General features: G+C 65.2%; 106 protein-coding genes and 2 tRNA genes (2 of these 108 cut by a window edge). 46 read left to right on the top strand and 62 right to left on the bottom strand.

What is annotated here, in order from left to right:
- Window positions 1–13, top strand: the 3' portion of a protein-coding gene (locus ACVILL_RS31790) for an OpgC domain-containing protein (RefSeq protein WP_456732672.1). It extends 1,151 nt beyond the left edge of the window; 13 of the gene's 1,164 nt are visible here — the last part of the coding sequence; the start codon falls outside the window, past its left edge; it ends in the stop codon at window positions 11–13.
- A 6-nt stretch (window positions 14–19) separates the two neighbouring features.
- On the opposite strand, the gene ACVILL_RS31785 is transcribed toward ACVILL_RS31790, so the two are convergent.
- From ACVILL_RS31785 to ACVILL_RS31760, 6 genes are all read right to left on the bottom strand, one after another.
- Entirely contained in the window at window positions 20–1,840 is a 1,821-nt protein-coding gene (locus tag ACVILL_RS31785; protein WP_456732671.1) for a carbamoyltransferase family protein, read from the bottom strand.
- A 1,071-nt stretch (window positions 1,841–2,911) separates the two neighbouring features.
- Complete coding sequence (locus ACVILL_RS31780) at window positions 2,912–3,688, bottom strand: cyclase family protein (RefSeq protein ID WP_456732670.1); 777 nt, start codon at window positions 3,686–3,688, stop codon at window positions 2,912–2,914.
- A gap of 586 nt (window positions 3,689–4,274) precedes the next feature.
- A tRNA-Pro gene (locus tag ACVILL_RS31775) sits at window positions 4,275–4,351 on the bottom strand.
- A 120-nt stretch (window positions 4,352–4,471) separates the two neighbouring features.
- Window positions 4,472–4,951, bottom strand: coding sequence for a DUF192 domain-containing protein (locus tag ACVILL_RS31770; RefSeq protein ID WP_456732669.1), 480 nt, complete (start codon window positions 4,949–4,951; stop codon window positions 4,472–4,474).
- Window positions 4,952–5,072: 121 nt separating this feature from the next.
- Window positions 5,073–5,735, bottom strand: a complete 663-nt coding sequence (locus ACVILL_RS31765; protein ID WP_456732668.1) for a cold-shock protein — start codon at window positions 5,733–5,735, stop codon at window positions 5,073–5,075.
- Window positions 5,736–5,944: 209 nt separating this feature from the next.
- The gene (locus ACVILL_RS31760) at window positions 5,945–6,721 is read right to left on the bottom strand and encodes an SIR2 family NAD-dependent protein deacylase (protein ID WP_456732667.1); all 777 of its coding nucleotides are present in this window, start codon (window positions 6,719–6,721) and stop codon (window positions 5,945–5,947) included.
- Between the two features lie 242 nt (window positions 6,722–6,963).
- Here ACVILL_RS31760 and ACVILL_RS31755 point away from each other — a divergent pair, with 242 nt between their 5' ends.
- Window positions 6,964–7,125, top strand: a complete 162-nt coding sequence (locus ACVILL_RS31755) for a hypothetical protein (RefSeq protein ID WP_456732666.1) — start codon at window positions 6,964–6,966, stop codon at window positions 7,123–7,125.
- 101 nt (window positions 7,126–7,226) lie between these two features.
- Here ACVILL_RS31755 and ACVILL_RS31750 read toward each other — a convergent pair whose 3' ends face one another.
- From ACVILL_RS31750 to ACVILL_RS31735, 4 genes are all read right to left on the bottom strand, one after another.
- A complete protein-coding gene (locus tag ACVILL_RS31750) occupies window positions 7,227–7,514 on the bottom strand; it encodes a hypothetical protein (protein ID WP_456732665.1) in 288 nt (95 codons plus the stop codon).
- A gap of 349 nt (window positions 7,515–7,863) precedes the next feature.
- Window positions 7,864–8,049 carry a hypothetical protein gene (locus ACVILL_RS31745; RefSeq protein WP_456734410.1) on the bottom strand — a complete coding sequence of 62 codons (186 nt, stop codon included), beginning with the start codon at window positions 8,047–8,049 and terminating at the stop codon, window positions 7,864–7,866.
- Between the two features lie 244 nt (window positions 8,050–8,293).
- Entirely contained in the window at window positions 8,294–8,641 is a 348-nt protein-coding gene (locus tag ACVILL_RS31740; RefSeq protein WP_456732664.1) for a GrlR family regulatory protein, read from the bottom strand.
- Window positions 8,642–8,724: 83 nt separating this feature from the next.
- Window positions 8,725–8,967 (bottom strand): hypothetical protein, encoded by a 243-nt coding sequence (locus ACVILL_RS31735; RefSeq protein WP_456732663.1) that lies wholly within the window; start codon window positions 8,965–8,967, stop codon window positions 8,725–8,727.
- Between the two features lie 155 nt (window positions 8,968–9,122).
- Here ACVILL_RS31735 and ACVILL_RS31730 point away from each other — a divergent pair, with 155 nt between their 5' ends.
- The 3 genes from ACVILL_RS31730 to ACVILL_RS31720 all read left to right on the top strand — a co-directional run bounded on the left by ACVILL_RS31730 (window position 9,123) and on the right by ACVILL_RS31720 (window position 11,433).
- Window positions 9,123–9,296: a hypothetical protein gene (locus tag ACVILL_RS31730; RefSeq protein ID WP_456732662.1), complete on the top strand. Its 174-nt coding sequence runs from the start codon at window positions 9,123–9,125 to the stop codon at window positions 9,294–9,296.
- A gap of 695 nt (window positions 9,297–9,991) precedes the next feature.
- Window positions 9,992–10,444 (top strand): VOC family protein, encoded by a 453-nt coding sequence (locus tag ACVILL_RS31725; protein WP_050420326.1) that lies wholly within the window; start codon window positions 9,992–9,994, stop codon window positions 10,442–10,444.
- A 347-nt stretch (window positions 10,445–10,791) separates the two neighbouring features.
- Window positions 10,792–11,433, top strand: a complete 642-nt coding sequence (locus ACVILL_RS31720) for a glutathione S-transferase family protein (RefSeq protein WP_456732661.1) — start codon at window positions 10,792–10,794, stop codon at window positions 11,431–11,433.
- A gap of 63 nt (window positions 11,434–11,496) precedes the next feature.
- Here ACVILL_RS31720 and ACVILL_RS31715 read toward each other — a convergent pair whose 3' ends face one another.
- The 5 genes from ACVILL_RS31715 to ACVILL_RS31695 form a co-directional block, all read right to left on the bottom strand.
- Window positions 11,497–11,742: a hypothetical protein gene (locus ACVILL_RS31715; RefSeq protein WP_456732660.1), complete on the bottom strand. Its 246-nt coding sequence runs from the start codon at window positions 11,740–11,742 to the stop codon at window positions 11,497–11,499.
- A 31-nt stretch (window positions 11,743–11,773) separates the two neighbouring features.
- Window positions 11,774–12,031, bottom strand: coding sequence for a PilZ domain-containing protein (locus ACVILL_RS31710; protein ID WP_456732659.1), 258 nt, complete (start codon window positions 12,029–12,031; stop codon window positions 11,774–11,776).
- Between the two features lie 167 nt (window positions 12,032–12,198).
- Window positions 12,199–12,273: transfer RNA gene (locus ACVILL_RS31705), tRNA-Glu, on the bottom strand.
- A 157-nt stretch (window positions 12,274–12,430) separates the two neighbouring features.
- The gene (locus ACVILL_RS31700; protein ID WP_456732658.1) at window positions 12,431–12,580 is read right to left on the bottom strand and encodes a hypothetical protein; all 150 of its coding nucleotides are present in this window, start codon (window positions 12,578–12,580) and stop codon (window positions 12,431–12,433) included.
- A gap of 68 nt (window positions 12,581–12,648) precedes the next feature.
- Window positions 12,649–12,990 carry a hypothetical protein gene (locus ACVILL_RS31695; protein ID WP_456732657.1) on the bottom strand — a complete coding sequence of 114 codons (342 nt, stop codon included), beginning with the start codon at window positions 12,988–12,990 and terminating at the stop codon, window positions 12,649–12,651.
- Window positions 12,991–13,131: 141 nt separating this feature from the next.
- Here ACVILL_RS31695 and ACVILL_RS31690 point away from each other — a divergent pair, with 141 nt between their 5' ends.
- Entirely contained in the window at window positions 13,132–14,364 is a 1,233-nt protein-coding gene (locus ACVILL_RS31690; protein WP_456732656.1) for a hydantoinase/carbamoylase family amidase, read from the top strand.
- A 35-nt stretch (window positions 14,365–14,399) separates the two neighbouring features.
- Here the strand turns inward: ACVILL_RS31690 and ACVILL_RS31685 are convergent, their stop codons facing one another.
- Complete coding sequence (locus ACVILL_RS31685) at window positions 14,400–15,305, bottom strand: sulfite exporter TauE/SafE family protein (protein ID WP_456732655.1); 906 nt, start codon at window positions 15,303–15,305, stop codon at window positions 14,400–14,402.
- A gap of 456 nt (window positions 15,306–15,761) precedes the next feature.
- Here ACVILL_RS31685 and ACVILL_RS31680 point away from each other — a divergent pair, with 456 nt between their 5' ends.
- The 3 genes from ACVILL_RS31680 (at window position 15,762) to ACVILL_RS31670 (ending at window position 18,733) form a co-directional block, all read left to right on the top strand.
- Entirely contained in the window at window positions 15,762–16,799 is a 1,038-nt protein-coding gene (locus ACVILL_RS31680) for a PrsW family glutamic-type intramembrane protease (RefSeq protein ID WP_456732654.1), read from the top strand.
- 35 nt (window positions 16,800–16,834) lie between these two features.
- Window positions 16,835–17,407 (top strand): HdeD family acid-resistance protein, encoded by a 573-nt coding sequence (locus ACVILL_RS31675; RefSeq protein WP_456732653.1) that lies wholly within the window; start codon window positions 16,835–16,837, stop codon window positions 17,405–17,407.
- A 240-nt stretch (window positions 17,408–17,647) separates the two neighbouring features.
- Complete coding sequence (locus tag ACVILL_RS31670) at window positions 17,648–18,733, top strand: 3-deoxy-7-phosphoheptulonate synthase (protein ID WP_456732652.1); 1,086 nt, start codon at window positions 17,648–17,650, stop codon at window positions 18,731–18,733.
- A gap of 65 nt (window positions 18,734–18,798) precedes the next feature.
- Here the strand turns inward: ACVILL_RS31670 and ACVILL_RS31665 are convergent, their stop codons facing one another.
- Genes ACVILL_RS31665 through epmA form a run of 4 tightly spaced genes read right to left on the bottom strand, consistent with a single transcriptional unit; the run spans window position 18,799 to window position 21,448 of the window.
- A complete protein-coding gene (locus tag ACVILL_RS31665) occupies window positions 18,799–19,065 on the bottom strand; it encodes a hypothetical protein (RefSeq protein WP_456732651.1) in 267 nt (88 codons plus the stop codon).
- A 22-nt stretch (window positions 19,066–19,087) separates the two neighbouring features.
- Window positions 19,088–19,357: a hypothetical protein gene (locus ACVILL_RS31660; protein WP_456732650.1), complete on the bottom strand. Its 270-nt coding sequence runs from the start codon at window positions 19,355–19,357 to the stop codon at window positions 19,088–19,090.
- Window positions 19,308–20,399 carry a lysine-2,3-aminomutase-like protein gene (locus ACVILL_RS31655; protein WP_456732649.1) on the bottom strand — a complete coding sequence of 364 codons (1,092 nt, stop codon included), beginning with the start codon at window positions 20,397–20,399 and terminating at the stop codon, window positions 19,308–19,310. The genes ACVILL_RS31660 and ACVILL_RS31655 overlap by 50 nt, the downstream gene beginning before the upstream one ends.
- On the bottom strand, window positions 20,396–21,448 hold the full coding sequence (epmA, locus tag ACVILL_RS31650; RefSeq protein WP_456732648.1) for an EF-P lysine aminoacylase EpmA: 1,053 nt from the start codon (window positions 21,446–21,448) through the stop codon (window positions 20,396–20,398). The genes ACVILL_RS31655 and epmA overlap by 4 nt, the downstream gene beginning before the upstream one ends.
- 242 nt (window positions 21,449–21,690) lie before the next feature.
- Between epmA and ACVILL_RS31645 the strand changes: the two genes are divergently transcribed.
- The 3 genes from ACVILL_RS31645 to ACVILL_RS31635 all read left to right on the top strand — a co-directional run bounded on the left by ACVILL_RS31645 (window position 21,691) and on the right by ACVILL_RS31635 (window position 24,764).
- A complete protein-coding gene (locus ACVILL_RS31645) occupies window positions 21,691–22,419 on the top strand; it encodes a hypothetical protein (protein WP_456732647.1) in 729 nt (242 codons plus the stop codon).
- Between the two features lie 163 nt (window positions 22,420–22,582).
- Window positions 22,583–23,149, top strand: coding sequence for an elongation factor P (efp, locus tag ACVILL_RS31640; RefSeq protein ID WP_106326324.1), 567 nt, complete (start codon window positions 22,583–22,585; stop codon window positions 23,147–23,149).
- Between the two features lie 37 nt (window positions 23,150–23,186).
- Window positions 23,187–24,764, top strand: a complete 1,578-nt coding sequence (locus tag ACVILL_RS31635) for a M23 family peptidase (protein ID WP_456732646.1) — start codon at window positions 23,187–23,189, stop codon at window positions 24,762–24,764.
- A gap of 48 nt (window positions 24,765–24,812) precedes the next feature.
- On the opposite strand, the gene ACVILL_RS31630 is transcribed toward ACVILL_RS31635, so the two are convergent.
- Entirely contained in the window at window positions 24,813–25,205 is a 393-nt protein-coding gene (locus ACVILL_RS31630) for a tautomerase family protein (RefSeq protein WP_456732645.1), read from the bottom strand.
- 12 nt (window positions 25,206–25,217) lie between these two features.
- Here ACVILL_RS31630 and ACVILL_RS31625 point away from each other — a divergent pair, with 12 nt between their 5' ends.
- Window positions 25,218–25,445 (top strand): hypothetical protein, encoded by a 228-nt coding sequence (locus ACVILL_RS31625; RefSeq protein ID WP_456732644.1) that lies wholly within the window; start codon window positions 25,218–25,220, stop codon window positions 25,443–25,445.
- Window positions 25,446–25,477: 32 nt separating this feature from the next.
- On the opposite strand, the gene ACVILL_RS31620 is transcribed toward ACVILL_RS31625, so the two are convergent.
- From ACVILL_RS31620 to ACVILL_RS31610, 3 genes are all read right to left on the bottom strand, one after another.
- Window positions 25,478–26,371: a dihydrodipicolinate synthase family protein gene (locus tag ACVILL_RS31620; RefSeq protein WP_456732643.1), complete on the bottom strand. Its 894-nt coding sequence runs from the start codon at window positions 26,369–26,371 to the stop codon at window positions 25,478–25,480.
- Window positions 26,372–26,531: 160 nt separating this feature from the next.
- Window positions 26,532–27,038 (bottom strand): cupin domain-containing protein, encoded by a 507-nt coding sequence (locus tag ACVILL_RS31615; RefSeq protein ID WP_456732642.1) that lies wholly within the window; start codon window positions 27,036–27,038, stop codon window positions 26,532–26,534.
- A gap of 43 nt (window positions 27,039–27,081) precedes the next feature.
- Entirely contained in the window at window positions 27,082–27,561 is a 480-nt protein-coding gene (locus ACVILL_RS31610) for a carboxymuconolactone decarboxylase family protein (RefSeq protein WP_456732641.1), read from the bottom strand.
- A 155-nt stretch (window positions 27,562–27,716) separates the two neighbouring features.
- Between ACVILL_RS31610 and ACVILL_RS31605 the strand changes: the two genes are divergently transcribed.
- Both ACVILL_RS31605 and ACVILL_RS31600 read left to right on the top strand, forming a co-directional pair.
- Complete coding sequence (locus ACVILL_RS31605; protein ID WP_456732640.1) at window positions 27,717–28,208, top strand: MarR family winged helix-turn-helix transcriptional regulator; 492 nt, start codon at window positions 27,717–27,719, stop codon at window positions 28,206–28,208.
- A 55-nt stretch (window positions 28,209–28,263) separates the two neighbouring features.
- On the top strand, window positions 28,264–29,493 hold the full coding sequence (locus ACVILL_RS31600; protein WP_456732639.1) for a lytic murein transglycosylase: 1,230 nt from the start codon (window positions 28,264–28,266) through the stop codon (window positions 29,491–29,493).
- A 205-nt stretch (window positions 29,494–29,698) separates the two neighbouring features.
- Here the strand turns inward: ACVILL_RS31600 and ACVILL_RS31595 are convergent, their stop codons facing one another.
- The 7 genes from ACVILL_RS31595 to ACVILL_RS31565 all read right to left on the bottom strand — a co-directional run bounded on the left by ACVILL_RS31595 (window position 29,699) and on the right by ACVILL_RS31565 (window position 37,480).
- Window positions 29,699–30,511 (bottom strand): SDR family NAD(P)-dependent oxidoreductase, encoded by an 813-nt coding sequence (locus ACVILL_RS31595; protein WP_456732638.1) that lies wholly within the window; start codon window positions 30,509–30,511, stop codon window positions 29,699–29,701.
- 17 nt (window positions 30,512–30,528) lie between these two features.
- Entirely contained in the window at window positions 30,529–32,370 is a 1,842-nt protein-coding gene (recJ, locus tag ACVILL_RS31590) for a single-stranded-DNA-specific exonuclease RecJ (RefSeq protein ID WP_456732637.1), read from the bottom strand.
- 153 nt (window positions 32,371–32,523) lie between these two features.
- Window positions 32,524–33,243, bottom strand: coding sequence for a haloacid dehalogenase type II (locus ACVILL_RS31585; protein ID WP_456732636.1), 720 nt, complete (start codon window positions 33,241–33,243; stop codon window positions 32,524–32,526).
- A 93-nt stretch (window positions 33,244–33,336) separates the two neighbouring features.
- Entirely contained in the window at window positions 33,337–34,335 is a 999-nt protein-coding gene (glpX, locus tag ACVILL_RS31580) for a class II fructose-bisphosphatase (protein WP_076860011.1), read from the bottom strand.
- An 80-nt stretch (window positions 34,336–34,415) separates the two neighbouring features.
- The gene (locus tag ACVILL_RS31575; protein ID WP_456732635.1) at window positions 34,416–35,735 is read right to left on the bottom strand and encodes a homoserine dehydrogenase; all 1,320 of its coding nucleotides are present in this window, start codon (window positions 35,733–35,735) and stop codon (window positions 34,416–34,418) included.
- Between the two features lie 22 nt (window positions 35,736–35,757).
- Window positions 35,758–36,978 (bottom strand): LL-diaminopimelate aminotransferase, encoded by a 1,221-nt coding sequence (locus tag ACVILL_RS31570; protein ID WP_456732634.1) that lies wholly within the window; start codon window positions 36,976–36,978, stop codon window positions 35,758–35,760.
- Between the two features lie 214 nt (window positions 36,979–37,192).
- Window positions 37,193–37,480 (bottom strand): hypothetical protein, encoded by a 288-nt coding sequence (locus tag ACVILL_RS31565; protein ID WP_456732633.1) that lies wholly within the window; start codon window positions 37,478–37,480, stop codon window positions 37,193–37,195.
- A 292-nt stretch (window positions 37,481–37,772) separates the two neighbouring features.
- On the opposite strand from ACVILL_RS31565, the gene ACVILL_RS31560 reads away from it, so the two are divergent.
- Both ACVILL_RS31560 and ACVILL_RS31555 read left to right on the top strand, forming a co-directional pair.
- Window positions 37,773–39,581, top strand: a complete 1,809-nt coding sequence (locus ACVILL_RS31560) for a PHA/PHB synthase family protein (RefSeq protein ID WP_456732632.1) — start codon at window positions 37,773–37,775, stop codon at window positions 39,579–39,581.
- A 108-nt stretch (window positions 39,582–39,689) separates the two neighbouring features.
- Window positions 39,690–40,088 carry an MAPEG family protein gene (locus ACVILL_RS31555; RefSeq protein WP_456732631.1) on the top strand — a complete coding sequence of 133 codons (399 nt, stop codon included), beginning with the start codon at window positions 39,690–39,692 and terminating at the stop codon, window positions 40,086–40,088.
- A 32-nt stretch (window positions 40,089–40,120) separates the two neighbouring features.
- On the opposite strand, the gene ACVILL_RS31550 is transcribed toward ACVILL_RS31555, so the two are convergent.
- The 5 genes from ACVILL_RS31550 to ACVILL_RS31530 all read right to left on the bottom strand — a co-directional run bounded on the left by ACVILL_RS31550 (window position 40,121) and on the right by ACVILL_RS31530 (window position 44,256).
- Window positions 40,121–40,714, bottom strand: coding sequence for a class I SAM-dependent methyltransferase (locus ACVILL_RS31550; protein ID WP_456732630.1), 594 nt, complete (start codon window positions 40,712–40,714; stop codon window positions 40,121–40,123).
- Between the two features lie 14 nt (window positions 40,715–40,728).
- Complete coding sequence (gene argC, locus ACVILL_RS31545; RefSeq protein WP_456732629.1) at window positions 40,729–41,706, bottom strand: N-acetyl-gamma-glutamyl-phosphate reductase; 978 nt, start codon at window positions 41,704–41,706, stop codon at window positions 40,729–40,731.
- Complete coding sequence (locus ACVILL_RS31540; protein WP_456732628.1) at window positions 41,703–42,371, bottom strand: FMN-binding negative transcriptional regulator; 669 nt, start codon at window positions 42,369–42,371, stop codon at window positions 41,703–41,705. The genes argC and ACVILL_RS31540 overlap by 4 nt, the downstream gene beginning before the upstream one ends.
- 217 nt (window positions 42,372–42,588) lie before the next feature.
- A complete protein-coding gene (locus ACVILL_RS31535) occupies window positions 42,589–43,578 on the bottom strand; it encodes an MBL fold metallo-hydrolase (RefSeq protein WP_456732627.1) in 990 nt (329 codons plus the stop codon).
- Window positions 43,579–43,725: 147 nt separating this feature from the next.
- Window positions 43,726–44,256, bottom strand: coding sequence for a DedA family protein (locus ACVILL_RS31530; protein ID WP_456732626.1), 531 nt, complete (start codon window positions 44,254–44,256; stop codon window positions 43,726–43,728).
- 187 nt (window positions 44,257–44,443) lie between these two features.
- Here ACVILL_RS31530 and ACVILL_RS31525 point away from each other — a divergent pair, with 187 nt between their 5' ends.
- The 4 genes from ACVILL_RS31525 to ACVILL_RS31510 all read left to right on the top strand — a co-directional run bounded on the left by ACVILL_RS31525 (window position 44,444) and on the right by ACVILL_RS31510 (window position 48,988).
- A complete protein-coding gene (locus ACVILL_RS31525; RefSeq protein WP_456732625.1) occupies window positions 44,444–44,812 on the top strand; it encodes a hypothetical protein in 369 nt (122 codons plus the stop codon).
- A 127-nt stretch (window positions 44,813–44,939) separates the two neighbouring features.
- On the top strand, window positions 44,940–47,000 hold the full coding sequence (parE, locus tag ACVILL_RS31520) for a DNA topoisomerase IV subunit B (protein WP_456732624.1): 2,061 nt from the start codon (window positions 44,940–44,942) through the stop codon (window positions 46,998–47,000).
- Between the two features lie 215 nt (window positions 47,001–47,215).
- A complete protein-coding gene (locus tag ACVILL_RS31515; protein WP_456732623.1) occupies window positions 47,216–48,007 on the top strand; it encodes an outer membrane protein in 792 nt (263 codons plus the stop codon).
- 210 nt (window positions 48,008–48,217) lie between these two features.
- Window positions 48,218–48,988, top strand: coding sequence for a glucose 1-dehydrogenase (locus ACVILL_RS31510; protein WP_456732622.1), 771 nt, complete (start codon window positions 48,218–48,220; stop codon window positions 48,986–48,988).
- Between the two features lie 58 nt (window positions 48,989–49,046).
- Here the strand turns inward: ACVILL_RS31510 and ACVILL_RS31505 are convergent, their stop codons facing one another.
- The 3 genes from ACVILL_RS31505 to ACVILL_RS31495 form a co-directional block, all read right to left on the bottom strand.
- Window positions 49,047–49,796 carry an outer membrane protein gene (locus ACVILL_RS31505; protein ID WP_456732621.1) on the bottom strand — a complete coding sequence of 250 codons (750 nt, stop codon included), beginning with the start codon at window positions 49,794–49,796 and terminating at the stop codon, window positions 49,047–49,049.
- A 225-nt stretch (window positions 49,797–50,021) separates the two neighbouring features.
- The gene (locus tag ACVILL_RS31500; RefSeq protein ID WP_456732620.1) at window positions 50,022–51,266 is read right to left on the bottom strand and encodes an FAD-dependent oxidoreductase; all 1,245 of its coding nucleotides are present in this window, start codon (window positions 51,264–51,266) and stop codon (window positions 50,022–50,024) included.
- A gap of 71 nt (window positions 51,267–51,337) precedes the next feature.
- Complete coding sequence (locus tag ACVILL_RS31495; protein WP_456732619.1) at window positions 51,338–52,834, bottom strand: caspase family protein; 1,497 nt, start codon at window positions 52,832–52,834, stop codon at window positions 51,338–51,340.
- A gap of 226 nt (window positions 52,835–53,060) precedes the next feature.
- Between ACVILL_RS31495 and ACVILL_RS31490 the strand changes: the two genes are divergently transcribed.
- From ACVILL_RS31490 to ACVILL_RS31475, 4 genes are all read left to right on the top strand, one after another.
- Window positions 53,061–54,014: a helix-turn-helix transcriptional regulator gene (locus tag ACVILL_RS31490; protein WP_456732618.1), complete on the top strand. Its 954-nt coding sequence runs from the start codon at window positions 53,061–53,063 to the stop codon at window positions 54,012–54,014.
- A 254-nt stretch (window positions 54,015–54,268) separates the two neighbouring features.
- The gene (locus ACVILL_RS31485; protein ID WP_456732617.1) at window positions 54,269–54,919 is read left to right on the top strand and encodes a helix-turn-helix transcriptional regulator; all 651 of its coding nucleotides are present in this window, start codon (window positions 54,269–54,271) and stop codon (window positions 54,917–54,919) included.
- Window positions 54,920–55,600: 681 nt separating this feature from the next.
- The gene (locus ACVILL_RS31480; RefSeq protein ID WP_456732616.1) at window positions 55,601–57,091 is read left to right on the top strand and encodes a DEAD/DEAH box helicase; all 1,491 of its coding nucleotides are present in this window, start codon (window positions 55,601–55,603) and stop codon (window positions 57,089–57,091) included.
- Window positions 57,092–57,395: 304 nt separating this feature from the next.
- Window positions 57,396–58,463 (top strand): GGDEF domain-containing protein, encoded by a 1,068-nt coding sequence (locus ACVILL_RS31475; RefSeq protein WP_456732615.1) that lies wholly within the window; start codon window positions 57,396–57,398, stop codon window positions 58,461–58,463.
- Window positions 58,464–58,617: 154 nt separating this feature from the next.
- On the opposite strand, the gene ACVILL_RS31470 is transcribed toward ACVILL_RS31475, so the two are convergent.
- The 8 genes from ACVILL_RS31470 to ACVILL_RS31435 all read right to left on the bottom strand — a co-directional run bounded on the left by ACVILL_RS31470 (window position 58,618) and on the right by ACVILL_RS31435 (window position 66,267).
- On the bottom strand, window positions 58,618–59,100 hold the full coding sequence (locus tag ACVILL_RS31470) for a TfoX/Sxy family protein (RefSeq protein ID WP_456732614.1): 483 nt from the start codon (window positions 59,098–59,100) through the stop codon (window positions 58,618–58,620).
- Between the two features lie 189 nt (window positions 59,101–59,289).
- Entirely contained in the window at window positions 59,290–59,679 is a 390-nt protein-coding gene (locus tag ACVILL_RS31465; protein ID WP_456734409.1) for a HesB/IscA family protein, read from the bottom strand.
- 74 nt (window positions 59,680–59,753) lie between these two features.
- Entirely contained in the window at window positions 59,754–60,125 is a 372-nt protein-coding gene (locus ACVILL_RS31460; RefSeq protein ID WP_021081118.1) for an SUF system Fe-S cluster assembly protein, read from the bottom strand.
- Window positions 60,122–61,369, bottom strand: coding sequence for a cysteine desulfurase (locus ACVILL_RS31455; protein WP_456732613.1), 1,248 nt, complete (start codon window positions 61,367–61,369; stop codon window positions 60,122–60,124). Before ACVILL_RS31455 ends, ACVILL_RS31460 begins: the two co-directional genes overlap by 4 nt.
- On the bottom strand, window positions 61,366–62,688 hold the full coding sequence (sufD, locus tag ACVILL_RS31450; RefSeq protein ID WP_456732612.1) for a Fe-S cluster assembly protein SufD: 1,323 nt from the start codon (window positions 62,686–62,688) through the stop codon (window positions 61,366–61,368). The genes ACVILL_RS31455 and sufD overlap by 4 nt, the downstream gene beginning before the upstream one ends.
- Window positions 62,689–62,704: 16 nt before the next feature.
- Window positions 62,705–63,457: a Fe-S cluster assembly ATPase SufC gene (gene sufC / locus ACVILL_RS31445; protein ID WP_028332213.1), complete on the bottom strand. Its 753-nt coding sequence runs from the start codon at window positions 63,455–63,457 to the stop codon at window positions 62,705–62,707.
- 58 nt (window positions 63,458–63,515) lie between these two features.
- Window positions 63,516–65,012, bottom strand: coding sequence for a Fe-S cluster assembly protein SufB (gene sufB, locus ACVILL_RS31440; protein WP_076860064.1), 1,497 nt, complete (start codon window positions 65,010–65,012; stop codon window positions 63,516–63,518).
- A 97-nt stretch (window positions 65,013–65,109) separates the two neighbouring features.
- On the bottom strand, window positions 65,110–66,267 hold the full coding sequence (locus ACVILL_RS31435) for a cysteine desulfurase family protein (protein ID WP_456732611.1): 1,158 nt from the start codon (window positions 66,265–66,267) through the stop codon (window positions 65,110–65,112).
- 435 nt (window positions 66,268–66,702) lie between these two features.
- Here ACVILL_RS31435 and ACVILL_RS31430 point away from each other — a divergent pair, with 435 nt between their 5' ends.
- Window positions 66,703–67,350 (top strand): alpha/beta hydrolase, encoded by a 648-nt coding sequence (locus ACVILL_RS31430; RefSeq protein ID WP_016843213.1) that lies wholly within the window; start codon window positions 66,703–66,705, stop codon window positions 67,348–67,350.
- A 115-nt stretch (window positions 67,351–67,465) separates the two neighbouring features.
- Here ACVILL_RS31430 and ACVILL_RS31425 read toward each other — a convergent pair whose 3' ends face one another.
- From ACVILL_RS31425 to ACVILL_RS31415, 3 genes are all read right to left on the bottom strand, one after another.
- Complete coding sequence (locus ACVILL_RS31425; RefSeq protein WP_456732610.1) at window positions 67,466–67,795, bottom strand: DMT family transporter; 330 nt, start codon at window positions 67,793–67,795, stop codon at window positions 67,466–67,468.
- 3 nt (window positions 67,796–67,798) lie between these two features.
- Window positions 67,799–68,476: a glutathione S-transferase family protein gene (locus ACVILL_RS31420; RefSeq protein ID WP_456732609.1), complete on the bottom strand. Its 678-nt coding sequence runs from the start codon at window positions 68,474–68,476 to the stop codon at window positions 67,799–67,801.
- An 82-nt stretch (window positions 68,477–68,558) separates the two neighbouring features.
- A complete protein-coding gene (locus ACVILL_RS31415; protein ID WP_456732608.1) occupies window positions 68,559–69,662 on the bottom strand; it encodes an anhydro-N-acetylmuramic acid kinase in 1,104 nt (367 codons plus the stop codon).
- A 151-nt stretch (window positions 69,663–69,813) separates the two neighbouring features.
- Here ACVILL_RS31415 and tyrS point away from each other — a divergent pair, with 151 nt between their 5' ends.
- Window positions 69,814–71,067, top strand: coding sequence for a tyrosine--tRNA ligase (gene tyrS, locus ACVILL_RS31410; RefSeq protein WP_456732607.1), 1,254 nt, complete (start codon window positions 69,814–69,816; stop codon window positions 71,065–71,067).
- A 56-nt stretch (window positions 71,068–71,123) separates the two neighbouring features.
- Entirely contained in the window at window positions 71,124–72,371 is a 1,248-nt protein-coding gene (locus tag ACVILL_RS31405) for an MFS transporter (RefSeq protein WP_456732606.1), read from the top strand.
- A 645-nt stretch (window positions 72,372–73,016) separates the two neighbouring features.
- Here the strand turns inward: ACVILL_RS31405 and ACVILL_RS31400 are convergent.
- Complete coding sequence (locus ACVILL_RS31400; RefSeq protein WP_456732605.1) at window positions 73,017–76,715, bottom strand: hypothetical protein; 3,699 nt, start codon at window positions 76,713–76,715, stop codon at window positions 73,017–73,019.
- Between the two features lie 228 nt (window positions 76,716–76,943).
- On the opposite strand from ACVILL_RS31400, the gene ACVILL_RS31395 reads away from it, so the two are divergent.
- Together ACVILL_RS31395 and ACVILL_RS31390 are read left to right on the top strand one after the other, a co-directional pair.
- Window positions 76,944–77,672 (top strand): peroxiredoxin, encoded by a 729-nt coding sequence (locus ACVILL_RS31395; protein ID WP_456732604.1) that lies wholly within the window; start codon window positions 76,944–76,946, stop codon window positions 77,670–77,672.
- A 100-nt stretch (window positions 77,673–77,772) separates the two neighbouring features.
- Window positions 77,773–79,134, top strand: coding sequence for a peptidoglycan DD-metalloendopeptidase family protein (locus tag ACVILL_RS31390; protein WP_456732603.1), 1,362 nt, complete (start codon window positions 77,773–77,775; stop codon window positions 79,132–79,134).
- Between the two features lie 69 nt (window positions 79,135–79,203).
- On the opposite strand, the gene ACVILL_RS31385 is transcribed toward ACVILL_RS31390, so the two are convergent.
- Together ACVILL_RS31385 and ACVILL_RS31380 are read right to left on the bottom strand one after the other, a co-directional pair.
- The gene (locus ACVILL_RS31385) at window positions 79,204–80,475 is read right to left on the bottom strand and encodes a DUF5666 domain-containing protein (RefSeq protein ID WP_456732602.1); all 1,272 of its coding nucleotides are present in this window, start codon (window positions 80,473–80,475) and stop codon (window positions 79,204–79,206) included.
- Window positions 80,472–81,347, bottom strand: coding sequence for a DUF6502 family protein (locus tag ACVILL_RS31380; RefSeq protein WP_456732601.1), 876 nt, complete (start codon window positions 81,345–81,347; stop codon window positions 80,472–80,474). Before ACVILL_RS31380 ends, ACVILL_RS31385 begins: the two co-directional genes overlap by 4 nt.
- Before the next feature lie 162 nt (window positions 81,348–81,509).
- On the opposite strand from ACVILL_RS31380, the gene ACVILL_RS31375 reads away from it, so the two are divergent.
- The 6 genes from ACVILL_RS31375 (at window position 81,510) to ACVILL_RS31350 (ending at window position 87,769) form a co-directional block, all read left to right on the top strand.
- Window positions 81,510–81,944: a hypothetical protein gene (locus tag ACVILL_RS31375; protein WP_456732600.1), complete on the top strand. Its 435-nt coding sequence runs from the start codon at window positions 81,510–81,512 to the stop codon at window positions 81,942–81,944.
- A 202-nt stretch (window positions 81,945–82,146) separates the two neighbouring features.
- Window positions 82,147–82,329 carry a hypothetical protein gene (locus ACVILL_RS31370; protein ID WP_456732599.1) on the top strand — a complete coding sequence of 61 codons (183 nt, stop codon included), beginning with the start codon at window positions 82,147–82,149 and terminating at the stop codon, window positions 82,327–82,329.
- A gap of 17 nt (window positions 82,330–82,346) precedes the next feature.
- Window positions 82,347–84,287 (top strand): glycosyltransferase, encoded by a 1,941-nt coding sequence (locus ACVILL_RS31365; protein ID WP_456732598.1) that lies wholly within the window; start codon window positions 82,347–82,349, stop codon window positions 84,285–84,287.
- Between the two features lie 3 nt (window positions 84,288–84,290).
- A complete protein-coding gene (locus tag ACVILL_RS31360) occupies window positions 84,291–85,031 on the top strand; it encodes an ABC transporter ATP-binding protein (protein ID WP_456732597.1) in 741 nt (246 codons plus the stop codon).
- Entirely contained in the window at window positions 85,028–86,455 is a 1,428-nt protein-coding gene (locus ACVILL_RS31355; RefSeq protein ID WP_456732596.1) for a glycosyltransferase family 4 protein, read from the top strand. Before ACVILL_RS31360 ends, ACVILL_RS31355 begins: the two co-directional genes overlap by 4 nt.
- A 6-nt stretch (window positions 86,456–86,461) precedes the next feature.
- On the top strand, window positions 86,462–87,769 hold the full coding sequence (locus ACVILL_RS31350) for an O-antigen ligase family protein (RefSeq protein WP_456732595.1): 1,308 nt from the start codon (window positions 86,462–86,464) through the stop codon (window positions 87,767–87,769).
- 222 nt (window positions 87,770–87,991) lie between these two features.
- On the opposite strand, the gene ACVILL_RS31345 is transcribed toward ACVILL_RS31350, so the two are convergent.
- A complete protein-coding gene (locus ACVILL_RS31345; protein WP_456732594.1) occupies window positions 87,992–89,248 on the bottom strand; it encodes an ABC transporter substrate-binding protein in 1,257 nt (418 codons plus the stop codon).
- 160 nt (window positions 89,249–89,408) lie between these two features.
- On the opposite strand from ACVILL_RS31345, the gene ACVILL_RS31340 reads away from it, so the two are divergent.
- Window positions 89,409–91,562 carry a carbamoyltransferase C-terminal domain-containing protein gene (locus tag ACVILL_RS31340; RefSeq protein ID WP_456732593.1) on the top strand — a complete coding sequence of 718 codons (2,154 nt, stop codon included), beginning with the start codon at window positions 89,409–89,411 and terminating at the stop codon, window positions 91,560–91,562.
- Here the strand turns inward: ACVILL_RS31340 and ACVILL_RS31335 are convergent.
- From ACVILL_RS31335 to ACVILL_RS31310, 6 genes are all read right to left on the bottom strand, one after another.
- Window positions 91,522–92,457 carry a DMT family transporter gene (locus tag ACVILL_RS31335; protein ID WP_456732592.1) on the bottom strand — a complete coding sequence of 312 codons (936 nt, stop codon included), beginning with the start codon at window positions 92,455–92,457 and terminating at the stop codon, window positions 91,522–91,524. The genes ACVILL_RS31340 and ACVILL_RS31335 overlap by 41 nt on opposite strands.
- A gap of 84 nt (window positions 92,458–92,541) precedes the next feature.
- Window positions 92,542–93,411: an NAD(P)-dependent oxidoreductase gene (locus tag ACVILL_RS31330; protein ID WP_456732591.1), complete on the bottom strand. Its 870-nt coding sequence runs from the start codon at window positions 93,409–93,411 to the stop codon at window positions 92,542–92,544.
- Window positions 93,412–93,414: 3 nt separating this feature from the next.
- Window positions 93,415–94,546 (bottom strand): peptide chain release factor 2 gene (gene prfB / locus ACVILL_RS31325; RefSeq protein WP_456732590.1). Its coding sequence is split into 2 segments (ribosomal slippage): window positions 93,415–94,476 and window positions 94,478–94,546, totalling 1,131 coding nucleotides; the frame shifts between segments, so codons are not numbered across the junction.
- A gap of 204 nt (window positions 94,547–94,750) precedes the next feature.
- Window positions 94,751–97,255 carry a penicillin-binding protein 1A gene (locus ACVILL_RS31320; RefSeq protein ID WP_456732589.1) on the bottom strand — a complete coding sequence of 835 codons (2,505 nt, stop codon included), beginning with the start codon at window positions 97,253–97,255 and terminating at the stop codon, window positions 94,751–94,753.
- A 281-nt stretch (window positions 97,256–97,536) separates the two neighbouring features.
- Window positions 97,537–98,862 carry an N-acetylmuramoyl-L-alanine amidase gene (locus tag ACVILL_RS31315; protein WP_456732588.1) on the bottom strand — a complete coding sequence of 442 codons (1,326 nt, stop codon included), beginning with the start codon at window positions 98,860–98,862 and terminating at the stop codon, window positions 97,537–97,539.
- A 629-nt stretch (window positions 98,863–99,491) separates the two neighbouring features.
- On the bottom strand, window positions 99,492–100,238 hold the full coding sequence (locus ACVILL_RS31310) for a hypothetical protein (protein WP_456732587.1): 747 nt from the start codon (window positions 100,236–100,238) through the stop codon (window positions 99,492–99,494).
- A gap of 3 nt (window positions 100,239–100,241) precedes the next feature.
- Between ACVILL_RS31310 and ACVILL_RS31305 the strand changes: the two genes are divergently transcribed.
- Together ACVILL_RS31305 and ACVILL_RS31300 are read left to right on the top strand one after the other, a co-directional pair.
- Entirely contained in the window at window positions 100,242–102,782 is a 2,541-nt protein-coding gene (locus ACVILL_RS31305; protein WP_456732586.1) for an Rne/Rng family ribonuclease, read from the top strand.
- Between the two features lie 105 nt (window positions 102,783–102,887).
- A complete protein-coding gene (locus tag ACVILL_RS31300; RefSeq protein WP_456732585.1) occupies window positions 102,888–104,120 on the top strand; it encodes an NAD(P)/FAD-dependent oxidoreductase in 1,233 nt (410 codons plus the stop codon).
- Window positions 104,121–104,190: 70 nt separating this feature from the next.
- Here the strand turns inward: ACVILL_RS31300 and ACVILL_RS31295 are convergent, their stop codons facing one another.
- A complete protein-coding gene (locus ACVILL_RS31295; RefSeq protein ID WP_456732584.1) occupies window positions 104,191–105,525 on the bottom strand; it encodes a dicarboxylate/amino acid:cation symporter in 1,335 nt (444 codons plus the stop codon).
- 184 nt (window positions 105,526–105,709) lie between these two features.
- Complete coding sequence (locus ACVILL_RS31290) at window positions 105,710–106,897, bottom strand: pyridoxal phosphate-dependent aminotransferase (protein ID WP_456732583.1); 1,188 nt, start codon at window positions 106,895–106,897, stop codon at window positions 105,710–105,712.
- A 240-nt stretch (window positions 106,898–107,137) separates the two neighbouring features.
- Between ACVILL_RS31290 and ACVILL_RS31285 the strand changes: the two genes are divergently transcribed.
- From ACVILL_RS31285 to accC, 7 genes are all read left to right on the top strand, one after another.
- A complete protein-coding gene (locus ACVILL_RS31285) occupies window positions 107,138–108,544 on the top strand; it encodes a M48 family metalloprotease (protein ID WP_456732582.1) in 1,407 nt (468 codons plus the stop codon).
- A gap of 86 nt (window positions 108,545–108,630) precedes the next feature.
- Window positions 108,631–109,398, top strand: coding sequence for a DsbA family protein (locus ACVILL_RS31280; protein ID WP_456732581.1), 768 nt, complete (start codon window positions 108,631–108,633; stop codon window positions 109,396–109,398).
- A 227-nt stretch (window positions 109,399–109,625) separates the two neighbouring features.
- On the top strand, window positions 109,626–109,793 hold the full coding sequence (locus ACVILL_RS31275) for a hypothetical protein (protein ID WP_456732580.1): 168 nt from the start codon (window positions 109,626–109,628) through the stop codon (window positions 109,791–109,793).
- A 127-nt stretch (window positions 109,794–109,920) separates the two neighbouring features.
- A complete protein-coding gene (locus ACVILL_RS31270; RefSeq protein WP_456732579.1) occupies window positions 109,921–110,715 on the top strand; it encodes a DUF1236 domain-containing protein in 795 nt (264 codons plus the stop codon).
- 334 nt (window positions 110,716–111,049) lie between these two features.
- A complete protein-coding gene (gene aroQ / locus ACVILL_RS31265) occupies window positions 111,050–111,535 on the top strand; it encodes a type II 3-dehydroquinate dehydratase (protein ID WP_456732578.1) in 486 nt (161 codons plus the stop codon).
- A 52-nt stretch (window positions 111,536–111,587) separates the two neighbouring features.
- Entirely contained in the window at window positions 111,588–112,091 is a 504-nt protein-coding gene (gene accB / locus ACVILL_RS31260) for an acetyl-CoA carboxylase biotin carboxyl carrier protein (protein WP_456732577.1), read from the top strand.
- Between the two features lie 24 nt (window positions 112,092–112,115).
- On the top strand, window positions 112,116–112,243 hold the beginning of the coding sequence (gene accC / locus ACVILL_RS31255; RefSeq protein ID WP_456732576.1) for an acetyl-CoA carboxylase biotin carboxylase subunit. 1,231 nt of this gene lie beyond the right edge of the window; only the first 128 of its 1,359 coding nucleotides appear in the window; the start codon lies at window positions 112,116–112,118; the stop codon falls past the right edge of the window.

The raw sequence follows: 112,243 nt of genomic DNA, 5'->3' as shown, positions 1-112,243 counted from the left end.
GAAGGCGGCGTAACAGGTTTCAACTTCCGCCGCGGCCGGGATCCTGCGTCGTCGAGGAGACGATGGTGGCGACGTCGCCGAATGTCGTCATCACCGGCGTCACGACCTTGTGCATGGCGGTCTTCGACACCAGCGTGTCGTGCATCACGAGGTGGTCGATCCCGGTGGTGAGGAAGCAGCTCACCGCGTCCTGCGGCGTCTCGATGATCGGCTCGCCCTTGACGTTGAACGAGGTGTTGATCAGCACCGGCACGCCGGTCAGCGCCTCGAACTCCTTCAGCAGGCGATAGAGCATCGGGTTGGTATCCTCCCGCACGCTCTGCACCCGCGCCGAGCCGTCGACATGCACTATCGCCGGGATCCTGTCGCGCCATTCCGGCCGCACCGGCTTTGCGATCAGCATGTAGGGCGAGTCCTCCTCGCCCTCGAAGATCTCCTTCATGCGCTCGGCCAGCACGATCGGCGCGAACGGCCGGAATGCCTGGCGGTGCTTCACGCGGCTGTTGAGGATGTCCTTCATCTCGGCCTTGCGCGGATCGGCGATCAGGCTGCGATTGCCGAGCGCGCGCGGACCGAACTCGGAAGGGCCCTGAAACCAGCCGATCACGCGCTGGTCGGCGAGCAGCCTTGCGGTGTCGCGGCAGATGTTGTCGCTGCGCTTGGCATCGACCTGAATCCGCACCAGGAAGCTTTGCAGCGCGGCCGCGACCTCGGCGTCGCTGTAGCGCCGGCCGACATAGGCGTGGTCCATCACGAAGGAGCGGCGCTGCTTCAGCACTTCGAGCCAGCCGTAATAGGCGCAGCCGATCGCGATGCCATCGTCGCCCGCGGCAGGCTGGATCCAGATGTTCTCGAAACCGGCCTCGCGCGCGATGCGCCCGTTGGCCACGCAGTTCAGCGCGACGCCGCCGGCGATGCAGAGATTCGTCGCGCCGGTGCTCTCGCGCAGCCAGCGCGCGCGCTCAAGCAGCACGTTCTCGGTGTCGTCCTGCACCCGCCAGGCGATATCCTCCCAGTGTCGCATCGTCGGGCTCTTGTCCCAGCTGCCGCTGTCGAGCACGAAAGGCTGCTGGTTCTCGGCGCCCCAGAACGGCACGTGCAGCCTGCCGTCCTTCATCTCGAGCAGATGGCCGACCTGCTCGGGGCGGCCATAGGGCGCAAGCCCCATCAGCTCGCCGCATTTATTCCAGTCGCCGAACACATAGGTCGAGACCCGGCTGTACAGTGCACCCAGTCCCGGCATGTTGTAGAACTCGTCCGACAAGAGTCCGCGTGCCGGCTCCATCCAGACCTTCTTCAGGCATTGCAGCTTCGTATCGTCGAACTTGTAGTAGCTCTCGGACTCGCGGGCGAGCGGCGACGCCGCGTCCTGCGGACAGGCCTCCATCGCATCGGCCTGATAGTTGCCGACGCCGTCGACGATCATCACGACGCCGTCCTTGAACGGCGACACCGCGAAGGCGCTGTAGGCATGCGCGAGGTGATGCGAGATCGACACCACCTTGTCGGACTTGGAGCGAAACAGCGGATGCTTGATCGCCTCGTTGCGCTCGGCAATCGGCAGGAAGCCCGGCATGTCCTGGTGGAGCATCCGCTCCTCCATCTCGGGCACCGGCAGGATGTAGCTGTTGCGCACCACGAGATCGACGTCGTCGAGCGTGATGCCCTCGGCCGACAGGCAGTAGTCGATGACTTCCTTGTAGAAGCCGGAGGCGTGCTTCTCGCGCGTGATGCGCTCCTTGGAGATCGCGTAGGCGATCGCGCCGTCACGCAGCAGGCAGGCGCTCACGTCATGGTCGTAGACGTTGAGACCAAGGACGTAGGTGTGTTGTTTCGGCATGGGCACTCTTCAGGGAGGACTCTCAAACGCTCAGAGTACATGATCGTGTCGACTTCAAGTTCTCGAGCACATTTTCCGCGGCTCGCGCATCTCAGCTTCCGCGACGCACAAATCAAATCGGCGCAATGCAAGATGAACAGAATGAACGGCGGATGAACGACAAGAAAAGCGCAGCAACCACATCATCCTTTGCAGGTAGGAACGTAACTTGACCTTACCTGTTGGCCTCAATAGAGTCGTTAAAGCTCGCAAGAACCTTAGTGAAAATATCGTCTTAGCATGCTCGAACCGACTGCCGGTCTCGCGCGTCTAAGCGAGACAGCCAGCATCGGTTCAGATGTTTGGAAGTGACTGGAGATCTTCAGAATGACTAAACGCTACAATATCCTGACTCGTTGCCTTGCAGCAGTCGCTTTGTTGTTCGTCTATGTCGCAAGCACCTCTGCCATCCTGGTCGGCGCCACCACGTCGTCTGCGCAAGCGCAATGGCGCGGACGCGGACGCGGTTATGGCTACGGCTATCGCGGCGGCTGGGGTCGCGGCCGCGGATGGGGTTATGGCCGTGGCTATGGTTACTACGGCGGCGGTCCCCGTTGCTGGTGGACTCCGCGTGGTGTTCGCGTTTGCCGGTGGTAACAACCGACCGGCCACACAAGCAATATTGAAGACCCAAATCAGGTGCGTCGGATCCGGCGCACCTGATTTTCTTTTGGGGCATTGCTTTTGCGGCACTTCCTTTGCGGCCCGGCTCAGCTGCGGCACGCAAGAAAGAGCCCCGGGAGACGCCGGGGCTCTAGTCACGGGAGAGAACGCTTCGGAAATCGGGACGCGAGGCCGAGCCGCAAGCCCGGTCACCCAATGCATCTACTACGTGCATTAGAGCAGATTCGCCTGCCTCAGGCTGTAACCGTATCGCAACAACCAGCCGGAATGATCAGCCTGTCCACCGGTTCCCAAATTGGCTGAATCCGCGACAGGCCTCGCGCGCACTAAACCATCGTCGCGCTCCAGCGTCATGTTTGAGCGTGATCTCTTCGGAAGACCGCTTCGCACTTTTCCGGGATCACGCTGCTAATCGTCGAGAATGGCAACCGCCCTCGTCCATCCCGCCGACGCGCGCTCGATCTTCACCGGGAAGCACGACACCATGAACCCGGTCGACGGCAAAAGCTCCAGATTGTGCAACTTCTCGATGTGGCAGTAGCCGATGTGCCTTCCGGCCTTGTGGCCTTCCCAGATCAGGCTGGCGTCCCTGGTCTCGGCATATCTCTTCGCGGTGAAAACGAACGGTGCGTCCCAGCTCCAGCCGTCGATGCCGGTCAGCCGCACGCCGCGCTCGAGCAGATACATGGTCGCCTCGTAACCCATGCCGCAGCCCGAATTGACGTAATCGGGCCGACCATATTTCGCGCCGGCGCTGGTGTTGACGACGACGATCTCGAGCGGCGACAGCGTATGCCCGATGCGCTTCAACTCGGCCTCGACATCGCCCGCGGTCGCGACGTAGCCGTCAGGCAGATGCCGGAAGTCGAGCTTGACGCCCGGCTGAAAGCACCATTCCAGCGGCACCTCGTCGATCGTCCAGGACCGTTCGCCGCGGTTCATGGTCGGATGAAAATGCCAGGGCGCGTCGAGATGCGTGCCGTTATGCGTGGAAAGCGAGACCTGCTCGACGGCCCAGCCCTTCCCATCCGGCAGATCCTCGGCCTTCAGTCCGTCGAAGAACTGCAGCATGCGCGGCAACCCCTGCTGATGGTCGATATACTGAATGGTCGGATGATTGCCGGGCGGATCGGCCGGCACGTCGTTCTGCAGGGGAACGGAGATATCGATCAGTCTGCGCGCCATGGTTCTTCCTCGCGGATTGTTCTTGCCGGCCGAGCCGACAATGCCGAACGCCCAACGCTCAGCAGGCTTCCGGATTGCGCTCGCGCCTTGCACCGTAGCAAACTTCAATCGGGAACGACGATCGTCTCCGGCGCCAGGCCCGTCTGGCTGTGTTGGTACATTGCGATGTAAGCCGCCTCGATTTGCCTGGCAAAACACGTTGTGTCGAACAACGGCTTGCTCAGACGACTCGGCATCGCTGAGCGGCCCGGCATCGAGGAATGCGCCGAAAGCGCCCTGCAGGCGCCGGCGCATCGCAGACGAGCAGAATGGGACGGGGTTCCCGCATCAGCCCGCGGCAGCAGCCCGACCTGCGACATTACAACTGCGACCAAGGCCGTCGCGGTGTTGAACCTATTCGCCGCGCGGGCGACCCATGGGCACTGGGGATTTCAGGGCCCAGTATTCGACGGCGCCGTCTGGACGAACATATTCCGTCCAGGCGGCGTTGTTGCGTCAGGCAAGACAATCGCGATCGACGCCGGTGCAGACGCAGCCGCGCGCGCGACCCGGCCACGACCTGCTGGGATAAAGCTTCGAGATGGGATGGTCGGGGCAGCTGGATTCGAACCAACGACCTGCAGTACCCAAAACTGCCGCGCTACCAGGCTGCGCTATACCCCGACATTTCCGAGAAGCCCCGTGGATACACGCTTCAGCCAGCGCCAGCAAGGCACCGGTGGAGGGCTTCCTGCGGCGAAATCGGCACCGGTTTCGATCCAGATACCGTGCCGAAACGGAGGGCTAGTGGCTGCCGAACAGCGGATGGGCGACCCGGTCACCGGGTTGGATGCCGTATTTCTGCGCGGTCCCGGCAATCACCTCGAGGACGCCCTTGGCGAGCCCTCGCGACGCGATGATCTTGGTCGACAGCGGCTCGGTGTTTTCGGCGATCCGCAGGATGCGCCCGTTGGCGCCGATGAAGATCATGTCGAGCGAGATGTAGGTGTCCTTCATCCACATCGACACCTCCTGCTCCGGCGAGAAGTCGAACAGCATGCCTTTGCCGTCCGCCAGCTCCTTGCGGTACATCAGGCCGGTCTCCTTCTCCTGCTCGGTGGTCGCCATTTCGACCGAGAAGACGTGCACGCCTGACTTGGTGACGATCTCGAGCGGCTGGACGCTGGCGGCCTGCGCAGCCGGGACCAGCAACACACCGAACATCACGACAAGGCAGGCCACCAGCCACGGACGAAGCCGCCCGGCAACACCAACGAAATTCATCGACAAATACTCACACCGGAGAAGATTTCCGGCGGGACCCTAACCCGATGATGGCGGCAAATGCCAGAGCCCAACAGGCTCGCCGACGGCTCACGTTTACGTCAAAGAGAGCCGCTGGGATCTAGTGCGACGACAGCGCCGACGGGCCGGTCTCCGGGTGGATCTCGGCGGCCATCATGCCCTTGGAGCCGGGCCCGAACCGCACCAGCACATACTGGCCGGGGCGCAGCTCGGTCATGCCGAAGCGGCGCAGCGTCTCCATGTGCACGAAGATGTCGGGCGTACCCTCCCCGCAAGTCACGAAGCCGAAACCGCGCAGCCGGTTGAACCACTTGACCTGCGCGCGCTCGAGCCCGCTGGTCGCGGTGACAGTGACATGGGTTCGCGGCGGCAGCATCTGCGCCGGATGGATCGCGGTCGACTCGTCCATCGAGACGATGCGGAAGGCCTGGTAGCCCTTCACACGCTGCACGCATTCGACGACGAGCCGCGCACCTTCGTAGGCGGTCTGATAGCCGTCGCGCCGCAGCACCGTCACGTGCAGCAGGATGTCGGGCCAACCATTGTCGGGAACGATGAAGCCGTATCCCTTCGAGGCGTCGAACCATTTGATGACGCCGGAGACTTCCACGAGGTTCGCCGCGGCGTCACCGAGACCGGAGAAGGCATCCATCGCCGGATCGCGCGGCGCGTTGCCATACTCGCCCTGTCCAATCCTGCTTTGCCCAACTCCGCCCATCGGCGGTCCGCCGAGCTTCTTGGACTCAAATCCGTCCGACCCCATGACCCCGGACCCCACACATCAAATGCAGATCGCCGACGTTGCGGCGCACCCTGTACACGCTGCTCTCCATGACCAACTCACTCGGACTGATTTGGACGCTGCGCGAATCTCTCAACCAAAAGATAACACTCCGGCTTGCCGGGCATAGCTAAAAAACGATTCTTGCGGGAACTATGAACAGGCTTGCACAGCCGCGAATCAATCGGGCATCAATTGCCTACGAAAGGACCAAGCGTGTCGCCGATGTCGTGGCGGATCACCAGATCGGCGAGGTCGTCCTGATCGGTCGGCTCGTTGTTGATGATCACGAGCCGCGCGCCGCTCTCCTTCGCCATCATCGGAAAGCCTGCGGCGGGCCATACCACCAGCGATGATCCGATCGCCAGAAACAGGTCGCACTGCCTGGAAAGTTCCGCCGCGCGGCGCATCGCATCCTCGGGCATCGATTGTCCGAACGAGATCGTCGCGGTCTTCACCGGGTCGCCGCAGTCCGCGCAGTCGGGCGCGCTTCCCGTCTTGTCGAAATGCTGCTTCACCCACGAGAGGTCGTAGTCCTTGCTGCAACCGATGCAGCGGGCGTAGGTCGTGTTGCCGTGCAGCTCGACCACGTCACCAGCCTTGAAGCCCGACGTCTGATGCAGATTGTCGATGTTCTGCGTGATGATGCCAGGAACCTTGCCTGCCTGGTAGAGCGACGCAAGCGCGCGATGCCCGCGACCGGGCCTGGCTGCCGCAAACGTCGGTTCCATCGCGAAGCGGCGACGCCACGACTCGTCGCGCGCCTCCTGGCTGGCGACGAACTCGTCGAACGGGATCGGCCGGTTGCGGGTCCACAGCCCGCCGGGCGAGCGGAAGTCGGGAATGCCGCACTCGGTCGAGATCCCTGCCCCGGTGAACGGCACGATCGATGAGGCCTCGGCAATCATGTTGCCGAGCTGCTCGACGCCGCTGCGCAGGTCCTTTGCTATCGAGTCTTTTGCGGTCATTGGAAACGATCCGGTTGGCCGTCGCGACTATAGCACGACCGGACCGATTGCGATCTCAACCTTGACGAGAACTATCATGACGCCTCAATCAAGCGCATTGGTGACCTGCTTCCTGATGCAGCCGCAGCGTCGCTTTCACCGCCCCAGCATCATCACAATCCTGCACTGCCCATTCCGCATTGACGCCCAATTCGCCGATGCCAATGCCCGCGGGGATAGGATCACGATCAACAGGATGGGCAATGACCGATCTGGAAGACCGCATCGCGCGCGAGCGCGAGGAGATCGTCGCACGCGTTGCCAGCTTCAGGGCGACGCAGCGAAAGTTCGAGCGCGATCGCCAAGAATATTACGACAACACGCTCGGCAACGTCTGGAGTGGATTTCAGCGCAAGAGCGCTTGATGGTGCGCCGGCCATGCGCGGCGATACGAACGCTCTCGCGCGATCAGATCATGGTGCGCAATTGAGAAAGCCCGGAGCGGTTTGCTCCGGGCCCCTCGCCGTTACCAATAATGGCGATAGTAGTGGTGCCGATAGTACGGACCGCGATAGTAGGCGTAACCGGGGCCGCCGTAGTAGCCGTAGCGCGGACCATAGTAACCCGGATAGTAGCCGGGCCCGTAGTATGGGCCATAGGCGCCATATGCCGCGCCGGCGGCGCCCGCAGCAAGTGCGCCGGCCGCCAGACCGAAAGCGAGGCCAGGACCGATACCGCGCGCCTGCGCCGGTGCAGTGACCATCGTCGCACCGACCGTCGCAACTGCCGCCAAAACTGCCAGCGTCTTTTTCATGGCAACCTCCTCACGTGGTTATCCGCACCAACGCGGGCACAGTGGGGATGGTTGCAGCAGAAGACCGTTCCGGTTCCGCAGCCATGCGATTGCGCAAAGCTACCATCGGTTAGCGTGGGAACAAATACACAACCTCCGAGATTAGATCAGCGATCAACGAGGTTGGCACTGATGCCGGCATGGATGGAACTGCTGCTTAACGTGATGGCCTTTGCCGGCTTCATCGGCATTGCGACGTATCACAAGCACCCGAACGGGAATCTGCCGGACTGAGCGCCGGCGGCGCGTCTCGGTTCGCGTTGCTTCAGTTTGCCGCGTCTCAATTTACCTCGTCTCCATTCGCCCCGTCTCAATTTGCCTTGCGCGCCTCTCCCGCCGTGCGGACCAGCCGGTCGGCCTTCACGAGCACCTTGCCGTCCTCGGGCTGCGGCCGAAGCCAGAAGCTGATCACGACAAAAGCCGAACAGAACAGCAGGCCCACCACCATCACACGCCGGTGGGTCGGTCTGTCTGCGCTGTGGAACGATGGCATCATGGCGATCACCCTGAGCCATCCGTAGCGCAATCTCAAGTAGTGACAACGTGATGCTGCCCTTAACCTAACCGGGTAGGGTTAGTGGTGGCTGGGTGATGCCCTGTTCGGGGCGCGCCGATCGGCCACGAGCGGGCGATCCACAGCGATATCCCCAGATTGTCCGCAGCAAACTCACAGCGTTGGCAGGTCCATTTATTCAACAAGCTTTGGAGCTTGCTGCGCACTCGTCCACAGCCCTGCGATGTCAGGCATCCGCCAGCCATTTCAGGGTCGCATGGAAGCTCAGGCTGCGGGTTCCAACCAGCACGGTTCCGAACACCTCAGCCTCGTCGTCGTGGAAGGTACCGGAGAACCCGCTCGTCACCTCCTGCCCGGCGAACAGCGGGCGGACGAACGGGTCGGAAAACGGCGAATGCTGGTTGGTGCTGAGGTGCCCCTTCCAGGTCGCCTCGCCGACCGTGTAGGCGCCGATCGACCAGAAATGCGGTCCGCCACCGATCAACAGACCATCGCGCAGGATCAGGACGCCGCTGTCGCGGCCCTGCACGCCGTCAGTCATGTGGATATGAATCGAATAGAGCCCGTTCTTCATCGATCGCCAGCCCGGTCCCGAAGGCCCGCAGTATGGCCCCAACCCGGGCGGCAGGCGAGCGGGCCGATACCGCCGGTCCGCGGCTAGCGCTGCTGGGCTCGCAGCCGGCGTTTGATCTCCAGCAAACGCTCGAGTTCACGGTTCAGCCGGTCGATCTGGGCCATCGCCGGTCGCTCAACCTGCGCGTCGATCGGGCCCGGCGTCTGCTTCGGCTTCCGGTCCAGCTCACTCGCAATTGCCCTGATCGCTTTTGCGATGAGAGCGCCACGCAAATGGACGCCATCATGATTGCTGTCCTCGAGCTGCAAGTGCGTCGGCGCGGCCAAAGCTACGATTGCTGGGGCTAACGCCGCGTCAAATTGGCAGCCAAATCCGCACCGAAGCGGTGCGCGTGCAGCCGATTCGAGGCGAAGGCGCTGATCTGGGCTTAGAAATCGTTAAGAAAACCCTGACAAGGTCCAATGGCCGGAGGGAGCGAGGCATGCTCATTTACCCCGTACCTGTCGAAGTCACCCAGGCCAGAGTGCAGCTCGTCGTCGACCAGACCGCGAAGGAACAGCCGCGCATCATTAATGAGGATGTGCTGGATGTATTCGCCGCCAAGAACCAGGCCGACCGCGACGCCGTCGAGACCATCCTCGACATCAAGGTGTGAGATCGCCCGCGGGTTCCTTTGAACCATTTGCGCGCCGCGAAGACATAAGGGCGCTGGGGATTTCAGGGCCCAGTATCCGGTACAGCGCTGTGGGACGACCATATTCCGTCTACGCGGCGCTGTTGCATTTTACAAATTCAACCTTAAGTTTGTCCTCCAACAGTTGACGGCTCACGCCCTGAGAGATCCCCAGTCCGTCAACTGGGAAAGCCCCGCATCCAGCCTGCGGGGCTTTCTATTTTCCGGACCCGGGAACATTGCGCGCGCAGCGGCTTTATGTTCCCGGTTGCCGGCACGTTCCCCCCAAGGCCGGTCGGCATCAGACCTCGCGATCCCACTCGCGAGGTCTCGCGTTTTGGAGAATGTCCAACCTCGCGCGTCCTTGATTGGCCGTGAAGGGCAATCGGTGATTTAGAGCTGGTGCCTCCAAGGCTCGACGACGAAAGCCCTGTTCCAGATATTTCCTGGGCGGGGCTTTCTCGCGTCTGGGCCAATGCGGCGCCTGCGCAATAGCGTTGTCGGCCAATGCGAGCGCACGTTCGCGAAAGCTTGAGAGTGTGAAGACGACGTACAGCCACAAACGTCGCGCACCCCCTGCCCCGCATCGCATTTTGCTGCTAATTCTTGTTCCGTCTCGCCCAAGCCCAAACAAAATCGCCTAAACAAAATCTCTGCATTCCGAGGAGGATAAGAAAATGCGCTATCTGCACACCATGCTGCGCGTCCGCAATCTCGACGTCGCCATGAAGTTCTATCAGGACGCGCTGGGCCTGAAGGAAGTCCGCCGCATCGACAATGACAAGGGTCGCTTCACGCTGGTGTTTCTCTGCGCGGAGGAAGACCTCCATCTGCTCAAGTCGCTGCCGCAAACCCGCGGCGCGCCGCTGGTCGAGCTGACCTACAACTGGGATGAGGAGAAATACGGCGAGGACCGCCATTTCGGCCATCTCGCCTACGAGGTCGACGACATCTACGCGACCTGCGAGAAGCTCATGAAGATGGGCGTCACCATCAATCGTCCGCCGCGCGACGGCAACATGGCGTTCGTGCGCTCACCCGACCTGCACTCGATCGAGATCCTGCAGAAGGGCGATCCGAAGGCGCCGGCCGAGCCGTGGGCGTCGATGCCGAATACCGGGCACTGGTAACAACCGCGCCAGCACGCGCGTTCCTGTCCGCGTTTGTCCATCGATGATGGGCGGGGCCGATAGGAACACCGCGCAATCGTCGACGTTGCCTCCTCATTCAGTGAATGCGAGGAGGCAACGAGATGGGAAAGGGAATTTTGCTTTGGCTGTTGGGCGTGCCGATCCCGGTAATCATCGTGTTGTGGTTGTTGTTCGGTCACTGACTGCGATCTAGCGCCTGCGTATGTGCGAGGCTCCGCCGCGATGCGGCGGGGCCTCTTTTTTGCTCTCGATACAATTCAGGCCGCGCTTTTCCGCGGCGCTTCAGCTAAGAACGCGCGCAAAGCAAACAGCGGAAGAAACGCGAAATGGACAGCAAGCCGCAACTGACGATCTGGGGCCGGGCCAACTCGGTCAACGTGCAGAAGGTGCTCTGGTGTCTCGCCGAGCTCGACCTGCCCTATCATCGCATCGATGCCGGCATGCAGTTCGGCAAGAACGATCAGCCCGACTATCTCGCGATGAATCCGAATGGCCGCGTCCCGACGCTGGTCGACGGCGACTACGTGCTGTGGGAATCCAATTCGGTGATGCGCTATCTCTGCATGGCGTACGGACAGGGCTCCTCGATCTATCCGCAATCGCCGCAGGCGCGCGCCGGTGTCGATCGCTGGCTCGACTGGACGCTGTCGACGCTGCAGCCGGTCGACCGCCCGGTGTTCTGGGCGATGGTGCGCACGCCGCCGGAGCAGCGCGACATGGTCAAGATCCAGAAGGACGCCGATGCCGAGGCGGTGGTGTGGCGCGTCGCCGAAACGCTGCTTGCAACGCGCCGCTTCATCGAGGGCGATCAGTTCACGATCGCCGATATTGCGATCGGCGCCTTTGCGCGGCGCTGGTTCGGGGTCGAGGGCGTCACCAAGCCGAAGCTGCCCAATCTCGAACGCTGGTTCGGCGAGATCGCCGGGCGGCCCGGCTTCGTGCGCTTCATCGCGCCGCCGATGTCGTGAGCGGCAGGGCAGTTAGAGCATAATCTCTTCGGAGAACCGCTTCGCACTTTTGCGGATCATGCTTCAACGTCCGCTGGACATCCCCGCACCGACACTGATGCCGCCACCGAGCTTCACGCAGGTGTCGGAGCCCTCGACCTTGACGAAGCCCGGTCCGTACGAGGCGCAAGGATTGCTCCGCGTCGCGGATTTCGACGGCAAGGTCTTGCCGGCATCAGGCGGCGGCGTCCGGAAATTGCGGCGGTCGCCCTGCTGCGCGAGCGCCGCGGCGGGAAGCAGGATGGCGATGGCGATGCAGATTTTGCGCATCCAGCCTTTTATCGCGCGCGCCCGAACGAGGCTAGCGCACGAATTTGACGCCGAATGTCCTGCCTTCGCGCCAGACCACTTCGCAGGCACGCCCGGTGCGGGCGTCGCGCGAAAACGCCAGCCGCAGCTTGGCCGGCAGCGTATTGTTGTCCTGGACGGTGATCTTTGCGCCCGACGCGGAGATGTCCTCGACCACGCAGGGCCGCGCGGCGAATCCGCCGTCGAGCGTGATCCAGCCGGATTGACGCAACGATTTGCGCGTTTCGCGCTTCTTGGATCCTAGAGCCATCACATCATCCCCGGGGCTCACGCCTATCGCCGCTGGCTTTACAAAGGGTTGCGAAATCTCGGCGGATTGCAGCCATTGAGGGATTGTACACAGCGGCCTGGACCGTGCGGCAAAGCCGTCGCCCGGCACAATCCGTTGAATTGGCTGGAATTCCGGTTTGGCCGTAATGGCGCTCCCTAGCGGAATCGAACCGCTCTCTCCACCGTGAAAGGGTGGCGTCCTAACCGATAGACGAAGGGAGCAAAACTCCCGGCATATCAATACGTTAGACGTGAGATGCGCCGGACTGGCCACGGCCGTCAACGGCCGCGACGGGCGAACGTATAGTGGCGATTGGCCGGGTGGGCAAGCGTCGAGACGCGCTTTTCCCGGGTTGCCGCCGGGATCACCTACCTAACATCACCTGCAGGACAGTCCGGCCTCGATCGAGGTCCAGAAGCCGCAATGCGGCGGCACATGGGCGTGCGCCCGCGAACCACCGACATGAATCAGGATGGCGGCAGCAAGCGCGACGACGATGGCGGGAACGATGAGTCTTCGGAACGACATGGGCCCGCGCATCGAACGACAATTTGGCCTAACTAAGGCCCGCAGGCCGGACGGCTCCGCGCCGACCGCTAGTGATTGCTCGCGACGTCCTGGCGGTTGGTCGACTGCGCCGCCGCCACGGCCGGCGTGTGCTTGATGCAGGTGCTGCAGATCACGAGCTTGCGCGCGAGCCGATCGTCCCGATCCGCTTCCGACAGTTGCGTCTCCGGCACCATCGGCGACGCATTCCGCGCGTGGCGTCGCGGCTGCGGCATATTGGGGTCTTGTCCAGCACCGTCCCAAGCCAGCGGCCCGGTTCCGGGCGGCGGCGCACTCATGTTGTATTGTTGCGAATATTGCGCGCAGGCGCCGAGCGCGATCGGAAGAAACAGCACAGTGGCCTTGCGAGCCCAGTTCCGGAATGCAGACATGATCACACTCACACGCTATTCGTACTGCGACCTAAGAGCAGAACCGCTAAGAAATCGTTTGCCCTGATTGTTCCGTCGCATCCAACCGCGACGGCATCAAGACGGGATTGCGGCGCCAACACGCTAATCCGGAGTCCTACCATGCCAGGCATCAACGATCGCTTCGACGGCAAGCGCGTGCTCGCCGATCTCAACGCGCTGCGTGCGATCGGCGCCTACAAGACCGGCGTGCACAAGCCGACATTCTCGGAACCGCATCTGCGCTCGCTCGACTGGTTCGCCGAGCGGCTGCCCGACGCTGATCTTGTTGCAACGATCGACGGCATCGGCAACGTGTTCGGCACCAGTGCGAAGGCTGGACCAAAGCTGCTCGCCGGCTCACATCTGGAGAGCCAGAATCATGCGGGCTGGCTCGATGGACCGCTCGGCGTGATCTATGCGCTGGAAGCCGCGCGCGTCATCAATCCCGATCCGAACGTTCATGGCGCAGTCGAGGTCGCGGCGTGGTGCGATGAAGAAGGACATTTCGGCAGCTTCCTCGGCAGCCGCTCGTTCGCCGGCGCCGTGACCGAGGCCGATATCGACGCGGCGCGCGACCGCTCCAGCGATCGCAGCATGCGACAGGCATTGCGCGATGCAGGCTTCGCCGGCCGGCCGCGCCTCAACGCCGAACCTCGACGCCATATCGGCTATCTCGAAGCCCATATCGAGCAAGGCGACACGCTGGAAGCTAGCCGGCTCAAGATCGGCATCGTCACCTCGATCGTGGGCATCTGGCAGTATCGCATCAGCTTCACCGGCCAGCAGAACCACGCCGGCACGACGCGGATGGCGGTGCGCAAGGATGCGGGCCTGGCGCTGGCGCGATTCTGCGTCGCGATCGACGAGAGCTTCCCTGCCCTGTGCGGACCGCGCACGGTCTGGACCACCGGCCGCATCACGCTGGATCCGGGCGCGCCGAGCGTCATCCCCGGCGGAGCCGAGATGCTGTTCCAGATTCGCGACGACAACCCCGAGGTGATCGCGCGTCTCGAGCAACATTTGCATCGCATGGCGGCCGAGGTCACGGCGCAAGGCCGCTGCGGCGTGACAGTCGAGCGCATCCGCACCGGCGTGCCCGCGATGATGACGCCCGCGTTCCAGGATGCGATCGAGGCCGCGAGCGCGGCCTGCGCCGGCGGCCAATCGATCCGCATGCCGAGCGGCGCCGGCCATGACGCCCAGGTCCTCGCCACCATCATGCCGGCCGCGATGCTGTTCGTACCGTCGATCGGCGGCATCAGCCATCACTGGAGCGAGAACACCGCCGACGCCGACATCGTCACGGGAGCCGAGGTGTTCGTCGAAACCTGCCGCCGTCTGCTGGCAGGTTAGCAGCCTCGCGGACGTCCCTCACGGCGTTGTCGCCGTCAGGTCGGACCGCCCCGCTCGCCCGATCTCAACGAAGCGAGCGCATGCGAACTCTGTACCGTCGCTCTGCGCGCGGTGAAGAACACGTACAGCAGGCAGACGTCGATCAGGATCGTGACGGCCATCACGCTGTAGGCCCACGGGCTTTCCATCAGCTTCACTTCGATCAGCACGCGCGACAGGCCGAAACCCACGACCCACGCATCAAAGCTCATGCAGATCCGGCGAAACGTCTCTGCGTCCAGCCGCCGGATGAGCCAGGCACCGAGCGGTATGCCGACGACAACGCAGGGAACGAGCACGAACAGGATGCTCCGGCTCTCCTCGATGAACAGGCCGAGCTTGTAGTATGCGATCGCAGTCAGACTGGACTCCGTCACACGGACCAATGCGAGGCCGGCCCGAAACTCGTCTTTGACGAGGCCCTGATTGTTGAACAGGATCGCCAGCGGCGGTCCCGAAATGGTTGTGACCGAGTACAGGATCCCAAGCGTCGTCCCAAACGGCAAACCGATCAGCCATTTCGACTGGATCGGCCTCCGCCAACCGGCCGCCTGCAGCAGGATCAGCGGCAGAATGATCGAGTAGGTCGCGAACTTGGTCCAGCCGGGCTGCAGCGACGTCAGCGTGAAGGCGCCGACTGCAATTCCGGGCACGAGGCCGATCAGGATCGGCAACACGCGCCGCCATACGGCCGGAACGCCGCTCAGGTTGATGCAGAGAACATACAGGTTGACGAAGACTTCGACGATCACGACCGCGGGATTGAGGACGCGGTTGGTGTAGAAGACAAGGGCGACCGGCACGGTGAGCGAGGAGAATCCGTAACCCAGCGCACCGTTTACAAAGGCCGCAAACAACGCGATCACGGCAAGAACGATCACAGCAGAATCAATCGAAAGCATCTTTGGCTTTTACCGGATCCGTCCCTTGCCCGCTGCATTATAGCCCAACGCGTGGGACACGGTGCCGAAACTTGCGACTGTTGAGCGTTGCGAATGTCATAGCGTCGGCGCGCCTCCCTCGCCCTCACCGCAACGCCGTCGTTGCTGTGCGGCTCGGCAACGTCACGGCAAACTGACCGGCCCCGCAGGTCCCATCCATGGTCCGAGGCACCGTCCCGCTCCGCCAGGAGCGGCGCATGGGGGCTGCCCCGTCAGGAACCAGACCCGATAGCCGCTCTGCCTTGATCTGCAGCGGCACGCTTCCGCGGCGCTTTCGCAGGCACCGTGGCATATTGGACACGAGAACGTTGCCAGTCGAACCGATTCTGCCGATCGCCCGATTTGCAATCCGCTGAACTTGCTGCCATTTCTTCGTCACGCATCGCTTTGGTGCCATCAAAGGGGCCCGTCCGGCTCATGTTGTTGCTCGAGTCGCTTCCGACTGTGATAGGCGCCGCCGCCATTGCCCCCGCGCTGCTCGTGCTGTGGCTGGTGATTGCCGCCGACGAACGCCCCGGGCCGCCGGTGCAGGTGTGGCTCGCTTTCGTGCTCGGTGCGGCCAGCATCTCGCTGCTGGGCCTGGCGCGAATTCCCTTCAATGCGCTGCTCGCCATTCCCGACAATCCCTGGGCGACGCAGGCGGTGCGGGCGTTGTTCGGCGTCGCCGCGCCGGAGGAGATCGTCAAGGTCCTCGTCATCGTCGCCATCTCGACGCGGCGCCGCGCCTTCGCCGATCCGATGGATACCGTGGTCTACGGCGCGGCTGCCGGACTGGGGTTTGCCGCCTACGAGAACCTTGCCTATCTCGTCCAGCACAAGGACATGTGGCGCGCGCTCGCGGCGTTGCGCAGCGTGCTCACCGTGCCGTTCCATGGCGCGCTCGGCATCATCGCCGGCGCCTATCTTGCGATCGCGCGCTCGGGCGGCGCGCTCGGCGCCTACCGGGGCCACCGTGACTGGGCGCGGATCACGAACTGGGCGCTGGTGCTGGTCGCGCCGGTCCTGCTGCATGCGGCGTTCGATTTTCCGCTGCTCGCGCTCCAGCGCATCCCCGATCTCAGTTCGACCGCGCGGCTGCTGCTCGGGTCGGCGAGCGTGCTGATCGGCTTTTCCTCGATCGGTTTTGCAGTCCGCCTGGTGCGCCGCATCGGCAAGCATCATGCGCCACGCACTGACGTCGCACGCGAGCGGCTCAGCCAGTTGCGGCGGATGTGGGCGCTGCTGTTGATCGGCGGCGGCGCCGGCTTTGCCGGTGTCGCCTTCCTGCTCACCTCGCTGCATCATTGGTACGTCAATCCGGAGCGCAATGCGTCGTTCATCCTGGTGCCGATCGGCTTCACCTCGATCCTGATCGGGCTGGCGCTGCTGGTCGCGACCACCGCCGTCTACTTCCTCGGCCGCAACCGGATGCGGACTGCTTCGGAGGGCTTTCCGTCCGCGCCGGGCCAGAGCTAGGATAGGCCGCACGCTCGGAGATCGGGAGAGCCGCGATGACCCTGCCCCACGACCTCGACAAGCTGCGATCGGAGATGCAGGCCGCCGTCAAGGCGCACTGGAAGGCGTTCCTGTTCGAAGGCATCCTGCTCGTGGTCATCGGCATTGCCGCGATGATCGTGCCGGCATTCGCGAGCCTCGCCGTCACCATCTTGCTTGGCTGGATGTTCCTGATCTCGGGCATCGGCGGCTTGATCGTGACGTACTGGGCGCGGACCATGCCGGGCTTCTGGTGGTCGCTGATTTCGGCCGCGCTCGCCGTGCTGGCCGGCATGTTGCTGCTCGCCCGTCCGATGCAGGGCGTGCTGACGCTGACCATCGTTGTCGGCGCCTATTTCCTCGCCGAGGGCGTCGCCACCATCATGTACGCGCTGGAACACCGCCGCGAATTGTCGGGCCGCTGGTCCTGGCTGCTGATCGCCGGCCTGATGGACATCGTCGTCGCCTTCTTCATCATCGCCGGCCTGCCGGAATCCGCAGGATGGGCGATCGGCCTCCTCGTCGGCCTCAACCTGATGTTCGGTGGCGCGACCATGATCGGCATGGCGTTGGCGGCCCGCAACACCTGACGGCGAACCGCAAAGGGGGCTTGATTTGGGGCGTGACAGCCCCAAATCCATCCGCTATAGAGCCGTCCCATGATCACATCCGCCGCCACCAGCTATTTTTGGTACTTTAGCTACGACAGCTCGCTGGCGGCAGGAGGATCGCGCTCAATCTGAAGATTTGCAGCAAACGTCCAAAACAAGCCGCCGGACCTGGCGGCTTTTTTGTGTGCCGGCAGGTCCCAAAATCCAAAGGAGCCAGCCGTGTTGAGTACGACAGACGATCTTCGCATCAAGGAATTGAAAGAGCTCAGTACGCCCGAAGAGGTGATGCGGGAGGTCCCGCGCACCCTGACGGCGACCCGCGTCGTGATGGGCGCCCGCAACGCCGTCCACGCGATCCTCAACGGCACCGATGACCGCCTGCTGGTCGTCGTCGGCCCCTGCTCCATCCACGATCCCGCGGCGGCCGTCGATTATGCCGAGCGCCTCGTCAGCCTGCGCGAACAGCTCGCCGACCGCCTCGAGATCGTGATGCGGGTCTATTTCGAGAAGCCGCGCACCACCGTCGGCTGGAAGGGGCTGATCAATGATCCCGATCTCGACGGCAGCTTCGACATCAACAAGGGCCTGCGGCTTGCCCGCAACGTGCTTTCGGCCGTCAACAATCTCGGCCTGCCGGCCGGCACCGAATTCCTCGATATGACGACGCCGCAATACATCGCCGATCTGGTCTCCTGGGCCGCGATCGGCGCGCGCACCACCGAGAGCCAGATCCATCGCGAGCTGGCTTCCGGCCTGTCCTGCCCGGTCGGCTTCAAGAATGGCACCGACGGCGACGTGCGGATCGCGGCGGACGCTGTGCAATCGGCCTCGCACCCGCATCATTTCATGGCGGTCACCAAGGGCGGCCGTTCAGCGATCGCCGCCACCAGCGGCAATGAGGACTGCCACGTCATCCTGCGTGGCGGCCGGGCGCCGAACTACGATGCCGCAAGCGTCGATGCTACCGCCACGGAGCTTGGTCGCGCCGGCGTCGCCGCCCGGCTGATGATCGACACCAGCCATGCCAACAGCAGCAAGAAGCCGGAGAAGCAGCCGGCAGTTGCCGCCGACATCGCACGCCAGGTCGCAGGCGGCGAGCAGCGCATCATCGGCGTGATGATCGAGAGCAACCTTGTCGCGGGACGTCAGGACGTCGTGCCGGGCAAGCCATTGACCTACGGCCAGAGCATCACGGACGGCTGCATCGACCTCGCGACGACGGCTGACGTGTTGGAGCAGCTGGCCGATGCCGTCGACGCAAGGCGCAGCGTGCGGCGTGACGGCTTGCAGGAGCGTTCGGCCTGACGTGACGAACGGATTGAGCGTTGCCGGCGGGGCGGATATCGCGCTCCGCCGGTCAGCTCCGTGGCTTAGCAGCCGCGGCAGATGCTCTTGATCTTCTTGTCGAGCGCAGCGTCTTCCTTGTTCGCCTGGCTGTTCGGGTCGCTGATATTCTTCTCGTTGCCAACGTCGCCGCGGCGCGGCTGACGATGTCCGACCGGCGCCTCCGGGACCGTGCCGCCGCTCTTCTGCATGGAGGACGATCCGCCCTGTTGCTGCGCCCAGGCTTGGGAGATTCCAAGCTGGGGCGATCCAACCGCAACGATCATCGCCATCAACAAAACTGTCTTCCGCATCTCGCGTCTCCGCTTCTCAACCCTATCGCGCCCGTTCCGGCACCTCGACGGTAGCACAGTTGCGTCGTCCTTGCGCTGCGCAATCCTGTACCTTCCGTATATCGGCCATCGTGCCAAGGAGCCAGATTGCCGCGGCGGCCAGCACCACAAAGAAGCCGAACATCACAGCATTTTCCATACTGCGGTTGCCCTCGTCCTTGGGCGGCTCCTGCCGTCCGTCCCCGGCCTCGCCCACCACCGCCTCAGGATTGGGGCGGATACAGATGAACGTCACCGCAATAATCGACGACACGGTACCGCCGTTCCGCGGGATCTTCACATTCGCGGGAAGCTGGCTGCGACAAATAGGTCGGGCCGATCGGCGCCTTGCCGTGGCCACCGGGGATGTCGAGTACATAATCCGGCTGGCAGAGTCCGGAGACCCGCCCGCGCAACGCCCGCATCAGTTCTTGCCCGGCTTCGATCGTGGTGCGCAAATGCGCGGTGCCGGGTGCCAGGTCACCATGATGCAGGTAATAGGGCTTGATCCGGCATTCGACGAAGGCACGCATCAGCGCCGTGAGCGTCGCAGCATCGTCATTGATGCCGCGCAGCAAGACCGACTGGCTGACCAACGGAATGCCGGCATCACTGAGGCGTGCACATGCCGCGCGGGCATTGGCGCCCAGTTCACGCGGATGGTTGGCGTGGATCGCAATCCAGGTTGCAGCCCCTTCGACGCGCAGCGCCGCGATCATCTCTGGACTGATGCGTTCGGGATCGGCGATCGGGACACGGGTGTGAAGGCGGATGATCTTCACGTGATCGGTCGCGGCGAGATCGGCCATGATCTCGGTCAGCCTGCGCGGCGACAGCATCAAGGGATCGCCGCCGGTAAGGATGACCTCCCAGATCTCGGGATGACTACCGATGTAATCGAGCCCCGCACGGTAGGCGTCCTCAGACAACGCCGAGGCCTTGCCCGGCCCGACCATTTCGCGCCGGAAACAGAACCGGCAGTAGACCGCGCAGACATGGACGAGCTTGAACAACACCCGGTCCGGATAGCGATGCACGATGCCTGAGACCGGCGAATGGGCATCGTCGCCGATCGGATCGGCGTTCTCGCCCGGCTGCTCCACCAGTTCGTCGGCGCTCGGGATGAACTGCCGAGCGATCGGGTCGGCGGGATCTGCCGGATCGATCAGCGCGACGAGCTCCGGCGTCACCGCGACCGCGTAGCGCGCAGCCACCTGTTCGAGCTCGGCAAGGGCGGCGACCGGCGCGAGGCCGGCATCGACCAGCTCGCGCGGCTGTCGCAGCGTTGCCGCCAGTTTGGGATCGATCCTGTTCATGGCTCTCCTGCAGGCGGCGTCCAGACCACCTGATCAATTCGCGGCGCGCCGCTCGCCAGCATCACCAGCCGGTCGAAGCCGAGCGCCACGCCGCTGGCTTCCGGCATCTCGGCAACCGCGGCAAGGAAATCGTCGTCGAGCGGATAGCGCTCGCCGTAACGGCGCTCCTTCTCGTCCATATCGGCGGTAAAACGATGGCGCTGCTCGGCCGCATCGGTCAACTCGCCAAAGCCGTTGGCAAGCTCGACGCCGCAGGCATAGACCTCGAAGCGTTCGGCGACGCGGGGCTCACCCGCCTTGGTGCGCGCCAGGGCAGCCTCCGGCGACGGATATTCGAACAGCACCGTCAGGCGGCCCTGTCCGAGATTGGGCTCGACATGCTCGACCAGCACCTTGCTGAAGATGTCCGACCAGGTATCGTCGTCCGCGATTCGCACCCGCCCGCGCGCTGCCGAGGCCAGCGCCGCGCGATCGCCCTCGCCGCCCGAGATCGTCGCCAGCAGATCGATGCCGGCGAAGCGCTCGAAGCCAGCGGCGACGGTCAACAGCTCCGGCTCGGCAAACGGATCGGCCAGCTTGCCGCGAAAGGAAAACCGACCGATCCCGGTCGCCTGCGCCGCATGGGCGATCACGACGATCGTATCGGCCATGATGGCGTCATAGCCGGCATTGGCGCGGTACCATTCCAGCATGGTAAATTCGGGCAGATGCAGGTCGCCCCGCTCGCGATCGCGGAACACCCGCGCGAACTCGTAGATCTTCGGCTCGCCGGCCGCGAGCAGCTTCTTGCAGGCGAACTCCGGCGAGGTGCGCAGATAGCGCGTCGTGCGTGAGCCATCGGCCTGCCTGAGCTCGGTCCGGGGGGCGTGCAGATGCGTCTCGTTACCCGGTGATATCTGCAGGATGGCGGTCTCGATCTCGGCAAATCCCTGCTCCTCGAACCAGGCCCGGAGCGCCCGCGTGATCGCGGTCCGCGCCTGCAGGAACGGCCTGCGGTCAGCGTAGCGGGACGGCGTCCACCACGGCGAAGGCTTGCGATGAGCCGTCATCGCCCGGCCGCCCCGGCGGCCGCGGATTCCACATCAACAAGCCATCGCCCCCACTTAAGAGTTGGGCACAAATGCTTGATTCCACACAAATACATGGTCCACACGACCTTGATCTCCGCGCCCCGCGGCGAAGCTGATCCCTTCTTGTCGAAAGATGCTGGCGTTGTCCATGCGCAGCCTCGGCTGAACCTGAGCGGGTGGCCCAACGTCCCACACCCAGTTCAACTGGAACGGATCAAGCCATGTTCCGCCGATTGCGAACCGCTGGATGCACATTGCTGCTTGGATTGACGTTGCTGACGCCGGCCAGTGCCGACGGCCCTGGAAAGCCGTTCAAGCGCGTCACCGATGCGCCCACGTTCATCTCTCCGGATGGCAAGTTTCGGCTTGAGCAGTATGCGCGCGACATGGGCGATGATGGCCTGCTGTTTCAGTTCTGGACCTTCGACCGAAACCATAAGCACGCCTCGCTCCTCAATGAGGGCGAAACCACCGATCAGGCCGGATACCAGGCCGGCTTCCTCTTCAGCCCTGACAGCCAGTGGCTGGTGCGGATGCAGAAGCTTGGCGCGGGGGTTCAGACGCTCTTCCTCTACAAGCGCAACGGCGACCGGTTCGCGCCGGCAACCGCAAAGCCGCTCGGCGATGCCGCCTGGGACTATTTCTTCACCCAGCCTGCCGCCACGGGCGTTCGGCACGACCCCCAAGACCCCTACTCGCTCGACCATATGCAGGTCGGCCTGATCAAGGGGCTCGAGGACAACTACGCCTGGCTCGGCCAGCATTGGCCCGATAGCCGTTACCTCGTGATCGGCCTGTCGTTCGACATCCAGGGCGAGGACACGCCGTTTCCCTGGGTCGAGGATTGGCGCTGCCTCTACGACCTGAAAGCGGGAACATTCTCGGTTCCCGAGAGCTTCGCAGGGCACAACCAGGCGGCACTGAAAATGCCCGATCCGGCCCGAAAATAGCACCCGTTGGCACTGCCAGAACGGTTGGCAACCCGCCGAAATTGGCCGCAAAAGACTGGCATTTCAGGGACAAATCAGTATGTTGCAGCCCGAAATCGCCGCCATGGCCGAGGGGCTGCCGAACCGGTTTGCGCCCCCGGCTCTCAAATTCAGGAAAACACCTTTGAAAGTCATCGCCAGTTCCATCCGCAAGGGCAACGTCATCGAGCAGGACGGCAAGCTCTATGTGGTCCTTTCAGCCGAAAACATTCATCCCGGCAAGGGCACCCCGGTCAGCCAGATCGAAATGCGCCGCATCGGCGACGGCGTGAAGGTCTCGGAGCGCTACAAGACCACCGACCAGGTCGAGAAGGCCACCGTCGAGGACCACAACTACAACTACCTCTACGAAGACGGCGACGGCTTCCACTTCATGAACAACGACAACTACGACCAGGTCCAGGTCTCCAAGGAGATCGTGGGTTCGTCTGCGCCGTATTTGCAGGAGAACATGACCGTGAAGCTGTCGATGCACGACGGCAATCCGGTCGCGATCCAGCTGCCGCAGCGCGTGACGCTCGAAGTGGTCGAGACCGAGCCCGTGACCAAGGGGCAGACCGCCTCGTCGTCGTACAAGCCCGCGGTGCTGTCCAACGGCATCCGCACTGGCGTGCCGCCGCACGTTTCGACCGGGACGCGCATCGTCGTCATGACCGAGGACGGTTCGTACGTCGAACGCGCCAAGGATTGAGCGCTAGTCTCGCTGGAGACATCAGCCGGGGGGTGCAGTGAACAGGAAGGTGGTCAGCTTCATCAGTTGCTGGCTGGCAGCCCTGCTCTCGCCTCCTCCCGGCGCTCTTGCCGACGAATTCCAAACGCCGTCGATCACCGCCATGCGGGTCGAGTGGCGTGCCGTGGTCGACCAGCTGCGGCAGGAGATCGCGACCCGCCCGGCGATCGCCGCCAACTTCACCTTCGCCGGCCGACGCAGCGTCCCCGCCACCGATCCGCGCGCGATGCCGGCGCTGGTGCAGCTGAACGCGGTGACAGCGCCGCTGTTTCCCGGCATTGCGCGCAGCCCGATCCCTGTGCTGCTGCCTTTCGACCCCGCCAGCTATCTCGACGCGCGGCAAAGCGGTGCATCGATCAACTTGCCGGTCGCGCGCTATCAGGCCGACTTCAACGCGGCCGATGTGTTCCATGCCGGCGCGTCCGGCTATGACGCGGTGTTTTCGCTCGACCCCGGCGCCGGCGACGGCATGCCGCCGCGGACCTTTGCAAAACCGGTCGAGGTGCAGATCTCGGGCTCGATCCTGGTCTACGATCTCGCCGACCGGCTCGCCGGCAGAGGCGAATCGGTCAAGGCGCTGGCCGCGCAGTTTCCGGACATCCGCCGCTTCATCCGCGAGGGCTATGTCCGTTACGCCTTCACCCGCTTCGGGATTCCCTATGTCGTCTCGATCCAATGCCTCGACAGCGCGCCGCGGCCGAAGCGGCTGGCCTGCCGCGAGGCCACTCTCGTTGCCGAACGCTTCCTGAAGGCGCTGCGCATTGCGGGCGGCCAGCCGTCGCGGCCGCGCAGCGACATCACCGCCACCATCGCGGAGCGGCCGGTCATGCGGTCGGCCGACTTCACCTATCATCCCAGCGGCGACATCGTCGCAGGCAGCGGCGGCCGCAGGCAGCCGGGCGGCCGCGCCGACTTCACGGTCTATTCGCAGATCCGCTTTCCGCTGGCGAAGGCGCCGGCCTTCGCGCATTCGCAATCCTTTCCGAAGCGGGGGCGGCTCGACGAGTATCCCTGGCAGGACAATTTCTGCGAGGCGCGCAGCTTCGAGGTCGGCCAATGCGCGAGCGGCTACGGCCATCAGGGCCAGGATATCAGGCCCGGCGCGTGTCCGGCTGACGGCGGGACCAGTTGCGATCCAAGGCGGCAGGCGGTCGTCGCGGTGCGTGACAGCATCGTGATCCGCTCGGCGCAGCAGCAGGCCGCGACACTGCAGGTCAACACCCGCACAGAGCACGTTCGCTTCCGCTACATGCACATGAACCCGTCCGTGATGGACGCCGACGGCCTGCTCAACGGCCGCGTTGTCAGCGAGGGCGAGAAGATCGGCGTGGTCTCGAACTATCTCGACCATCCCAACGGCACGTCACGCCATCTGCATTTCGACGTGCAGGTGTTCACGCGCGACGGCTGGCTGTGGGTCAATCCCTACACTACGCTGGTGTCGTCCTATGAGCGGCTGATCCGCGGCCACGGCCGCGAGATCGGACCGGAGCCCCGAACCGCGGCCTCGGTGGCGCACGCCCTGTCCGACGATGTCGTGCACCGCATCGACACCCAGGAAGGCGGCGGCAATTAGCCAAGCCGTGCCTGCGATCGTGTCCGGCACGTATGCTTGATGCGCGGCTTACGTCAGTTCGCCGGTGATGAACTGCGCCCGCCCCATCCCGAACGACCAATCCTCGTCGCCGTTGATCACGAAATTGATGACGAGGTCGCTCGGCGCAATCCCGCAGGCCGGCGATAGCCGCTCGGCGAGGACGCGATAGAAATCCAGCTTCAACGCCTTGTCGCGCGGGCGGCTGGTCAGTTGCAGCATCACAAGCTTGTCGGTCCGGCCGATACCGAGCCCGGTATCGAGCGCGATGACGCGCGATCGCGGATGAACGTGGACGACCTGGTAGCGGTCACGCGGCGGCACGTGGAGCGTTTCGACCAGCACCTCATGCGTGACGTCGAGCAGCCGCTGGATCTCGGCATCGCTTCGTCCCTCGATCAAATCAAAACGCAGAAACGGCATGTTGGAGGCTCCTTGCTCGACCTGCCGAGAATATTGGCTTCGGTGCAACTGCCGGCGATCAGTTGCCCCACGCACGGCGAGCCGACTGGAGCGGAGGTGATCCGTTCTCCATCACGTTCGATGTCCTGGATATTGCTGCGCCCGCTCGCCGATCTCTGTGCCGGCCTTCAACGCGAATTGAATCGCGCTCTCTCAGGTTGTTTGAGCACGCCGCACGGCAAAAGGATAATTGTTATCTGAGATCGCAGCGATCTGAATTCCAGATCACGCGATCAAGCGAGCTCCATGCCGGCCAACACGTCACCGACCTTCTTCTGCACGTCCGCGGGCAACGGCAGGATCGGACGCGGCGGCTCGGCCGCGCAGATGCCTTTGAGGTTGGCGATCGCGTAAGCGACCCGCAGGCTCGAGAATGTCTTGAACAGCTGCCAGACCGGCTGCAGCCGCGCGTCGAGCTGCCGCGCCTTGCCGGCATCACCACCTGCCACGGCACGGACGATCTCGAGGCAGACCTTCGGGAACACCCCTGCGAGGACGCTGTACCAGGTCTCGCCGCCCGCCAGCAGCGCCTCCGTGCAATTCCAGTCGGCACTGTAACCCAGAGAGAAGTCGCTCGGGGTAACCGCGCGCAATTCTGCGATGTGCCCCGCCAGGGCGGAAGCATCCAGTGCGGGGCTCTTCACCGCGACGATTCCCTCCACACGGCTCAAACGTCCGACCAGCGCCGGCGTGAATCGAAAGTGCGTCGTGCCCGGATTGTCATAGATGCAGATCGGCAACCGGCTTTCGCGCGCCACGGTTTGAAAATGCTCGAAGACCTCATCATCCGTGAGAGGCGTATAGGAAACCGGCGCCAGCAGGCCGGCCGCCGCGCCGGCATCACGGGCATCTTGCGCCAGCCTTACCGCATCGTCGGTGCGTAGCGCGCCGACACCAACCAGTAGCGGTGTCCTGCCGTCCGTCAGCGCGGCGGCCGCCTGCACGGCGCGCCGCCGCTCCTCGCCGCTGAAATACGGATATGAAGCGGTGCTGCCGAGCAGCCCGATCGAATCCACCTTCGCCGCAACCAGCGGCTCCAGCAATGCGCGAAGAGCTCCCGCATCGACCTGCCCGTCCCGGTTCGAGGGCGTGATCGGGAAGGCAGAAAGCCCCTTGAGATCGACCATCGGTTGCTCCTCTTCAATGACCGTCGCGCGATTGGGAACAAATCGCGCTCCTGTCGTCATCGCCGCGCGCTGTCCCGGTTGCAAGGGCCAGTTTGCTGCAGACTTCACAGCAAACTGGTCCAGTGACCGGCGGTTCGCGGGACTCGACCGTTGCCGGCGGCTATTCGAGCATCGTCGTCAGCTGCGCGCCTTCGTCCGCCACAAACACCGCGATCAGTTCCGCCGGCTCCGTGGTGCTGGCATTGGCCGAGACCATATGGGTCGAGCCCGGCGGCTCAAAAAAGGACTGGCCGACATGGAAGGTCTCCACCGGCCCGCCGCCGAGCTGGGAGCGGATCTCGCCCTTGGTGATATAGGCCGTCACCGAGCCGGAATGGCGGTGCGGCGGCGTGAAGCCGCCCGGACCGTAGAACACGCGCACCACCGTGACGCGCTTGCCCGGCACGTTGGGCAGCGCATGCGAGGTGATGACCTCGACCTTGTCGAGCGGCGACGCGGCGTTGGCGCTCGCGCACAGCGGCGCGATCACCGAGGAGATCGCATCCATCGGGATCGGCAATGCCTTGCCGATCACGAAGGCCGAGGCCAGCCCTGCGACCACGGCCAGCGCAACCGGCCGCGGCGGCCGCGCGAATGGAAAGGATGGTGTCATCGTCATCGAGGTCATCGATCGTCTCCCCTGTCATTTGCCGTTTGATCGGTCTTTACTCCTACGAAGCAACCGCGTCCGCGCGCTGCCGGCGCGGCGGCGGCGTCCAGCGATAGGCCGCGCCGAACCGGTTCCAGACGTTGATCGATGCGACCGCCGAGGTCAGATAGGTCAGCTGCTGCTCGGAGAATTCGGCGGCGACTTCGGCATAGACCTCGTCGCTGACGCCGCTCGGCAAGGTGGTCAGCGCCTCGGTCCAGGCCAGCGCCGCGCGCTCGCGGGCCGAGAACTGCGGCGCGTCGCGCCACACCACGACGAGGTTCAGCTTGTCGACAGGCACGCCGAGGCTCTCGCCTTGCAGGATGTGATACTGCACACAGAAGGCGCAGCCGTTGATCTGCGAGGCGCGGAGCTTGACCAGCTCGAGCAGCTGCTTGTCGAGGCCGGCTTTCGCGGCGAACTGGCCCAGTGCCCGCACGGCCGCGAACACGTCGGGGGCGAGCTTCTCGAAATCGGCATATTCCTTGCGGGCATGTGACATCGGCCTGGCCTCATGTTATCAGTGTACTGATACATTATCAGAGCTCTGATATTGAGCAAGACGCGGACATTGGCGAAGGCAACATGGCGGGAATGCAGAAACCAGGGAAATCTGGCGCCGGTCGCCGGCCCGCGGGGAAAACGGCAGCAGGCAAGATGGGGACAGGATCGGCCGCCGACGCCCTGCTCGGCTCACCGGTCCCGCCGCCCGGCGAAGGCAAACGCGGCGAACAGGGCTACCTCGCCTATCTGCTGCGCCAGGCGCACGGCGCCTCGCGGCTGTCGATGGAGCGCGAGCTGGGGAGCCTCGGCGTCACATCGCCGCAATTCGTGGTGCTCACCATGCTGAAGGCCTATCCGGGCCTGTCAGGCGCCGAGCTGGCCCGGGTCGCGATCCTGACGCCGCAAACCGTCAGCGTGATCATCCGCAACCTCGAGCGCGACGGCGCGATCCACAAGACGCCGCACCCCGTCCATGGCAGGGTGCTGCAATGGACCCTGACCAGCCATGGAACCAGGCTGCTGGAGAAGTGCCGCCACATCGCCCAGGCCCAGGAGCGCCGGCTCGCCGCCGGTCTCGACGCAAGGTCAGAGGAGGTGGTGCGGCAATGGCTGTCAAAAATCGCCATAGATTTGCAGGATACATAGCCCCTGCGGCGGCGTGACTTTTGGCTCACCCGATCGGCGCCGCTAGACTAGCCCGATGAAACAGCTTGATTCTCCAAAGTCCCGCCGCACCGTCCTGAAGACCGGCCTCACCGCGGGCCTGCTGCTCACCAATCCGCTCAGCGCCCTTGCCGCAGCCCCTCCCGGCTTCGACCAGTGGCGCGACAATTTCCACGCTCGCGCATTGGCAAAGGGCATTTCGGAGGCGACGTGGAATCGCTGCATGGGGCGGGTCGAGCCCGACATGAGCGTCTTCAGGCAGATGCGCAACCAGCCGGAATTCCACGAGCAGATCTGGCAGTACATCAACCGCCGCGTCTCCGACTGGCGCATCATCCACGGCAAGGAAGCGCTGAAGAACAATCGGGCGCTGTTCGGCCGGATCGAACGTGACTTCGGCGTCGAGCGCGGCACACTGCTCGCGCTGTGGGGCGTCGAATCCGCCTATGGCGATCCGCTGGTGCAGCAGAACCACATGACGCCGGTGTTTCCTTCGCTCGCGGCGCTCGCCTGGAACGAGCCGCGCCGCAAGGCCTATTGGGAGACCGAGCTGATCAACGCGATGAAGATCGTGCAGCGCGGCTGGAGCACGCCTGAGGAGATGAACGGCTCCTGGGCCGGCGCGATGGGCCATTCGCAGTGGATGCCGGAGGTTTGGCTCAATGTCGGTTTCGACTATGACGGCGACGGCAAGGTCTCGCCGTTCGGCCGGCCCGACGACGCGCTGGGCTCGACCGCAAAATATCTCGTCAATCGCGGCAAGTGGCACCGCGGCGAACACTGGGGCTACGAGGTCCGCGCACCTGGTGGCGGCGCCGGCGGCAGCCGCACCTATGCCGCCTGGGCCAGCGCCGGCGTCGTCAGAGCCGACGGCCAGCCGTTTCCGCTGCCGAACGCATCGGCACAACTCTGGATTCCCGTCGCCGGCGGCCCGGCCTTCCTGCTTGGCCCGAACTTCAATTCGGTGAAGAGCTACAATCCCTCGATGAACTATGCGCTCGCGATCTGCCATCTCGGCGATCGCTGCCTCGGCGGGCCGCCCTTCATCCAGCCCTTCCCCGGCTCGGAGCGCGCGCTGACGCTCGCCGAGGTGCAGGAGATGCAGACGCGGCTGACCAAGGCCGGCTTCGACACCGGCGGCACCGACGGCCGCGTCGGCAACGACACCATGAAGGCGATCAAGGATTTTCAGAACAAGGCGGGCCTCTTGCCCGCCGATGGCTACGGCGGGCTCAAGGTGCTGGCGCGGTTACGGCAAGGCGGCTAGCCATCCTTGCGATCCGCGTAGCCCGGGTGAGCGAAAGCGACACCCGGGAAGGTGTTTCCCGCATATCGCGACGCTCATGCGGTCTACAAACGCGGGCTACAAACTGACCACTCACCGTCATTGCGAGGAGCGACAGCGACGAAGCAATCCATCTCTCCGCTTGCGGCACCATGGATTGCTTCGCTTTGCTCGCAATGACGGAAATCTATGTTGGCTGCCGCACCACGCCGCCGGCATTCATGCCGCCGTCGATCACGAGCTCGCTGCCCGTGACATAGCGCGACGCATCCGAGGCGAGATAGAGCACGCCCTGCGCGATCTCGATCGCATGACCGGCGCGGCCGAGCGGCGTGGCGAACCTCGCACGCTCCTCCGGATCGATCGGCGCGTTCTGGCCGGCGCCCGACGCTCCGGTCGGGATCTTGCCCCAGATCGGCGTATCAATGATGCCGGGATGCACCGAGTTGACGCGGATGCCGTCGTTGACCTGCGCACATTCCATCGCGATCGACTTCGCGAACAGCCGCACCGCGCCCTTGGTCGCGCTGTAGCCCGACAGGTTCGCCGCGCCGCGCAGGCCGGCCAGCGACGACATCATCACGATGGAGCCGCCGCCACGCTTGCGCATCAGCGGCAGCGAGTGCTTCACCGACAGGAACACGCCGTCGATGTTGATCGCGGTCTGCTTGCGCCAATCCGCAAGCGTCATGTCGACGATCGAGGGCACCGCGATGCCGATGCCGGCGTTCGAGACCATGATGTCGAGGCGGCCGTGGCGCTTGCCGATCTCGCCGATGATTTCGCTCCAGCGCTCCTCGCTGGTGACGTCCTGCTGCAGGAAGCTCACCTTGCGGCCGGCCTTGGTCAGGCGTGCAGCGAGCTCGGGCCCGTTCAGCTCGTCGATATCGGTCGCAATGACCGTCGCGCCCTCCTGCGCCAGCAACTCCACGATCGCGGCACCAATACCCGATGCGCCGCCGGTCACCAGCGCGACCTTGCCTTCCACCCGTCCTGACATGTCCTCTCCAACGTTTCTTATCGGATCACCGTCGGGCCCTGATCGGGGACCGCGACGTCGAGGACACGGAATTGCACACGTTCGGTGCCTTGCCAACGGTCCACCGCAAGAGAGCCCGCTACGTGCAATTGCTGGCCGCGATTTTGCGTCAAGGCGCTGCCGAGCTTCTGTCCAACCGAGCGGAATGCAATACCGTTGACGATGGAACCGTCGCCGGACTTGAAGCGCAGCCTTAAGTGCGCCTGCCCGACCTCGTCGGCATAGACCAGTTGATGCGATGGCAGCGCGATCACCGGCTCCGGATTGGCGCTGCCGAACGGACCGGCGCGATTGAGCGTGGCGGCGAATTCCGGCGTCACCGCACGCGCGGTCACCGCGCCATCGATGAACAGCTCGTTCTCGTGACGCGAGCTGGCGACGTCGGCGGCCAGCGCGCTCTCCATGTAGGCGCGGAATTCGGCGAGCTTCTCCTTGCGCAGCGTGACGCCCGCCGCCATCGCGTGCCCGCCGCCCTTCATCAGCAGGCCGTCATGCACCGCCTGCCGCACCGCCTTGCCAAGATCGACACCGCCGATCGAGCGGCCCGATCCGGTGCCGATGCCGCCCGGCTCGAGCGCGATCGCAAATGCGGGACGCGCGAACTTCTCCTTCAGCCGCGCCGCGACCAGCCCGACCACGCCGGGGTGCCAGCCCTCCGCCGCGGTGACGATGACAGCGCCCTTGTCCTCGAGCCCGAGCGAGGCCAGCGCCTCGGCTTCGGCCTGCGCCTCGGCCGCCTGCTCGATCACGCGCCGCTCGTTGTTGAGGCGGTCGAGCTCGGCCGCGATCCGCGCGGCCTCGGAGACATCGCCTTCGAGCAGCAGCCGGACGCCGAGATCGGCGCGCCCGATGCGGCCGCCGGCATTGATGCGCGGCCCCAGCATGAAGCCGAGATGCCAGGCCTCCGGCGGCCCGTTGAGCCGCGCCACATCCATCAGTGCGGTATGGCCGACATGGTCGCGACGGCGCATCGCGATCAGGCCCTTGGCGACGAACGCCCGGTTGAGCCCGATCAGCGGCGCGACGTCGGCGACCGTGCCGAGCGCGACGTGATGCAGCACGCTGAGCAGGTCCGGCTCCGGCATCTCGCCGGTCCAGAAGCCGCGCTGGCGCAGTTCGCGATTCACCGCGACCAACGTCACCATCACGAGGCCGACGGCCGCGAGATGACCGAGCCCGGAGAGATCGTCGGGCCGGTTCGGATTCACCAGCGCGTCGACCTCGGGCAACTCATCGCCGGTCTGGTGATGATCGATCACGACGACCGACATCCCGAGCTTCTTCGCTTCCGCCAGCGGCTCGATGCTGGTGGTGCCGCAATCGACCGTGACCAGCAGCGTCGCGCCCTTGGCCGCCAGCGCGCGGACGGCGTCGACATTCGGCCCGTAGCCCTCGAAGATGCGGTCGGGAATGTGGATCAGCGGATCGAGGCCGCAATGGCGCAGATGCCAGGTCAGCAGCGCCGCCGAGGTCGCGCCGTCGACGTCATAGTCGCCGAAGATCGCAACCTTCTCGCCGCGCATCGCGGCATCCGCGATGCGCCTGGCCGCAGTCTCCATCTCGGTGACCGTGTGAGGATCCGGCATCAGCTTGCGGATGGTCGGGTCGAGAAAGTCGGGAACCTCGTCGATCCCAACATCGCGCCCCGCCAGCACGCGCGCCAGCATCTCCGGCAATTGATAGCGCTGCACGATCGCGAGCGCCCGCGCCGCCCCGCGGGCATCCAGCCGGTCGCGCCAGAGCTTTCCGGTCAGCGACCGCGTCACACCGAGGAACGCCGGCGGCGCCTCGACGGGCAATGCGGATGCGTGGAGCGTCATGATTCCTTCCGAACAGGGCGTTTTCAAGCGAAGTGGACACCGGTTCGCGTGAAGAAAACGCGTCAAACAAAAATCCGGAACATCGGTCCCGATCCAATCAGGGCCGATGCGTCCGGAAGGAATCGTAGCGGTTCAATGAATCGCAGGCCAGTTCTAGCAGCCCATCCGGCTGGCGATTTCCCCGAAATCCTTGGCCACGATGTCCCACTCGCCCGTGGCCTCGAAATCGTATTTCTGCAGTGGGCCATACTCGGCCGGGCGCGCCACGAAGGCGGTCTTCAGGCCGAGCTTCTGGGCGTGCTTCAGGTCGTAATTATGCGCGGCGACCATCATCACCTGCTCCGGCGGCAGGCAGAGCAGCTTTGCGGCGCCGAGATAGGTTTCCGGGTCGGGCTTGTAGTGCTCGAACAGTTCGGCCGACATCACGAGGTCCCACGGCAGGCCCGCGAACTTCGCCATGTTGGTGAGCAGCGCGACGTTGCCGTTGGAGAGCGGCGAGATGATGTATTTCGTCTTCAGCCGGGTCAGGCCGGCGACGCTGTCGGGCCACGCGTGCAGGCGATGCCAGCCCAGCGTCAGATGCTGCAGATCGGCCTCGCTCAGCCCCTTGATGTCGAACTGCGCGACGAGTTTTTCCAGCGAGCGGCGGTGCAATACGTCCAGGATGACGTAGCCGTTCTGCGGGTTCTTGCGCACCTCGTCCATCGAGGCCGCATAGACCGCGCGCCAGCCGTCGACCAGCGCGGTCCAGTCAGCCTCGATGCCGCGCGTTTCGCCCCATTTAGTGAAGTCGTTGATCAGGCTGGTGCGCCAATCGACCACCGTGCCGAACACGTCGAACACCAGTGCCTTGACCCCGGAAAGATCTGACATGCGCGTCTCCCTTTGTTGTTCTTGTTGGTTCGTCATTCCGGGACGATGCGAGGCATCGAACCCGGAATGACGGAGATCGTATCTTCGCCCGGCTTAGTCGAGGTGGAATTTCTCGAGCTGGCGGTGCTCGGCCTTGATGTAGCGCACGGTGCCAGTGACCGAGCGCATCACGACCGTCTCGGTCTCGATCACGTCCTTCTTGAACTTCACGCCGGTCAGCAGCGAGCCTGTCGTGACGCCGGTGGCGGCGAACAGGCAGTCACCCCGTGCCATGTCCTCGATGCCGTAGATCATCTTCGGATCGGTGACGCCCATCTTGTGCGCGCGCTCGCGCTTCTCCTCGGTGTCGAGGATCAGGCGGCACTGCATCTGGCCGCCGATGCAGCGCAGCGCGACCGCCGCCAGCACGCCCTCGGGCGCGCCGCCGGTGCCGATATACATGTCGACGCCGGTCTCATCGGGCTTGGCGCAGTGGATAACGCCGGCGACGTCGCCGTCGGTGATCAGTTGCACGGCCGCGCCGGTCGAGCGCACGCTGTTGATGATGTCGGCATGGCGGGGACGGTCGAGCACCAGCACGTTGATGGCGGTGGGGTCGACGCCCTTGGCCTTGGCGAGGCGGCGGACGTTGTCGGCCGGCGGCGCGTCGAGCTCGATCACGTTCTTGGCGAAGCCCGGGCCGATCGCGATCTTCTGCATGTAGACGTCGGGCGCGTGCAGCAGCGTGCCGCCATCGGCCATCGCCATGGTGGCGATCGAGCCCGGCATGTTCTTGGCGCACAGCGTGGTGCCTTCAAGCGGGTCGACCGCGATGTCGACCTTCGGGCCGGCATTGAGGCCGACCTTCTCGCCGATGAACAGCATCGGCGCCTCGTCGCGCTCGCCCTCGCCGATCACGATGGTGCCTTCGATCGGCAGCTTGTTGAGCTCGCGCCGCATCGCGTCGACCGCGGCCTTGTCGGCGGCCTTCTCCTGGCCGTGGCCGCGCAGCCGCGCGGCCGACACTGCCGCGCGCTCCGTCACGCGCACGATTTCGAGCGTCAGGATGCGCTCGAGCAGCATCTGCGGCGGAACGGAAATATGGGTCGACATCAGCGTACTCCTTAAGCCTCTGGGACAGGCCAAGCCTGCCCGCATCAATCGTCTCACGCCCGACCCGTTCAGGCCATGCGCTAATTTTTCTCGATCCGAATCACCTGCGGCCGGCCGCTGATGACCTTATCGCGCTGCACTGCGGCCAGCGCGCGATGCACGGCATCCTCGCTGGTCGCATAGGTAATCAGAATGACCGGAACCGGTGAAGGTTTTTTGGCCGCGCCATTCACATCGACGCCATCCGGGTGCCGTTGCACGATGGATTCCAGAGATATCTTCTGTTCCGCGAGCCGGGTGGCGATTGTTGCGGCAGTGCCTGCAAGATCGCGCGCCATCAGGCGAATATAATAGCCACCTTCATGGCGTTCCATCGGCGCCTTGGTGGTGTCGCGCAACCGCTCCACCGGACGCCCGAACGGCTTGGCGCGGATGCCGCGGGCCACGTCGGCGATGTCGGCGACCACGGCCGAGGCCGTCGCGCCGCCGCCGGCGCCCGGGCCCACCAGCGTGATCGGCGGAATCCCCTCGCCGTCGATTGCGACGGCATTGGTGACGCCCATCACCTGCGCGATCGAGGATGATTTCGGCACCATGGTCGGGTGCACGCGCTGCTCAATGCCCTTTGCCGTGCGCACCGCGACGCCGAGCAGCTTGACGCGGTAGCCGAGTTCCGACGCGGCCTTGAGATCTTCCGGCGTGATCGAGGAGATGCCTTCGACGTAGACCGCGCTTTCGGCAACCTTGGTTCCGAAGGCGAGGCTCGCCAGGATCGCGAGCTTCTGCGCGGTGTCGTGCCCATCGACGTCGAACGACGGATTGGCTTCGGCATAGCCGAGACGCTGGGCGTCCTTCAGGCATTCCTCGAACGACAGGCCCTCCTGCTCCATCCGCGTCAGGATGTAGTTGCAGGTGCCGTTGAGGATGCCATAGACGCGGTTGACGCTGGTGCCGGCGAGGCCCTCGCGCAACGTCTTGATGACCGGGATCGCCGCGCCGACCGCCGCCTCGAAATTCAGCGCGCCGCCGTGCTTCTCGGCGGCTGCGGCCAGACGCAGGCCGTGCTTGGCAATCAAGGCCTTGTTGGCGGTCACGACCGACTTGCCGGCCTTCAGCGCGGTCTCGATCGCTGACAGCGCGGGATCGCCGGCGCCGCCCATCAGTTCGACGAAGCAGTCGACGTTGGGATCCTCGGCGAGCGCCTCGGGGCTCTTCGCCCAGGCGATGCCGTCGAGATCGAGGCCACGCTTCTTGGCTTTCGAGCGCGCCGTGACGGCGACGACGCGAACGGGTCGGCCGCTGCGTTCGGCCAGCGCGCGTCCTTGCGATTCGATGAGGCGGACGACATCGGCACCGACGGTGCCGAGCCCCGCTATGCCCACGTTCAGGGGTGCAACCATGAGATTTAGCAACCTGGAAGGATTAGCGCCGGTTGGCGAGAGGAACGACGTTGTGCAACGTTTCGATGCCGCTTTCAAGGAAGCGGCGCACGCCGCGCGCGGCCTGCCGGATGCGCTGCTCGTTCTCCACCATCGCGATGCGGACAAAGCCTTCGCCATGCTCTCCGAACGCAACGCCGGGCGACACCACGACGCCGGATTTCTCCACCATCAGGGTCGCGAACTGCATGCTGCCGACCGCCTCGAATGCCTTGGGCAGCGGCGCCCAGGCGAACATCGAGGCCTGCGGCGGCGGAATGTCCCAGCCGGCGCGGCCAAATGACTCGACCAGCGCATCGCGGCGCTTGCGGTAGGTGTCGCGCATCTCGCGGATGCAGTCGTCGGGGCCGTTCAGCGCCGCTGTCGCCGCCACCTGCACCGGCGTGAAGGCGCCGTAATCGAGATAGGATTTGACCCGCGCCAGCGCTGCGATGATCCGCTCATTGCCGACCGCAAAGCCCATGCGCCAGCCGGCCATCGAGAACGTCTTCGACATCGAGGTGAATTCGACGGTGACGTCGATCGCGCCGGGCACCTGCAGCACCGACGGCGGCGGCTTGTCCTCGTCGAAATAAACTTCCGCGTAGGCAAGGTCGGACAGGATGAAGATGTCGTGCTTCTTCGCGAACGCGACGAGATCCTTGTAGAAGTCGAGGTCTGCGACATAGGCGGTCGGGTTCGACGGGTAGCAGACGATCAGCGCGATCGGCTTCGGGATCGAATGGATGATCGCCCGCTCGACCGCCTCGAAGAATTGCGGGGTCGGCTCCGACGGCACCGAGCGGATCACGCCGCCCGCCATCAGGAAGCCGAAGGCGTGGATCGGGTAGCTCGGATTCGGGCACAGCACGACGTCGCCGGGCGCGGTGATCGCCTGCGCGACGTTGGCAAACCCCTCCTTCGAGCCGAGGGTGGCCACCACCTGGGTATCGGGGTTGAGCTTGACGCCGAAGCGGCGCGCATAATAGGCGGCCTGGGCCTTGCGCAGGCCGTTGATGCCGCGCGAAGCCGAGTAGCGGTCGGTCCGCGGCTTGCCCAGCGTTTCCTTGAGCTTTTCGATCACATGCGGCGGGGTCGGCAGGTCCGGGTTGCCCATGCCCATGTCGATGATGTCGGCCCCGGCATTGCGCGCGGCCGCCTTGGCCTGGTTGACCTTTTCAAAGACGTAAGGCGGCAGGCGGCGAATGCGGTAAAAATCTTCCATGGGACCCTTGCTCCGACAACCGCGACGCCAGAATCGCCCCCTTGGTTGCTAGCGGAAGCCGGCACGGCCTCTTGCAGAAATCGCGCTGAATCAATGATTTAGAGCGAATTCAGGCGCACGATCTGGGGGCTGCGGCCGGATCTGCGGTTGAACCGGGTTTCTTTTAGCACGGACACCGGGCGGCGCCAGCGCTGATCGGTCCGATCCCGTGCGCTCACTTCCCGCTCTGGGCGGCCGTCGAGGCCCCCGTTGATGCCTGGCGATCGCGTGCGGCAATCAGCTCCTGCTCGATCTTGGCCTGATCCGCCGGCTTGATGGTCGGATCGGCGCGGTCGGGCGGCAGATCATGGACCGGCAGATAGCCGCCGGCATCCTTCGACCGCGCGGGTGCGTCGGCCGGCATCGTCATATCGGCAATCGTGCTCGAGCACCCGCTCAGCGCCACCAATGACGCGAGCAGCATTGCGGCCGCGAGCCCCCTGTTCATCTTATCGATCGGCATGCGCCGAATTGTCCCCAACAAGCTAGCGCGCACGTCGCACGTTGCCGACACGGGTCGCACTGGTACGAGCCTTGCAGCGTCCCCGCTGCGTTAATCCTGGCTTCAGCCGTTTCAAACCATTGTCGCTCGAAACGCTTAAAGCGGGAACACCAAAAGCGACCCCTGAGGCTTCAATATGACAGAAGAAAGATTTTTTCTCGCACTGCAACAGAATGAAACGCCGCATTTTGACTGATTTTCGTTGCCGCACCGCGCGATGACGCCCTCCAAACGACGCGATATTGTCCCCGAAATGAGCAACGTCACTACCGATACCCAAGCCGCCCCGAAATTCAACGCCGAAGCCTTCGCCATGAACATCGCGCGGGCGATGGAGAGCAGCGGCCAGGCGCTGGCAGCCTATCTCAAGCCGCGCCAGACCGGGGAAGTCCGCGACAAACCGCCGAACGAGCTCGGCGAGGTCATCAAGACCTTCAGCGTGATCGCCGAGTACTGGCTGTCCGACAAGGAGCGCGCCTCCTCGCTGCAGATGCAGCTCGGCAAGGATTACCTCGATCTCTGGGGCTCGGCGGTGCGCCGCATGGCCGGCGAAGCCGATGCCAAGCCCGCGATCGCGCCGGCGCCGCGCGACAAGCGCTTCCAGGATCCGGAGTGGAAGTCGAATCAGTTCTTCGACTTCATCCTCCAGCTCTACCTCTTGACCGCGAAATGGGCGCAGCAGCTGGTCCACGACGCCGACGGGATCGATCCGCACACCCGCAAGAAGGCCGAGTTCTACGTCCAGCAGATCACCAACGCGCTGGCGCCGTCGAACTTCGTGCTGACCAATCCGGAAGTGCTGCGCGCCACCGTCGAGACCAACGGCGACAATCTGGTGCGCGGCATGAAGATGCTCGCCGAGGACATCGAGGCCGGCCACGGCACGCTGCGGATTCGCCAGTCCGATTCGAGCAATCTCGAGGTCGGCGTCAACATGGCGACGACGCCGGGCAAGGTGATCTACCAGAACGAGCTGATGCAGCTGATCCAGTATTCGCCGGCGACGGAGAACGTGCTGCGCACGCCGCTGCTGATCGTGCCGCCGTGGATCAACAAATTCTACATCCTCGATCTGCGCCCCGAGAAATCCTACGTCAAATGGTGCGTCGACCAGGGCATCACGGTTTTCGTGATCTCCTGGGTCAATCCCGACAAGGAGCTCGGCAAGAAGACCTGGGCCGACTACATGACCGAAGGCCCGCTCACGGCGATGGACGTGATCGAGAAGGTCACCGGCGAGTTGAAGGTGCACACCGCCGGCTATTGCGTCGGCGGCACCCTGCTCGCCTCGACGCTCGCCTATCTCGCCGAGAAGCGCCGCCAGCGCGTGACGTCGGCGACGTTCTTCGCCGCGCAGGTCGACTTCACCCATGCCGGCGACCTGCTGGTGTTCGTCGACGAGGACCAGATCTCGGCGCTGGAACGCGACATGCAGGAATCCGGCGTGCTCGAAGGCAGCAAGATGGCGATGGCCTTCAACATGCTGCGCTCGAACGACCTGATCTGGTCGTATGTCGTGAACAATTATCTGAAGGGCCAGGCGCCCTCCTCGTTCGACCTGCTGCACTGGAATTCGGATGCGACGCGGATGCCGTCGTCGAACCACTCCTACTATCTGCGCAACTGCTATCTGGAGAACCGGCTGTCGACCGGCACCATGGTGCTCGACAACACGCTGCTCGATCTGTCGAAGGTGAAGGTGCCGGTCTACAACCTCGCCGCACGCGAGGATCACATCGCACCGGCGGAATCGGTGCTGTACGGCTCGCAGTTCTTCGGCGGTCCGGTGAAATATGTGCTGTCCGGCTCCGGCCATATCGCCGGCGTGGTCAATCCGCCCGCGTCGAAGAAGTACCAGTACTGGACCAACGACAACATCAAGGACATGAAGCTCGCCGATTGGCTGAAGGGCGCCGAGGAACACAAGGGCTCGTGGTGGCCCGACTGGCGCGGCTGGCTGGAAAGCCATGATCCGGAGACAGTCCCGGCGCGCACGGTCGGCGCAAACGGGACACAGGCGCTCGAGGACGCCCCCGGCAGCTACGTCCGCGTCCGCGCGTAGCGCCAGGTCTCCGCCTAGCGTCAAGTGTTCGCGTAGCGTCAGGTCTTCCGCTCAGCTATAAACAAGCGGTCCCGGCGGTCGGGAATCGAAATACGTGAGGGGGAGACGATGACGCGCGAACTGTTCTGGCTGTCGCTGACGGTGATCCTGACCGGGCTGTTGTGGATCCCCTACATCATCAACCGCTGCCAGGTGCGCGGCCTCTCCGGCGCCATGGACAACCCCTCGCGCACCGACAAGCCGCATGCCGAATGGGCCAACCGGCTGATGTTCGCTCACGACAACGCGGTCGAAAACCTCGTGATCTTCGCGCCGCTGGTGCTGATCCTCAACGCCGCCGACTACTCCACCAAATGGACGGTGCTCGCCTGCGCCGTCTATTTCTGGGCCCGCGTCGCGCATCTGATCGTCTACACGCTCGGCCTGCCGGTGTTCCGCACCCTGGCCTTCACGGTCGGCTTCCTCGCCCAGGCCGTGCTGGCGCTCGCGATCTTCAAGATCGTCTGAGTACAAATCAGCGCCGGCCGACACCGCCGGCGCTATTCTCCGCTCTTGCGCACGACGATGTGCAGCATTGTCGCGGGTGCCTCGTCAAAGCTCTTGATCTCACTGGTGTCGGACGTGACTTGCGTCCATGCCCCTGACGCGGCGTAGGTCGCCGCCAGCCAGCCGGCCTCGGGATAATTGTAGTAGCGGCCGATACTGTCGCGGCCATCGCCATGGCCGATCTTGTAGCTCGCGTAGAAGGCGCCGCCGGGCTTCAGCGCGCGATGGATGCGGCCGAGGATGCCAGCCAGTTCGTCGCGCGGCACGTGCAGCAGGCACGCGCTGGCCCAGACGCCGTCATAGGCCTCGCGATCCTCGAGCTCGTCGAACAGCATCGCCTCGACGGGATGATTGATGCGGCGCGCGGCGACGTCAGCCATTTCAGGCGAACCGTCGGTCGCACGCAGCACAAAGCCTTCGGCGAGCATGACGGCCGCATGATTGCCGGCGCCGCAGCCGAGTTCGAGGATCGCGCCGCCCGGCGGCAGCAGCTCGAGAAAGGCAATGAGCCGGGTGGACGGTGCTTTCGCCCACCCGGCATAGGCCTCGGCATTGCGCCGGTAGAATTGCAGCGTGGCGTCGTCCACGATGTGCTTCGCCGTCAGCTGTCGGAGAGCCCGAGCATCAGCCGCATGTTCTGGACCGCGGCACCCGAGGCCCCCTTGCCCAGATTGTCGAGGCGGGCGACCAGCACCGCCTGGCGATGCTTGTCGCTGGCGAAGACATAGAGCTCGAGCTGGTTGGTCTCGTTGAGCGCTTCCGGCTCGATCTTCCCGCCTTGGCTGGCTTCGTTCTGCAGCGGCATCGCGGAGACGTATTTGCTGCCGGCGTACCACTTCGCCAGCACGGCCTGCAGGTCGGCGCCGGTCGGCTTGCCCGGCAGCGCGTCGAGCTGCAGCGGCACCGACACCAGCATGCCCTGCCGGTAGTTGCCGACAGACGGGATGAACAGCGGCCGCCGCGTCAGATGCGAATAGAGCTGCATCTCCGGCACGTGCTTGTGCTCGAAGCCGAGGCCGTAGAGGTGGAAGGCCGGCGCCGAGCCGTCCTCGAAGCTCGCGATCATCGACTTGCCGCCGCCCGAATAGCCGCTCACCGCGTTGATGGTGACGGGATAGTCGGCCGGCAGCAGGCCGCCGTCGACGAGCGGCCGCAGCAGCGCGATCGCGCCGGTCGGATAGCAGCCGGGATTGGAGACCTTTTTCGCGTTGCGGATCTTGTCGGCCTGATCGGGTGCGAGTTCGGCAAAGCCATAGGCCCAGTCGGGCGCGACCCGATACGCGGTCGAGGCATCAAGCACCTTCGGCGCGGCATTGCCCATGGTATCGATCAGCGCGACGGTCTCCTTGGCGGCCTCGTCAGGCAGGCAGAGGATCACCAGCTCCACCTCCTCCATCAGCGCGCGCTTGGCGCCGGCGTCCTTCCGCTTGTCCTCGGCGATGTGCTTCACCGCGACGTCGCCGATCGAATTGAGCCGCTCCTGGATGCCGAGACCGGTGGTGCCGGAGCCGCCATCGACGAACACGGTAGCCTTGGTCGCACCGCTCTTGGTGTTTGGATTGGTGTCGGTGAGGGTCATGGCACACTCCTTTCGAGCTCGTTCGTTTTGATAGCAAAGACTTCCGGCCGCGCCTGCCGCATCAGATGCGCGATCTGTTGCGCGCCGGCATCCGCTTGCGCGCCCAGGTGACCCGCGACCGCCGCATAGTCGGTCTCGGATTTGTGCTGGTTCAGCTTGAAGCTGCCCTCCACCTCTTCCACCGTCATCTCGAAGCCCACGATCGCCTTCTTCATGGCATCGAGCCGCGCCGCTGTCATCTTGCCCGAAACCCACGGCTTCTTCGGCACCAGCCGGTCCTCGAACTTGGCGGTCAGCGCGTCGATCTGAACCGCGAGTTCCGCGCCCGACAGGGTCCGCACCGGCCCGGTCAGATGCACGGCCTGATAGAGCCAGGTCGGTACCTGGTCGGGCGACACGTACCAGTCCGCCGACACATAGGCATCCGCGCCGTTCACGGCCAGCAGCCAGGGAACGCCGCCATCCGCCAGCTTTACCAGCGGATTGTGACGGGCAACATGAAACAGCGCCCGCGGCGTGCCGTCGGCGGCGTAGCTCAGATAGAACGGCAGCGCGGAGGCGATCGGCTTGCCGCCGTGCCACGCGCAGGCGATACCGAAACCGCGCGCTTCCGCGAAGCCGAGGCTCGCGGCGCGGTCAGGCTTGAAAGGCGGTGGCGTATACATGGTCGTAGCTCCTGCATGACGAAGGAGCCGCCAGATCGAACCGCGTGTCTTTTTTTAGGAGAGCGCCGCGGGATCAGGTCCGGCGGCAGAGGCGATGGTCTAAACGCGAGCGACCGCCCATACCGCGAGAATGCGGCGGCGGGCGATGATGATGGTCGCGGCGTTGATCATGGGCGCGGCTATAAGGCCGCGCCCCGTTGACGTCAAGAAAAACCGTTCAGATCACCGGATTCCACGGCGCCGGCACGACGCGATAACCGCTGCCGTCCTTCACTACATTGCCGAGACCCGGGAACGGATAGTGGAAGCCCTGCACTTGGAGCCGCTCGGCAACCACCATGTCGTAGATCCGCCGGCGGGTCTTCTCGGCGACGTCGCCGTCCTGGTCGAAGAACGCGTGCCAGCCGGGGTTGGTCGCGAAGAGGTTCGGATTGTTGGTGACGTCGGACTGGATGAAGACCTTTTCCGAGCCCGAGGCCAGCACGTAGGAGGTGTGGCCCGGCGTATGGCCGACAGTTTCGACCGAGGTCAGGCCCGGCGCGATCTCCTTGCCCCATTCGTAGGGCGTGACCTTCTTCTTAAGGCCGGCCTCGAAGATGTTGCGGTTGTTCTTGAACAGGCCCTGCATGCGGCCGGCCGGCGCCCGGCTCATCTCGCCGTCGTCCATCCAGAACTTCCATTCGGTCGCCGGCACCAGGATCTCGGCGTTCGGGAATGCCGGGGTGCCTTCGGCGGTCAAGAGGCCGTTCACGTGGTCGCCGTGGAAGTGCGAGATCACGACCATGTCGACATTCTTGGGATCGAATCCGGCGGCGATGAAATTATCGGCGAACAGGCCGTTGGCCCCCTTCGTGCTGGCCTTCGCCAGCGCGCCATTGCCGGTGTCGATCACGACGAGCTTGCCGCCGGTGTTGAGCACGAGCGGCGCGAACCAGATCGTCACCATGTCGCGCGGCATGAATGCCTTCTCCAGCGCCGCGTTGACATCCTCCCGCTTCGCATTCGGGATGAAGGCGTCTTCCAGCTTGAACACGTTCTTGCCGTCGGACACCACGCTGACCGTGATATCGCCGACCTTGTAGCGATAGAAGCTCGGCGCCTGCTTGTCGGCCGCGGGCGAAGCTGCCTTGGCCGGGATTGCCGGCAACAATGGTGCGGCAGCGATGCCGGCAGCGCCGGCGAGAGCGTGACGTCTGGTCAATTCCATCTGATGTCCCTCCAGTGACACGGCGCCCGATGAATTCGCGCTTGGCGGGCGAGGTTGTAGCAACGTTTCGATGCTCGCGCGATGACGGCAGGTCGAGCAATTGTTCTTCCGCCTAACCCCCGCGCGCTGGCGTTATTCCGGAACGCGCTACACCACCCGCCAAATCCACTCGACGGCCTGGGCGATGACGTCGCCGAACAACAGCAGTGCCGCCGACCAGACCAGCGCGGAGACGAAATTCGCGATCTGGAACTGCCAGTACGACATCTCGAAAATGCCGGCCGCGAGCGGCACGGAGGCGCGCAGCGGACCGAAGAAGCGGCCGATGAAGATGCTGGGCACGCCCCAGCTCTTCACGAAGGCCTCGCCGCGCGGCAGGATTTCCGGATAGCGCGACAGCGGCCACATCTGCGCGACCTGCTCCTTGTAGCGATAGCCGAACCAGTAGGAGACCCAGTCGCCGAGCGCAGCCCCGATGCCGCCGGCCATCCAGATCGGCCAGAAGCTGATCCCGCTGACGCCGATCAGCGCGCCGATCGCAACCAGTGCGCCCCAGGCGGGCACCAGCAGCGAGATGAAAGCGAGCGATTCAGCGAACGCCAGCAACATGACGATCGGAGCGGCCCAGGCCTGGTGATGGCGCACGAATTCGGCCAGGGCCCGCGCAAGGTCTTCCATCTCGTCGTGTGCCTTCCGCTCCGTTGAACCTCGAATGAACCTTTCTAGCCGCTCGCAGCCTAAGAACAGGTAAGCCAGCCCATTGCGTGACATCAAGTCACAAAGGCGGGGATCGAACGTGATTTCCCGTAGGCCCCTGCGGTCCAGGCTGGCTGGCATCTCCCTCACAAGAAAAAGGAATTACTGGATGATCGGGTCACTGATGATGTGCGTGAGCGTGCTCGTCCTGCTGTTCGGAATGCTCGCGGGCATCGCCATGGGTATCCAGCACGATTTCACGTTGGGGCCGGCGCATGCGCATCTCAATCTCGTCGGCGGCGTGATGCTGTTCCTGTTCGGGCTGTACTACCGGCTGGTCCCGGCCGCGGGAACCATGCTGCTGGCGAAAATCCAAGGCTGGCTGCATATCATCGGCGGCATCCTGTTTCCGGCCGGCGTGGCCGCCGTGCTGCTGAAGGGCCCCACGCTCGAGGCAGCGCCGATCGTCGGGTCCCTGATGGTGATGCTCGCCATGGCCCTGTTCGCGGTCATTGTATTCCGCACCTCGCGGGCGTAATCGCGGAATCCTATCTACACAGGCGGCCGGGCCGAAGGCGCGGCCGCCCCCTTTTGGCAGCCCATCCGTGGCATAGTCAGAAACAACCGATTCGCCGCGCCGTGACCGGCGCGTTACTTGAAGAAACATGGCCAAATCATTGAAGTCAAACGCTAAAAGCAAATCTTCTGACGATCTGTTCGGAGCGCCGGAAGCGAAGGGCCGCGCATCGGCGAAGGCTGCTTCGCGGCCTGGAGGCGGCGCTGAGGCCGGCTATACCGCGGCCGATATCGAGGTTCTGGAGGGGCTGGAACCGGTTCGCCGGCGCCCCGGCATGTATATCGGCGGCACCGACGAGAAGGCGCTACACCACCTGTTCGCCGAAGTGATCGACAACTGCATGGATGAGGCGCTGGCGGGCCACGCCACCTTCATCGACGTGGAGCTGACCGCCGACGGTTTCCTGACCGTGACCGACAACGGCCGCGGCATTCCGGTCGACCCGCATCCGAAATTCCCGAAGAAGTCGGCGCTCGAAGTCATCATGTGCACGCTGCACTCGGGCGGCAAGTTCGACTCCAAGGTCTATGAGACCTCGGGCGGTCTGCACGGTGTCGGCGTCTCCGTGGTCAACGCCCTCTCCTCCCGGCTCGAGGTCGAGGTTGCACGCAGCGGACAGTTGCATCGCATGACCTTCGAGCGCGGCCATCCCAAGGGCAAGCTGGAAGATCTCGGCAAGGTCAGCAACCGCCGCGGCACGCGCATCCGCTTCAAGCCGGACACCGACATCTTCGGCGCCAAGGCCGCCTTCAAGCCGCAACGCCTGTTCAAGATGACGCGCTCGAAGGCGTATCTGTTCGGCGGCGTCGAGATTCGCTGGCACTGCGATCAGGAATTGCTGAAGGGCGTCGAGGACGTCCCGGCAGAAGCCAAGTTTCACTTCCCCGGCGGCTTGAAGGATTACCTGGCTGCGGCGATCCACGCCGACACGCTGGTGCATCAGGATATCTTCTCCGGCAAGTCAGGCCGCAGCGGCGCGCATGGCGCCTGCGAATGGGCGGTGGCCTGGACTGCCGACGCCGACGGATTCCTGTCGTCCTACACCAACACGGTGCCGACGCCCGACGGCGGCACGCATGAATCCGGCCTGCGCAGCGCGCTGCTGCGCGGCCTGAAGGACCACGCCGAACGCGCGGGCCAGGGCAAGCGCGCAGCCTCCATCACCTCGGAAGACGTTATGGTGGGCGCGGCGGTCATGCTCTCGGTGTTCGTGCGCGAGCCTGAATTCCAGGGCCAAACGAAAGACCGCCTCGCCACCGCCGAAGCGCAGCGCATCGTCGAACAGGCGATGAAGGACCCGTTCGACCACTGGCTGTCGGGCAATCCGAACCAGGCCAACCGGCTGCTCGATTTCGTGATCGATCGCGCCGAGGAACGGCTGCGCCGCCGCCAGGAAAAGGAAACCGCGCGCAAGACCGCCGGCAAGAAGCTGCGCCTGCCCGGCAAGCTCGCCGATTGCACAGACGCCGGCACCGAAGGCTCCGAACTGTTCATCGTCGAGGGCGACTCGGCCGGCGGCAGCGCCAAGCAGGCGCGCGATCGCAAGACGCAGGCCGTGCTGCCATTGCGCGGCAAGATTCTCAACGTTGCGTCAGCCGGCAAGGACAAGCTGACCGCCAACGCGCAGCTCTCCGATCTGGTGCAGGCGATCGGCTGCGGCACGCTCGCGCATTACCGCGAAGAGGATCTGCGCTATCAGCGCATCATCATCATGACCGACGCCGACGTCGACGGCGCGCATATCGCTTCGCTCCTGATCACCTTCTTCTACCGGCAGATACCGCGGCTGATCGACGAAGGACATCTGTATCTCGCCGTACCGCCGCTCTACAAACTGACCCACGGCACCAAGTCGGTTTACGCGCGCGACGACGCCGACAAGGATCAGCTCATGAAGAGCGAGTTCAACGCCAACGCCAAGGTCGAGGTGAACCGCTTCAAAGGCCTCGGTGAGATGAACCCGACCCAGCTCAAGGAAACCACGATGGATCCGGCCAAGCGCACCCTGCTGCGCGTGGTGCTGCTGGCCGACGACCGCGAGGGCACCGCCGACTCGGTCGAGCGGCTGATGGGAACCAAGGCGGAAGCCCGCTTCGCCTTCATCTCCGACAAGGCCGAATTCGCCAGCGACGACCTGCTCGACGTTTAGGGTCAACCGGCTGATTTGACGTGATTTTCCGGCCGCCCCCTGATCGGGGCGGCCGTTTGCATGCGCCCCTCCAGAGCGCCACGGCGGCTTCGTTTTCGGCCCGATGTGTCTCACCCGCAACAGCATTTCCGGCGGAACCACGTATAGTCCTGACATGAGTTTCGGGAATCGGCGCCAACGCGCTCCCGGTCGAACGCCAAGTCGAGGATTTGAATATGAAGAAGATTTTGCTCGCTCTGACCGCGGTTGCTGCGATGACGGCATCGGCGTCGGCTGCCGACCTGGCTGCCCGCCCCTACGCCAAGGCTCCTGCCCCGCTCCCGGTAGTGCCGAGCTGGACCGGCTTCTACATCTTCGGTGGTGGCGGCGGCGGCATCTGGGATGCTGACACCGGCGTTCAGTCGACCGCCACGGGTGCCCCGATCCTCGGCTTCAACCAGCGCCAGGGCGGCGATGGCTGGTACGGCACCGTTGGTGCCGGTTATGACTGGCAGACCGCCAACAGCTGGGTCCTCGGCGTGTTCGCCGACGGTCAGTTCGGCAGCCTGAAGGGCACCATCCAGGATCAGGGTCCGTTCCTCGCCGGCAACATCAAGAACGACTACAGCTGGGCCGTCGGTGCGCGGCTGGGCTACCTGATTGCTCCGAACGTTCTGTCCTACGTCAACGCCGGTTATTCCAGCTCGCACTGGAAGGGCACCACCCTGTTCAACACCGCGAGCGCTCTCCCGTCCGGCCTGCACACCAACGACTTCGATCGCAGCGGCTGGTTCGTCGGCGGCGGCGTCGAGAACAACCTGAACATCTTCGGCATCACCGCGCCGGGCTGGTTCATGAAGACCGAATACCGCGCGGCCTACTACGACACCAAGAACATCTCGGAGCTGGCCGACGTCACCAATATCTCGAACGGCCGCGACATCACCTTCAAGCCGTTCGTTCAGACCATCAGCACCTCGCTGGTCTATCGCTTCAACTGGACCGGTCCGGTTGTTGCGAAGTACTGAGCTGAATACCGATCTCTGCTGACAGAGCAGACCAAAAGCCCCGGCATCGTCCGGGGCTTTTTTGTTGCCCTGATGTTGTTACCTTGATGTCTTCGGGAACCGTGCCGCGCACGCCGACTGGCGCAGGGCCGACCGGCCGCGGCCGATCTGGTCAGCGCGGTGACGATCAGGCACTCTCGCGCCGGATTCAAACCACAGCGGACAACAACAATGAAAAACGGACAGTTTGATCTCTCGGGCAGGGTTGCGATCGTCACCGGCGGCAATGGCGGCATCGGGCTCGGCATGGCGCGCGGCCTGGCAGATGCAGGTGCTGCGGTCGCCGTGGTCGGCCGCAACGAGGCGAAGTCGAAGGCCGCCGTCGAGGATCTCGGCAAGCGCGGCGCCAAGGCGATCGCGGTGGCAACCGACGTGACCGACAAGGCCGCGATCGCGGCCATGGTCGAGCGCGTCGGCGGCGAGCTCGGCCGGATCGACATCCTCGTCAACAATGCCGGCATGAGCATCCGCAAGCCGCCGCACGAGCTCGAGCTCGACGAGTGGAGCAAGGTGATCGACACCAACCTCACCAGCGCCTTCCTGTGCTCGAAGGCGGCCTACCCGGCGCTCAAGGCGTCGGGCCACGGCAAGATCATCAATATCGGATCGATGATGTCGATCTTCGGCGCGAGCTTCGCTGCGGCCTATGCCGCCAGCAAGGGCGGCATCGTGCAGTACACCCGCGCCTGCGCCAACGCCTGGGCTCCCGACAACATCCAGGTCAACGCCATCCTGCCGGGCTGGATCGACACCGATCTGACCAAGGGCGCGCGCCAGCAGGTTGCCGGCCTGCACGAGCGCGTGCTCGCGCGCACGCCGGCGGCACGCTGGGGCGTCATCGACGACTTCGCGGGCATTGCCGTGTTCCTGGCATCACCGGCGTCGGACTTCGTCACCGGTACCGCGATCCCCGTCGACGGCGGCTATTCGGTGATGGTCTGAAAACACGAGAGCCCCGGCGTTCGCCGGGGCCCTCGCATCCTGCTCGCCTCTGTCTAGCTCAGTAGCGCGCGATGGTCGGCGCATCGAACTTGTAGTTCACGCGTACCACCGCCCACTGAATGTCGCGCGGCTTGGCGTCGAACGTATAGGTCCCCGCCGCGGTGCCGGCGAGCTGATAGGTCTGGCGCTCGAACGCTGCGTAATTGTACTCGACGCCGATGGTCCAGTTGCGGGTGATGCCGTACTCCCAGCCGGCGCCGACGGTCCAGCCGCTGGCCCAGTGGGTCTGGCTGCCCGCCCCCGTCGACGGCGGAAGGTTGTCGGCCACCGACAGGCGGTTGTTCACGCCGGCGTAGCCGCCCTTGAAATAGAGCAGATTGTTCTGGATCGCGTAGCCGGCGCGGCCGACGATCGTCGCCATCACGTTCGAGCGCCAGCTGAACTCATCATCGCGGCCGCGCCCGAACACCGTGTTGGTGACGTTGCCGGAACTGTCGAGCCCGGAGACCGTGCCCTCGATGCCGAACACGAAATTATTGGCCTGCCAATTGTAACCGATCTGGCCGCCGCCCATGAAGCCTGAGCTACGTTGACGGAAGCCCTGCCCCGGCGCGAGATCACCGAACGACGTCGTGTTCGCGCTGTTGACCCACTGCTCGTTGGTCCAGGCGCCACCGAGATGGCCGCCGAGATAGAAGCCGGACCAGTTGTAGATCGCCTCCACGTAGACCGGCGCCGTGCTGTAGGGACGCGCACCGAGATCGGCGGCCGAAGCGGCGCTGAGGCCAAGCGCAGTGGTTACAGTCAAAGCGGCAATGAATTTGGCAGGAAACACAGCAGCACCCCCAGGTTGTCTGATGGGCACAGCATTCCCCGAGAGACCCTTACCAAAAGAAAACCGCTGAAGCCGCTGATGCAGAATCCACACACAGGCATTTCGAATCCTGTCGGGCTGTTGCTACAGCGCAACTTTTATCGTTCGATTTAAACGGCTGTTATCCTTGATGGATTCTTAGCAGCCACCGATGCGGCGTCAGCCTTGTGCCGGCGAATGCACATGCTCGGGGCGCACTCCGACGGCGACAAAACGGGCTGTGAGCCCCTGCAACCAGGGCATTGCCGTGATCAACCGCAGCGCGAACGGCACCTTCTGATCGCCTGCCTTCAACGCGACGCTGATCAGGTTGTTCTGCGCGATCACCTGCATGCGCTGCGTGACCCGGACCGGAAATTCACGGCGACGCCGCACCGCATCGAGTTCGTCTTCCGACGGCACGCCCTGTGCGAGCTTGGCCGCCAGGATGTTGGCGGTCGCGACGGCGTCCTGCGCCGCGAGGTTGACGCCGACGCCGCCGATCGGCGACATCGCATGCGCCGCATCGCCGATGCAGAGCAGACCGGGACGGGTCCAGCGCGTCAGGCGATTGATCGCAACCGTCAGCAGCTTGACGTCGTCGAAGCTCTTCACGTCGGCAATGCCGCTCTTGAGGATCGGTGCGAGGTGCAGCACGTCGTCGAGCAGCGCCGGCAATCCCCGCGCCTTCACGGCCTCGTATTGTCCCTTGGCGATCACATAGGCGCATTGCCAATAGTCGCCGCGGTCGAACGTCACCATCATCTTGCCGTGGTCGATGCGGGCGAACAGATTCTCGGTCTCGTCCGGGCGCCGCCCGACGCGAAACCACAGCACGTCCATCGGCGCGCCGATCTCCTCGACGTCGAGGCCGGCGCGCTCGCGCACGATGGAATGGCGGCCGTCGCAGCCGATCGTGAGGTCCGCCTCGATCTCGATCGGGCCGTCAGGCGTTGTCGCGCGGACGCCGGCGACAGCATCGCCGCGCCGGATCAGGTCGGTCGCCTCCGCGCTCATCAGCACCTTCAGCGAGGGAAAGCGCCTGCCGCTGTCGCGAAGGAAATTCAGGAAGTCCCACTGCGGCATCATCGCGATGAAGGGATATTTGACGCTGAGGCGGCTGAGGTCGGCGATCCGCACTGAGGTGCCGCCGAACATGCCGTCGAGCCTCTGGATGTCCTGGTGCGGCAGCTTCAGGAAGCCGTCGATCAGGCCGAGCTCGTCCATCACCTCCAGGGTCGAGGGATGCACGGTGTCGCCGCGGAAGTCGCGGAAGAAGTCGGCGTGCTTCTCCAGCACCACGACATCGACCCCGGCGCGTCCCAGCAGATAACCCAGCATCATGCCGGCCGGCCCGCCGCCGACCACACAGCAACGCACCTTCATCTGACGCGTCGTCGGCCCCGCCGGATTGCCTGCATCCATGACGCCATCCTCACCGCTGCTTGGCCCCTCAGGCTCCGACTGTAACGCGGATCGGACGACAAGGATGCAAACTATCGCCGGAAGGTCTTGATTTCCGACACGCTGCCGTCGCGGTAGGTCAGCTCCACCGAGACCGCCTTGGTCTGCGGCGCAAGCTTCAGATAGGGCTGCGCGTCGGACGGGATGGCGCTCGGATCGCGCTGATTGCAGGGCGGCATCTTCAGGAGCTTGTCCGGCACCGCGCTGTCGATGCCGATCCGCACCTCACGGATCGCGCAGCGATACGACATCAGGTGGGTGTAGTAGACCAGCAGCCCGTTGAACTCGCGGAACGACAGCCAGCTCGTCGCGGTCATGTCGAGGATCTTGCGCTGGTCGCGGATCAACGCTGCGTCGGGATCAAACCTGATCGGGAACGGTCCCTGCATCTCGCCCTGGGCATCGACATAGCGCAGCTCGATCGTCGCAGCCGGCGCGTCGGCCGGCAGCTCGATCGACGGATTGGGCATCCGCTTGCGCGTGCGCGGATCGAGCGTGTCGATGAAGCCGGTTTCGCGGAAGTCGCCGCTGTCGCCGATCCGCCAGGAGATCCCGAGCGTCGGATCGGCGATCGAGAACACGACGCTCCAGCCGCCATTGTGCCGCGAGAAGCTCGCGATCGGGGCGTTGACCGAGTCTTCCTTCGGCAGCTTCGGCACCGCGACCGGCGGCAGCGCGGCCACCTGCTGCGGCGGCGCGGACGGCTTGGCCGCCTCCGCCTGCGCCTTCGCGATCCCGTTGAGGAAGACGTCGTCGACCATCTGGTCGAAATAGACCGGGATCTGCTTGTGCTTCACGGTTTCGGCCATCTCGCTGACCAGCCGCCGCGTGCGCTGGGCGACCTGCACGAGGTTTTCACCGGGCTGCAACAGCTCCTTGGCGAAGGTCCGCGTGAACACCGAATTGGGATTGGCATCGTCGTTCGACAGCCGGTCGAGCGCGGTCTGGCGCGGGCCTGCCGAAAACACCGAGAACACGCCTTCCGGCAGCTGCGTCATCGGCGCGAGGCCCCCGCCGCCGGCAACGGCACGCGTGCCGGCCCGTTCGAACGGATTGTTGCGGCAGGCGTCGAATACCAGGATCGAGGTGCGCGCCTTCTTGTTCTGCAGCCGCTCGATGATGCGGTCGGCGAGAACCGAGGCGTCGCGCACCAGCTCCTCCTGGCCTTCGGTGGCCGCCGGCACGTCGGTCGGCAGCAGGAAATTCTGGCCGGCGATCTCGAAGCCGTGACCGGCATAGAAGAAGAACGCGGTGTCGCCGGGTTCCACGGCGCGGTCGAACGCGAGCAGCGCCTCGGAGAACGCCTGCCGGTTCAAGTTCTCCGCCACCATGACGCTGAAGCCGAGCTGCTTCAGCGTGTCGCCCATAGTGCGGGCGTCGTTGACCGCCTTCTGCAGCTTCGGCACGTTCCTGTAGTCGTTGTTGCCGATTACCAGCGCGACGCGCTTTTCGGCCTGGGCGGGCGCCGCCGAGGCGACAAGAGCGACCGCCAAAAGGATCGCCGAAAGTACCGAAAGCCAGCTCTTCATTCCGTTTCCCGCCTGCACGACATGTGCCGCCCGTGCGGCCGCCGCCTAATAGTCGGACCAGCCGTTTGCCCGGTTCAAGGCCACTCCGGACGCCGTCCTGACCGGCCACGCCAGCCCGGAATGAGGCGTCCGGTCCGTCTTTGGTCAAGTTTCTTTTTACGGCCCGCATGATAGATTCGAAACTTCCATCCGGCTTGAGTTCTCCGCGCGTTCCAACGGCTCTTCCGTGCACACATGGTCTACTGATCAAGTCGATCCCCGGGATCGCTTCGACTATTGGCGCGAGGTCCGCGCCAAGGGGCTGTTCGGCGTCACTGCCGAGCTCGAGCCCGAGCGGCGCCTCGACTTCTTCGGCGAGTTTTCGCTGCGCAAGCTCGGCGATGCCGGGCTGGTCGAGTTGCGCGCCTCGCCCTACCGCGTCGAGCGGCGCGCGGGCGACATCGCCGACGCGGCCAGCGACAGCCTGTGCATCTACCAGCAGCTCGGCGGCGGCGGCTGGTTCGGCGGCGCGCGGCTCGATGAATTCGCGGTGCGCGACGGCATGTTCGCGACCAGCTATTCGGACCTGCCCTATCGTACCGTCCCGCTGCACGACGACGGCTTCCACCTGCGCATCATTAAGATCCCGGTGGCGAACCTGATCCCGCCGGGCGCCGAGCTCGGCGAGCTCGTCCCCAGGCCCATGCTGGATGAGACCGCGCTGCGGCCGCTGCTGGAATCATGCTTCCGCGACCTCATCGAAGGCAACGACGCCCCAGCGGCGGACCCGGCGCCGATGGTGCAGGCGCTCGCCCATATCGCGCTGATCGAGCGCGGTCTCATGCGGCCGAAGAGCCGGCTCGCGCAGCAGGCGTTGCGAAGCGCCCATCTGTCGCTGGCTCGCCGCCTGATCCGGCGACATCTCGCGAGCCCGGCGCTGACGCCAACCCTGATCGCCGGCCTGCTCGGCATCTCGGTCCGTCACCTCCACATCCTGTTCGAGGCAACGGAGAACAGCTTCTCGGAGACCGTCACCGCGCTCCGGCTCGCGCAGAGCCGCCGCCTGCTCCGTGAGCGGTCCGGGCAGACCATTGCCGAGGTCGCCTTTGCCTGCGGCTTCGAGAGCCTCGCGACGTTCTACCGTCTGTTCAATGCGTCCGAATCGATGACGCCGGGCGATTACCGCGCGCGACTGGCCTAAAGCCCGCGGCCAGCCCTGACGGGCGGAGGCACGGCCCCAGCGTCTTGCCAAGCCGCGGGCATACCGGCAGGCGGGTCATCTCGCACTGGCCCATTATCTGACGCTCTCAGAACCGAAGTGATCAGCCTGCGCGCATTGAGAAGATAATTTCCGGCGATTTCGCCAGAACCGCGCTGGCGCTTCGCCTGGGCTCGGCACAGCCAATTTCCTTACCGGCGACGCGCGCTCTGTTGCAGAGCGAGGGGTCAGGCAAGATGCGCATCAAGCTTGGGAATCACAGCCCGAAAACGCTGGCCACAGGCTCGGACCGCGTCCCTGTCCCCGATGCCGTGGAGTTGCACGCGGATCAGCCTCCAGCGCGCGATCTTGCTCTTCGGAACTCTCCGGCGACAGGCAACCGCGGCTGGGCACCGTTGCTAGAAGCCTGCCTTGCCGACTTCAAGGAAGCGACGGAGGCCGGTGATACCGCGAGCATTCCTGCGCTGGTCAAGATCGTGGCGGACCTTGCGCTGATCGAACGCGGTGCGATCAGGCCGGGCAGCCGCCGCGCCCAGCAGGCGTTGCGCGTCGGCCGGCTCAGCCTCGCGCGCCGGCTGATCACGCGCCACCTCGCCAAGCCGGCGCTGTCGCCGGGCATGATCGCCGACATGCTCGGCGTCTCGGTCCGCTACCTGCACGTCCTGTTCGAAGCGACGGGGGCGAGCTTCTCGCAGACCGTCACCGCCCAGCGCCTTAGCGAGAGCCGCAGGCTGCTTTGCGAAAAGCCGCCGCGGCCGATCGTCGATGTCGCCCTCTCCTGCGGCTTCGGCAGCCTCGCCACCTTCTACCGGATCTTCAGCGCATCCGAAGGCCTGACGCCCGGCGAGTACCGGCTGCGGGACGCTAGCACGACAGCGATCCAATGAGGCTCTGCGGCCACACTCGCCCTCATTTTCGCGGCTGATGCCCGCCCGATCGACGGCATGCTCGCTCTGAGAAGACACCGCAGAACCGTTACGCCAGAAACAACCAGTTGCAATGGCATGTCCCGTGGCGGGGCTATCGCATATGGCTATCGGCCATGACGACGTGGAAACGTCGGTTACAGAAGCATGCGAATGCCAAATGCACCCTGTGGCGAGCGTGCGTCTGCGTGATTTCGGAATATTAGAAAAGTATCCGTGAGTTGCCCGACGTGTCAACTGGTCTGGTCGAACGCCGGCCACCGCCGGCTGCTTTGCATGGGGTTGTTTTCGATATTTGGCAACGCGCCTCGCCCAAAGGCGGCGCGGGTCCCCGCCGAGGGCCTCGTCATCGGATTCCGGGACCGGCGATTCATTTGACCACCAAATGACGGAAATGACGGTTATTCTGGCCAAAACGTTAAGCTTTTTCGGCTATCCGGCTGGTTCCAAGATTGACTTTACCGGTTTCGCCCCTATGTTGCGGGGCAACGCGGCCCTCGGATCGAAACGCGATTCGTCAGGTTTGCCGTCCGTCAGCGTTAGCCAGAGCCCCCGAGCTTTATAGAAAAGCGAGCCGTTTCGGGGCCGAACGCGACAGCCTTTTACCTTCGATTCCGAACGGCGGTTTCGACCAGAGGCTCAATGTCTTTTTCCAATCTAGGCCTGTCCGATAAGGTCCAAGCCGCAGTAGCGGCCACCGGTTACACCAACCCCACTCCCATCCAGGAACAGGCAATCCCGCACGTTCTCGCCCGGCGCGACGTCCTCGGCATTGCCCAGACCGGCACCGGCAAGACCGCTGCCTTCGTTCTCCCGATGCTCACCATCCTCGAGAAGGGCCGCGCCCGGGCACGGATGCCGCGCACCCTGATCCTCGAGCCGACCCGCGAGCTTGCCGCGCAGGTGAAGGAGAATTTCGACAAATACGGCGCCGGGCAGAAGCTCAACGTGGCCCTCCTGATCGGCGGCGTCTCGTTCGGCGACCAGGACTCCAAGCTGATGCGCGGTGTCGACGTCCTGATCGCAACGCCCGGCCGCCTGCTCGACCACACCGAACGCGGCGGGCTGCTGCTCACCGGCGTCGAGCTGCTGGTGATCGACGAAGCCGACCGCATGCTCGACATGGGCTTCATCCCCGACATCGAGCGCATCTGCAAGCTCGTCCCATTCACGCGGCAGACCCTGTTCTTCACCGCGACGATGCCGCCGGAAATCAGCCGCATCACCGAGACCTTCCTGCACAATCCGGCCCGGATCGAAGTCTCCAAGCCCGCAACGACCGCGGTGACCGTGACCCAGTCCCAGGTGCCCGCCGGCCGCGAGCCGCACGAGAAGCGCGAGATCCTCCGCCGCCTGCTGCGCGACGCCAAGGACCTCAACAACGCGATTATCTTCTGCAATCGCAAGCGCGAAGTCGCCGTCCTTCACAAATCACTGCAGAAGCACGGCTTCAGCGTCGGCGCCCTGCACGGCGACATGGACCAGAGCGCGCGCATGGCCGCGCTTGATCAATTCCGCAAGGGCGAGCTGCCCCTGCTCGTCGCCTCCGACGTCGCCGCCCGCGGCCTCGATATTCCGGCCGTCAGCCACGTCTTCAATTTCGATGTGCCGCATCACCCCGATGACTACGTCCATCGCATCGGCCGCACCGGCCGCGCCGGACGCACCGGCACCGCGATCTCCATCGTCACCTCGCTCGACAGCAAGTCGATGGCCGCGATCGAGAAGCTGATCGGCCAGCAGATCCCGCGCACCGAAGGCGACTACAGCGTCCACAGCGAAGCCACCGACGAAGATGCCGCGCCGCGCCGCTCGCGTGGCCGCGAAGGCTCGCGCGATGGTGCCCGCGGCGGTCGCAAGCCGCGGCGTGAGCGCGAGCCGCGCCACGGTGAACGCGAGGCGCGTCATGGCGACCGCGAGGCGCGTCACGAGCGGGAGCCCCGCCAGGAGCGCGAAGCCAAGCCGGAGCGCGAGCCGCGCCATGGCCGCGACGCGCCGCAGGCCACCCCGTCGCACGTACCGTCGATCGGGCGTGCCGAGCCTCGGCGGCCGCAGCGCGAGGTGGACCATGAGCCCGCCGATCACTCGCACCTGCCCGCCTTCCTGCTGCGACCTGTGCGCGCACGCGCTTGAGGCCATGCTCCGATGCCGCCGCGCCAGCGGCGGTATGCCGGTCAGTTGATGCTGCCGGCGTACGCGCTGATCCCTTGCGTTTGAAGCAAATGCACGCAGTTTGCGCATCGCATTGGCGCGCAAGCGAAAAGCTTCCGCAAGCCGCGCGCGAATCCAACGGCATCGCAGCTATCAGCGATAGTCGCGGCGGCTTCCCGTAGTTCTACTGTTTACTTCGCCTTCACTCTCGTCCCGTACCCTCGCGCCAATAGTTTAGTCATTGCTGCCGGATATGATCGGCATTGCGTGCATTGAGGACGTAACAGTGGTCAAGCTGCTGGACGAATACGAACGTACGTTGGCCTTTGCCGAAGTCGCGCTTGGTCAGATCCGCTCGCTTCGCCAGACCGCCGTCCCCCGCAATTATGAGATCTGGTACGTCTACGCGACCGGATACAACGCACCGCTCAACAAGGTCATCAACGAGACGCTGGCGCGCTGCGGCAAGCTCACTGAATCCGATCTCGAGCAGATCTACGAAACCTACCTCTCGCACATCAAGACCTCGGACCGCATCGACAAGGTCGGCGCGCGCGTCATCGGCGAGATCGATGCCGTCTTGCAGCTGATCACCGACGCGCTCGGCGTGTCCGCGACCTACGACGCGAGCCTCGTCGGCGCCAGCGACCGCCTCACGACCGCGACGACCCGCGACCAGATCAAGACCATCGTCGAGGGACTCGCCAAATCGACGCGCGAAATGCGCGAGACCAACCAGGCGCTGGAGAGCCGGCTCGCGCTGTCGAAGTCGGAGATCAACGACCTGCAGCACAGCCTCGAGGCGATCCGCGCCGAGAGCCTGACCGATCCGCTGACCGGCCTCGGCAACCGGAAATATTTCGACCGCTCGATCGACACGGCGGTGCAGACTGCGCTCGCCAGCGGCGAGCCGCTGTCGCTCCTGATGTTCGATATCGATCACTTCAAGTCGTTCAACGACTCCTACGGCCATCTGACCGGCGACCAGGTGCTGCGGCTGGTGGCGCAATCGTTGCGACAGAACATCAAGGGCCAGGACATCACCGCCCGCTATGGCGGCGAGGAATTCGCGGTCGTGCTGCCCAACACCGCGCTGCGCCAGGCACTGACGGTCGCCGACCACATCCGCCGCGCCGTGATGGCCAAGGAATTGAAGAAGAAGTCGACCGGCGAGATCCTCGGCCGTGTCACGATCTCGGTCGGCGTCTCCATGCTGAAGCCGGCCGACGACACCGACTCGCTGATCGAGCGCGCCGACGCCTGCCTCTACGCCGCCAAGCGCGCCGGCCGCAACCGCGTGATCTGCGAGGCCGATCCGGAATACAGCGCCGAGAGCCAGACCCGCGTGGCGTGATCTGCTTGCCTCACCATGAGGCCTTGGATCACACGCCCGGCTCTACCCACGTCATTGCGAGCGAAGCGAAGCAATCCATGCAACCGCATCCGCGGCTCTGTGGATTGCTTCGTCGCCAGCGCTCCTCGCAATGACGCGGACAGATTCGGTATCCTCAGGAAGAGGATCGCTTCTTTCCCGTGCGCTTCTTCTGAGCGGGAGATCGCTTCGCAGTCGCCTTTCGCACCGCCGACTTCTTGCCTGTGGTCGTCGTGTTCGCGACCTTCCTGACCGACGCCTTCGTCTTCGATGCAGCCGCTCGCTTCCTCGGCCGCTTGCGCAGCGCGGCGCGCTGGGCGGCGCCGAGCGCCAGGCGCGCCCAGACCGCGAGCTCCTCGGAATCGTCAAACAGCCGCGCCGGCAGTTGCCAGTACGAATTCACCGTCACCGTCTTGGAGCGCGTCTGATACTGGAACGGCCCGCAGCCTTCCGCCTCGAATTGCGGGATGGTCTGTTCGTCGGCGCGGAAGTAGAGCCCGGCGCGCAGCGCTAGCGCGAAATTGGTGCCGTCGGCCGAGATGCCGTAGCCGGAGAACATCCGGCGCAGGGTGACCGGGCCGAAATCGGCAAACAGGTCTGTCAGGAATTCCCGGTCCATGTGCCCATCGCCCCGCTTTGCGCGCTCAGGGGGAAGAGCGCGTCTCCATCCGCGTCATTGCGAGCGAAGCGAAGCAATCCATCCAACCGGGTATGCGGACCCATGGATTGCTTCGTCGCTATCGCTCCTCGCAATGACGCCGGATGGAATTGGTGGTTACGCCGCAGAGACCGGCGCTCCCTTGATGTTCTAGACCGCGGCCGGCTTGAGCTGCACCGATTCGCCGCAACCGCAGGCGGAGACCTGGTTCGGGTTGTTGAACACGAACTGGGCCTGCATCTTGTCGGCCACGTAGTCCATCTCGGTGCCGAGCAGAAACAGCACGGCCTTCGGATCGACCAGGATCTTCACACCCTTGTCCTCGACCACTTCGTCGGTCGGTCGGATCTCGTGGGCGTATTCGACGGTGTAGGATTGTCCGGCGCAGCCGCCGTTCTTGATGCCGACGCGCAGGCCGACGATCTCGGAATCGGCGCGCTTGGTCAGCTCGGTGATCCGCTCGGCCGCGGCATCGGTCAGTTTCATGACCTGCGGACGCGGCCGCTTCGGCTTGGCTGGGGTTGGTGAAACTTGCGTCATGTCACTCATGTGGTCAGTCCCAGCGGCAAATCAATTGCCGATCTTCTCGAGCCTAAGTCCAATCCCCTAACGCATCACCACATATTGAGGACGAGGCGGGCCTCGTCCGACATCCGGTCTGGCGTCCAGGCCGGATCCCACACCAGGTTGACGTTGACGACGCCGACGCCGGGAACGCTGGCGACCGCGTTCTCCACCATGGTCGGCAGTTCGCCCGCGGCCGGGCAGTTCGGCGTGGTCAGCGTCATCAGGATGTCGACGGAGCGATCATCCTTGAGGTCGACCTTGTAGATCAGGCCGAGCTCGTAGATGTCGGCCGGGATTTCCGGGTCGAACACCGTCTTCAGCGCCGCGACGATCTCGCCGCTCATGCGCTCGGTCTCCTCCGCCGGCAGTGCCGAGGTGGTTTCCATGGTGGCCGTCTTGACTTCGGCTGTATCGGTCATGCGAACAATTCCCGCGCCTTGATCAGCGCCTGCGCCAGGTGGTCGACTTCATCCCTTGTATTATACATCCCGAAGGATGCGCGGCAGGTGGCTGTGACGTTGAACCGCTCTAAAAGCGGCATCACGCAATGGGTGCCGGCGCGCACCGCAATGCCCTGCCGATCGATCACGGTCGCGACATCGTGGGGATGCGCGCCCTTCATCTCGAACGAGATCACCGGGCCCTTGTTGCGGGCGGTTCCGATCACACGCAGCGAGTTGATCTCGCGCAGGCGCTCCTGCGCGTAGGTCAGCAGCTCATTCTCGTGCGCGGCGATGCGCTCCTTGCCGATCGAATTGACGTAGTCGATCGCAGCACCCAGCCCGATCGCCTCGACGATCGGCGGGGTCCCGGCCTCGAACTTGTGCGGCGGATCGCCATAGGTGACCCAGTCCTTTGCCACTTCACGGATCATCTCGCCGCCGCCGTTGAACGGCCGCATCGCCACCAGGTGCTCGTGCTTGGCATAGAGCGCGCCGATGCCGGTCGGCCCGTACACCTTGTGGCCGGTGAAGGCGTAAAAATCGCAATCGAGGTCCTGGACGTCGATCGGCAGATGCACCGCGCCCTGCGCGCCGTCGACCAGCACCGGAATGCCGCGGGCATGCGCGAGCCGGACCACGTCCTTGACCGGAACCAGCGTGCCGAGCGCGTTCGACATCTGGGTGATGGCGACGATCTTGGTGCGCGGGGTCAGGAGCTTCTCGAACTCCTCGATCAGGAAGTTGCCCTCGTCATCGACCGGCGCCCACTTGATCACGGCACCCTGGCGCTCCCTGAGAAAGTGCCACGGCACGATGTTGGAGTGGTGCTCCATGATCGAGAGGACGATCTCGTCGCCCTCCTTGATATTCTCACCGCCCCACGACGCCGCCACCAGATTGATCGCCTCTGTGACGTTGCGGGTGAAGACGATCTCTTCATTGCGGCGCGCGTTGATGAACTGCGCGACCTTGCCGCGAGCGCCCTCATAGGCCTCGGTCGCGGCATTGGCGAGGTAATGCAGGCCGCGATGCACGTTGGCGTATTCGGTCTTGTAAGCCTCGGTCATGCGGTCGAGCACCGCATTCGGCTTCTGCGCCGAGGCGGCGTTGTCGAGGTAGACCAGCGGCTTGCCGTAGATCTGCATGGCGAGCGCCGGGAAATCCTGCCGCACCAAAGCGACGTCGTAAGAGCCGTTGGCGACCGCCTTGTGCATGCTCACGCCCTCGCTTCCAGCCAGCGCCGCGCGGCGGCAATTGCGACCTCGCGCAAGGCGTCGCTGGCAATGGTCTCGATCGCCTCGCCGACGAAGGCCTGGATCAGAAGCGCCTGCGCTTCCTTCTCCGGCAGTCCGCGGGCGCGCATGTAGAACAGCAGGCTCTCGTCGAGCGCGCCGGTGGTCGCACCGTGACCGCAGGTGACGTCGTCGGCGAAGATCTCGAGCTCCGGCTTGTTGTCGGCTTCCGCATCGTCGGACAGCAGCAGCGCCCGTGTCATCATCTTGGCGTCGGTCTTCTGCGCGTCGGGGCGGACGATGATGCGGCCCTGGAACACGGAATGGGCGCGGTCGTCGACGACGGCACGGAAGATCTCGCGGCTCGCGCAGTTCGGCACCGCGTGATCCATGAACAGTGTGGTGTCGGCGTGCTGCTTGCCGTTGATCAGGTTGACGCCGTTGGTCTCGACCTTGGAGCCTTCGCCGGCGCAAGTCACGGTCAGCTGGTAACGGCTGACATGACCGCCCGAGGTCAGGCCGAACGTGTTGAGATGGGCGTGCGCGCCGAGCGAAATCGTCGCCGACGAAATGTTGAAGGCATCCACGGCGTCTTCGACCAGGCGCACGTGATCGAGCCGCGCATTGTCGCCGATCGCGACAACCAGACCGTCATGGGTCTGGTAGGCCTTGGCGCCCTCGGCGGCGAGATAGCTCTCCACCAGCGTGACATTGGCACCGCGGCCGAGCCGGAGCAGCGAACGCGTGAACATCGAGGCCGGCGCAGTGCCAGATGCGACGTGGACGATGTGCAGCGGCTGGGCCAGCACCGTGCCGTTGGCGATGTCGATAACAACGCCATCGGTCGCCATCGCACCGTTCAGCGCGATCATCGGATTGGAGATGTCCGACGCAAAGGCCTGCGCCGAGAGCGCGCCGTCGCCGCCATCGAGCACCTCGCGCAGCGCGCGGATGCTGAGGCCCTTGTCGAGTTTGCCGAGATCGGAGAGTTCAGCTGCGAACGCGCCGTCGACCAGCACCAGGCGGCGCGCGCCGTCGATCGCCCGCAGCTTCACGGCCGCGTCGGCGCGGCTCAGCGCCGACGCATCGGGGGCCGGCGCGAGCGGCAGCACCTCGCGCATCAGCGCGCGCAGGTCGGTGTATTTCCAATCCTCGATCCTGCGATGCGGCAGGCCCGAGCGCTCGTAGGCCTCGAACGCCTCCCGGCGCTGATCGGCGATCTTGCCCTTGCCCGGGAGACGGTCGCGGACCACGGCGAATACGTCGCCCAGCGCACGCCCGGTCTCGGTCTTTGCAACAACGTTCATCACAAACCCGTTTGTATCAGGCAGCGTCTTCGAACTGCGCGTAACCGGACTCTTCCAGCTCCAGCGCCAGTTCCTTGCCGCCGCTCTTCACCACGCGGCCCTTCGACATCACGTGCACGAAATCAGGCACGATGTAGTTGAGCAGCCGCTGATAGTGGGTGATCACGACCATCGCGCGCTCCGGCGAGCGCAGCGCGTTGACGCCGTCGGCTGCGATCCGCAGCGCGTCGATGTCGAGGCCGGAATCCATTTCGTCGAGGATGCAGACGGCCGGCTCGAACAGCGCCATCTGCAGGATCTCGTTGCGCTTCTTCTCACCGCCGGAGAAGCCGACATTGACGCCGCGCTTCAGCATGTCCTGCGGAATGTTGAGCGACTTGGCGACCTCGCGGACCTTCTTCAGGAAGGCCGGCGACGAGATCTCGTCCTCGCCGCGCGCCTTGCGCTGGGCGTTGAGCGCCGCGTGCAGGAAATTCCAGGTGGTCACGCCGGGGATCTCGACCGGATACTGGAACGCCAGGAACACGCCCTTGGCGGCGCGCTCGTTGGGCTCCATCTCCAGAAGGTCCTCGCCCCGGAACAGGATCTGGCCGCCGGTGACTTCATAGCCCGGCTTGCCGGCGATGACGTGGGACAGCGTCGACTTGCCGGAGCCGTTCGGCCCCATGATGGCGTGCACCTCGCCCGGGTTCACCGTGAGCGACAGCCCGTGGAGGATCTCACGCTCCTCGACACGAACCTGCAGATCTTTCACTTCAAGCAAAGACATCTGATTTTTCCTGAGCATCATCCCGAGGCGCGTCGGCCGCGCCCGCAGGCGGGATGGATTAGCCAACCGAACCTTCAAGGCTGATCGAGATCAGCTTCTGCGCTTCCACCGCGAACTCCATCGGCAGTTGCTGCAGCACGTCCTTCACGAAACCGTTGACGACGAGGCCGACGGCTTCTTCCTGCGAGAGCCCGCGCTGGATGCAGTAGAACAGCACATCCTCGGAAATCTTCGACGTCGTCGCTTCATGCTCGAACGTCGCCGAGGAATTCTTGGCCTCGACATAGGGCACGGTGTGCGCGCCGCATTTGTCGCCGATCAAGAGTGAGTCGCAGGCGGTGTAGTTGCGCGCGCCGGTCGCCTTGCGATGGGCGCTGACGAGGCCGCGATAGGTGTTCTGCGACTTGCCGGCGGCGATGCCCTTGGAGATGATCCGGCTCGACGTGTTCTTGCCGAGGTGGATCATCTTGGTGCCGCTATCGACCTGCTGGAAGCCGTTCGAGATCGCGATCGAGTAGAACTCGCCGCTCGAATTGTCGCCGCGCAGGATGCAGCTCGGATATTTCCAGGTGATCGCCGAACCGGTCTCGACCTGGGTCCAGGAGATCTTGGAATTCCGGCCGCGGCAGTCGCCACGCTTGGTGACGAAATTGTAGATGCCGCCCTTGCCTTCCGAATTGCCCGGGTACCAGTTCTGCACCGTCGAATACTTGATCTCGGCGTCGTCGAGCGTGACGAGCTCGACCACCGCGGCGTGCAGCTGGTTCTCGTCGCGCTGCGGCGCGGTGCAGCCTTCGAGATAGGAGACGTAGGAGCCCTTGTCGGCGATGATCAGCGTGCGCTCGAACTGGCCGGTGTTGCGCTCGTTGATGCGGAAATAGGTCGACAGCTCCATCGGGCAGCGCACGCCCGGCGGCACGTAGACGAACGAGCCGTCGGAGAACACCGCCGAATTCAGCGTCGCGAAATAGTTGTCCGAAGTCGGCACCACAGTGCCGAGATACTTCTGCACCAGATCGGGATGCTCGCGGATCGCTTCCGAGATCGGCATGAAGATCACGCCGGCCGCCTTCAGCTCCTTCTGGAAGGTGGTCGCAACCGACACCGAATCGAACACGGCATCGACCGCGATCTTGCGGTTCGGCGTCTGCTCGCCGCCGGGCGGCGGCTCGACGCCTTCCAGGATCGCGACCTCGCGCAGCGGAATGCCGAGCTTCTCGTAGGTCTTGAGGATTTCCGGATCGATCTCGTCGATCGAGGACAGCGTCTTCTTCGGCTTCGGCGCCGCGTAGTAATAGATGTCCTGATAGTCGATCTTCGGATAGTCGACGCGCGCCCAGGTCGGCTCGGTCATGGTCAGCCAGCGGCGATATGCCTCAAGGCGCCACTCCAGCATCCAGGCCGGTTCATTCTTCTTTGCGGAGATGAAGCGGACGGTGTCTTCCGACAGCCCCTTCGGGGCCTTGTCGGACTCGATCAGCGTCTCAAACCCATATCGATACTGGTCGACGTCGATGCGCCGGACGCGCTCGACCGTCTCTTGTACAGCAGGCATTCATATCCTCCGCTCGCGGTTTCAAGGACCGCGGTGGATCTCAGTTCCGAAAGTCTCTTACGATGCTTTGAACACGAAATCACTCGCTTAGAACAGTTCAAGCTGTGTTTCGTCGTCCCCCCTTAACTAGGGTATCGGCGAGCTTTCGCCAAGCCTTGAGGGTCAAATCCACGTCTGTCTCCGTGGTAGACCAGCCAAGACTGAGCCGCACCGCTCCCTGGGACACCTCGGAGAGGTATCCCATTGCCTCCAGCACGTGCGACGGCTGGACCTTACCCGATGAACAGGCGGAACCGGAGGAGACCGCTACCCCCCCGAGGTCGAACCCGATCACCGCCGTTTCGGCCTTCATGCCTGGCGCCGTGAACAGGACGGTATTTGGCAACCGCTTGACGCCATCGGAGAAGACCACGAGGTCCGGCGTCTGCCGCAGCCCGTGCTCGAGTCGGTCACGCAGCCCACGGACACGGGCAGCGTCCGCCTTCAGCGCCACCATCGCCGCCTTCGCGGCCGCACCAAAGCCTGCGATTCCCGCGACGTTCTCGGTCCCTGCCCGCCGCCCGTGCTCCTGCCCGCCGCCGCGCAAAGACGCCTCCAGCCCCTCGACGCCCTCGGCGAGCACCAGCGCGCCTGTGCCCTTCGGTCCGCCGATCTTGTGCGCGGAGAGTGTCACGAGGTCGGCCTGGGTCGAGGCGAGATCGAACGGGATCTTCCCGAACGCCTGGATCGCATCGACATGCAGCAGCCCACCGGCCGCGTGGACGATCGCAGCGACGTCGGCCACCGGCTGGATGGCACCGGTCTCGTTGTTCGCGAGCATCACCGAGACCAGAGCAGGCGGAGCATCCGCCAGCAGCGCGCGCAGATGATCGAGATCGATCACGCCGGCGCGCGTGACATTGATGGCGCCGATCGCATCGCGCGAAAACCGCCCGCCCGCAAGGACCGACGCGTGCTCGATCGCCGACACCAACAGCCGCCGCACCGGCGCGCCCGCGCCACGATGCAGGCCCGGCGTCAATGCGAGCGCGTTGGCTTCGGTCCCGCCGGAGAGAAACACGACGTCCTGCGGCCGGCCGCCGACCGCCTTCGCCACCACGTTGCGGGCATCCTCGACCAGCCGTCGCGCGCGGCGACCTTCGCTGTGCACCGAGGACGGGTTGCCGCTCAGTTCCCACGCAACGGCCATTGCCGACTTCGCCTCCTGGCGAAGCGGCGTGGTGGCATTCCAGTCGAGATAGACGCGATCGGCCATCGAGCTTGTCCGCCGCACCACCGTGGTTGCGGCCTTCCCTCTGCGACATAGCGACAGTCGGGCAGCGAGACCAGATCGGAGTCACCCGCACGAGAGGTTTTTCACGCGCACTTGGAGTCTCGTCCCGTCGCGGGGCAAGACGTTTAGGGCGCCGTGCGCGCGATAGCATTGTGACAAATCAAAACTTCAGGTAGCCGGGCGAACAATTCGGCGTGTTGATCCGAGTAACCGCCTGCGCGCGCGTCACAGAGCGCATTCGCCTCAGCCAAGCGGCACAATTTCCTTGATTTTTGCCCCTTGCGTCATGCTAGAAGGCCCTCCAGCGTGCCGCCCGGCGGCGCCTGTGCCGATTTCATCATGAGCCGCTCTGTTCGCGCCCCGTCGCTGAAGATCGCTCCAACCGATTGATTGATCGACATCAATCGAGGGAACGCAATGCCTGAAGTCATTTTCACCGGCCCTGCTGGCCGTCTCGAGGGTCGCTACCATCCGGCCAAGCAGAAAAACGCGCCGATTGCGATGATCCTGCATCCGCATCCGCAGTTCCACGGCACGATGAATCACCAGATCGTCTACCAGTGCTACTACGCGTTCGCACATCGCGGCTTCTCGGTGCTGCGCTTCAACTTCCGTGGCGTCGGCCGCAGCCAGGGCTCGTTCGATCACGGCACCGGCGAATTGTCGGACGCGGCGAGCGCACTCGACTGGGCGCAGGCGATCAATCCGGAGGCGCGTGCCTGCTGGGTCGCTGGCTTCTCGTTCGGCGCATGGATCGGCATGCAGCTCTTGATGCGCCGGCCCGAGGTAGAGGGCTTCATCTCCATCGCGCCGCCCGCCAATCTCTACGACTTCTCGTTCCTCGCGCCCTGCCCGTCGTCCGGCCTGATCGTGCACGGCGACAAGGATGCCGTGGTTCCGCCCAAGGACGTCAACACGCTGGTCGAGAAGCTGAAGACGCAGAAGGGCATCGTGATCGACCAGCAGGTCATCCCCGGCGCCAACCACTTCTTCGACGGCAAGCTCGAGCCGTTGATGGAGACGGTGACCGGCTATCTCGACATGCGTCTCGCCAACGTGCGGTGAGCATCTTCGAAAAGCTTGTAGCCCGGATGCAGCGAAGCGAAATCCGGGACCGCTCTCACCGCTGATAGCAAGAGCCCCGGATTGCGCTTCGCTGCATCCGGGCTACGGATTCGGCTTATTCCGGCGCCATCTTCAGCGCAGCGATCCCGATCAGCACAAGCGCGATCCCCGCGACCTTCATCGGGTTCAGCGCCTCGCTGAACAACAACACGCCCATGGTCAGCGTGCCGACCGCGCCGATGCCGGTCCACACCGTGTAGGCAACGCCGACGCCGAGCACCTGCAATGCGCGGCCGAGCAGGAACACGAAGGCGGCGAGCAGCACCAGCGAGACCAGCGTCCAGCCGAGCCGCGTATAGCCTTCGGCATATTTCATCGAGATCGCCCAGGCGACGTCCAACAGGCCGGCGACGACCAGCGCGATCCAGGCGACAGAGTGCGACATGGCTTACGCCGCGAGCTTCAGCATGTGCGCGCGGTGGCCGACCAGGAATGCGTGCAGCAGCGCGGGATAATCCGGTGATACCGCGCCGTGCACGCTCGGCCGCTGGGCCAGCGCGCTGCGCCAGGCGCGCAGCTTGGGTGTATGCGTGAACACCGCGAGATCGGTCAGCTGGTCGAACAGATCGAAATAGCGGAAGATCGGCGCGAACACCGCATCGACCAGGCTGAAGCGCGGGCCTGCGAAGCACGGACCTGCGCCGAGCGCCGCCTCGACGCGGGCGAATTTTGCGGCGACCGCCTGCCGCTTGCTGTCGAAGGTCGCGGCATCGGTCGCGGTCTCGAGCCCCCAGAGATCGCCGAGAATGGCCGAGCCGAACTCCATCCAGGCGCGATGCTCGGCCCGCGTCAGCGCGTCCTCGGGATGCAGCCTGGCGCCGCCTTGCGTTTCCTCGATGTACTCGCAGATCACGTTGCTCTCGAACAGCGCGACCTCCTTGCCGTCGTCGCGGGTCACGACGAGCACCGGCACCTTGCCGAGCGGCGAGATCCTCAGGAACCAGTCCGGCTTGTTGGCGAGATCGATGTCGATCCGCTCGAACGGCACGCCCTTCTCGCGCAGCGCGATCACCGCCCGCTGCACATAGGGACAGAGCTTGTGGCTGATCAGTTTCAGGGCGGCCATGGCAAACCTCGCGTTCAATGCAACTGCATCGAATTAAATGCAGCCGCATGGAACTGTCAAGGTAGATGCATTTGCATCTAAATCACGGTCGCGCGATGATGCCCCCGGTCATCGGGATCGGCACCCCCGTGGTGGCGGGATAGCTCAGCGGCAGGCCCTTCATGCCGCGCGCGGCGAGGAAGCCGAACGCCTGCGCCTCGATCGCGTCCGCGGCCCAGCCGAGCGCCTCGGCCGGCTCGACGGTCGCCGGCGTCAGCCGCTCGCGCAGCATCCGCATCATCGTGAGGTTGGAGGCGCCGCCGCCGCAGATGATCCAGCTCTTCGGCCGTTTCGGCAGCAGGGGCACGACCCGGGCGATTGCTGCCGCGGTGAAGGCGGTCAGGGTCGCGGCGCCATCCGCCGGCGCCACGGCGCCGAGCTTGAGGCTCGCGAAATCGTTGCGGTCGAGCGATTTCGGCGGCGGGGCCGAGAAGAACGGCAGCTTGAGCGCCTGCGCGATCCAGACGTCATCCGGTTTGCCGAGCGCCGCGAATTTGCCGGCAGTATCGAACGGCTGATGCATCTGGCGGTACATGAAGTCGTCGAGCAGCGCGTTGCCCGGCCCGGTGTCGCAGGCGATCAGCGTGTCCGTCCCGTCGATATAGGTGATGTTGGAGACGCCCCCGATATTGACCACGACGATCGGCCCCTCGCGGTTCAGCGATTGCGCCAGCGCGCGGTGGTAGACCGGCACGAAAGGCGCGCCCTGCCCGCCGGCTTCGACGTCGGCGGCCCGGAAATCGTGCATCACCGGAATGTGGATCACCTTGGCAAGCGCCAGGGCATCGCCGATCTGCACCGTCAGCCTCCGCTCGGGGCGATGCAGCACGGTCTGGCCATGGAACCCGACGATGTCGATATCCTGGGCGGAGATCCGGTTCTGCGCCGTGAAGTTGGCGACCGCCTCGGCATGGGCTGTCGTGACCGCCTGCTCGGCCTGCCGCAGGATCCCCGGCCGGGCGTTGCGCTGCGACAGGTGAACGGCCTCGGTCAGCGCCTGGCGCAGCAGGCTGCGCTCGGCGTCGGTATAGGGCCGATAGCCCGACGGTCCGAAGGCCTTGATCTGGCGGCCGTCGGTCTCGATCAATGCCACGTCGACCCCATCGAGCGAGGTACCGCTCATCAGACCGAGTGCCGTTAACATCATGTTGGAAGCGCCCCAGCCGGGAACCCCCGGCTTGTCTCAAACAAGTACATCCTATAATGCCACTGCGCGTCCGCCTGCGAGAGCCTCGACGTCAGAGTTCCGCAAATAGATGCAAAAACCGTAAAACAAGAATGATCTGGCTCGCCGACAAATGACTGCATTTAAATCGGATTTCCTGAACACTCTACAGGAACGCGGCTTCGTCCACCAGTGCTCCGATTTCCAGGGCCTCGACGCGCTTGCTGCGAAGGGCGAGGCTACCGCCTATGTCGGCTACGACTGCACCGCGCCGTCGCTGCACATCGGCAACTTCCTCACCATGATGATGCTGTACTGGCTGCAGCAGAGCGGCAACAAGCCGATCACGCTGATGGGCGGCGGCACCACGATGGTCGGCGACCCCTCCGGCAAGGACGAGACGCGCGCGATGCGCACGGTCGCCGAGATCGAGGCCAACAAGGCTTCGATCCGCGGCGTGTTCGCCAAGGTGCTGCGCTATGGTGACGGACATTCGGACGCCATCATGCTCGACAACGCCGAGTGGCTGACGAAATTGAACTGGATCGAGATGCTGCGCGACATCGGCCGGCACTTCTCGGTCAACCGCATGCTGACGATGGACTCGGTGCGGCTCCGGCTCGAGCGCGAGCAGGAGATGAGCTTCATCGAGTTCAACTATATGGTCTGCCAGGCCTACGACTTCGTCGAGCTGTCGCGCCGCACCGGCTGCCGGTTGCAGATGGGCGGCTCCGACCAGTGGGGCAACATCGTCAACGGCGTCGATCTCGGCCGCCGCATGGGCACGCCGCAACTGTTCGCGCTGACCACGCCGCTGCTCACCACCGCCTCCGGCGACAAGATGGGCAAGACCGCCAAGGGCGCGGTGTGGCTCAATGCCGACCAGTTCTCGCCGTACGATTTCTGGCAGTACTGGCGCAACGTCGAGGACGCCGACGTCGTCAAGTTCCTCAAGCTGTTCACGATCCTGCCGATGAGCGAGATCAGCAAGCTTGCGGCGCTGGCGGGCGGCGAGATCAACGAAGCCAAGAAGGTGCTGGCGACAGAGGCGACCGCCCTGCTCCACGGCCGCGATGCGGCCAATGAGGCCGCCGAGACCGCGCGCCGCACCTTCGAGGAAGGTGCGCTGGCCGAAACCTTGCCGACGGTGGAAATTCCGCGCGGCGAATTTGAAGCCGGCGTCGGCGTGCTGGCCGCCTTCGTCAAGGCCGAGCTCGTCGCCTCCAACGGCGAAGCGCGCCGGCAGATCAAGGGCGGCGGCCTGCGCGTCAACGATGCTGCCGTCACCGACGAGAAGATGCTGCTGACATCGGTCAATCTCACGCCGGAAGGCGTGGTGAAACTGTCGCTCGGCAAGAAGCGCCACGTCCTGCTGAGGCCTGCATAGGCGCATTCGCATTTGTCGGTTGCAGGGAGTGCCGAAAGCGCGCTCCCGTCTTTCCGATGGACCAGACCACGCCTCCGAACGACACGCTGGCAACGCCGGCGAAACAGTCGCGCACCGCGCTGAACGTGCTTGCGCTCTGCTTCGTGCTGTCGGTGCTCGGGCGCGGCCTCAGCGACAGCTTCACGGTGTTCCTGAAGCCGATCTCGGAAAATTTCGGCTGGGACCGCGCCTCTGTCGTGTCGGTCTATTCGCTGACCTGGCTTGCCAGTGGCCTCACCGCGCCGCTGGTCGGACGCCTGTTCGACCGCTCGGGTCCGCGCGTGGTCTATTCACTCGGTCTGTTGCTGCTCGGCTGCGCATTCCTGATCGCCTCGCGCGCGCAACAGCTCTCGCAATTCCAGCTCAGCGTCGGGCTTTGCGTCGGCTTCGGCACCGCGCTGATCGGCAACGTCTCGAACTCGATCCTGCTCGGCCGCTGGTTCGGGCCGCGGCTGCCGACCGCGATGGCCGTGATGTATTCGGCGACCGGCGCCGGCCTGCTGATCCTGCTGCCGCTGTCGCAGGTCTTGATCGACTGGATCGGCTGGCGCGCGGCCTATCAGGTGTTCGGCATCGGCGCGCTGTGTCTGCTTGTTCCGCTCGTCTTTCTGCCGTGGCGGCTGTTCGCCGGCGGCTCGCCGCATATCGTGAAGAAGGCGCAAGCGGGCCTCGCCGAGGAAGGCTGGACGTTGCTTGGCGCGATGCGCCACCACGCCTTCTGGGCGTTGTTCTCGACCTTCTTCTTCACGGCGGTTGCGATGTATGCGCTGACGGCGCAGATCGTCGCCTACCTGATCGATGTCGGCTTTCCGCCGTTGCAGGCGGCCACCGCCTGGGGCTTCTCCGGCGTCGCGCTGTTCGTCGGCATGCTCGGCGTGTCCACCCTCGACGGCATCATCGGCCGCCGGCCCTCGGTACTGTTCAGCTACGGCGTCTCGATAGCAGGCATCATCCTGCTCTGGCTGTTGCAGTGGTATCCGAACTACTGGCTCTTGACCGGCTTCATCGTCTGCTTCGGCAGCATGATCGGCTCGCGCGGGCCGCTGATCACCGCGACGGCGCTGAAGATCTTCCGCGGCGAGCGCGTCGGCACGATCTACGGCACCATCATGATCGGCAGCGGCCTCGGCTCCGGGCTCGGCTCATGGGGCGGCGGCCTGATCCACGACTGGGCCCACAGCTACAATCCGCTGATCGCGTTCGCGCTGGTCAATGTGGTGCTCGGCCTGATCCCGTTCCTGGTGGTGCCGGCGCTGCGGCGGTGAACCAGACGTGCGTCCGCTTCCCTCGGAAGGCGACGTAGCGGCCGATGTGAATGCATGTCGGCCGCAGGCCAACAGGCGACATTCGCGAAATGAAAGAGGCCGCCAACTCGAGCGGCCCTAGTGGATCGCTCCCAATTTCTTGGTTGCGAGAGCCGTTTGTGCGCGCTCCGGGGTCGATCTTCTAGTCCGATGCTAGTCGCAGCGACGGACCCTGCGGACCGAACCGTCGTCACGCTCGATCGTGACGGTGCGGCATCCGCGATATCCGCGATCATATCCGTAGGCGCGGTAAGCGGGCCGATCATAGTCTCGATCGTAACGGGGCTGCGGGCCCACTCTTACGCCGCCGAGCGGAGTATCAACGGCAACCTGAGCTGACGCGGGTGCAATGGAAATCGGCGTGGCCATGGCGAAACCGGCAACCGCCAGTGCGCCGGCCAATAACAGCGTCCTCATGAGAGCTCCTCCTGAGTTGTTGAATTGCTCTCCAACATCCCAGGTCGGGCAAGGTTCCTGCGGGCTCGCACTCGGGGCGCCCGCCTCGGATGGTTGCGGACGGAAACCCGCCGTACATGTTCCTGAATCGAATTGGTATGGCCGGGATGTCTGTTGAGGGCCAAAAGCGGACGGTGATGCGCGCTTTTCTCAGTTGTTCGTCGGCGGCAGATCGTTCGGGCCGTACTGCTTGAACTCGAAGATCTTGCGCGTCAGGCCGGGCGCAAGCGCCGAGATCGGGTTGACACGCAGCACCGGCTGGTTTGGCGTTCCCACCACCTCATAGGTCACGCCGATCAGGCCTTCATTGCTGCCGGCGCCGAGGAATATCCCGAAGAACGGGATCTGGCCGAACATGTTGTTCAACCCGTACATCGGAATGAAGGTGCCGTTCATGCGCACCTGATTGCCGATATAGTCGATGCTGCCCTCGATGGTCGCGCCGATGCTCGGTCCCTTGACCACGCCGTTGCGGATCGAGAGCTGGCCGCTCTGGCGTGTGAACTCGGCGCGCAGCGCATCGAACCCGATGCCGTTCTGGGTGCTGACCGGCCCGCCGGCGACGGCGCGATCGAGCTGCGTTTCGCCCTTCACCGAGAAGCCGGTGATATTGAGGAGCCCCTCCCTGGGTCCCGGCTCGGGAATCGGCGGCTCCATCGCAAGCATGAGCTGGCCACCGACCACCTTCGAATAGGTGTCGATGAAGCGCAGGAACGAGCCGGCGTCGGCGGTTTGCAGGAGGATCACTTCCCGCGCCTGTTGACGCCGCAGGTCGGCGTTGACGGGGGTATCGCGGCCGACCTTGCCGCTCAGCGAAAACGCCTTGAAGTACCCGTTGCGGCGCGAGACCTTCGCGTCGACGCCGCGCAGCGCCTCGCCGTTGAAGCCTGCCACCGCGCCGAGTTTCAGGTCGATATCGAAATCGGTGGTCCTGGTCTTGCTCTTGGGATCGCTGTCGCGGCCGGAGATCGCCGATTTCAGGAAGCCGCGGCCATCGAACACGTCGCCGCGCATCGTCACCTTGATCACACCGTCGGGACCGCGATCGGCGCGCAGCGACGTCTTGTCGCCTTCCGACGGCGCATAGGTCGGGAAGTTCGCATTCATGAGGTCGCCGTTCTGGTCGACCTCGATCGCGCCCTTGATCGACACGCCGGCGCCGTCGATCGAGATGTCCTCGAACCGCGTCGATTGCCCCTTCGGCACCACGTTGAAGGTCGCCTTGCCGGCCCTGCCCGACGCCTTGACCCAGCCGGGCAGGATGTTGTCGAGCTTGAGCTGGGTCAGGTCGGCCTCGACGCCCATCTTGGTGGTGGGGTTGTCGCCGCTGCCGATCTTGCCGTTCAGCTTGATCGGGATCGCGCCGGAGACCGCGGGACCGAGATCGAGCCCGAGGCGCGCGCGGCCCGCATCGTCGAGCGTCGCCTGCAGCTTGACGTCGGCGTCGCCTTCGGCCGGCTTGCGGTAGTCGAGCGAGGCCGCCTGCCCGTTGATCTTGACGTCGCCCTTGACCTGGAAGCCGGCGTTGCTGGCAACCAGCTTCAGCGCGTTGGCCTCGAGCTTCTGGTTCATCACCAGCTTGTCGACCGCGACGCCGGAGATATCCGCAGTGACGGAGTAAAGCGTATCGGCCTTGGTCAGCTCGCCCTTCACCGGCATACCGAGATTGATCGTGGCGGTGACGTTGCCCTTGCTGGCGTTGGGATCGATCGGAGGACCGGAGAGATCGCTGAGCCGGTCGGAGGCGAGAATTTCGGCGGCGGCCGGCACCGGGCAATCGACCCGGAACTTGACCTTCGACGGCGACGGCTTCGGCGCCATGTCCGGCACCTCGAAGGTGAAATCCGAGATCGTGATCTTGCGGCCCGCCGGCGTGTCGGCGATGCCCTGGTTGATGGTCACGGTCGCGGTGCGGCCGGTCACCCTGGCCTTCAGATCCGCGTCATGCACCGCCGGCATCTGATCGACCGGGCGGACCGTGACTCCAGAGGCGACGATGTTGACCGAGAGACCGTCATCCGGGATCGGCGGTCCCTTGCGCGACAGATTATGCACCGGCGAATTGACGCCGACGTCGATGCGCTGGAGCGTGCCGCGGTCGATCCGCTCGAGCACCCATTCGCGCACCTCGGGCACGATGATGACCGGCCACATCCGCTTCAGGGCGGAGGCCGACATCGGCGTGCCGGCGAAACCGAGTTGCAACCGCGGCTCGCCGGAATAGTCGATGCTGCCGGTGCCGGCGACGCCGATCTCGCCATTGGAGATGTCGGCCTGGGTCAGCAGCACCCGCTTCCTCTCGGTGTCGAACCGGAAGCCGATGTTGATGCGGTTGAAGATCAGCGGCGGCTCGTTCTTGTCGGCGTCGGCCAGCACGATGGTGCCGCCCGACAGGCCCGCCTGCCAGTCGGTGACGTTGTCGTTCGGCGGCTCCAGATGCCCGAGCAGCGTGATGCGGTTGGCGCCCGAGATGACCTTGATCGGCGCCAGCAGCACGCGCCGCCCCGAATCCCATTCGACGCTCATCTCGGCCGAATCGACCGGCATCGGGTAGTCGGGCGTGTCGGTGTCGATGATGTTGCCGGCGCCGACATTGATCTTGCCGCGGAAATAGGTCGGCAGGCCGTCGCGGCCGAGTTCGCCCTTCAGCTCGCCCGACAGCGGCAGGTCGGCGGTGTAGGTCAGATCCTTGGTCCTGAGCGCGAGCAGGATGTTCCGGGTCGACACCTTGTCGGCCTTGATGTCGACCGAGCGCACACCGTTCTGCTGCGGTCCGACCAGGACGCGGACCGACCAGGGATTGGCGCCCTCCTCGCCGAAGCTGAGCGCAACGCCACCGCCGCTCGGGCGCCGCAGGCTCAGGCTGATATTCTCAAAGCTCCATTTGTTGCCGCGCTGCTGGTCGTCGACGACGAGATTGCCGTTCTTCAGGCCGATCTCGTTGAGGTTCTGACCATCGAGGCCGGTCAGGCTGAGGCTGTCGAGCCAGTCGAGACCGGCGAGCAATCCGCTCTGGGCCGAATCGGGCAAGGCCGCAGAGGGCTCGGAGGCTGCCGGCGGCGCAGCAACCGGCGGCGGTGCTGCGGGCGCCGGGCGCGGGAATGTCGGCGGCATGCCCGCCTCCCGCTTGGAGGCAACGCCGGTGGCCAGCGGCTTTGCGGTGTCTCCGGCGGACACCGTCACATTGCCGTCGGGCGTAATGCGCACCGACAGTTCCGCATCGACCAGATTGAGACTCTCGGCCCGCAACTGGCCCATCAGCAGCGCCGTGCCCGACAGGCGCACTTCGGCTTTCGGCGCGCTGGCAACGACTGCATGGTCGCGATCGCGGACGATGATGTCGCGGATGCGCACCGCGATCCGCACGCGGCCGGCACGCTCGATCTGCGTTCCGCCGACCTCGACCGTGTTGCCGTGGCCGATGTTTTCCTCGATCGCCGCGGCAAGCCACGGCGTCGCCAGATCGAGATTGATCGGACCGGCGCCAAGTCGCCACCACAGTGCGCCGAAGCAGGTCGCGAACATCAAGACCAGCACCACGAGCACCAGTCCGATGCGACGGATCCAGCGCTCGCCATGCAGCCAGCGCTGCATGCCGGAGCAGAAATCGGTGAAGCGGTGCAGGTTGGTATTGGAACGCGCCAGCAATTGCCGCGCACGGTTGCCCGCCGCCTCATCCTGCTCGTCCCACGCGGCGTCGTCTTCCCATTGCGAGAAGTCAGCTCCGGCGCGCGGATTTGGACCCTGCGGCGACGTGTTCCTTGCCATTGCCTCTCGGTGCTGACGGCGAAGCTGATCGCCGCCATCGGGGCGCCCCTCGATTCGTATCGAGCGCTCCTGTGCCGGCATCGCCGCCTATCCTCGCCTAATCATGTTACTCGCCGATGGCCCCCGGAACGGACCAAACCAACCAATCAAACGACAATTCAGCAAGCGGACGGGTAACGCGTCGAATTCCTTGTCACCATACTCCGTGGCCATCAAACTTGCCCAGCGGCCGCTGCGAATCCGGCCGCCGCGAATAAGACCCGCAATACCCCAATGGTTGAGCTTCGGAAAGCGACGAAAGGAAGGCGTATGTCCAAGAAAACGCGCATGAAATCCTCCAACACAACCGGAAAGCGGGTCGCAACAAAGGCTGCGCGCGCCGCAAGCGCAAGCACTGGGAAGTCCGCGACGAAAACCCGCACAGCGGTTGCGAAGAAGGCAGCGGCCAAGAAGACGACCAAGAAAACGTCGAAGGCAAAGACCGCCGCGGGTGTTCAAGCCAAAGCCTCGCACAAGGCCGCATCGAAACCGTTAAAGCTAGAGCCGGCCGCGACCGTGACCAAACCGTCCGCCGTCACACTGGCCGAAGGCGCCGCGGCACCGGCGTTCGACCTGCCGCGCGACGGTGGAGGCAGCGTTTCGCTTGCGGATTTCGCCGGCAAGAAACTGGTGCTGTTCTTCTATCCGCGCGCCGACACCCCGGGCTGCACGAGGGAGGCAATCGATTTCACCCGGCTCAAAAGCGAGTTCATCGCCAACGGCACCGAAGTGGTCGGCATTTCCGCCGATACGGTTAAGGCGCAGGAGTCATTTCGAAACAAACACCAGCTTGCGGTGCCGCTGGTCTCGGACGGCGCGCATCAGATGCTGGAGGCGTATGGCGCCTGGGGCGAAAAATCTATGTATGGCAGGACCTTCATGGGAATTATTCGCACCACGGTTCTGGTCGATTCCAGTGGAAAAGTCGCCCGCATCTGGCGCCATGTGAAGGTCGACGGCCATGCCGAAGCGGTACTGGAGGCCGCCCGATCGCTCTGACGGGAGCGGTTCCGTTTCCTGAAAATTAACCATACAGGGCTCAAATCGGCCCCGCAAATTAGCCGTACGGAGCTTGGTCCGACCGGCCGCGGGAGTACCGATGTCGAGCCGGTCCGGTCACCACGAATACCAGAAACACCATCATCCCCAGGACCATGGCCGGACGCCGTCGCGCCGTCCGGCCGCCCATCATGCCGCACCGGCTGCTGCCGCGGCGGCCTCCGGCGAGGGCTACACGCTGGTCCACGCCGGCAAGCAGGTCCGGTTCGGACCGGTCGTCTTCTGGATCGCGGTCGGCACCGTGGTCCTGCTCGGCATGTGGTCGGCGGCGACCGCGACCTACTTCGCGTTCCGCGACGACGTGCTGACCCGGCTGATCGCGCGCCAGGCCGAGATGCAATATGCCTACGAGGACCGCATCTCCGAGCTGCGCGCCAAGGTGGACCGCACCACCAGCCGCCAGCTGCTCGACCAGGAACAGTTCGACCAGAAGCTCGACCAGATCATGAAACGGCAGTCGACGCTGGAATCGCGCGCCACCGCGCTCGGCGCGATGCCTGACGCTGCGACCACCGGATCGATCAAGCCGCAGGGCCGCGCCGAGGCGGCGCCCTCCTCCGGCACGCCGAAGCCGTCCCCGATCAGCGACACCGTGATCTTCGTGGCGCCGCCGGATCGCGAGGCGCGGCTCGAATCGCGCGCACCGCTGATCGCCAAGACGCAGCCGAACCAATTCGCCAAGGCACAAGGCGTCGACAACGTCCTGGTCCGTCTGCAGACCTCGCTTGACCAGGTCGAGCGGCGCCAGGTCGCAGCCCTCTCCTCGGTTGAGGAGAGCATCGATTCCAAGGTGCGGCGGATGCGCGGCGTGATCTCCGACCTCGGCCTCAACATGGCGCATCTCGAAGCAGCTGCGCCGCGCTCCGGCATGGGCGGCCCGTTCGTGCCGGTGAAACTTTCCGCCGACGCCGGTCCGTTCGAGCGCCAGCTCTACCGCATCAACATCAATCGCGCGCAGATGCAGCGGCTGAACCAGACGCTTGCGCTGGTGCCCTACCGCAAGCCCGTGGTCGGCGAGGTCGAGTTCACCAGCGGCTTCGGCGTCCGCACCGATCCGTTCCTCGGCCGGCCCGCGATGCACACCGGTCTCGACTTCCGCGCCGCGCAGGGCGATCCGGTGCGCGTCACGGCCAACGGCAAGGTGGTGTCGGCGGGCTGGGCCGGCGGGTACGGCCGCATGGTCGAAGTCGATCACGGCAACGGCCTGTCGACCCGCTACGGCCACCTCTCCGAGATCGGCGTCAAGGTCGGTGAGTACGTCAGGATCGGCCAGGTGATCGGCGCCGTCGGTTCGACCGGCCGCTCCACCGGTCCGCATCTGCACTATGAGACCCGGATCGACGGCGAAGCGGTCGATCCGCAGAAGTTCCTGCGCGCCGGTGTCCGGCTCAGCGCGGGCTAGCTCAAGCCCACAACGATCGATCTGAACATCGGCGCAAGCGTCTCGCTTGCGCCGGTTTGCATTTGCGGCTCAGCGCCGGCCGCCGCCGCCCATGCCGCCACCCGGCCCGCCGCCACCGAATCCGCCGCCAGGCCCGAACGGGCCACCGCCGCCGCCGGGACCGAAGGGTCCGCCGGGCGGTCCGAAGCCGCCGGGGCCAGGGCCGGTCGCTCCGCCACCCAGGGGATCCGGTGCAGCACTGCCGCCGGGCGGCGCGCCACCCGGCGCACCGGACGGCCCTCCGCCGGGGCCTCCAGCCGGACCGCCGCCCGGCGCGCCGCGCCCGCCCGGTCCAGGTCCTGATCCGTGGCCTGATCCGTGGCCCGATCCATGTCCCGGCCCCAGTCCGCCGCCACCCGAGCCGCGGCCGGGCGTGCCGGGATTGCGCACCGACGAGCCCGGGAACTTGCCGACCGATTGCACCGACTCGACGCGCAGTTCGCGTGTACCCGACAGCTCTGCGTTGACGACGACGCGCGTATCGGCCGCCGGCGAGAAGCGCGAATGATCGCGCGCGACGAAGCCGGAGCCGAGCTGCAGATCATTGCCGACCCGCCGCACATAGGCCTCGATCAACAATCGCTTGGCGCCGGTGAGATCGGAGAAGTCGTCGGCGCGGCTGCGCGACACCTGCATCACGCCCTGCGCAACATGGCCCTCGGCCTGCACGCGCTGACCGACCAGCGCCGCGTCGACGCCGGCGAGCTTGAGCTCGCCGATCCGCAAGGTGCCTGCGCGGTCGCGCTCGAGCGGACCGGCGACGCGCATCGCGGCGTCATGGCGCTCCTGCACCAGACTTGCGACGACGACGCCGTCGGTGCGGCGCAGCCCGAACACCGCGACCTGCGCGCCCGGCTTCAGCCAGCTCTCGCGGCCGGTCCAGGCGACTTTCTGGCCGAGCACCGTCAGTTCGCCCGGTTTCACCTGCTCGACCGGCCCGGTCACCTCGCTCGTCACATCGATCCGCCTGGTCGACAACGTGCCGCCGGCATCGCGTTCCGCCACCACGCGCGCAAGCTGTCCGATCCGCAGCGCCTTGGCACTCGCCGCCTCGCCGTCGATCCTGACCGGCACGTCGGCCGCATAGGCGACGCGCTCGCCGTTGACATAGATCGAGCCGAAACGCTGGATCACGCCGACGATGCCGGTGCCGCCGATACCTTGATCGGAGCCGGTGATCCCGGTGCCGCCGATGCCCTGATCGTTGCCGCGCTTCTTCACCTGCGCGCCGGCGAGCGACGTTCCGGCAAGCCAGAAGCCGATCAGCAGCGCGCGGCGGGAGATCGCCGGTGGGCCGTTCACGACGCACCGCCTTCGTCGGCATCATCATCGACCGGGCCGTCGGGGCCCTCGCGATAGATGTAGATGCCGAAATTCCAGCGGTAATCGCCGCCCTTGTCTTTTGCGAGCGCGCGGTTGGCTTCGCGGTTGGCGACCTTCAACGCCTCCATCGCGAGCTCGCGCGAGCGGCCTTCAAGTCGTTTTGCCAGCTTGGCCGACAGGCCGTCGTAATGCACCGCGCGTTCGAGGAAGCGCGGCGCGGCCGAGGACACGTTGAGCTCGGCGGCCGCGACATGGTCGTGCAGATTGCGCCCGAGATAGTGCCATTTGCGATCGTCGTCGCCATGCGGCACGAAGGCCTCCTCGACCAGCATGATCTCGTCGTCGTCATTGATGGTGACGAGCTTGCGGTCGAGCCATTCGTCCAGCACCGCGCGCGGCCGCACGTCCTTGGTGATCGATTCGACCAGCGTCTCGAACGACGGCGCGCCGCCGTCCGCGGTGCGCGGCAGCGGCAACGGATCGCCCTTCGCATCGGTGAACTCGGGCGCGGCCAGCCAGCGTGCGATGATCGCGCTGGTGCGCGACAAGGTCGCCGGCACCGCATTGACCGGCGCGCCCGCGCCGCGGAGCCGCCCCACCTCCTTGCGGTGGATGCCGGTCAACAGGCTGACGCGGCTGTCGGTCTGCTCCTTGCCTTCGAGCGCGAAATCATGCTCGGCGACGTTGACATAGAGCTCGCGCAGCAGCTGGGTCAGCGCCGGGAACGTCATGCCGCCGCGGATGCAAAGCCGGACCAGCGGGCGCAGCATCCGCGCCAACGGCGAATGCAGCTGCGCTGCGGCGATCGGCGCGGACGATCCCACCTTCGACTTCGGGGCCTTGGCATTCATGCCCAAGTTTTAGCCGCCCGCTGCGTGGGATACAATCCCACCTCACTTGACGTGTGACATTTTCCCACTTATGGGAAACAAAGATACCTCGGGACGCAACGCACGCTTGCGGGCGCTGACGTCGCGGGGCCCGGCACTGCCGCCATCGATACGGACCGCTGCATGACATCTGCCCGATTCGACCTCGCGATCGCAGAAGCCTGCCGGATCGCCCAGGTTCCCTACGAGGAGTTCGTGTCGACGGTGATGGCGGGCGGCTATCCCTGCCTGCCGGGCGTGGTTCCCGGCACGCCGCGCCGCTTCGACGAAATCGATTTGCTGGCGCTGTACATCTACGGCCGCCTGCTCGCCTTCGGCTTCGGTGCCCTGCGCTCCGGCGAATATGCCAGCCGCGCGCATGCCGGCCTCTGCACCGAGCCGCGGGCGAAATCGATCTCGATCGCGCTGACGTCGGACGGCGGCAAGCGCGTCGTCATCGAGCAGGACCTGCAGCGGCCCGTCGCCGCGATGCTGCCCGAGCGAATCCATTTCGACATCGCCGCCATCAGGCTTCAGCTGCAGGCGTCCGCCGCGAGCAACGCGGCCGAGCCGGCCTGACGCTCCGCTAGACACTTCCGCATTGGTTCCTCGGTCGCGCGAGGTTGCGGCGCGAGCGTACCGTCATGCGCGCCGATCCCTCCCCCGCAAAAAAGTTGTCCACCGCCATACGTGGGACATAATCCCACACTTTAGTCCGACGTCATTGACGTGTGAAATTTTCCCACGTATCCAGAATCCGTTCAGCAGGGAATCCGACGCAATGTCTCTTCGTTCGGTCCGGTTCGCCGCCACCACACTCCGCTTCACGCCGCAGGCGTCTTGCTGGTTCACGCCGCAGGCGCCCTGCGGCCCGATCGAGCCGGTGTTTCCGGCGCTGCTGCGTTCCGCGGTGTTCTTCGCCGCGCTGGCGCTGCCGTTCGTTCTCGCCCTGTACGCAGCATGATCCGGATCGAGCCGCCCATGATCGTCGTCAACGAGCCGGCCCGGCGTCCATCGGTGCTGCACATCTTCAAGGTCTACTACCCCGACCTGTTCGGCGGCACGCTGACGGTGATCCGCGACATCTGCGCTGGGCTGAAGGACACCTTCAACGCCGCCGTACTGGTCTGCTCGCGCTCCGGCGGCGAGCGGCAGATCGTGGTCAACGACGTTGCCGTCGAGCGCGTGCATTCGTTCGGCGACGTGCTGTCGCTGCCGGCGGCGCCGACCTACCCGTGGCGGCTGTGGCGCCGCATCGCCGATCACGATCTGCTGGCGCTGCACGCGCCCTTCCCGCTCGCCGACCTCGTGTTCGCGTTCGGGCTCGGCCGCACCCGTCCGCTGGTCGTGCACTGGCACGCCGACATCGTCTCGCACGCGGCGTTGCGCTTTCTCGTCGAGCCGATGATGCGGCGGACCTTGCGGCGCGCCGCGGCGATCATCGTGTCCGATCCGGTGCTGATCGAAACCGCACCGCTGCTGCAGGAATTTGCCGACAAATGCCACGCCGTTCCATTTGGTGTGGACGTTGCGAAATATGACCGGCCGGCCGCGCAAATGGACGACGTCAACATCCGCGGCCGCCTGGTCCTCGCCTGCGGACGGCTCGTCCCCTACAAGGGCTTCGACGTGCTGGTGCGATCAGCCCATGCCCGCAACTTCGAGGTCTGGATCGTCGGCGAGGGCCGCGAGCGCGAGAATCTCGAGCAGCTGATCCGCGACTATGGCCTGCAGGACCGCGTCCGCCTGCTCGGCTCGGTGTCCGAGAGCGAGCGCGTCAAGCTGATGCGCATCGCCGACGTGTTCGTGATGCCGTCGGTGACAAATGCCGAGACTTTCGGCCTGGTGCAGCTCGAGGCGATGGCCGCGAGCCGCCCCATCGTCAACACCGCGCTCGACACCGGCGTTCCGCATGTCGCCCGGCACGGCCTCGAAGCCATCACGGTGCCGCCCGGCGATCCCACCGCACTCGCCGACGCCATCGAGACGCTGATCAACGATCCGGAGCGGCGCCGCCGCATGGGTCAGGCCGCGCGGCATCGCGCGATGACAGAATACTCGACAACAGCCTTCAAGGAGGGAGTGGAGACGGTGTACCGCAAGGTCGTTGCCGAAGAGGCCGCCACGAAGGATGCAGGCTCGTCAGCCCCAGGCTTGCATCCCCAAATGGCCGGTCGCGTCGGCGCGATCCGGATCGCCGCCGCGCTGGCATGGTCCGACATGCGGCATCGTTACGTCCGCTCCCTCCTTGGACCCTTCTGGATGTCGATCCAGATGGCGATCATGGTGGCCGTGCTCGGCTCGGTCATCGGCCATCTCTCCAACGCCAGCGCGGTGGCGCGGCTGCCGATGCTGGCCGCGAGCCTCACGGCCTGGACCTTCCTCAACAGCGTCGTGCTCGACGCCACCACCGCGTTGCAGAACTCGGCCAGCCTGATCAAGGATCGCGCGCTGCCGCCGGTGATCTTCCTGCTGCAATGTACTTTCCGGCAGGCACTGTTCGCGGCCCACAACGCGGTCGTGCCGTTGGTGCTGTGGCTCGCGCTGACGCCGCGCGATTTCAGCGGCGCCATCGCCGCCCTGCCCGGCTTCGCTTTGTTCGTCGCTTGTACAATGGCCCTGAGCCTCGTGCTCGGCGCACTGGCGACGCGCTACCGCGATATCAAGCCGATCATCGAGTCCTCGCTGACGCTGGCATTCCTGGCTTCGCCGATCATCTGGACATCGGAGATGATCGATCGCGGCTCGACCGTGATGCGGCTCAATCCGCTGACCCATCTGTTCGCGATCTGGCGGGATCCGCTGGCGACCGATCACGTCGCGATGACGAGCGTGATCTATGTGCTGGCCTGCCTCGCCGCGCTCGCGGTCGCCGCGACCGTCACCATCGTGCACCTGCGCAAAGCGGCGTTCTGGATCTAGCACATGGCAAGCATCCAGCTCCGCGACGTCTGCCTCGATTATCCGCTGTACGGCGCCTACGACTTCTCGCTGAAGCGCCGCCTGCTCGGCCGCCTGTTCCGCCGGAGCAGCGAGATGCGCACCATCCGCGCGGTCGACAACATCTCGATCGAGGCGAAGGCCGGCGCCCGCATCGGCCTCGCCGGCCCGAACGGCTCCGGCAAGTCCACCCTGCTGCGGCTGATCGCGGGCGTGTTCCCGGCCAGCAGCGGCCAAGTCGAGATATCGGGCAACATCGTGCCGCTGCTCGGCCTCGGTGCCGGCGTCAATCTCGATTTCGTCGCCGCCGACAATATCAACCTGCTGCTGCGGATCTCTGGGCGCACGCCGACGCCGGCGATCCTGGACGAGATCTGGGCCTTCACGGAGCTGGAGCCGCGCATGCAGCGGCTGCCGCTGCGCATGTTCTCGTCGGGCATGCTGATGCGCGTGCTGTTCGCGACCGCGACCGCGTTTCCCGCCGACATCCTGCTGCTCGACGAATGGCTCAGCGTGGTCGACGAGAACTTTTCGGCCAAGGCGGAGCAGCGGCTGCGCAGGATGGTCGAGACCGCGGCAATCGTGATCATCGCCTCGCACGACCACGCGCTGCTGCGGCGGACCTGCAACAGCATCATCAACCTCGATCACGGCCGCATCGCCAGCACCGTTGCGCTGGATGCGCCCGTCCCGCATCACCTCGAGCTCAGAGAAATAAGCGCATGACAAAGATCCTGGTCGTCAGCGAGGCGCTCGGCGAGCCCAACCACAAGCGCGGGATTTTCCATTTCACGCGCGAGCTGATCCGCTCGCTGGCCGGCGACGGTCATGCCCTGACCCTCGTGGTGGAGACGACGCGCCGGTACCGGAAGCTGCGCCGCAGGCAGCAGCGGACGCGCCTGCTGCCCGAGGACTCGCGGCTGATCGAGCTGCTCGCGCTGTATCGTTACCTCGATGAAACCGACATGAGCTCGCCGATCATGCGCGGCGGCCTGCGTCGCACCGTCGACTGGTTCAAGCACAAGCTCGACGCGGCGACCTCGCTGGAATTCATCATCGCCTTCCTGCGCTCGATTCATCTGCTGCCGACCAGCGTCAAGCTGATCGAGAACCGGACCGAGGGCCTCGAATACATTCCGACCGATCTGCGCCATCTCGAGCTGTTCGGCGATTTCCTGCTTGAACCCGGCTTCTACACCTATCAGGACACGTCAGCCCTGACCCGGTTGCCCCCGCCGCGGGTCGATGCGCGCGACTACGACGTCATTCTCATCGACACGCCGACCCGGGTCGCGATCCAGCGCCGCCCGGGCGCAAAGGTGATCTGCGTGGTGCACGACCTGCTGCCGATCACCGATCTCAAGCTGGACGACATCGCCACCCGCCTGTTCCTGTCGCGCCTTTTCACCAGCGTGCATCAGGCCGATGAGCTCGCCTTCGTCTCGAACTACAGCATGAACCGCTTCCGCGCCCTGCTCCCGCAATATGCGCACATTCCGGCGCGGGTGGTCTATCCGCGGACCCGTTTCGATGTGGCGGAAGCGCCGCCTGCGCCGGTGCCGGCCACCGTCTCGGCACGACCGAGCTTCGTCGTCATCGTCTCGAATGAGCCCCGCAAGAACCTCGCGGCCGTCATCCGCGCCTTCCGCAAGCTGCCGCAGGCCGATCTCGTCGTGATCGGCTATGCCGGTGGCGCCAACCAGGCGCGTAATCTGCCGAAGAACGTTCGTTTCTCCGGCTATGTCGATGAGAACGAGAAGGCGGCGCTGATCGCGGGCGCGCATGGCCTGATCATGCCGAGCCTGGCCGAAGGCTTCGGGGTCCCGATCATCGAGGCATTCGCGGCCAACACGCCGGTGCTGTGCTCGGACATTGCCGTGTTCCGCGAGGTCGCGGGCGAGCTCGCCGACTATTTCGATCCGTTCTCGACCGAATCGATCTGCGCCTCGGTGAGGCGTGTGCTGGCACAGCACGAGCAATGGCGCGACCGCATCCACGAGCGCCGGACCGAACTCGCCGAGCGCTTCGGCCACCACACCCAGGCGCGCGACCTGCTGGCCCATCGGGCTGCCCCGGACGTCGCGGCGGCCGCCGCGGCTCTCACCGCCGCGATGACGAACTTCAGCGGCGCGACCGTGCACGGCGTGTGACCGGTCATGAGCACCGATTCCGACGCCTTTGGCCTCGCCATCGAACCGCCAGCACGATGGCGCGACCGCGGCCGCGCCTGGTGCGATTCCCCCGCCTATACCCGCGCCATCGACATCCTGATCGCGCTGGCCGCAGCCGCGCTGCCGTGGTCGACGACGGCGCTCGCCGTCTTCATGCTGCTGTGGCTTGTCGTCGTGATCCCGACCATCGACTGGGAGCAGTTCATTCTCGACCTTGCGCAGCCGGCCTTTGCATTGCCGATCGCGCTGGTCGCGCTCGCGGTGATCGGCGTGGCGTGGTCGGAGGCAGGCTGGGCCGAGCGGCTGCACGGCATCAAGCCGCTCAGCAAGCTGTTGCTGCTGCCGTTCCTGCTCGGCTACTTCCGGCACTCGCAGCGCGGGTTCTGCGTGTTCGCCGCCTTCCTGGCGTCGTGCACGCTGCTGATGATCCTGTCCTGGATCGTGCTGGCGCTGCCGCAGCTCAAGCTCGCGCACACCGCATCCGACGGCGTGCCGGTCAAGAACTACCTCGATCAAAGCCAGGAATTCGCGCTCTGTGCCTTCGCGCTGGCGCTGCCGGCGTTGACGGCGCTGCGGGCCCGGCAATGGCGGATCGCCGCCGGCGCCATTGCGCTGATGCTGCTGTTCGTCGTCAACATGCTCTACGTCGTGTCGGCGCGGACCGCGCTGGTCTACATGCCGGCGCTGCTGATCCTGTTCGCCTCGCTGCATCTGTCGCGTCGCGCCACGCGGCTTCTGTTCGCCGGTGTCGCCGTAACCAGCCTCGTGGTCTGGACCACGTCGCCCTATCTGCGCCAGCGCATCGCCGACGTCGGCATCGAGTATCGCGCGCAGGATACCTCGGGCATCGCCTCCACGGCGCAGCGCCTGACCTATTGGCGGAAGTCGGTGAAGTTCATCGCCGCGGCGCCATGGCTCGGGCACGGCACCGGCTCGATCCAACATATGTTCACGCAGGACGCGGTCGGACGGGCTGGCCTCGAGGCCGAGGTGATCAACAACCCGCACAACCAGACCCTCAATGTCGCGATCCAGTGGGGATTGATCGGCATCCTGCTGCTGTACGCAATGTGGACCAGCCACGTCAGGCTGTTCGCCGGCCGCGACCTCGTGAGCTGGATCGGGCTCGCCATCGTCGTGCAGAACATCACGAGCTCGCTGCTCAATTCGCATCTCGCCGATTTTCACGAGGGCTGGATGTACGTGATCGGCGTCGGCGTCACCGGCGGCATGGCGCTGCGCGCCCGCCGGCCGGAGAAGATCGTCGCGGCAGGTCCCACGCCAGCCAACTGAAACGGACTTCCCTGCACCCACGACCCGTGCAACACACTCGATGTCGTCCCGGGCAAGCGAAGCGCGACCCGGGGACCCATAACCACAAAATGCTCGTTGTTGCACGACGCTGGAGCCACGGCTCGGTTCAGCAACACGCGCCAATGGTTATGGGTCCCGGCTTTCGCCGGGACGACAGTGGTGTTTGCCGAGCCAGCGCCGCCCACATAGCGACCAAGCCCCCTACCGCGACGCCTCGTGCCCGACCTCGCCCGTGATGACGTCGCCGAACAGCTCCCACGCCTCGCCGTTGAACCGCATCAGCTGCATCTGTTCGATCGGAAAGTAATCGTCCGCGGAGGTATTGACCATGACGCCGGGCAGCATCAGGTCGGAGTGGAAGTTCTTCAGGCTGGCGGCCTGCTTCATGACGTTCTCGCGCGTGAGATTGTCGCCGCACTGCTTCAGCACCTGCACCATCGCCTCGGCCTGCACATAGCCATAGAGGTTGTTGGCGTTGCCTTTGTCGCCGTCGGGATAATACTTGTCCATGAAGGCGCGCCAGCTCGAGACCGCCGGATCCTTGTCCCAGGTCGGATCGGTCGGGTCCTTCAGATAGGCCGTCGAGATGATGCCCTTGGAATATTCCAACCCCGCCGGCTTCAGCACCGAGGCGACCGAGGTCGCGGTGTTGGCGAGAAAGAATTTCGGCTTCCAGCCGAGCTCGCCGACCTTGCGGATCGCCTGGGCCGAGCCCTTCGGCGCCGCCCAGGAGAAGAAGATGTCGGCGCCGGAATCGTGCAGCGCGACGATTTGCGAGTCGATCGAGGGATCGGACACCTCGTAGGACTTGTCGGCGATGATCATGTTGGCCTTGTCGCCGAGCCCGTCCTTCAGGCCCTTGAACTGATCCTTGCCGGCGTCGTCGTTCTGCCAGAACACCGCGATCTTGCTGTTGGGGAATTTGTCGCGGATATATTTCGCATAGATTCGCCCCTCGCTCTGGTAGTTGGGCTGAAAGCCCATCGTCCAGGGGAAGTTCTTGGGGTCGCCGAATTTGGTGCCGCCGGAGGCAACGAACAATTGCGGCACCTTCTTGGCATTCATGTATTTCATGATCGCCGAATTGGAGGGCGTGCCGAGCGGCTGGAAGATCAGCAGCACCTCGTCGCTCTCGACCAGCTTGCGCGCCTGCTCGATCGCCTTCGGCGGCGAATAGGCGTCGTCGTAGCTGATGAAATTGACCTTGCGGCCGTTGATGCCGCCCTGCTCGTTGATCATCTTGAAGAACGCGGCCTCGGTCTTGCCGATCACGCCATAGGACGAGGCCGGGCCGCTGTATGGCATGATGTTGCCGATCTTGATTTCGCCATCGGTCGCGCCGGGGTCGTATTTCTTCTGCGCAGCGGCCGAGGTCGCGGTCAGTGCGACCGAGGTCGCGATCAGTGCGGCACTTGCGAACGCCGCGATTGCGCCAATATATCCAGAACGAGCCGGCATCGTTTTCTCCCGATTTTTGTCGTTGGTTTTGGCGGCAAGTCTCGCAAGGGACGCATGTGCTGGCAAGCGCTGGGTATTTCCGTTGGGCGAAACGGCATTGTTGCCTGGCGTTAATTGTGATTGAAGGTCGGTCTGGGGACCACGAGTCGAGGCGTTCTGATTGCGTAAACCGGACATCCGTACCGGTCCGCGGCACCCGCGTGTTGCGGCCGCGGGCTATGAGATCACGCGCCGCGTCGGCGAGGCTCTGCTGGCGCAGCGCGGCCTGCACAAGGTCAATGGCAGGTTCGCGCAGCGCACGATCGCCTCGATCCGCGACAAGCTGCAGCGCGGCGAGACCGTCTACATCGCAGGCCTCGCCTGCCCCGGCACGCACAACACCGGGGTCGCGCTGATCGAGGTCACCCAGAAGGACGGCCCGCGCCTGATCGTCAACAACGAGGAAGAGCGCTTCTCCGGCAACAAGCACACCAACGAATTCCCGCAGCACGCGCTCGACGACATGCGCAAGGTGTTGCAGCGGATGGGCCGCGACATCGGCGACATCGCCGCCTTCGTCACGACATGGGACTATCCCGCGCTGCTGGCGATGCTGATCCGCACCTCGCTGGAGGAAGCGCCGGCCAGCCTGAAATTGCTGAGCGCGCCGATCGCGCCCGCGATCAATCTGCGTGAGATGGACCAGGTGCGGCGGATCGCGCGCAGGCTCGGCAGGATGTACGGGCTCGGCAAGAAGCTGCCGCTGATCTGCATGCCGCATCACGACAATCACGCCTGGTACTCGCTCACGGCCTCGCCGTTCGCCGATCTGCAAGAGCGCGTTGCGATCGCCGTGCTCGACGGCACCGGCGATGTCGGCTCGCTCTCGCTCTACGTCGCCGAGGACGGCGAGATGAAGCAGCTCTATTGCAACGAGAGCCTGTTCGACTCGCTCGGCGCCTTCTACACCGTGATCTCGTCGAGCCAGGGCGGCTGGACCTGGCTCTCCAGCGAAGGCCGCTACATGGGCGCCGCCGCCTGGGGCGACATGAACCGCGCCACCAATCCGTATTATCAGCGGTTGAAGCAGGTGCTGCATCTCGGGCCCGACGGCACCGTGCAGCTCAATCGCGCGATGGCCAACTGGTATGCCGATCCCGCCGACAATCCCTATCACCAGCCGTTGATCGATATTCTTGGGCCCCCGCTGCGGCCGGACCAGCTGTGGAATCCCGACGCCGTGCTGCGCGTCGAGGACATCCATCACCGCCCCGACACAAAGGACCGCGTCGACAAGGCGGCCGCGACGCAACTGGTGTTCGAGGACGCGATGATCCATGTCATCGATCATCTGCTGCGCGTCACCGGTACCGACCGCCTGGTGCTGACCGGCGGCGTGGCGCTCAACGCGCTCGGCAACATGCGGCTGCTCGAGCATTTCGACGAGGCGTGGTTCGAACATGCGCAGCAGCGCAAGACGCGGCTGCACATGTGGGTGCCGCCGGTGCCCGGCGATCCCGGCGTGCCGATCGGCGCGGCGTGGCTGCTCGCCCATATGGCGGGCGCCCCGCGCGGCGCGCCGCTTTCGCACGCATTCTATTGCGGCCTGCCGCCCTCGAACGCCGACATCACCGAAGCGCTGCGCGCCGACGACGTCGCCTCGACCGAGATCGGCAACGTCGCGACATCGGAGGGACGCGACGCGATTGCCGATCTGATGGCCAGCATGGTGGCGCAGGGCGGCGTGATCGCGATCTACCAGGGCGCGGCCGAGACCGGTCCGCGCGCGCTCGGCCACCGCTCGATCCTCGCCAATCCCTGCGACCCCGAGGTGCGCGAGCGGCTCAACGAGCGCGTCAAGTATCGCGAGGCGATCCGGCCGCTGGCGCCGATGGCGACGCTTGAGGCGGCGCGCGACTATTTCGAACTGGAAGACGGCGCCTCCGACGCCGACTACAACGCCTACAACTACATGGTGCTCACGGCGCATTCGAAGCCGGAGGCGCGCGCGAAGATTCCGGCCGTGGTGCATGCCGACGGCACCGGCCGCATCCAGATCGTGCGCGAGGCGGACGATCCCCTCACCTACGCCTATCTGAAGGCGCTCGGCCGCCATATCGGCGTCGAGATGTCGGTCAACACGTCGTTCAACGTCGCTGGCCCGATCGCGCAGACGCCGGCGCAGGCGATGGACACGCTGCGCCGTTCCAAGGGGCTCGATGCCGTGGTGCTGGTTGCCGATGACGGCACCGCCTATGCCGCCTGGCATGGCGGCGAGCGCGACAGCGGACGCTTCAGCGGATGGTATGCGGCGTGGAAGCGGGCGCGCGGCTGAACCAGGCCAGCACGCGCCCGTCGATCAATAGCAGCGCGCTCGCGATCACGAGCGCGCCGATCACCTCGCGCAGCGCGATCGGCTCGCCCAGCACGAGATATCCGAGCAGCATCGCGGTGACCGGAATGAGCAGCGTCACCAGCATCACATTGGTCGCACCGGAGCGCTGCAGGATCTGGAAGAACACGATGTAGGCCAGCGCCGTCGACAGCGCGGCGAGGCCAAGCACCGCGAGCCATGTCGTCACGTGCGGCATCGGCAGCAGCAACGGCCGCTCGGCTACGCCGGCGACGACGGCCATCATCACGCTGGAGGCCATCATCTGGAACGTCGCCGTGCCCAGCGGCGGCACGCGCTGCGGCAGCCGTCGCCCGACGAGCGCCGCGATGCCGTAGCTGAAGGCGCCCGCGAGGCACAGCAGGATGCCGATGCCTTGCCTGCTCTCGAACCCGAGCGCGTCGCCATGCAGGATCGCAACCCCGATAAGTCCGACCACCACGCCCGCCACGCGGCGCGCCTGCAGCCGCTCCTCGCCGGCCGCCGCCATCACGACCACCGCAAACAGCGGCGTCGTCGCATTGAGGATCGAGGCCAGCCCGCTTGGAATATAGGTCTGCCCGAACACGATCAGCGAGAACGGCAGCGCGTTGTTGAACAATCCCATCGCGAAGAACGGCGCCCAGCCGGACACCCCGCGCGGAAACTCGATCTTCCTAACCCGTAGCAGCGGCAGCAGGATGATTGCGCCGAGCGCAACGCGCAGCAGCACCAGGGTCAGCGGCGGCAATTCGCGCAGGATCACGCCGTTGAAGAAGAACGAGCCGCCCCACAGCACCGACAGCAGGCCGAGCAGCCCCCAGTCGCGGCGATCGATGCTGTTGTCGGCGGAAGCCATGGCGGGCACTCATCTGCGCTGGCGCGGATGCCTAGCCGCCCCGGGCCGCGATGGCCACCCGATTTCCGTGAATGGCTGGTCCGCCTATTTCGGCCGCGACACGATCTCGATCATCTGGCCCTCGTCGGCGTCGGGCGCATGGGCCTTCGCCCTGTCGTAGGCGGCGAGCGCGGCGCGGCTCACGGGTACGCCGGGCAGCAATGTCTCGGCCAGCCGCACCGCATATTCCGCATCCTTGTGGCGCAGCGCCGCGGTGAACGACGCACCGGAGAAATTGCGGTCGATCATCCGCTTGCTGTGGCGGATCACCTGCGGGCTTGCAACCGCTCCGGTCGCGAGCGCCTCAGCCACCAATTGCATGTCGAGACCGGCCTGCTCGGCGATCGCCACGCCCTCGGCGAGGCTCGCGATCTGCACCGCGCCGATCAGGTTGTTGATCAGCTTGAACACGGTGCCGGTGCCGACCGCGCCGAAATGACGGATCGTGCTGCTGATCGGCGCGAGGAACGGTTGCGCACGTTCGAGGTCGGCCGGATCGGCGCCCACCAGCAGCGTCAGCTTGCCGCTGGCCGCCGCCTCCGGCAGGCCGGTGACCGGGCAATCGATGTAGATCAGGCCGCGGCTCCGCAACTCGCCTGCCATCTCAATCGTGTGCTGATACGAGACCGTGGAACATTCGATCGCGAGCGTGCCGGCCTTCATCGTGGCGGCGGCGCCGTCCCTGGTCAGCCAGACGTCGCGCGATGCCGCATCGTCGGCGACCATGGTGACGACCGCATCGGCGTCGATCGCGGCATCCTCCGGCGAGGTCGCCCACAGCGCGCCGCGCGCGATCAGGTCCTCGGCCTTGGCCTTGCTGCGATTCCACACCGCAACCGTGAAGCCGGCATCGAGGTAACGGCCGGCCATGCCGTGGCCCATGCGTCCCAATCCGATGAAAGCGACGCGCGGCATGGCTTAATCCACATCCTCGACCGAGCCGGGCCCGGTGCCGAAGGCACGCTGCGCCAGCGTCGCCGCCATGAATTCATCGAGGTCACCGTCGAGCACCCCCGACGTGTCGGAGGTCTGCACGCCTGTCCGCAGGTCCTTCACCATCTGATAGGGCTGCAGCACATAGGAGCGGATCTGGTGGCCCCAGCCGATATCGGTCTTGGCGGCCTGGTCGGCAGCGGCCTGCTCCTCGCGCTTCTTCAGCTCGATCTCGTAGAGCCGCGCGCGCAGCATATCCCAGGCCTGCGCCCGGTTCTTGTGCTGGGAGCGGCCGGCCTGGCAGACCACCGCGATGCCGGTCGGGATGTGCGTCAGGCGCACCGCCGACTCGGTCTTGTTGACGTGCTGACCGCCGGCGCCGCCCGACCGCATGGTGTCGGTGCGGACATCGGACTCCTTGATCTCGATCTTGATGCTGTCGTCGATCACGGGGAAAATCTGCACCGACGAGAACGAGGTGTGCCGCCGCGCATTCGAATCGAACGGCGAGATGCGCACCAGGCGATGCACGCCGGCCTCGGTCTTCAGCCAGCCATAGGCGTTGTGGCCGGAGATCTGGATGGTCGCCGACTTGATGCCGGCCTCTTCGCCCTGGGACTCTTCGAGGAACTCGATCTTGAAGCCGTGCTTCTCCGCCCAGCGCGTGTACATGCGCAGTAGCATCTGCGCCCAATCCTGGCTCTCGGTGCCGCCGGCGCCGGCATGGACTTCGAGATAGGAATCGAACTTGTCGGCCTCGCCGGAGAGCAGCGCTTCCAGCTCGCGCCGGGCGACCTCCTTCTTGAGGTCCTTGAGCGCCTTCTCGGCGTCGGCAACCACGCCCGCGTCGTTCTCGGCCTCGCCGAGCTCGATCATGCCGATCTGGTCCTCGAGCTCGCGCTCGACCTTGCCGATGCCCGAGAGCGCATCCTCCAGCGAGGTGCGCTCCTGCATCAGCCGCTGGGCCTTCTGGGGATCGTTCCAGAGATTGGAATCTTCTGCGAGCTTGTTCAGCTCAGCGAGGCGTGCCGTCGATTGTTCGACGTCAAAGATGCCTCCTCAGCAGCCCGACTGACTGCTTGATCTCTTCAACAAGGCGTTCGATTTCCGCGCGCATGATCTTTCAGGTGTTGGCTAAAAAGGTTCCGGGGGATGTAGCGACCGGCGCGGCAAAGCGCAATCGGCTTGGCCGAACTATCCCGGCGATTCGGCCGGATGGCCCGCCAGAGCTTCGTTCCGATTGCATCGGAACGAAGCTCCAGGTTTTTGTTCTGACGCGTTTTCTTCACGCGAACCGGTGTCCACTTCGTTCGAAAACGCTCTAATAGAGCCCTCCGGTTCCCGGGCGCATGAAGAAGCCGCCATCGGGCTGCTGCCCGCCATTCTGCGACGGCTGCTGGCCAGGTGCGGGGCCGCGGCCGTCGGCATCGGCGACGCCGATGACCGAGTAGTTGTCCGGCGGCGCGGTGCCCGGCTTGAAGGCTTCGAGGATGGTGTTACCGCCGTCGCCGGGACCAGCCCGCATGCCGGACTTGGCGTCGACCCGGATCAGCTTGATGCCGGCCGGGACCTTGAACGGCGTCGGCGGCTTGTCGGCGAGCGCAAGCTTCAGGAAGTCACGCGCGATCGGCGCGGCCACGTGACCGCCGGTCGCGGCGCGGCCGAGATTGCGCGGCTTGTCGTAGCCCATGTAGACGCCGACCGCGAGATCCGGCGAGAAACCGACGAACCAGACGTCCTTCTCGTCGTTGGTGGTGCCGGTCTTGCCGGCGATCGGCTTGCCGACCTCCTTCACGACGGTGGCGGTGCCGCGCTGGACCACGCCTTCCATCATCTCGGTGATCTGGTAGGCGGTCATCGGGTCGAGCACCTGCTCGCGGCGATCGACCAGCTGCGGCTCCGGCTGGCTCTTCCAGCCGCCCGGCGCGTCGCAGCCGCGACATTCGCGGGTGTCGTGCTTGAAGATGGTGTGGCCGTAGCGGTCCTGGATCCGGTCGATCAGCGTCGGCTTCACCCGGCGGCCGCCATTGGCGAACATCGAATAGGCGGTGACCATGCGCATGACGGTCGTCTCGCCGGCACCAAGCGCATAGGACAGATAATTCGGCAATTCGTCATAGACGCCGAAGCGCTTGGCGTATTCGCCGACCAGCGGCATGCCGATGTCCTGCGCGAGGCGCACCGTCACGGTGTTGAGCGAGCGCTGCAGCGCGTTGCGCAGCGTGGTCGGGCCGTAATATTTGCCGGTCGAATAGTTCTCCGGACGCCAGACGCCGGCGCCCTGCCCCTGATCGATCTCGATCGGCGCGTCGATCACGGTGGTCGACGGCGTATAGCCGTTGTCGAGCGCCGACGAGTACACGATCGGCTTGAACGACGAGCCAGGCTGCCGGTAGGCCTGCGTCGCACGGTTGAACTGGCTCTGGTCGAACGAGAAGCCGCCGACCATCGCGAGCACGCGGCCGGTCCACGGATCCATCGCCACCATCGCGCCCGACACTTCAGGCAATTGCCGCAGGCGATACTGGCCCTCGACCGCCGTGCCCTCCTTGGTCACCAGCGGGTCGGCATAGATCACATCGCCCGGCTGCAGCACCTGCGAAACCGCCGTCGGCGCCTTGCCCTTGCTCTTGGCCCAGCGCACGCCGTCGATCGTGATGATGCCGGTCTGCCGCTCCTTGCTCACCGCGCCGCCGAGTTCGCGGCCCGGCTGGAAGCCGATCCGCGCCGACTGGTCGCTGGTTTCCAGCACCACCGCCATCCGCCATGGCGAGATGTCGGAGAGCGATTTGACGTCGGCAAGCTTGACGCCCCAGTCGCCGGAAATATCGAGCTTGTGCAGCGCCCCGCGCCAGCCTTGCGCCTCGTCGTAGTTGACGAGGCCGGCGACCATGGTCTTGCGTGCCATCACCTGGATCTTGGGATCCAGCGTGGTGCGAACCGACAGGCCGCCTTCGTAGAGTTTCTTTTCGCCGTAGCGCTCGAAGATGTCGCGGCGGACTTCCTCGGCGAAATATTCGCCGGCGAAGATATGCGCGCCGTTCGAGCGGCTGGTGACGTTGAGCGGGTCCTTGCGCGCCTTGTCGGCGTCGGCCTGCTTGATCCAGCCGTTCTCGAGCAGGCGGTCGATCACATAGTTGCGGCGCTCGATCGCGCGGTCACGGTTGCGCACCGGATGCAGCGCGGCCGGCGCCTTCGGCAGCGCGGCGAGATAGGATGCTTCCGCGATCGTCAGCTCGTTGACCGACTTGTCGAAATAGACCAGCGACGCCGCCGCGATGCCGTAGGCGCCGAGCCCGAGATAGATCTCGTTGAGGTAGAGCTCGAGGATGCGGTCCTTGGAATAGGCGCGCTCGATGCGCATCGCCAGCAAGGCTTCCTTGATCTTGCGCGAGAACGAGACCTCGTTCGTTAGCAGGAAGTTCTTCGCGACCTGCTGAGTGATGGTCGAGGCACCCTGGGGGCGGCGGTTGGAGCCGTAGTTCTGCGCGTAGAGGATCGCGGCGCGCGCCATGCCCTGATAGTCGATGCCGCCGTGCTCGTAGAAGTTCTTGTCTTCGGCGGCGAGGAACGCGTTGATCACGAGCTTCGGCACCGCCTGGATCGGCAGATAGAGCCGGCGCTCCTTGGAGTATTCGCCGAGCAGCGCGCCGTCGGAGGCGTGCACGCGGGTCATCACCGGCGGCTCGTAGTCCTGGAGCTGCGAGTAGTCCGGCAGATCCTTGGAGAAATGCCAGATGGCGCCGGCGACGCCGGCGACACCGACCAGGAACACGACCGTTCCGGCGGCGAACAAGAAACCCATAAACCGCACGAGCAGGCGCATTATCGACGTTCCGTTCCTACCCTCCGGCGCCTAGTCGTTCGAGGCGCCTGTCCAAAAGTGCGAATGCGTCACACAACGAAGGCTCACACAACGAAGGCTCTTAAACGAGGCCCCGTACAACGAGGCCTTGGCCCAGCGAGCCACCTTGCGCACGCGAAAATACAAGAGCCGCCGGACAATATGGTCGATTCTGCGGACCTGCGGTCCATTGTCTATACCGTCGCCGCTGTGGCCAAACTAGGGCTTCGGCGCAACGGCCCCGGCTTTTCGGCCGGGCGATTTCACTTTGCCGGCCCGGCAGTTGCCAGCCGCTTGGCGAAGAACGCATCGATCGCCTGGAGCATCGAGCCGACGGCCTTGTTCCGCCAGTTCTCGGAGACCAGGTGCTCGAGGTCGCCCTTGTTGGAGACGTAACCGATCTCGACCAGCACGGACGGCACGTCGGGCGCCTTCAGCACCCGGAAGCCGGCCGATTTGAGCGGGTGCTTGTGCATTCGCACCGTGGTCTTCATCTCGTCCATCAAAAGACGGGCGAAACGGTTGGAGAAGGTCTTGGTTTCGCGCTGCGCGAGGTCGATCAGGATGTCGGCGACCTCGGTCGGCTCGTCGGTCAGGTCGACGCCGGCGATGGCATCGGCCTTGTTTTCCGCTTCTGCCAGCCGCTCGGCCTCGGCGTCGGAGGCCTTGTCCGACACCGTGTAGATCGTGGCGCCCTGGGCATCACCCTCGCGGCGCGGCAGCGCGTCGGCATGGATCGAGACGAACAGCGATGCGGATTGGGAGCGCGCGATTTTCACCCGGTCGTTGAGCGGAATGAAGGTGTCGTCGGACCGGGTCATGACCACGCGATATTTGCCCGACTTCTCGATGCGGTCGCGCAGGGCAAGGCCGAAGCCCAGCACCAGGTTCTTCTCGGTCTGGTCGCCGGATTGGGTGCCGTTGTCGATGCCGCCGTGACCGGGGTCGATCACGATCAGCGGACGAGAGTCCGTGGTGGTGACCGGCGGCAGCGCCGTCGTGGTGACCGCCGGAATGGTCGCCGTGGTCGATTCGGAGATCGCGGGCTTCAGCTCGGGCCTGCTCTCGGACGCTAGCGACTGCACGAAGCTCGTGCGGTCGACCTGCTCGAAGTCCAGCACCAGCCGCGGCGGCTGGCCGTTGGCGGCGTCGAGCACATAGGAGTTGACGATCTTCACCGGGCCGGTCATGTCGAACACGATCCTGGAGCCGCCGGGCATCACGAGCCCATAGCGGAAGGCCTTCACCAATCCCCGCGCCGCCGAGCCGGTGCCGGCGGCGAGCTGGAAATTGACCTGCGGGATATCGACCACGACCCGGTAGGGGTCGGCCAATGGGAAGGCGCGAAACTCGATCTTGCGGTCGAGGTCGAGGATGAATCGGGTCTGCTTGTCATCGCCGGCGACCCTGGCCCCGGATGCGACCGGAAAGTCCGCCGCGCCGACTGCCGGGGCATTGGCCGCCTGGGCTGGCTGGGCGTTTTGCGGTCCTTCGGCCGCGCTCGGGGCGCTAACGACGGCAACCGCCAATGCTGCAGCGCACAACAGCCCGCATCCCAGAAAAACAAGGTGTTTTGCGCGGTTCTCCACCTGATTCGGAGCCTCCCAGCTGCTTCTTACCGCATTAGAACCGCACGGTTAATCGCACCCTAATGACGCCCAGGCGAAAAGAACCGAGTGTTGCGGCGGCGTGACGCTTCGCTTGCACGCGGCGGTCAATCCACGTATGTACGGAGTGCTGACGGCTAGTACTCCCCGGTTGTGTCGCGTTCAGCCTCCCGGTGCAGCGGTGGAACCTTCCAAGTCGAAGATCCCGCCGTGTTTTTCCGGTCCCTCCCCAGCCAGCGCCGCGCGCGGCTGACATGGAGTGGCGGATTCGAGCCCGAGCGGCGTCCGGTCCCAGGCACACTCCCTCGCCAGAGGGACGGTTTGAGACACGGCATAACCGATTATCCGGTCCCTTGGGGGATTCCTTAGGGGTCTCGATATGCGATGGCCGGCAGGCGCTTCGGCGCCGAGCCGGGCTTTCAGCAAAAGATACGGCGGAATTTCTCGCCGCCAACATGTTTAGACGGGCCGACGCTTAATGCGCCAGACTGCATTGCCGACCAGGATCCCCCCAATGATCGCGCTGACGCGAGGTGAAAACTTCGCCCGTCGCATCATCCCGGTGGGTTCCCGTCCGGCGCTGCGCCGCGAGACGCGTTTTGGCCTTCCCCTCACCCCCGAATCAGGTGGACCGTCGCGTCACCGGGCGGCGCAGTTTGCGCGCGCCATGATCCGCGCCCGCCGCCGTCAAGAGCTCCAAAATGCCCAACAAGATGTTGATCGATGCCACCCACCCGGAAGAGACCCGGGTCGTTGTGGTCCGTGGCAATCGCGTCGAAGAGTTTGATTTCGAGACCGCCCAGCGCAAGCAGCTGCGCGGCAACATTTACCTCGCCAAGGTCACGCGCGTAGAGCCGTCGCTGCAGGCTGCCTTCATCGAGTATGGCGGCAACCGGCACGGCTTCCTGGCCTTCAGCGAAATCCATCCCGACTACTACCAGATCCCGGTCGCCGACCGTCAGGCGCTGATCGAGGCCGACGAGCGCGCCCATCGCGAGGCCGAGGAAGAGCACGAGAACCGCGGCCATCGCCGACGGTCGCGCCATCGCAACGCCCGCCGCCGCGGCCATGGCGACCGCGTCCAGAGCGATGTGATCGAGGGCGCCGGCGAGGCGCAGGCGCTGCCGGCGGTCGAGGCGCACGAACAGCCCGTCGATGCCGAGCATCACGATCATGGCGTGGTCGCCCACGAAGGTGAAGGTCACGGGTATGAGGCGCATGATCATGCGCATCACGAGGACCACGAGCATCACCACGATCACGAGCACCATGACCATGGTCACGACGATCATGGCCACGATGATCATGACCACGATCACCACGACCACGATCATGCGCACGATCACGGCCACGCCCATGAGGTGAGCGAGGCGCCGGCCGCCGAGACCTCGTCCGACCCTGTCGTCGCGGTGGTCGAAGCCTCTGTTGCGTCGGCAGAGCCCGAGACCGTCGAGACCGCCGAGGTCATTCATGAGCCCGAGCGGGCCCATGAGGAGCAGGTCGAGGAAAACGCCGCGCATGCCGACGACGCGCCGCATGTGGCTGCCGACGACGTCCACGCCGCGGCCGACGAGCATGCGGCCGTCGAATACGCTTCGCTGGCGGATGTCGCGCCCGAAGCCGCGCTCAGCGATGAGGCCGGCGAAGATGACGACGAGGATGACGGCGAAGAAGGCGAGGAAGAAGATGTCGTCGAATCCGTCGGCGGCGACGACGTGCTCGAGGAGGTTCCGGAGCGTCCGTTCCGCCCCCGCCGCCAGTACAAGATCCAGGAAGTGATCAAGCGCCGACAGGTGATGCTGGTGCAGGTCGTCAAGGAAGAGCGCGGCAACAAGGGCGCCGCGCTGACCACCTATCTGTCGCTCGCCGGCCGCTACGCTGTGCTGATGCCCAACACCGCGCGCGGCGGCGGCATCAGCCGCAAGATCACCTCGGCCCAGGACCGCTCGCGGCTGAAGGAAGTGGTGCAGGATCTCGACGTGCCCGAGGGCATGGGGATCATCCTGCGCACCGCCGGCGCCTCCCGCAGCAAGCCCGAGATCAAGCGCGATTTCGAGTACCTGATCCGGATGTGGGAGACGGTGCGCGACCTGACGCTGAAGTCGCAGGCGCCGACGCTGGTCTACGAGGAAGGCTCGCTGATCAAGCGCTCGCTGCGCGACCTCTACAACAAGGAGATCGACGAGATCCAGGTGGCGGGCGAAGCCGGCTACCGCGAAGCGCGCGACTTCATGAAGATGCTGATGCCGGCCAATGTGCGCGCGGTGAAGCAATATCGCGACGGCCAGCCGCTGTTCTCGCGGATGGGCGTCGAAAGCCAGCTCGACGCGATGTTCTCGCCGACCGTGCAACTGCGCTCCGGCGGCTACATCGTCATCAACCAGACCGAGGCGCTGGTGTCGATCGACGTCAACTCGGGACGGGCGACGCGCGAGCACCATATCGAGGACACCGCGCTCAAGACCAATCTGGAGGCGGCGGAAGAAGTCGCCCGCCAGTTGCGCCTGCGCGACCTCGCGGGCCTGATCGTCATCGACTTCATCGACATGGACGAGAAGCGCAACAACCGCGCGGTCGAGCGCAAGCTGTCCGACTGCCTGCGCCAGGACCGTGCGCGGATCCAGGTCGGCCGCATCTCGCATTTCGGCCTCCTGGAAATGTCGCGCCAGCGCATCCGTGCCAGCGTGCTGGAGAGCTCGACCGAGCCCTGCCCGCAATGCGGCGGAAGCGGCCATGTCCGCTCGGTCTCGTCGGTGGCGCTGCAGCTGTTGCGCGGCATCGAGGAAATCCTGATGAAGGGCGCGACCCACAATCTGGTGGTCCGCACCCGCACCGACGTCGCGCTCTACGTGCTCAATCACAAGCGCGGCCATCTGCGCGACCTCGAAGACTCCTTCCGCGTCTCGCTGTCGATCGTCGCCGACGCCACCGTGCACGGCCAGCAGTCCTACATCATCGATCGCGGCGAGCAGGTGCATACGCTCGAAGCCGCCAAGGCGCTGCTTGCCGCACAGGCGGCCGCCGCGCCGGCGCAGGCCGAAGAGGTCGATGACGAGGAAGAGCTGTTCGAATACGAGGCCGAGATCGAGACCGACGAGACCGAAGGCCTCGCCGACGACCGGGCGGCCGGCGAAGAAGCAAGTGCCGCCGAGGGCGAAGGTGACGGCCAGCGCCGCAAACGCCGCCGCCGTCGCCGCGGCCGCGGTGGCAGCAGCGAAGCGCGCGAAGGCGCGCAGCAGCCGCGCGAGGACGGCGACCTCATGCATGTCCTGCCCGAGGGCACAGAGGCGGCTGCCGCCTCCGATGCCGAAGGCGAAGACGATGAAGGCGACGAAGCGCAGGGCGCAGCCCGCGACGACCAGGCCGGCAACGGCGATCGCCGCCCGCGGCGCCGCGGACGTCGTGGCGGCCGGCGCCGGCGCGGCACTGGCGGCCCGGATGACGGTCTCGCCGGATCGATCTCCGATGAGCTGAGCCCGTCGCCGGCGCCCGAAGCGACCGACGCGGTCGCCGATTTCGACAGCCATGACGCGGAGCCGGCTCCGTCGCTCGTACAGCCCGAGCTGGTCGCCGCACCGCCGGAATGGCAGCCGATCGAGGCCGCCGCCCCGGTTGAGCCCGTTTCGGCGCCTGCCCCGGAGGCTGCCACCGCAGCCGTCGAGGATACGGCCGCTGAAAGCGACCGCGCGCAGCGGCGCCGCTCGACGGTGCGCGAAAAGGTCAGCTTCGCGTCGAGCCCGCAGCCCGAGGCAACAGCGCCCACGCTGGTTCAGGGCGCGGCCGAGGAAGCGGCGCCTGCCCCTGAACCCGCAGCCGCTTCACCGGAGCCGGCGTCAACCGCTGCGGCCGAGGCTCCGGCCCGCAAGGGCTGGTGGTCGCGCCGCTTCGGTGGCGGCAACTAAAACCCCTCGCAAGTCAAACGCCCGGCTCGCGCCGGGCGTTTTTACTGAACAGGCCAACCGTTCGTCAGACGCCGGCGTAACGGAGCCTGACGGAGACGGATCCCAATGCAAAGCGCGATCGTTCTTGGCGGCGGCATGGTGGGCGTCAGCACGGCGCTGCATTTGCAACGCCGCGGCTGGTCGGTCACGCTCGTCGACCGCAAGGAACCCGGCCGCGAGACCAGCTACGGCAACGCCGGCATCATCCAGAGCGAGGCGGTGCGGCCCTACCCGATGCCGCGCGATCCCGCTATCCTCGCCAGGATCGCGATGGGGCGCACCAACGACGTCCACTATCGGCTGGCCGCGCTGCCGCAGCATGCCGGTCCCCTGCTGCGCTACTGGCGGAACTCGACGCCGGAGCGGCACCGCGAAGCCACCCTCGCCTGGGCACGTCTGATCGCCCACGCCACGGCGGAGCACGACACGCTGATCCGCGACGCGCACGCCGACAACCTGATCCGTCGCGCCGGCTACCGCCTGCTGCATCGCGACCCGGCAGCGCTGGAGCAGGCGATCGCAACGGCCGAGGAGAACCGGCGCGAGTTCGGCGTGCAGTTTCGCGTGCTCGACGGCCGCGAACTCGCCAGGGCGGAGCCGTTGCTGCGCGACGACCTGCCCGGCGCCATTCACTGGCTCGGGCCGTGGACCGTGTCGGACCCCGGCGGGCTCGTGTCGGCCTATGCCGGATTGTTCGAGCGTCTCGGCGGGACGCTGCTGCACGGCGACGCGCAGACGCTGACGCAGACGACATCCGGCTGGTCGGTCGATACGGCAGGCGACCGGATCGACGCCGCCCACGTCGTGGTCGCGCTCGGGCCGTGGTCACCGCAATTGCTGCGCAAGTTCGGCTACCGGATCCCGCTGGTGCGCAAGCGCGGCTACCACATGCACTATCAGGGCGGCCGATCGCTCGACCTGCCGCTGGTCGACACCGCGAATGGCTACGCGATGGCGCCGATGGCCAAGGGCATCCGCATCACCACCGGCGCGGAGCTCACCGGCCCCGACGCGCCGGCGACGCCGATCCAGCTGGGCTATGCGGAAGCTGCCGCGCGCGAGCTGCTCGAGATCGGCAGCCGCGTCGAACCCGAACCCTGGTTCGGCACCCGCCCCTGCACGACGGACATGCTGCCGGTGCTCGGGCCTGTACCGCGTCATCGCGGGTTGTGGGTGAATTTCGGCCACGGCCATCAGGGTTTTACGCTCGGCCCCGCGACCGCGCGAGTACTGGCCGAAACGATGAACGGCGAGGCATCCGCCGTGGACACCTCGCCGTATCGGCTGGACCGATTCTGACGTCGACAAAGCGTTTTCGAGCGAAGTGGACCCCGGTTCGCGTGAAGAAAATGCGTCAAAACAAGGATCTTTAGTCCGTCGTCAGCGCGGTCTCCATGTCGGTCGGGTCAATCTGCCTTGAGAGATTGGCGTTGAGCTTGTCGCGGTCGAGTTCGCCCTCCCACCAGGCGACGATCACGCAGGCGACGCCGTTGCCGCACAGATTGGTCAGCGCGCGGCACTCGCTCATGAACTTGTCGATGCCGAGCACGATCGCCATGCCCGGCACCAGCCGCGGGTCGACCACCGCAAGCGTCGCCGCCAGCGTAATGAAGCCCGCGCCGGTGATGCCGGATGCGCCCTTCGAGGTCAGCATCGCCACGACCAGGATGGTGAGCTGCTGGCTGAACGAGAGGTCGTAGCCCAGCGCCTGCGCGATGAACAACGTCGCCAGCGTCATGTAGATGTTGGTGCCGTCGAGGTTGAACGAATAGCCCGTGGGCACCACGAGGCCGACCACGGATTTCGAGCAGCCCAGACGTTCGAGTTTCTCCATCAATGACGGCAGCGCGCTCTCGGACGACGAGGTGCCGAGCACGATCAAGAGTTCGTCCTTGATGTAGGCCAGGAACTTGAAGATCGAGAACCCCGCGATCCGCGCGATGATGCCGAGCACCACGAACACGAACAGAGCGGCGGTCAGATAGAACGTCGCGATCAGCCCCATCAGGTTGAGGATCGCACCGGTGCCGAACTTGCCGATGGTGAAGGCCATCGCGCCGAACGCGCCGATCGGCGCCGCCCGCATCACGATCGAGATAACGCCGAACACCGCATGCGCGGCGTCGTCGATGAAGGAGCGGATGGTGTGGCCGCGCTCGCCGAGGCCCATGATCGCAAAGCCGAACAGCACCGAGAACAGCAGCACCTGCAGGATCTCGCCCTGCGCGAATGCACCCACCGCGGTGTCCGGAATGATGTGCAGCACGAAGTCGACGCTCTTCTGCGCCTCCGCCTGCTTGGCGTAGCCGGCAACCGCCTGCGCGCTCGCCGCGGCATTGCCGAAGCCCGCACCCGGCTTCACGATATTGCCGACGAGGAGTCCGATCACCAGCGCGAAGGTCGAGACCACCTCGAAATAGACCAGCGCCTTGACGCCGATCCGGCCGACCTTCTTGGCATCTTGTATATGCGCGATGCCCGAGACCACGGTGCAGAAGATGATCGGCGCGATCACCATCTTGATCAGCTTGATGAAGCCGTCGCCGAGCGCCTTGATCCACTCGTTGGTGGCAAGCGAGGGCCAGAACGCGCCGACCAGCGCGCCGAGCACGATCGCGATCAGGACCTGGACATAGAGAATCTTGTACCACGGCTTGCTACCGGCGCTCGCCGGTGAAGCCGTGGCAACGGTTGCCGTTGCCATGTGTCACTCCCCCTCAGAAATGGCGGAAATAGCCAAGATCAACTTGGCCGTTCAAGTCAAATGGAACTGTGTGGGCCTTGCCGTTTATCCGCGGCGATCTGTCGCGTGCGGCTCTGCCGAAACAAGCGCACCGGGCTGTGAAACGGACTGACCGACAAGACGGAAGGCTCTTGAGGTTCGCGGGCTATTTAAGCCAACGAGCGATCCGTGCAACTGCTTCCTGCATGTCCGCGGCCGAGCGTGCATAGGAAAAACGGATGAAGGCGCGGCCGTGGATCGGATCGAAATCGACGCCCGGGGTTGCTGCGACGTGGGCCTTCTCCAGCATCTCGCTGGCGAAGGCGAAGCTGTCGGAGGTGAAGTCGGAGACGTCGGCATAGAGATAGAACGCGCCGTCGGCCGGCAGGAACTTGGTCAGCCCGGCCTTCGGCAGCCCCTCGATCAGGATGCGGCGGTTCTCCTGATAGCCGCGCTTGATCGCTTCCATCTCCTCGCGGCCTTCGAAGGCGGCTTCGGCGGCGATTTGCGACAGCGTCGGCACCGAGATCGACAGGTTCTGCTGCAGCCGCTCGATCGGCCGCACCAGCGTGTCGGGCACCACCATCCAGCCGACGCGCCAGCCGGTCATGCAGAAGTATTTCGAGAACGAGTTGATCACGAGCGCGTTCGGCGAGAGCTCGGCCGCGGTCACCGCGGGGAACGCATAGTCGAGCCCGTGATAGATCTCGTCGGAGATGAAGCGGATGCCGGCACTGTCGGCCGCGGCCATCAGGCTCGACAGCGCCTCGCGCGACATCATGGTGCCGGTTGGATTTGCGGGGCTGCCGACCAGCACGCCCTTCAGCGGCGCCTTGCGATGGGCTGATAGCAGCGCCTCGCCGGTCAGCGCATGACGGGTGTCGCCTGACGTCTCGATCAGCACCGGCTCGCAGCCGAGGGCGGTCAGGATGTGCCGGTAAGGCGGATAGCCGGGCACGGTGACCGCGACGCGATCGCCCGGCTCGAACATCGCAAGAAACGCCAGGATGAATCCGCCCGACGAGCCGGTCGTGACGATGATGCGCTCCGCATCGACGGTGCAGCCATACGTGTCGCGGTAATGGCGGGCAATGCGCGCGCGCAGACTGGGAATGCCGAGCGCGGAGGTGTAGTCGATCCGCCCGTCGACCAGCGCGGCCTGCGCGGCCGCGATCGCAGGCTTCGGCGCCGGCGCGGCCGGCTGGCCCACCTCCATGTGGATGACGTGGCCGCCGGCCGCCTCGATTCGCGCGGCGGCGGCCATCACGTCCATCACCATGAACGGCGGAACATCGCTCCGGCCGGACGCTGTCAAAAGGCTGCTCACACGGTCTCTCGCTGTCGCTTCACGCATGGATTTCTGCTATTGCACGGCCGCTGCCGAATTCGGGTTCCCGCTAGTTGCGGCCGCCCCAGACTGGCCGCATTCGGTGGCTCCTTATAACGCTTTCAGGCCAAGTGAATACCCCCAGGGCATACCCGGTACGCGTGAAGAAGAACTGCAAAAACAACAGACTGTGCCACGCGCCCGACCCAATCGGGCCCGGACCCCGCCGTTGCGCCGGCGCGGCCGGCCGTCGCCGATAGCTCACCCATGCTGTTCCGCCTCACGCTTCGCACCGGGACCTTCAAGCTCACCGCATTGCTGACCGCGGTGGCGCTCGCGGTCGGCCCCGTCGTCCCGGCGCGCGCCCAGCAGAAGGGCCCGCCAGTGCTGCGCGACACCGAGTCCGAGCAGCTGCTGCGCGAATACACAAGGCCGATCCTGCGCGCCGCCGGTCTGGAGAAGCAGAACATCCAGATCGTGATCATCAACGACGGCTCGTTCAACGCCTTTGTCGCCGACGGCCGTCGCATCTTCGTCAATTACGGCGCGCTGCTGCAATCGGAGACGCCGAACCAGATCATCGGCGTGCTGGCGCACGAGACGGGCCATCTGGCCGGCGGCCATCTCGCCAAGATGCGCGAGCAGCTGGCGCAGGCGCAGACCCAGATGATCATTGCGATGCTGCTCGGCGTCGGTGCGATCGCCGCGGGTGCCGGCGGCCGCAGCGGCGGCAACGGCCTCTCCAGCGCCGGCGCCGCAGCGATCTCGGCGCCGCAATCGGTCGTTCAGCGCTCGCTCCTGTCCTATCAGCGCCAGCAGGAAGAAAACGCCGACCGCGCCGGCGTCAAGTTCCTGAACGCGACCGGACAATCCGCCAAGGGCATGTACGAGACGTTCAAGCGCTTCACCGACGAAAGCCTGTTCGCCTCGCGCGGCGCCGACCCCTACCTGCAGTCGCACCCGATGCCGGTCGACCGCGTCTCGGCGCTCGAGGAGCTGGCGCGCTCGAGCCCCTACTGGGACAAGAAAGACGATCCGGCGCTGCAGCTGCGTCACGACATGATGCGCGCCAAGATTTCCGGCTTCATGGAGCGACAGGACACGGTCTACCGCCGCTATCCCCTGACCAACACCAGCCTGCCGGCGCGCTATGCCCGCGCGATCACGACCTATCTGCACGGCGATCTGCGTTCGGCGATCGCGCAGATCGACGGCCTGATCCAGGTGCAGCCCAACAATCCCTATTTCTACGAATTGCGCGGCCAGGCGCTGCTCGAAGGCGGCCGGCCGGCCGAGGCCATCGCGCCGCTGCGCCGCGCGGTGCAACTATCAGGCAATTCGCCCCTGATCGAGATGCTGCTCGGGCAGGCGATGGTCGCCTCCGAGAACAAGGCCTACACCGACGAGGCGATCAACATGCTGCGGGCCGCCGTGGCGCGCGAGCCCGAGGCGCCGCTCGGCTACACCCAGCTCGCGATGGCCTATGGCCGCAAGGGCGACTATGCCCAGGCCGACCTTGCCTCGGCACAGGCGGCCTATCTCCGTGGCGACGCCAAGACCGCGCGCGAGCTGGCGTCACGCGCCAAGACGCGGTTCGCGATCGGCACTCCCGGCTGGGTCAAAGCTGACGACATTGTGAGCGCCAAGCCCATGCCGGGTCAGAAAAACAACTAGAAATAAACCGTAGTTCCATACAACGATCACCGAAACCGGCCCTCGGCCCCGCCGAATTTCGGGCCACCTCGAACAAGGATTTTGTCATGCCAGCGCTTCGTTTTCTTGCCCCTGCCCTGCTCGCGCTCGGCGTTTGCGCCGCGCCGCTGACTGCGTCCGCGCAGAGCTTCAACGACACCCAGCGTGGCGACATCGAGACCATCGTGCGCAACTACCTGGTCTCGCATCCCGAGGTGCTCGAGGAGGCGATGAACGAACTGAGCAAGCGGCAGGCCGCCGCCGAAGCCGAGAAGCATGAGCAGAGCGTCGCCAAGAACGCCGACACGATCTTCAACTCGCCGCGCGGCGTCATGCTCGGCAACAAGGACGGCGACGTCACCTTCGTCGAGTTCTTCGATTACAATTGCGGCTACTGCAAGCGCGCGATGTCCGACATGCTCGACCTGATGAAGTCGGATCCGAAGCTGAAGGTGGTGCTGAAGGAATTCCCGGTGCTGAGCCAGGGCTCGGTCGAGGCCGCGCAGGTCGCGGTCGCCGTGCGCATGCAGGATCCGACCGGCAAGAAGTATCTCGAGTTTCACCAGAAGCTCCTGGGTGGCCGCGGCGCCGCCGACAAGGCGCGCGCGCTTGCGGTCGCCAAGGACGTCGGCCTCGACATGACCAAGCTCGAGAAGGACATGGCGAGCCCCGAAGTGAAGTCAACCATCGAGGAAAACTTCCGCCTCGCCGAGTCGATGGGCATGAACGGCACGCCGAGCTACGTGATCGGCAAGCAGGTGGTGATCGGCGCGGTCGGCGTCGACAATCTCAAGGAGAAGATCGGCATCGCCCGCTGCGGCAAGGCAACCTGCTGATCTCCCTTTCCCGCGACGTTCGTCTCACTCAACGAAATCCGGCTGCCACGCAGCCGGATTTTTGTTGCGGTCACCGAACCAGCTCCGCGCTGGGCCGCCACCAAGGGCCGTCATCAACAACGGAAGCCGCGCGCCATGTCCCTGGCCCCCATCTGCTGCACAAGGGCGAGCTCGGCGACTGCATCGCGCCCCATGGCGAGCTAGGCGGTGCGCGCGGCCTCGAGCGGTTGCTCGGTCGCAACCATCTCGGCGGCATGATGTTTCCGAACCAGTGGACGCCGAAATACAGCGCGACCTATCTCGAGATCGAAGAGCATTTCGGCAGCTTTAATTTCGGCGGTGGCGACGGCCAGCTCGATCTCGCGAGCATGGAGTTCGACTGGGCCTGCGGTTGAAGCGCGCGGCGCATTCATCGCGTATTCACAAGAAATACAAAGGACAAGGAACCGCAAATCAACAGGAACATCGCACATTCTCTCCCGTTGTCGGCGCGGGCAATGCTGAAAAACGAGGAGGAATTCGATGTCTAACCGCTTTCTGATTTCAGTCGCCGCAGCGGCTCTGATCGCCGGCACCGGTTTCGCGAATGCACAGGGCGCAGGTGGCGCCGGCAAGGAATCTCCGGGCGCCGGTGGTGGCGCAACCATGCAGCACTCTGCACCGTCCGGTGGTGCGTCGTCGGGCACGATGCAGCGCGATACCGGCGGCATGAAGGGTTCCGATCATTCCACGACCGGTGAATCCTCGAGCACGAAGGGTGCGGAGTCCGACAAGTCGGGCACGGCCACCAAGGGTGCGCAGGACAATAGCCAGAAGTCGAAGGGCATGAGCTCGGAGAACGAGTCCACCAAGGGCTCCAAGGAGAGCTCGAAGGACATGAAGGCCGAGGGTCGTGACAAGAGCGGCAACATGAAAGCCGAAGAGCGTGACAAGAGCGGCAAGATGAATGCCGAAAGCCGCGACAAGAGCGGCGCCACGACCAACCAGAACGCTCAGACCAAGAGCCCGACCGACAGCAGCCGCACCCAGACCACGACCGGCAACGCGGCGACGTCGGCCACCGCGGCTCCGCCGGCCGAGAAGCGCACCCAGATCTCGACCGCGATCAAGTCGGAGCACGTGACCGAAACCACCAATGTGAACTTCAACGTGGCGGTCGGCACCCGCGTGCCGGCTGAGGTGCGCTTCTATCCGGTGCCGGAGCGGGTCGTGACGATCTATCCGCAATGGCGCGGCTATGAGTTCATCCTGGTCCACGGCCGCTACGTGATCGTGCAGCCGGAGACCCATGAGATCGTCTACATCATCGAGGGCTAAGCCCGGCCTCGGTGGAGGGTGCCGCCAGGGCCCTCATCTGCATTCACAGCCCCGCCCCTCAGGGGGCGGGGTATTGCGTTCGGCCACCAGCACACACGGCGGTGGATGGCCGGCGGGAGCGCGGCCCCGACACGCCTTCCGTGAGATTTGGTTAATCAGCAATTTCCGCAGGTTACGGCAGGTACCTGACAGGGTGGAGGAAGCTGTTGAAGAGGTTCCGATTTCACCTAAAGACTTCCCCTGCGGCCGGTTGTTACCTATAACCCGGCCCACTTCACCCCTTGTCGGAACCCCTCGGACCGCTTGTCGGACCCTTTTGGCCGGAACCACTGGAATGGCTGCTGCCGGAACGATCTATGTGCTGAACGGCCCGAACCTCAATTTGCTGGGGACGCGCGAGCCGGAGACCTACGGCCATGCCACCCTCGCGGACGTCGAGAAGGTGTGCGCGGACACCGCGCGCCAGTTCGGGCTGACCGCTGATTGCCGGCAGTCCAACCGCGAGGGTGAACTGATCGACTTCATCCATGAAGCCCATGCCAAGAAGGCGGTCGGCATCATCATCAACGCCGGCGGCTACTCCCATACCTCGATCGCGCTGCATGACGCGCTGGTTGCGGTCAGGATCCCAGCCGTCGAGGTTCACGTCAGCAACATCCACGCCCGCGAGAGCTTTCGGGACCACTCGTTCACTGCTAAAGCCGCCTTCGCGTCACTTTGCGGCTTCGGCATCGACGGCTACCGGCTCGCGATCATCGGCCTTGCCACCAGGATCGGTGCCAAGACCGATGCCAAGATCGACGCCAAGGCAAAGACTTAATCGTCAATCCTGACGTTCCCCGTCACCAGACAGAGATTTTGGATCACAGAGCATGGCGCGCCAGCCAGACGACAAATCAGCCGCAAAATCCAAGAGCGACTCCAAGAGCGACGACAGCGCCCTCATCCGCGAGCTCGCGCTGCTGCTCGCCGAGACCAATCTGACCGAGATCGAGATCGAGCGTGCAGGCCTGCGCGTCCGGGTCGCACGCAACATCAGCATCGCAGCCTCCGTGCCGTCCGCAGTGCACGCGGTTGGCGCGCCGGCCGCAGTGGCCGTGCCGGCTGCCGCTGTTGCCGCAGCGACCGACTTGGCAAAGCACCCGGGTGCCGTGCCCTCGCCGATGGTCGGCACCGCCTATTGGGCGCCCGAGCCCGGCGCCAAGCCGTTCATCGAAGTCGGCACCAAGGTCTCGGCCGGCCAGACGCTTCTGATCATCGAGGCGATGAAGACGATGAACCAGATCCCGTCGCCGCGCGCGGGCACCGTGACGCAGATCCTCGTCGAAGACGGCCAGCCCGTCGAATTCGGCGAGCCGCTCGTGATCATTGAATAGCTTCGGTCAACGTCAGGCGCTGCGATGTTCGACAAGATCCTCATAGCCAATCGCGGCGAAATCGCGCTTCGCGTGCTGCGCGCCTGCAAGGAGCTCGGCATCTCCACCGTGGCGGTGCATTCCACCGCCGACGCCGACGCCATGCATGTGCG

The organism is Bradyrhizobium sp. USDA 3364 (assembly GCF_054056355.1).
Note: the sequence above shows the minus strand (reverse complement) of the source record. Positions and strands in the feature narration are given on the sequence as shown.

What these genes read in the sequence shown, in the direction of transcription:
- aroQ (WP_456732578.1), top strand. Translation starts at nt 111,050, where the DNA reads ATGGCTGCTGCCGGAACGATCTATGTGCTGAACGGCCCGAACCTCAAT.
- sufB (WP_076860064.1), bottom strand. Translation starts at nt 65,012, where the DNA reads ATGCCTGCTGTACAAGAGACGGTCGAGCGCGTCCGGCGCATCGACGTC.
- ACVILL_RS31575 (WP_456732635.1), bottom strand. Translation starts at nt 35,735, where the DNA reads ATGGTTGCACCCCTGAACGTGGGCATAGCGGGGCTCGGCACCGTCGGT.
- ACVILL_RS31715 (WP_456732660.1), bottom strand. Translation starts at nt 11,742, where the DNA reads ATGCGCAAAATCTGCATCGCCATCGCCATCCTGCTTCCCGCCGCGGCG.
- ACVILL_RS31675 (WP_456732653.1), top strand. Translation starts at nt 16,835, where the DNA reads ATGACCCTGCCCCACGACCTCGACAAGCTGCGATCGGAGATGCAGGCC.
- epmA (WP_456732648.1), bottom strand. Translation starts at nt 21,448, where the DNA reads ATGACGGCTCATCGCAAGCCTTCGCCGTGGTGGACGCCGTCCCGCTAC.
- ACVILL_RS31780 (WP_456732670.1), bottom strand. Translation starts at nt 3,688, where the DNA reads ATGGCGCGCAGACTGATCGATATCTCCGTTCCCCTGCAGAACGACGTG.
- argC (WP_456732629.1), bottom strand. Translation starts at nt 41,706, where the DNA reads ATGACCCTCACCGACACCAATCCAAACACCAAGAGCGGTGCGACCAAG.
- ACVILL_RS31645 (WP_456732647.1), top strand. Translation starts at nt 21,691, where the DNA reads ATGTTCCGCCGATTGCGAACCGCTGGATGCACATTGCTGCTTGGATTG.
- ACVILL_RS31535 (WP_456732627.1), bottom strand. Translation starts at nt 43,578, where the DNA reads ATGGAATTGACCAGACGTCACGCTCTCGCCGGCGCTGCCGGCATCGCT.
- ACVILL_RS31290 (WP_456732583.1), bottom strand. Translation starts at nt 106,897, where the DNA reads ATGCGTGAAGCGACAGCGAGAGACCGTGTGAGCAGCCTTTTGACAGCG.
- ACVILL_RS31465 (WP_456734409.1), bottom strand. Translation starts at nt 59,679, where the DNA reads ATGACGCAAGTTTCACCAACCCCAGCCAAGCCGAAGCGGCCGCGTCCG.
- ACVILL_RS31525 (WP_456732625.1), top strand. Translation starts at nt 44,444, where the DNA reads ATGATCGGGTCACTGATGATGTGCGTGAGCGTGCTCGTCCTGCTGTTC.
- ACVILL_RS31460 (WP_021081118.1), bottom strand. Translation starts at nt 60,125, where the DNA reads ATGACCGATACAGCCGAAGTCAAGACGGCCACCATGGAAACCACCTCG.
- sufC (WP_028332213.1), bottom strand. Translation starts at nt 63,457, where the DNA reads ATGTCTTTGCTTGAAGTGAAAGATCTGCAGGTTCGTGTCGAGGAGCGT.
- ACVILL_RS31585 (WP_456732636.1), bottom strand. Translation starts at nt 33,243, where the DNA reads ATGTCAGATCTTTCCGGGGTCAAGGCACTGGTGTTCGACGTGTTCGGC.
- ACVILL_RS31435 (WP_456732611.1), bottom strand. Translation starts at nt 66,267, where the DNA reads ATGGCCGATCGCGTCTATCTCGACTGGAATGCCACCACGCCGCTTCGC.
- ACVILL_RS31680 (WP_456732654.1), top strand. Translation starts at nt 15,762, where the DNA reads ATGTTGTTGCTCGAGTCGCTTCCGACTGTGATAGGCGCCGCCGCCATT.
- ACVILL_RS31400 (WP_456732605.1), bottom strand. Translation starts at nt 76,715, where the DNA reads ATGCCGGCACAGGAGCGCTCGATACGAATCGAGGGGCGCCCCGATGGC.
- ACVILL_RS31355 (WP_456732596.1), top strand. Translation starts at nt 85,028, where the DNA reads ATGACAAAGATCCTGGTCGTCAGCGAGGCGCTCGGCGAGCCCAACCAC.
- ACVILL_RS31375 (WP_456732600.1), top strand. Translation starts at nt 81,510, where the DNA reads ATGACATCTGCCCGATTCGACCTCGCGATCGCAGAAGCCTGCCGGATC.
- ACVILL_RS31740 (WP_456732664.1), bottom strand. Translation starts at nt 8,641, where the DNA reads ATGAAGAACGGGCTCTATTCGATTCATATCCACATGACTGACGGCGTG.
- ACVILL_RS31530 (WP_456732626.1), bottom strand. Translation starts at nt 44,256, where the DNA reads ATGGAAGACCTTGCGCGGGCCCTGGCCGAATTCGTGCGCCATCACCAG.
- ACVILL_RS31295 (WP_456732584.1), bottom strand. Translation starts at nt 105,525, where the DNA reads ATGGCAACGGCAACCGTTGCCACGGCTTCACCGGCGAGCGCCGGTAGC.
- ACVILL_RS31785 (WP_456732671.1), bottom strand. Translation starts at nt 1,840, where the DNA reads ATGCCGAAACAACACACCTACGTCCTTGGTCTCAACGTCTACGACCAT.
- ACVILL_RS31725 (WP_050420326.1), top strand. Translation starts at nt 9,992, where the DNA reads ATGCGCTATCTGCACACCATGCTGCGCGTCCGCAATCTCGACGTCGCC.
- ACVILL_RS31610 (WP_456732641.1), bottom strand. Translation starts at nt 27,561, where the DNA reads ATGTCACATGCCCGCAAGGAATATGCCGATTTCGAGAAGCTCGCCCCC.
- ACVILL_RS31630 (WP_456732645.1), bottom strand. Translation starts at nt 25,205, where the DNA reads ATGCCGTTTCTGCGTTTTGATTTGATCGAGGGACGAAGCGATGCCGAG.
- ACVILL_RS31565 (WP_456732633.1), bottom strand. Translation starts at nt 37,480, where the DNA reads ATGCCGATCGATAAGATGAACAGGGGGCTCGCGGCCGCAATGCTGCTC.
- ACVILL_RS31760 (WP_456732667.1), bottom strand. Translation starts at nt 6,721, where the DNA reads ATGACCGCAAAAGACTCGATAGCAAAGGACCTGCGCAGCGGCGTCGAG.
- ACVILL_RS31415 (WP_456732608.1), bottom strand. Translation starts at nt 69,662, where the DNA reads ATGATGTTAACGGCACTCGGTCTGATGAGCGGTACCTCGCTCGATGGG.
- ACVILL_RS31345 (WP_456732594.1), bottom strand. Translation starts at nt 89,248, where the DNA reads ATGCCGGCTCGTTCTGGATATATTGGCGCAATCGCGGCGTTCGCAAGT.
- ACVILL_RS31695 (WP_456732657.1), bottom strand. Translation starts at nt 12,990, where the DNA reads ATGTCTGCATTCCGGAACTGGGCTCGCAAGGCCACTGTGCTGTTTCTT.
- ACVILL_RS31420 (WP_456732609.1), bottom strand. Translation starts at nt 68,476, where the DNA reads ATGGCCGCCCTGAAACTGATCAGCCACAAGCTCTGTCCCTATGTGCAG.
- parE (WP_456732624.1), top strand. Translation starts at nt 44,940, where the DNA reads ATGGCCAAATCATTGAAGTCAAACGCTAAAAGCAAATCTTCTGACGAT.
- ACVILL_RS31500 (WP_456732620.1), bottom strand. Translation starts at nt 51,266, where the DNA reads ATGGATGCAGGCAATCCGGCGGGGCCGACGACGCGTCAGATGAAGGTG.
- ACVILL_RS31350 (WP_456732595.1), top strand. Translation starts at nt 86,462, where the DNA reads ATGAGCACCGATTCCGACGCCTTTGGCCTCGCCATCGAACCGCCAGCA.
- tyrS (WP_456732607.1), top strand. Translation starts at nt 69,814, where the DNA reads ATGACTGCATTTAAATCGGATTTCCTGAACACTCTACAGGAACGCGGC.
- ACVILL_RS31330 (WP_456732591.1), bottom strand. Translation starts at nt 93,411, where the DNA reads ATGCCGCGCGTCGCTTTCATCGGATTGGGACGCATGGGCCACGGCATG.
- ACVILL_RS31595 (WP_456732638.1), bottom strand. Translation starts at nt 30,511, where the DNA reads ATGTCAGGACGGGTGGAAGGCAAGGTCGCGCTGGTGACCGGCGGCGCA.
- ACVILL_RS31335 (WP_456732592.1), bottom strand. Translation starts at nt 92,457, where the DNA reads ATGGCTTCCGCCGACAACAGCATCGATCGCCGCGACTGGGGGCTGCTC.
- ACVILL_RS31560 (WP_456732632.1), top strand. Translation starts at nt 37,773, where the DNA reads ATGAGCAACGTCACTACCGATACCCAAGCCGCCCCGAAATTCAACGCC.
- ACVILL_RS31720 (WP_456732661.1), top strand. Translation starts at nt 10,792, where the DNA reads ATGGACAGCAAGCCGCAACTGACGATCTGGGGCCGGGCCAACTCGGTC.
- ACVILL_RS31310 (WP_456732587.1), bottom strand. Translation starts at nt 100,238, where the DNA reads ATGGGCGTGGCCGTGATCGTGCGCATGATCGTGGTCGTGGTGATCGTG.
- ACVILL_RS31540 (WP_456732628.1), bottom strand. Translation starts at nt 42,371, where the DNA reads ATGTATACGCCACCGCCTTTCAAGCCTGACCGCGCCGCGAGCCTCGGC.
- ACVILL_RS31485 (WP_456732617.1), top strand. Translation starts at nt 54,269, where the DNA reads ATGCGCATCAAGCTTGGGAATCACAGCCCGAAAACGCTGGCCACAGGC.
- ACVILL_RS31620 (WP_456732643.1), bottom strand. Translation starts at nt 26,371, where the DNA reads ATGGTCGATCTCAAGGGGCTTTCTGCCTTCCCGATCACGCCCTCGAAC.
- recJ (WP_456732637.1), bottom strand. Translation starts at nt 32,370, where the DNA reads ATGACGCTCCACGCATCCGCATTGCCCGTCGAGGCGCCGCCGGCGTTC.
- ACVILL_RS31750 (WP_456732665.1), bottom strand. Translation starts at nt 7,514, where the DNA reads ATGAAAAAGACGCTGGCAGTTTTGGCGGCAGTTGCGACGGTCGGTGCG.
- ACVILL_RS31690 (WP_456732656.1), top strand. Translation starts at nt 13,132, where the DNA reads ATGCCAGGCATCAACGATCGCTTCGACGGCAAGCGCGTGCTCGCCGAT.
- ACVILL_RS31430 (WP_016843213.1), top strand. Translation starts at nt 66,703, where the DNA reads ATGCCTGAAGTCATTTTCACCGGCCCTGCTGGCCGTCTCGAGGGTCGC.
- ACVILL_RS31405 (WP_456732606.1), top strand. Translation starts at nt 71,124, where the DNA reads ATGGACCAGACCACGCCTCCGAACGACACGCTGGCAACGCCGGCGAAA.
- ACVILL_RS31600 (WP_456732639.1), top strand. Translation starts at nt 28,264, where the DNA reads ATGAAACAGCTTGATTCTCCAAAGTCCCGCCGCACCGTCCTGAAGACC.
- ACVILL_RS31510 (WP_456732622.1), top strand. Translation starts at nt 48,218, where the DNA reads ATGAAAAACGGACAGTTTGATCTCTCGGGCAGGGTTGCGATCGTCACC.
- ACVILL_RS31605 (WP_456732640.1), top strand. Translation starts at nt 27,717, where the DNA reads ATGGGGACAGGATCGGCCGCCGACGCCCTGCTCGGCTCACCGGTCCCG.
- ACVILL_RS31320 (WP_456732589.1), bottom strand. Translation starts at nt 97,255, where the DNA reads ATGCGCCTGCTCGTGCGGTTTATGGGTTTCTTGTTCGCCGCCGGAACG.
- ACVILL_RS31370 (WP_456732599.1), top strand. Translation starts at nt 82,147, where the DNA reads ATGTCTCTTCGTTCGGTCCGGTTCGCCGCCACCACACTCCGCTTCACG.
- ACVILL_RS31495 (WP_456732619.1), bottom strand. Translation starts at nt 52,834, where the DNA reads ATGAAGAGCTGGCTTTCGGTACTTTCGGCGATCCTTTTGGCGGTCGCT.
- ACVILL_RS31270 (WP_456732579.1), top strand. Translation starts at nt 109,921, where the DNA reads ATGTCTAACCGCTTTCTGATTTCAGTCGCCGCAGCGGCTCTGATCGCC.
- ACVILL_RS31390 (WP_456732603.1), top strand. Translation starts at nt 77,773, where the DNA reads ATGTCGAGCCGGTCCGGTCACCACGAATACCAGAAACACCATCATCCC.
- ACVILL_RS31665 (WP_456732651.1), bottom strand. Translation starts at nt 19,065, where the DNA reads ATGCGGAAGACAGTTTTGTTGATGGCGATGATCGTTGCGGTTGGATCG.
- ACVILL_RS31395 (WP_456732604.1), top strand. Translation starts at nt 76,944, where the DNA reads ATGTCCAAGAAAACGCGCATGAAATCCTCCAACACAACCGGAAAGCGG.
- ACVILL_RS31730 (WP_456732662.1), top strand. Translation starts at nt 9,123, where the DNA reads ATGCTCATTTACCCCGTACCTGTCGAAGTCACCCAGGCCAGAGTGCAG.
- ACVILL_RS31685 (WP_456732655.1), bottom strand. Translation starts at nt 15,305, where the DNA reads ATGCTTTCGATTGATTCTGCTGTGATCGTTCTTGCCGTGATCGCGTTG.
- ACVILL_RS31555 (WP_456732631.1), top strand. Translation starts at nt 39,690, where the DNA reads ATGACGCGCGAACTGTTCTGGCTGTCGCTGACGGTGATCCTGACCGGG.
- ACVILL_RS31480 (WP_456732616.1), top strand. Translation starts at nt 55,601, where the DNA reads ATGTCTTTTTCCAATCTAGGCCTGTCCGATAAGGTCCAAGCCGCAGTA.
- ACVILL_RS31515 (WP_456732623.1), top strand. Translation starts at nt 47,216, where the DNA reads ATGAAGAAGATTTTGCTCGCTCTGACCGCGGTTGCTGCGATGACGGCA.
- ACVILL_RS31380 (WP_456732601.1), bottom strand. Translation starts at nt 81,347, where the DNA reads ATGAATGCCAAGGCCCCGAAGTCGAAGGTGGGATCGTCCGCGCCGATC.
- ACVILL_RS31770 (WP_456732669.1), bottom strand. Translation starts at nt 4,951, where the DNA reads ATGAATTTCGTTGGTGTTGCCGGGCGGCTTCGTCCGTGGCTGGTGGCC.
- ACVILL_RS31360 (WP_456732597.1), top strand. Translation starts at nt 84,291, where the DNA reads ATGGCAAGCATCCAGCTCCGCGACGTCTGCCTCGATTATCCGCTGTAC.
- glpX (WP_076860011.1), bottom strand. Translation starts at nt 34,335, where the DNA reads ATGTCGACCCATATTTCCGTTCCGCCGCAGATGCTGCTCGAGCGCATC.
- ACVILL_RS31745 (WP_456734410.1), bottom strand. Translation starts at nt 8,049, where the DNA reads ATGATGCCATCGTTCCACAGCGCAGACAGACCGACCCACCGGCGTGTG.
- ACVILL_RS31470 (WP_456732614.1), bottom strand. Translation starts at nt 59,100, where the DNA reads ATGGACCGGGAATTCCTGACAGACCTGTTTGCCGATTTCGGCCCGGTC.
- ACVILL_RS31280 (WP_456732581.1), top strand. Translation starts at nt 108,631, where the DNA reads ATGCCAGCGCTTCGTTTTCTTGCCCCTGCCCTGCTCGCGCTCGGCGTT.
- ACVILL_RS31700 (WP_456732658.1), bottom strand. Translation starts at nt 12,580, where the DNA reads ATGTCGTTCCGAAGACTCATCGTTCCCGCCATCGTCGTCGCGCTTGCT.
- ACVILL_RS31710 (WP_456732659.1), bottom strand. Translation starts at nt 12,031, where the DNA reads ATGGCTCTAGGATCCAAGAAGCGCGAAACGCGCAAATCGTTGCGTCAA.
- ACVILL_RS31300 (WP_456732585.1), top strand. Translation starts at nt 102,888, where the DNA reads ATGCAAAGCGCGATCGTTCTTGGCGGCGGCATGGTGGGCGTCAGCACG.
- ACVILL_RS31285 (WP_456732582.1), top strand. Translation starts at nt 107,138, where the DNA reads ATGCTGTTCCGCCTCACGCTTCGCACCGGGACCTTCAAGCTCACCGCA.
- ACVILL_RS31365 (WP_456732598.1), top strand. Translation starts at nt 82,347, where the DNA reads ATGATCGTCGTCAACGAGCCGGCCCGGCGTCCATCGGTGCTGCACATC.
- ACVILL_RS31425 (WP_456732610.1), bottom strand. Translation starts at nt 67,795, where the DNA reads ATGTCGCACTCTGTCGCCTGGATCGCGCTGGTCGTCGCCGGCCTGTTG.
- ACVILL_RS31765 (WP_456732668.1), bottom strand. Translation starts at nt 5,735, where the DNA reads ATGGGGTCGGACGGATTTGAGTCCAAGAAGCTCGGCGGACCGCCGATG.
- ACVILL_RS31655 (WP_456732649.1), bottom strand. Translation starts at nt 20,399, where the DNA reads ATGAACAGGATCGATCCCAAACTGGCGGCAACGCTGCGACAGCCGCGC.
- ACVILL_RS31615 (WP_456732642.1), bottom strand. Translation starts at nt 27,038, where the DNA reads ATGACCTCGATGACGATGACACCATCCTTTCCATTCGCGCGGCCGCCG.
- accB (WP_456732577.1), top strand. Translation starts at nt 111,588, where the DNA reads ATGGCGCGCCAGCCAGACGACAAATCAGCCGCAAAATCCAAGAGCGAC.
- sufD (WP_456732612.1), bottom strand. Translation starts at nt 62,688, where the DNA reads ATGAACGTTGTTGCAAAGACCGAGACCGGGCGTGCGCTGGGCGACGTA.
- ACVILL_RS31755 (WP_456732666.1), top strand. Translation starts at nt 6,964, where the DNA reads ATGACCGATCTGGAAGACCGCATCGCGCGCGAGCGCGAGGAGATCGTC.
- ACVILL_RS31570 (WP_456732634.1), bottom strand. Translation starts at nt 36,978, where the DNA reads ATGGAAGATTTTTACCGCATTCGCCGCCTGCCGCCTTACGTCTTTGAA.